Source organism: Alphaproteobacteria bacterium, from assembly GCA_019635875.1.
Lineage (GTDB): Bacteria > Pseudomonadota > Alphaproteobacteria > Reyranellales > Reyranellaceae > JAFAZJ01.
Genome location: JAHBYP010000006.1, coordinates 109,622 through 224,311, shown reverse-complemented (window position 1 = coordinate 224,311; position 114,690 = coordinate 109,622). Strand labels below are relative to the sequence as shown.

The following is a 114,690-nucleotide window of genomic DNA, read 5'->3' as shown; positions in this document are numbered from 1 at the left end:
CACATCTCCTCGTAGGCTGTCCGCGGCGAGACCACCTTGTGGTCGAGATTGGCCCGTTGCAGCACCGGCAGCACCGCCCTGGCGACCTTCTCGGCGTCGCGCGGCTGGGCGCTGACGTGCAGCTTGTAGCCCGCTTGCCAGGGATGCTCGACCCGCTTGCCGAGGTCGCGCAGCGCCGGCTTCCAGTAGGGCATGATCATGCTGTCGACGATGTCGTATCCCCGGGGTCCGGTGGGGAAGCCGTAAACTGTTGCGGCCATTGGACTTTTCCCGCGCGTTCTATGGATTTCTATGGGTCGCGGGCCAGTCTAATGAGTGATTGCTCACACCGCAAGTGCGATCTACAGCCCATAGCGCGACCACAGCGCGCGCTGCTCGGCGGCCTCCAGCGCCCCCTCCGCCCAGTCGCGGCCCAACTCCCGGCCGGTCACCGACACCGCGGTCAGCCCCAGCATGCGGCGCAGGAAGCCGGGCTGGCGCTCGCCGACCAGCGGCAGGCGCACCTTCCGGCCGTAGCGCTCCTGCAGCACCTCGCGCAGATGGCCCAGCCCGTCGACCAGCCCGAGTTCCAGCCCGCGCTGGCCGGTCCAGAACTCGCCCTCGAACAGGGTCTTGTCGTCGGCCGTCAGCCGCTCGCCGCGGCGCTCGCGTACCCAGCGCTTGAAGGTGGCGTGCATCTCGTCCTGCAGCCGGCGCAATTTCGCGACGTCCTCAGGATCCTCCGGCTGGAAGGGATCGAGCATGGCCTTGCTCTCGCCGGCGGTATGCACGCGCCGCTCGATGCCCAGCCGCTCCAGCGCCTTCTGGAAGCCGAAGCCGGCGGAGATCACACCGATCGACCCCACGATCGACGAGGGATCGGCGAAGATGTCGTCACCGGCGCAGGCCAGCCAATAGCCGCCCGAAGCCGCGACATCCTCGACGAAGATGTGCACCGGCAGCTTCTTCTCCTCAGCCAGCGAACGAATGCGTTTTGCGATCAGCGCCGACTGCACCGGCGAGCCGCCGGGCGAGTTGATGATCAGCGCCACCGCCTTGGCGCCGCGCAGCGCGAACGCCCGCTGCAGGCGCGGCGCGACGGAAGCCAGCGACAGCACCGGCCCGAAGCCGCCGCGCGCGGCGATCACGCCCGACAGGCGCACCACGGGCACGACAACCGGCGCGCGGACGCCCAGCAACGGAATGCGGGCCAACGCCGCGCGCAATCTCTCGAACATGCGCCGTCATATGTCGGGTGCGGCGGCGCGAGTGCAAGGGCCTTGGCCGTTGGGGCCGCGCCGCTCCAGCGGCGCTCATCACTCCCTCTCCCCGCCTGCGGGGAGAGGGTTGGGGTGAGGGGCTGCATCGAGTGGCGCACCACCATCGTGCGCAACCTCAATCGCCCCCTCACCCCGACCCTCTCCCCGCACGCGGGGAGAGGGAGAGAGCTACAGGACCAGTGGCGCTGCATCGCGCAGGATGGCTTCGGCCTCGGCGGTGTACTTGCCCTGCCCGCCGTGCAGCGTCAGCCCGGGCAGCAGCACCGCCGGGCCGCCGACGCCCTTGCGCGCCCGCACGATCACGCGCCGTGCCGGCTCGCCGGCGGCGGGCCACAGCGGCAGCACGGTGATCTCGCCCGCCTTGCCGTCGAGCGCCGCGAGGATCGCCGGCAGACGGTCGGCGCGCTGGATCAGGCTGAGCGTGCCGCGCGAGCGCAGCCGCGCCAGGCAGCGCGCGATCCAGCCCGCGAGGTCGAGGGCCGATTCGCGGTTGGCCCTGTCGGCCGACGCGTCCGGCGAGGGCGTGCCCGCGCTCGCGTCGAGAAAAGGCGGATTGCTGACGACCTGGTCGAAGGCGCGCTCCAGCAGCGCCGCCGGCGGATGCGCGAGGTCGCCCTCGACGATGGCGTAGCGCTCGCCCTGCCCATTGCGCTGCGCATTCTCGCGCGCCATCAGAGCGATGTCGGGCTGCGCCTCGAGGCCGACGATGTCGAAGGCCGTCGCGCCTTCGCGCGCCAGCAGGCAGAGCCCGACGGCGCCCGTGCCGCAGCCGGCATCGAGGATGCGCTCGCCGGCCCGGGGGCTCACCGCCGCCGCCAGCAACACCGCGTCGATCGACACGCGATAGCCGGCGCGCCGCTGCCACAGCGCCACCCGGCCGCCCAGGAGGGAGTCGTCGGTTCGATCGGTCATCGCCCCATCTTACCTTCCCCCGGAGGGGGAAGGTGCCCGACCTTGCTTCGCCCGCCGAAGCGGGCTTCGCGAAGGCGGGAGGGCGGAAGGGGGATGTCGAAGGCGGACACCGGTTTTGTTGAGGCATCCCCCATCCGGCGCTGCGCGCCACCTTCCCCCTCCGGGGGAAGGTAGAGGAAGCGTCGCCAATAACTCCCTCTCCCCGCCTGCGGGGAGAGGGTTGGGGTGAGGGGCTGATTCAGGTGGCGCACCGCCGTCGTGCCCAATCTGCTACGACCCCACCCCGACCCTCTCCCCGCGAGCGGGGAGAGGGAGAAAAAGGTAAATCGCCATCCGCGACAACGGTGCGGCTTGTCGCCGGTTCGCATTGCGCCAACATCTTGAGCGTGCGACACGTCGCCCAGGGAAATGGGGATGCGACATGGCCGTGGTGGTAACGCTGGACGACAAGCGCCGCAGGGGCCCGAGTCTGGAGCCGCTGCTGGCGCTGTGCGCCCAGGATCTCGAGCGCGTCAACCGCGTGATCGCCTCGGGCATGCAGTCCTCGGTGCAGCTGATCCCCAAGCTCGCCGACTACCTGGTGGGCGCCGGCGGCAAGCGCATGCGACCGCTGCTGACCATCGCCGCCGCCAAGCTCTGCGGCTACAACGGCGAGCACCACGTGCAGCTCGCCGCCTGCGTCGAGTTCATCCACTCCGCCACCCTGCTGCACGACGACGTGGTCGACGGCTCGGACCTGCGCCGCGGCAAGCCGGCGGCCAACGCGGTGTGGGGCAACAAGGCCTCCGTCCTGGTCGGCGACTTCCTCTTCACCCGCGCCTTCGAGCTGATGGTCGAGGTCGGCTCGATCGAGGTGCTGGGCATCCTCAGCAACGCCTCGAGCGTGATCGCCGAGGGCGAGGTGCTGCAGCTCACCGTCGCCAACAACATCTCGATCGGCGAAGGCGTCTACATGGACGTCATCAAGGCCAAGACTGCCAAGCTGTTCGCCGCCGCCGCCGAGGTCTCGCCGGTGATCGCCGGCCGCCCGCGCGCCGAGCGCGACGCGCTGGCCGCCTACGGCCTGAACCTCGGCATCGCCTTCCAGCTGGTCGACGACGCGCTCGACTACGGCGGCAGCGCCGCCAAGCTCGGCAAGGCGGTGGGCGACGATTTCCGCGAGGGCAAGGTCACCCTGCCGGTGATCCTCGCCTTCCTGCGCGGCGACGCCGAGGAGCGGGCGTTCTGGAAGCGGGTGATGGAGAAGCTCGAGCAGAACGACGCGGACCTGCAGCGCGCGCTGGAGCTGATGCAGAAGCATGGGGCGCTGGCCGATACGCTGGATCGCGCACGGCATTACGGTGCGATGGCGCGCGATGCGCTGGGGTTGTTTGGGGACAGCGCGGTGAAGCGGGCGATGGTCGAGGCGGTCGATTTCGCGATCGAGCGGGCGCATTGAGGCCACAGTTTGGGAAGCCGCAAAGGAGCGGAGCCGAACGTGCGGCATCACTACGTGCCCGTCTTCTATCTCAAGCAGTGGGCCGAGCAGCCAGACGGCAAAGTCCCCTTTTATCAGTGGATCAACGACCGCATCGTGCCCGGCCGGCGGACGCCGGAGAACACGGGCTACGAGGATGACCTCTACGCCAAGGACAAGGTCCCCGATACAGAGCGTCACATCATCGAAGAGAGCCTGTTTAGTCCGATCGACAACGCGGCCGCGCCGATCCACCGCAAGATGCTACAGCTCGAGGACTGTGATCTGACCCCGGACGAGCGTGCTGCTTGGGCGGTTTTCCTGATCGCCGCCAACGCCCGCGTACCCGGCATCGTCAACGAGGCGCGGGCCAAGTATGCAGCTAGCGCCCGCGAAGCATTTCTCAAGAACCCCGATGAGTACGAGCGCGCCAAGGGCAGCGCGTCGGAAGCGACATTCGTCGAGTGGATCGACAAGCACTACCCTGGCCTGATCGACAACTTCGGCCTCGATACGATGGCCCGCCACATCACAAATTCGGACCGTATCCGGGAGTATGTAGACCTCAAGTGGTCCGCCCACACTATCCCCGATTCCAATGCGCCCCTCATCACTACTGACCGACCGCTCTGGTTCTGGCAGAACCCGAGCCACCCTCAGTTCTCGATCGTGATGCCGCTATCGCCCCGGAGCATGTTCGTCGCTGCCCATACGGAGGCTTTCGCTGAGAACATCGCGCGGGCAGATCACTCTGACCTCGCAGCCAAGGTCAACGCATCCCTCATCCACCGAGCTCGCGAGCGAGTCTACGGCCGCATCGAGCTTAGTCTTCTCGAGCCGCTTTGGCGCAACGGACTGCAAGTGCAGGACAATCCCCGGCTGCTCAACGACTAACGCCCACATCGCGCTTCCGAGTACAAAAGCGCGCGCACGTAAGGTGATTGCCATACTTTCCGCGCGTCGATCTAATGATTGAAGGCGCGCCTGCGCCCGTACTGGGGGTGATCACGATGGCCATTCCGTTCGAACCGACACGCTCCTACGTCTACAAGGCAACCCGGTATGAGATACTCCCACGCATCGTCGAACTTGCGCGTCCGTACGGCGACGTCCCCTTTCTGTTGCGGGACCTATCCAAGAAGGTGCTGAACGACACCTACACGAGGGAACAGCTCGATATTCAGATTCGCAAAGCGCAGTCCGATGTGCTCCAGAGGATGAGTAGAATCTTTGGTTTCTACATACCGTTCCTTGCGAAGAATCTTCGTATTTTTGAGCGAGTCGGAGACGGCATGTTCAGGAATGTCTCCAACTTAGAAGAGGATGAAGAGATAGCCGAGGCGGATGCCGATCCCGATGCAATCGCTGATGAGGAGGCTGGACCTGTCGGTTTTGTGGACACCGCGGGCTTCATTTACATGTATTCATTTCCGACGATTGTTCGGGAAGGAGTGAGATTCCCAATCAAGATCGGCTTGACTCGAGCAGATGACGCGGATGCACGAGTTCAGCAGCAATGCAGGCAGACGTGCTGCTTCGAGAATCCCACAGTCCTGCGCACATGGAAGGTTCAGCAGGTGGCTGCCGTTGAGCAAGCGATCCACTCAATTTTGCGTGCACGCGGGCGCAAGCGCGATGCCCCTGGCACGGAGTGGTTTGATACCACGCTTGATGAGGTCGAAAGCATCGTGAAGTTCGTTCAAGAGACTGGCTGAAACACAAGCGCCTTTCCTCTCGCTGGCGTTGGACAGCTCCCCCTTCGTTACCGCGCAGCGCTTGTGCTTGGATCGAGTTCTCTGAGCATACGCCAACCAAGGTCAACGACAGTTTCGTAGTCGGCAAGCATCTGGCTATGGAAGAGGATCGGACGCGTCGTCTCGTCCCAAGCATGTGTCGCCACCGGGAGAAAGCTGCACAGCTGCAACTGTTCTGCTTCAAGGCGATCGTGCTCGTCCATATCGAGGCGATGTCGCGCCTCGCGCATCCTATTCTCCAGCTCGTTGTACGCAGCGGCGTTAGATTGCCCTACCGCATGTGGTGGGATGTACAGCGGTATGCGGTGTGCGAGCGCATGCCGGTAGTCTTCCAGATAAGCGAACCATCCCTTCATGAGGCTGGAATCGAGATAGTCTTGGAAGTCTCTAGAAAGCGACTCTCGAACGTCCTCACACTTCGCTCCTAAGCCCATAAGGAGTGGGGGTATTTCCTTGCCATTAGACCTCTTGATGCCACGCTCTTTGACCCAAATCTGGGCGAGATTGTCCATGCAGCCAAAGACATTCAAAACGAACGCCTGAAGGCAGATTGTGCACACACTCCGGGGTTCGTCGGACGGGATCACATTGGACGCAGGTGGAATAGTAGCGAATGCCGTCTGGACGCAGTGGACGAGGATGCGGAGCCGGCGACAGTAACCTTGCCGCGCCATGACTTCGGCCAAAGGATTACCGTATGCCCAGGCATGATAGGCCATCAGGAGCTTGGTATATTTCGGATGGACGGACTCTAGGCCCTCATGAAGCTGTTTGATCGCTTCGGTCGAGTATGTTGGCCTCATAGGAGTGATCGTACCTCTCCAGACAACAACGCAAGCCCGATACCATCAGTCTACAGCCTGAGGAAGAGCACGGGATTGCTTCCATGATACCCGACGAGAGCGCGACTCGCCCACCCAGCACCACCGGCCTGCGCCGCTTCCTGGATCTCCAGCAGCAGCGCGACTGGATGCAGGGCAAGACGGTCCCGCGCGACGCCGAGGAGCGCTCGGAGTCGCTGGAGCTGCGTCTCAGATACGTCACACGGTTCGAGAAGCTGCTGCGCCGGCCGCAGGCGCCGGAGGTGCTGGCGATGCTCCGGCGCTACGGCCGCGACTGCATCCCCATCCCGCGCCGGACCGAGCGGGATTACTGGTCGGTGTCCTGCCTGCCGTCGACGCCGGGCAAGGCGCTGGTTCGCGTCAATGCGAGCTGGATGGAGCTGTTCTCGCTCTACGCCGACGGCGCGGGCATCCGCGCGCTGTTCGTGGTGCATCTGTCCGATTTCACGTCAGACCGTTCAATCGATCAGGACCGGGTGGACGAGGCCTTGCTCGAGCGCAGCGTCAGGGAGCCGCAAGACGTCAGCTGGTTCTTCCCGCGTGGCCGGGACATCTTCGGCATCAGGGTCCGCGGCGCCGCCTCGATCGGCAAGTTCCTCGCCGGTCGCCGGACGTTGCGGGCGATCCGGGCGTTCAACCTCACGCACATGAACCGGGGCCGCAACGCCTACCAGGCGAGCCACTGCTACAGCCTGGCGGACCGCATGCTGGGCGACGCGGGAGGCTGAATAGCGGCCGTCGCGTCGCTTCACTTCTTCCGCCGGCGCCGCGTTGCGCCCGTCCCTTTTGCCGCTATGCTGCCGGCGCGAACAACGAAAGAACAGCGGGAGGGCGCGCAGGATGCGCCAGGGCAGGCTTGTCGCGACGGGCGTGATGCTGGCGTTCTGCCTGTTCGCCGCCTGGCAGTCCTGGCTGCTGCCGCTCACCGACCGGCTCGGGCCGGGGCCGGGCTTCTTTCCCTTCTGGATGGCGCTGATCGGCGTGGTGCTGGCGATCGGTCTGCTGGTCGCCACCGTCGGCGAGCCGGCCGCCGCGCCGGTAGACGGCGAGGCCGAGCGCATCCTGCCCAGCGGCCCGGGGGCCGGCCGCTGGTTCGCCATCGTGCTGATGCTCGCCGCCGCCGCCGCCGCCATGGAGGTGCTGGGCTTCCGCATCACCATGCTGGCGTTCAACGCCGCGCTCGCCGTCGCGCTCGGCGAGCGCCGCTGGTGGGTGATCGCGCTCTTCGCCGTGCTGGGCAGCGTCGGGGTGTTCTACGTGTTCACCACCTGGCTCGACGTGCTGCTGCCCGTCGGCCGGTTCGGGATCTAGGGCATGAGTCCGTCGAGCGACCTCCCCTGTCACGCCGGGGCTATCGCCTATGGCCGATTTGCCCGGGTCTTACCTTCCCCCGGAGGGGGAAGGTGCCCGAAGGGCGGAAGGGGGATGTCGAAGACGGACACCGATTTCGTTGCGGCATCCCCCTTCCGTCGCGCTGCGCGCGCCACCTTCCCCCTCCGGGGGAAGGGAAGTCAGAAATCCATAGGCGATCGCCCTATCCCTCGCTGCGCCCGGAATGACGGCGCCACTCCTGCCTTCCCGCACCGGCGGGCAAAGGAAACATGAGTTAGCCGATGGAAGCGCTTGGTCATCTGATGTCCGGCTTCGCCGCGGCACTCAGCTGGAACTACCTGCTCTACGCCTTCGCCGGCTGCACGCTGGGCACGCTGATCGGCGTGCTGCCGGGGCTGGGGCCGGCGGCCGGCACGGCGATCCTGATCCCGATCACCTTCAACCTCGATCCGACCGGCGCCATCATCATGCTGGCGGCGATCTACTACGGCGCGATGTATGGCGGCACCGTGACCTCGGTGCTGATCAACGTGCCGGGCGAGGCGGCCTCGGTGATCACCTGCATCGACGGCCACCAGATGGCACGCCAGGGCCGCGCCGGCTCGGCACTGGCGATCGCCGCCATCGGCTCCTTCGTCGGCGGCATCTTCGCGACCGTGGCACTTGTGCTGGTCGCCGCGCCGCTGGCGTCGCTGGCGCTGAAGTTCGGGCCGGCCGAGTTCTTCGCCCTGATGGTGGCCGGTCTGTGCCTGGTGGTCGGGCTGGCCGGCAACAACATGTGGGCGGCGCTGCTGATGACCATCGTCGGGCTGCTGCTCGCCATGGTCGGGCTCGATCCGGTGCGCGGCGCGCCGCGCTTCACCTATGGCGTCAACGAGCTGATCGACGGTGTCGGCTTCGTGCCCGTGGTGATGGGCCTGTTCGGCATCGGCGAGCTCTTGATCGCCGCCGAGAGGCGCCAGGCGCGCCTGATCCAGGCCGACCTGAAGAACTGGAACCTCAGCAAGGAGGAGTGGCGGCTCTCGCGCGGCGCGATCGCCCGCGGAACCGGCGTGGGCTTCGTGCTCGGCCTGATTCCCGGCGTCGGCGCCATCGTGCCGACCTTCATAGCCTATGTGCTGGAGAAGCGCGTGTCGAAGACGCCGAAGCGCTTCGGCAAGGGCGCCGTCGAGGGCGTGGCGGCGGCCGAGACGGCGAACAACTCCTACGCCAACGGCGCCATGGTGCCGCTGCTGTCGCTCGGCATCCCGAGCTCGCCGACCATCGCCGTGCTGATGGGCGCCTTCATCATTCACGGCCTGCAGCCCGGGCCCTTCCTGTTCCAGGAGCGGCCCGACCTGGTGTGGACGGTGATCGCCAGCTTCTTCGTCGGCAACCTGATCCTGCTGATCCTCAACCTGCCGCTGGTCGGGATGTGGGCCAGGCTGCTGAGGATCCCGTTCGGCTATCTCTGCGTCGGCGTGCTGATCTTCTGCATCATCGGCTCCTACAGCCTGAAGCAGAGCATGTTCGACGTCTGGGTCATGCTGGGCTTCGGAATCATCGGCTACCTGCTGCGCAAGCTCGACTTCCCGCTGGCGCCGGCGATCCTGGCGCTGATCCTGGGACCGATGATGGAGAAGTCGCTGCGCACCACGCTGGAGATCTCCGGTGGCAGCTTCGCCATCTTTCTCGACCGCCCGGTGGCGCTGGCGCTGCTGGCGATCCCGCTGATCGTGCTGGCCGCGATGTTGCTGCGCCCCCGCACCTTCTCCAAGCTGAGGGAAAGCGATGCCGAGTGAGGTCAATCTCCCTCTCCCCGCTCGCGGGGAGAGGGTCGGGGTGAGGGGCTGAATCAGGTGACGCACCACCGTCGTGCGCAACCAGCCGCTACCCCTCACCCTAACCCTCTCCCCGCTCGCGGGGAGAGGGAACACCAAAGGAGGAAACACCAGATGATCATCCGTCGTCGCACATTGCTCGCCGCCACGGCGGCCAGCGCGCTCGCCAGCCCGACGATCGCCCAGGCCGCCTTCCCGCGCCGCGGGCTGCAGCTCATCGTCGCCTTCGCCGCCGGCGGCAGCACCGACGTGGGCGCGCGCATCCTCGCCGCCGCGGCCGAGAAGGAGCTCGGCCAGACCGTCACCGTGGTCAACAAGGCGGGCGCCGGCGGCCAGCTCGGCTTCACCGAGATCGCCCGCGCGCGGCCCGACGGCTACACGCTGGGCTTCATCAACCTGCCGGCGGTCAACACCATCGTGCTCGATCCCGAGCGCAAGGCCGTCTTCAACATGGAGAGCTTCATCCCGGTCGCCAACCAGGTGCTCGACCCCGGCCTGATCTGGGTCAAGGGCGACAGCCCGTTCAAGAACATGAAGGACCTGGTCGACGCGGCGAAGAAGGCGCCCAACACGGTGCGTGCCTGCACCACCGGCATCCTGAGCGACGACCACCTCGCCATCCTGATGACCCACGAGGCGGCCGGCGTGGAGTTCCGCATCGTGCATTTTGACAGCGGCGTGCAGCAGCTCGCCGGCGTCATCGGCGGCCATGTCGACGTGGCCTTCGACAACGTCGGCAGCGTGGTCAAGCGCGTGCTGTCGGGCGAGGTGCGCGGCCTGGCGGTGACCGACCACGTGCGCTCGCCCTTCCTGCCCGACGTTCCGACCACCAAGGAGCTTGGCTACCCGACCATCATCTCCAGCTCGACGCGCGGCGTGGCGGCGCCCAAGGGCACGCCGGCCGCCGCGATCAAGGTGCTCGAGGCCGCCTTCCTCAAGGCGATCAACAGCGCCGACATGAAGACCAAGATGGATGCCGCCGGCCTGGCGCTGCGGCCGATGGTCGGCGCCGAATACGCCAAGTACTACGCCGACCTGCACAAGCAGGCGACCAAGTACACGGAATGGGCGCTGAAGATGCGGTAGCGTCCTCGCTGTCGTCCCGAGCGACAGCGAGGGATCCAGTCAACCTTCCTGGATCCCTCGCTGCGCTCGGGATGACATGACTCACGACTGGTTGCCCACAGCGCCCTCGCGCTACGCTGCCGCCCGGGTCCGCGACAACGGGCCTCCAGGGGGAGCAGGAATGCAGCAGCGGAGAGCAGGCGCCGCGTGGGCGCTGGCGCTCGTCGTGGCGCTGGGCGCGGTCGACGCGCCGGCGCAGACGACGCCGACCAAGGCCGCCAGGCCGGCCCGGCCCGCGCAGCCCGACAGCTGGAAGCGTTGCGCCGATCGCAATCCCGACATCGCCATTGCCGGCTGCACCGCGGTGATCGGATCGAAGCGCGAGAGCGCGGACAACAGGGCCAAGGCCCACTACATCAGGGGCAGCGCCCATGGCCGCAAGGGCGACCACGCCGGCGCGATGCGCGACTACGACGAGTCGCTGCGGCTGAAACCGCGCCAGGCGGACGTCCTGATCAACCGCGGGCACGCCTACAGCGACCAGGGCAAGGAGGACCGCGCGATCGAGGATTACAGCGAGGCGATCCGCCTGCGACCCGGCAGCGCAGACTTCCGGATCTCCCGTGCCATCGCCCACCTGAAGAAGAAGGATGTCGATCGCGCCATGCCCGATCTCGACCGGGCGCTGCGGCTGCGGCCGAAGAACGTGTTCGGTTTCGAGAATCGCGGCCTGGCACATCACATGGCCGGCCGCTACGACGCCGCCATCGCCGACTACAGCGCCGCGCTGCGCATCGATGCCAATCGCCCGTTCTCGCTCTACGGCCGCGGCCTGGCGCGCAAGGCCAAGGGCCACGCCGAGGCCGCCGCCGCTGACATCGGCGCCGCCATGCGCATCCGCGTCGACGTCGACAAGCTGCTCGCGCCGTACGGATTGTAGCGACACTGCGATTGCCATCCCCCGGAGGGGGAAGGTGCCCGAACGGCGGAAGGGGGATGTCGAAGACGGACACCGCGTGTGTTGAGGCATCCCCCATCCGGCGCTGCGCGCCACCTTCCCCCTTCCGGGGGAAGGGAAGCCCAGACGACGCATCTGTCGTCGCTCCGCCTCGGCGGCTATCATCCGCGCCGCGCCGTCATCCATCGCAAGGACCCATCCATCATGAAGGCCGCTTTCATCGAGAAGTTCGGCGGGCCGGAGGTGCTCACCTACGGCGACCTGCCCGATCCGGCCGCCGGACCGGGCCAGATCGTCGTCGATGCGCACGCCACCAGCATCAACGCCGCCGACTGGAAGGTCTGCGCCGGCGAGTATCCCGGCAGTCCGATATTCCCGCTGGTGCTGGGTCGCGACTTCTCCGGCGTCGTCGCCGCGCTTGGCGAGGGCGTGCGCGACCTGAAGGTCGGCGACGAGGTATTCGGCGTGCTGGAGGCCGGCCGCGACGGCACCTACGCCGAGAAGATCGCCATCGGCGGCGCCATCGTGGCGAAGAAGCCGGCGGGCATGAGCCATGTCGAGGCCGCGGCGCTGGCGCTCACCGGGCTGACCGCGCTGTGCACGGTCGAGGACACGCTGAAGCTGAAGGCCGGCGAGACCATCCTGATCCAGGGCGGCGCCGGCGGCGTGGCGGGCTTCGCCATCCAGCTCGCCAAGCATATCGGCGCGCGCGTCATCACCACGGCGAGCGCGAAGAACCGCGACTACCTGCGCGAACTTGGCGCCGACGAGGTCATCGACTACAACGCCGCGGACTTCACCCAGGTGGTGAAGGATTGCGACGCGGTGTTCGACACCGTCGGCGGCGACGTCGCCACCCGCTCTTTCGCCGTGCTCAGGCCCGGCGGCCGCGCCGCCTTCATCGCCTCGGGCGCCAAGGCGCCGACATCCGAGCGCACCGACGTCACGTCGCTGCGCCCGGCGGTCGGCCGCGACCGGCCGCACCTGGAGCGCATCGTCGCGCTGCGCCAGGCCGGCGCCATCCGCGCGCCCGAGGTGACGCTGTACGATCTGGCGCAGGCCTCGGCAGCCCTGACGGTCAGCGCCGCGCGCCACCTCAAGGGCAAGCTGGTGCTGAAAGTGCGCTGAGTCTCCCCCTCTCCCCGCATGCGGGGAGAGGGTTGGGGTGAGAGGCTGATTCAGGTTGCGCACGGCCATAGTGCGCCACTTGCCGCAACCCCTCACCCTGACCCTCTCCCCGCAAGCGGGGAGAGGGAACATGCTCAAAGACCGAGCCGGTAGAAGCGCGAGGCGGTGCCGTGGAACAGGTCGGCCTTCTCGTCCGCGCTGGCGCCCGCGGCCAGGCGCTTGCAGGCGTTCCAGAACACGCCGTAGCCGTACGATCCCTTGTCGACCGGGAAGTTGCTCTCGAACATCGCGCGCTTCGCGCCGAAGGCCTCGATGCAGGTCTCGACATAGGGCCGCCACGCCGCCGCCAGCCGCTCGGAGTCCGGCGGCAGCTCGCCCTCGTGGAAGTCGAAGCCGAACACCTGCATGCCCATGCCGCCCAGCTTGACGTGCACGTTGGCGCATGACGCCAGGTCGCGGATCCTCGCGCGCCAGTCGGCGAAGACCTCCTCGCGCTTTCCCTGGAAGCGGCCCAGCCCGATCGCGCCGCCGACATGGTTGAGGCAGATCGGCGTATCGGGAAAGGCGCGCGCCAGGTCGAGAAGGTCGCCGAGCTGCGGGTGATACATGAAGGCGTCGAAGCTCAGGCCCAACGGCGCCAGCTGCGCGAAGCCCTCGCGCACCGTCCTGTCGAGCAGCCAGCCCTGCGGGCGCGTGGCGATGGCGCCCCAGCCGCGCTGGTCCGCATCGCTGGCGGTGATGAAGCGGATGCCGCGGAAGCGGCCATTGCCCGCCGCGATCATCGCCTCGAGCACCGGCCTGACGCGCGCGCCCAGGGTCAGCTCGCCATGGCCGACGATGCCGGCGCAGACGCGCGGCACGCCGTAGCCGCCGCTGGCGCACATCGCGGCGATTCCGTTGGCGAACTCGATCTCGCCCACCGGGCGCAGCTCGACCGGGCCGTGGGCGCGGTACATCGAGAGCCATTCGAGGTAAACGGTGGCAACGACGTTGTGGCCGCTGTCGATGTCGCGCAGGATGTCCTTCAGCAGGTAGGTGCCGCTCTGCGGCCGGTCGATCAGGTGATGATGCGGATCGACGATCGGCAGATCAGGCTCGAGCGCCGGCTCGCGGCGCCGGGCGAGCCAGTCCGGCCGCACAGCCAGATGCGCACTGATCGCGCTCGACGATGTGGTGGACATCGCGTTCCCTCCCTCACTCCATTCCGTCAATGAAACCATCCTGTCATTCCGAGCGCAGCGAGGAATCCAGGCGACTTTCCTGGATTCCTCGCTGCGCCCGGAATGACAGGGGGTGCTCGATGAGTCACTGTCCGATTCCGTAGAACGCCGCGCAATTCTCGCCCAGGATCAGGTCCTTCTCCCGCGCGGTCAGGAACGGACAATAGCGCCTGATGTAGTCGAGCGACTGCCGGTAGGTGCAGAAGCGTTCGACATTGGGCATGTCGGAGCCCCAGACAAGCCGGTCGGCGCCGAGCTGGTCGCGCAGGCACTCGATCAGCACCTGCGCCTCGGGATAGGGATAGTCCCAGACGCCGCCATAGGTGATGGGAAACACCATCTCCAGCACCAGCGCCTCGTGCCGGTAGAGATGCAGCAGCTCCTCGGGAAACGCGTAGCGACCGTTCCTGGCGAAATACGCGACCGGCGGGCTCATCGCCAGATGCACGCGCAGGCCGGGATGCCGCGCCAGCACGCGGTTGAACGCCGCGACATGCGCCATGTAGCCGGCCATGTCGTAACCCGGCCCCGAGCTGAGCTCGAGGCAGAGCACGATGCCGCGGCGTGCCAGCTTGTCCCAGAGCGGCTCCATGTCGGGCGCGTCGAGCGGCCAGGGGAAGCCGTGACGGCTCATCGAATCGACGTTGAAGTACAGGCCGCGCAGCTTCAGCACGTCGAAGGCATGGTCGATCTCGGCGAGCTGGGCCGGCTTGCCGGCCATCGCGTCGTCGACATGCATCAGACCGGTCATGCGTTCGGGATACTGCCGCTCGGCGAAGGCGTTCATCGCGCTCATCGCGCCGTAGCCGCCGCCGGCCTGCAGCAGGCAGTGATCGACGCCGGCGTTCATCATCTGCGCCAGCATCAGCTCGGGCGGTGCCGTCAGCTCCTGCATGCCCGCCGGCATGTACTGCACGGCATAGTCCTCGCCCGCGTGCGTGAACTCGAGCTGGCCGAAGCGGCCGACGCGGAAATCGACATCGGCCAGCCCGTTCCAGCTTTCGTCGCCGGCCCTGAAGAGCGCCTTCGTATCCGCCCGCGCGCCGTCGCTCAGCCGGAAGGTCGGCGCCACCGTGCGCGTCACCACGCGCTGCAGGTAGCGCCTGTGCACCTCGCGCGATTCGTGACCGCAGGCGCCGATCCAGTGCGTGAAGATATGGGCATGGCAATCGACGATCATGGCGCTCTCCCCGCGCCGAGCCTGACCGACGGCGGGCTGGCGCACAACGTCGTAGCTGCTATCGTTTGGCCGGCTCGAAGGGAAGGACGCATCGCATGACATTGCCCGTGGCGACGCTGGATCACGTGGTCATCAACGCGCGCGACGACATGGACCGCGCCGCCGACATCTATCGCCGGATCGGCTTCACGCTGACCGAGCGCGGCTACCATTCGCTGGGCTCGATGAACCACCTGGCAATGTTCGGCACCGACTATCTCGAGCTGATCGCGATTCCGAAGGGCGCGAGCACCGGACGGATGGACCTGCTCGACTATCCGTACGGGCTCAACGGGCTGGTCTTCGGCTCGGAGGATTCGGCGGTGACCCACGCGGCGCTGAGCGCGGCCGGCGTGCCGGTCGATCCGCCCAACGAGTTCACGCGGCCGGTGAAGCACGCCGGCGGCCAGGGCGACGCGCGCTTTCGCACCATCCGCATGAAGCCGGGCGTCGTGCCCTATGGCCGCGTCTACTACTGCCATCACTTCACGCGCGATCTGGTGTGGCGCGACGAGTGGCGCCATCACGCCAACGGCACGGTGGCGGTGGCGCGCGCGCTGATCGTCGAGCCCGATCCGGCAAAAGGCACGAAGCTCTACGCCGACATGTTCGGCCCCGACAACATCCGAGACATCACCGGCGGCAAGAGCGTGGTAATCGGCAATTCGCGCTTCGACATCGTCACCGAGGCGGCGCTGCGCGGGCAGTTCGGCGACGCAGCACCCGCCGCCGAGGGTCGGCCGGCCTACATGGCGGGCCTCAGTTTCCGCACGCTCTCGCTCGGCAAGGCCGCGGGCGCGCTGAAGGCCGGCGGCATCGAGTCCGTCACGCAGGACGGTCGAATCGTCGTGCCGGCACGCGCGGCGCTGAACGCGGTGCTGGAGTTCGTCGAGTGATGGGCGCTCCCGCCATCAAGTGGGACAACCAGGGCGACGCGATCGCGCGCGACGTGCCGCCCGACAGCCTGGCGCTGATCGATGCCGGCGGCGACGGCAGCGAGCGGCGCTACAGCTACGCCGACATCATCCGCCAGAGCGGCGCGCTGGCGGCCGGGCTGCTGGCGCGCGGGTTGAAGCGCGGCGATCGCGTGGCGATCCTCTCGGCCAACCGCGCCGAGTACCTCATCACTTTCCTCGGCACCATGCAGGCCGGCCTCGTCTCGGTGCCGGTGAACTGGAAGCTGCCGGCCGAGACCGTCGCCTACATTGTCGGCGACTGCGACGCCCGCCTGGCGATCGGCGACGCGACGCGCCTTAAGCTGGCGCCGGACTCGATGCCCCAGATCGATTTCGACGGCTCGGATTTCGCCGCGCTGACGGCGCACGCGCCGATGAAGCCGCTGTCGATGCAGCCGGATGAGCCGGCGCTGTTCCTCTACACCTCGGGCTCGACCGGCAGGCCAAAGGGCGTGGTGCTCTCGCACTATTCGCACCTGTGGGCGATCGGCTGTCGCGTGCGCCGCCCCGGCCCGCCGGGCACGCGCGCGCTCATCGCCGCGCCGCTCTATCACATGAACGGGCTGGCGATGTGCCAGACAACCCTGAGCCACGGCGACACCATTGTGCTGCTGCCGCAGTTCACGACCAAGGGCTACATCGAGGCGGCCACCAGGCACCGCGTAGCCTTTCTCACCTCCGTGCCGACCATGATCGCCATGATGCTGCGCGAGAAGGATCTGTTGGCCCGTGCAGACCTCTCGGCGGTGGAAGCCGTGCGCATGGGCTCGGCGCCGATCACCCAGGGTCTGGTCGACCAGGTGCGCGCTCTCTTCCCCAAGGCGCAGATCAGCAACGGCTACGGCACCACCGAGGCCGGGCCCGTGGTCTTCGGCCCGCATCCCGACGGCCTGCCGCAACCCGACCTGTCGACCGGCTATCCGCATCCCGACGTGAAGCTGCGGCTGGTGCGCGACGGCCGGGTCGTCGACGACGAGGGCGTGCTGGAGATGGCCTGCGGCGCGCTGATGAGCCGCTACCACAACCTGCCCGAAGCCACTGCCAAGGCAATGACGCCCGACGGCTACTACCGCACCGGCGACGTCTTCCGCCGCGACGAGAACGGCTTCTTCTTCTTCGTGGGCCGCGCCGACGACATGTTCGTCTGCGGCGGCGAGAACATCTATCCCGGCGAGGTCGAGAAGATGCTCGAGCGCCACCCCGCCATCCACCAGGCGGCCGTGCTGCCGGTGCCCGACGAGCTGAAGGGCCACAAGCCGGTGGCCTTCGTGGTGCGCACGGCCGGGGCCGAGCTCGACGAGCAGGCGGTCAAGCAGTTCGCGCTGGCCAACGCGCCGGCCTACCAGCATCCGCGCCGGGTGTTCTTCCTCGACGAGCTGCCGCTGGCCGGCACCAACAAGATCGACAAGCGCGCGCTGGCGCACCGCATTCCCGAGCAGGAGGCCATTCCATGAAAGCAGCCGTCGTCCGCGAGCATGGCGGGCCCGAGCGCCTGGCCTTCGAAAAGGATTTCCCCGATCCCAGGCCCGGCGAGGGCGACGTGATCGTGGCGGTGAAGGCCTCGTCGCTGAACTACCACGACGTCTTCACCCGTCGCGGCATGCCCGGGATCAAGGTGCCGATGCCGGCGATCATGGGTCTCGACGTCGCCGGCGAGATCGCCGAGATCGGCCCCGGAGTCGAGGGCTGGAAGAAGGGCGATCGCGTGCTGGTCGACCCCATCAACCGTGTCGAGGGCGGGCTGATGGGCGAAACCGTGCATGGCGGGCTGGCCGAGCTGTGCTGCACGCGCGCGCACCAGCTGGTGCGCATCCCCGATGGCGTGAGCTTCGCCGACGCCGCCGCGCTGCCGGTGGCCTACGGCACGGCTTTGCGCATGATGCGCACCAACGGTCACGTCGCCTCGGGCGAGAAGGTGCTGATCCTCGGCGCATCGGGCGGTGTCGGCGTGTGCTGCCTGCAGCTCGCCAAGAGCGTCGGCGCCGAGGTGATCGCCTGCGCCGGCACCGACGCCAAGGCGCAGCGGCTGGCCGACCTGGGCGCCGACCGCACCATCAACTACGTCACCCACGACTTCCAGCAGGAGGTCTACAGGCACTACGGCAAGCCGACGCGGCGCGGCGCCGGTGCCACGCAGGGCATCGACGTCGTCGTCAACTATACCGGCGGCGACACCTGGGTGAAGTCGCTGAAAGTGCTGAAGGTCGGCGGCCGGCTGCTGACATGCGGCGCGACGGCGGGCTTCTCGCCCCAAGAGGACATCCGCTTCATCTGGACTTTCGAGCTCAAGATCCTGGGCTCCAATGGCTGGATGCGCCAGGACATCATCACGCTGCTCGACATGGTGCAGAAGGGCGAGCTGAAGGTGCTGATCGACAAGGTCTACCCGCTCGATCAGGCGCGCGAGGCGCTGCGCGTCATCGAGGACCGCGAAGTCTTCGGCAAGATCGTGGTGGCACCATGAGCGAGGCACAGGCGCCGCTCAGCGGCGGTGAGATCCAGGCGATGCTCGACAAGTCGCCGTTCATCTCCTTCATGGGCCTGCAGGTGACCGAAGCCGACGCGGCGCGCGAGCAGGTGACCATGACCTGCCCGATGCGACCGGAGTTCGAGCGCGGCGCCGGCACCGGCCAGTGGCATGGCGGGCCGATCGCGGCAATCATCGACACGGTGGGCGACTACGCCCTGGTGATGGCCCTGCGCCGCGGCCTGCCGACGATCAATTTCCGCGTCGATTATCTGCGGCCTGCGATCAAGACGTCGCTGACAACCGTCGCGCGTGTGCGCCGCGCCGGCAAGAGCGTCGGCGTGGTCGATGTCGACGTTTACGACGACCGCAAGTCCCTGGTCGCCGTCGGCCGCGCGACGTACTCGACCTTGGCTGGTTGAACAGTACCTTCCCTCCTGAGGCAGGGCGATCGCGCATGACCATCGCGTTGCTGGGGGCGCGCCACTTGGGTGACACGTCCCATCCGACCGCTGTTCACCCCGGATGGGCTGCGACCCTCGGCGCCGTTCGGGCCGCGCCGCAGCGACTCATCATGAGCCCCGCTGGAGCGACGCAGCCCCAACCCAGCGCGCGCGCCATAGGCGATCGCCCTGTCCTCCACCTTGCCCGGGCAGACGCTACGCTGCTCAATTCCGCTCGAGCGGCTGGAAGGCGTCGCGGGAGATGATCGGCCGGTTCCTGCGCACGCATCGCGCGATCTACGGCGATCGCGACCGCGTCTACCGCGCTGCGATCGGCGAGGATCGGGGGCTGTCCTCGCCGTGGGCGGTTCTCGGCGTCGGCGTGATCATGCTGGGCGCGCTCGACCTGTGGCTGTTCGGCGGCGCGCCGCTGTTCGACGATGCGATCACGCCGTACCTGCCGTGGAACATCCTGGCGCCGCAGGTCGTGATCTGGCTGGCGAGCGTCGTCGTCATCGCGCTGGTGATGGCGCTGCTGGGCGCGCCGACCCGACCAATCGTCATTGCGCGGCTATGGGCGTACGTGATGGGCCACGTCGGCACGGTGATGCCGCCTGTTCTGCTGGCGATTCTCGGCATCCGCTCGCTGCTCTTCGGCTCCGCGGCGATCGAGGCGCCGGCGGCGCTGCTCTTCAGCGCCGTCGCTCTGGCGGTCCTCATCTGGCTCGGCGCTGGACTGCGCGAGATCGCCGGACAGCGGACGTTTCCGGCCATCGTCGCGGTCGCACTGGCCTTCGCTGCCGCTGTCGCAATCATGGAGAGCAAGCGGCGCCTCGTGTCACGCTTCTACGACATCCATGGCGGCAGCATGCGGCCGGGTTTCGATCGGGGCGACCGCATCCTGGCCAGCAGCGTGGTGCTGACGCTGCGCGAGCCGAAACCCGGCGACATCGTCGTCTACGATCACCGTCGCCGGCGCAGCGCCACCATCGAGTCGCGCATCCACCGCGTCATCGCCGGACCGGGCGAACGGATCGCCTTCGCCGAGTGCGGTGCGATCGTCAATGATCGTCCTGCCAGCACTGGCGAGCGCGTGCGCAGCGAGCATCCCGGCATCCGCACGCCGACATGGGTGGCGCCCGAGACCCTGGGCGGCAAGAGCTATCAGATCACCTTCGACGACTTCCGCGATCCGCTATGCCAGCGCGCCGAGGTCACTGTGCCGCTTGGGCACTACTTCGTCGCCGGCGACGCGCGCGATCGCTCGGTCGACAGCCGCTTCCCATCGCCCGGCCTGGTGCCGCGCGCGGCGATCACCGGCATCGCCATCTACGTCTACGCCTCGGCGCGGCCATCGCGGCGCTTGTGATCGGACACACCCCCGTTGCGGCGGGGCGGCCCGCCCGTTAGGTTTCGCGCGCCATGGATCTGAAGAACCATATCCGCACCGTCCCCGACTTTCCCAAGCCGGGCATCCAGTTCTACGACATCACGACCCTGCTGCTGCATGCCGAGGCGTGGCGCGAGACCGTCGACCTGCTGGCCGAGGCGGTGAAGAAGTACCAACCCGACCTTCTGGCCGGCATCGAATCGCGCGGCTTCATCTTCGGCGCCCCGGTCGCCTACGCGCTGGGCCTGGGCTTCCTGATCCTGCGCAAGAAGGGCAAGCTGCCGGGGTCGAAGGCCAGCCATACCTACGACCTGGAGTATGGCAACGATACCATCGAGATGCACGACGACGCCGTGCGGCAAGGACAGCGCGTGGTGCTGATCGACGATCTGCTGGCCACCGGCGGCACGATGGACGCCGCGATCCGCCTGCTGCGTGGCGTCGGCGCCGTGGTGCCGGCGGCAGCCTGCGTCATCGAGCTGACGTTCCTCAAGGGGCGCGGCCGGCTCGACGTTCCGGTCGAGGCCTTGCTCACCTACGACGACTGACGCCGATTGCGTCGCCGCATCAGGCGCCGTAGGGTGCGGGCAACAAACGGGGGCGTAGCGGGAATGGCTCAGGCGAGGCGCGAGAAGCGCATCGCTTGTGCAATCATCAGCGGAAACGGGAGATCGCCGACGTGGCGGACACGGTCTGGAAAGTCACCATCTCAGGCATTGTGAGCCGGCGTGTCGATGGCGTGCGGTTCCCGGTGAACGAGGGCGACTGGACCATGCGGCGCACGCCGTCGGGCACCTACCGCCTGACCTGCCTTTTCGACGATCCCTTCGAGATCTCGCAGAACGAGGCCGAGACCTACATCCGCGCCAAGTCGATCCGGATCATCGAGGGCACGTGGCCCTGATGGCGGGCTATCAGTCAGCGCTGATCGTCGGCAGCGGCCCGGGGCTGAGCGCCTCGCTGGCCCGCCTCTTTGCGCGGGAGGGCATGCGCGTGGCGCTGGCCGCGCGCAATATCGACAAGCTCGCGGGACTGACCGCCGAGACCAATGCCCAGGCCTTTGCCTGCGACGCCACCGATGCGGCGCAGGTCAGCAGGCTCTTCCAGGATATCGAACGCACGCAGGGTGCGCCCGATGTCGTGGTCTACAACGCCTCCGCGCGCGCCCGAGGACCGGTGGCCGAGCTGGCGCCGGCCGACGTACAGCGCGCCATCCAGATCAGCGCCTTCGGCGGCTTCCTCGTCGCGCAGGAAGCGGCCAGGCGCATGTTGCCCAAGCAACACGGCGCGATCCTGCTCACCGGGGCCTCGGCCAGCGTCAAGGGCTACGCCCTGTCGGCGCCCTTCGCGATGGGCAAGTTCGCGCTGCGTGGCCTGGCGCAGAGCATGGCGCGCGAGCTGGCGCCCAAGGGCGTCCATGTCGCGCACTTCGTGATCGACGGCGGCATCCGCTCGGCCGCACGCACCGACCCGGCGAACAATCCCGATTCGCTGCTCGATCCCGACGCCATCGCCGCCAGCTATCTGCACGTGCTGCGGCAGCCGCGCAGCGCCTGGACCTGGGAGATCGAGCTGCGCCCCTGGGTCGAGACGTTCTGACAGCATCGCTGTCATCCTGAGCGGAGCGAAGGATCTAGATTCCTCGCTACGCTCGGAATGACAGAGGTCAAGAAGCCGCCGAGGTGATGTTGCGCGGCACCTCGCGGAACGGCTTCTCGGCGTCGACGCTGGGCTCCTTCGGCATCTTCAGCACGCGCTCCGAGATGATGTTGCGCTGGATCTCGTCGGTGCCGCCGGCGATCGAGCAGGCCGGTACCGAGACCAGGATCTCGGCGATCGTGCCGTTCAGCTCGCCGTCCTCGCCGCTCAACAGCGCATTGGCGCCGCTCATCAGGGTGTGCACGCGCGCCGCCGCGCGTGCGACGTGGCTGGAGATCAGCTTGCCCAGCGAGCCCTCGGGCCCCTGCGGCCGACCCTGCTCCTGCGCGGTGCGCGCGCGACGCGCCAGCCACTCAGCCGATTTCGACAGGATCAGCAGCCTGGCGATCTCCTGGCGCACCACGGGATCGTTGATCGTTCCAGTCTCCCTGGCGCGCGGAATCACCAGGTCGACGCGGCCGGCACGCTGCGGATACCACTTGTAGGGTTCCATCGTCGTGGCGACCTCGGCCCGCTCCTCGTCGTAGATGCGGCCCTGGCGGTTGCCGCCCGACGCGAGCCCGCGCATGCCGTCGGCGCCGCGACGCTCGTGCATCAGGGTCGTGGTCGCCACCGTCCAGCCATCGCCGGTGTTTTCCAGCATGTACTCCGGCTCGATGATGGCATCATTGAAGAACACCTGGTTGAACGAGGCGTGGCCGTTCATCTGCTTCAGCGGATAGACCTGCACACCCGGCTGCTTCATGTCGATGATGAAGTAGGTCAGGCCCTTGTGCTTGCGCGCATCCCAGTCGGAGCGCGCCAGCAGCAGGCCCCAGTGCGCCTTGTGCGCGCTGGTGTTCCAGACCTTTTGGCCGTTGATCACCCATTTGTTGCCCTTCAGGTCGGCGCGGGTCACCGCGCCGGCGAGGTCCGAGCCGCTGCCCGGCTCGCTGAACAGCTGGCACCAGGTGTCCTCGCCGGTGAGGATGCGGCGCAGGAACTTCTCCTTATGCAGCTTGCTGCCGTGCGCGAGGATGGTCGCGGCCGCCAGCGTCCTGATGCCCGCCTTGGCGACGCCCACGGCGCCGATGCGCGCGAACTCCTCGTCGACCACGGGCACCAGGCCGACCGGCAGGTCGCGGCCGTACCACTCCTTCGGCCAGTGCGGCGCGCCCCAGCCGGAATCGACCAGCTTGGTGCGCCATTCGACAAGGCCCAGGTTGGGATCCCAGTTCTTCTCCAGCCAGGCACGTACCTCGGCGCGGACGGCGGCTTCGTTGATCTCGCTCATGCTGCCGTCCTCCCCTACGCCGCCCAGCGCTGCATCATCAGCTCGCGGTGATAGTGGGCATCGCCCAGCATCACCTCGGAGCTCTTGGCCCGCTTGAACCAGAGGTGCGAATCGTTGTCCCAGGTGAAGCCGATGCCACCATGGATCTGGATGGTGTGGATCGCCGTCTGCAGCGCCGCCTCCGACGCTCCGGCCTTGGCCAGCGAGGCAAGCGCCGGCAGATCGTTGTCGTTCTCGTCGACGGCGGCGGCGGCGTAGTAGGCTGCCGCCTTCGCCAACTCGACGTCGACGAGCATGTCGGCCTGCTTGTGCTTCATCGACTGGAAGGAGGCGATCGGCCGGCCGAACTGCATGCGCATCTTCGAGTAGTCGAGCGCGCTCTCGCGCAGCTTCTCGGCCACGCCCACCATCTCGTTGGCCAGGCACACCGCAGCGCGGGTCAGGGTCCTGGTGAACGGCGCCGCCGCGGCACCGATCGCACCCAGCGGCGCGGCCTCGACCGACTTGAAAGTCAGCCGCGCCAGCTTGCGCGTCGCATCCATGGTCTTGAGCGCGCGCCTCTGCAGGCCCGGCGCGTCGCCGCGCACGGTGAACAGCGACAGGCCCTGCTCGCCCGCGGTCCCCGGCGTGCGCGCCAGCACGACGATGAGGTCGGCCGTGTGGCCATCGATCACGAAGCTCTTGGTCCCGTCGAGCCTGTAGCCGCCACCCGCCGGCGTCGCCGTCATGCGCACGCCCGCGGCGTCCCAGTTGCCGTGTTCTTCGCTGAAGGCCACCGTCGCCACGGTGTCGCCCGAGGCGATGCCCGGCAGCAGCGCCTTGCGCTGCGCCTCCTCGCCGGCATCGAGGATGGCGTAGGCGGCCATGGTGGAGGCAAAGAGCGGCGCGCAGAGCACGGTGCGGCCGGCTTCCTCCAGCACGATGCACAATTCGGTGCAGCCGAAGCCCTGGCCGCCATAGGCCTCGGGGATGGCAACGGCCGTCAGACCCAGTTCCTGGTTGATCTTCTTCCAGGCGTCGCGTTCCCAGCCTGTCCCGGTTTCCATCAGGCGACGCACTTCCTTGGTGGGCGATCTGCCCTCCAGGAACCGGCGCAGGATCGAGCGGAATTCCTCCTGCTCGCTGGTGAAACTGAAGCGCATGGCCTGATCCTCCCGGGCCGCACTGTAGTGGGAACCGCTGCCGGCGGGGAATCATTGGTGATAGGTTGGGAACGCAAGGCTTGGCCCGACAGGCGGAATGATGGCGAACGACACCGGCCTCCCCGTTTTGGACACGATGCGCTGGCCCTTCGACAACAGCTATGCGCGGTTGCCGGAGCGCTTCTACGCGCGCCTGCCGCCGACCCCGGTCGGCCGGCCGCGTCTGATCAAGCTCAACGAGGCCCTGGCGCGCGAGCTGGGCCTCGAGCCGCGGCATCTCGTCGGCCAGGACACCGTCGAGATGCTGGCCGGCAACCGCATCGCCGAGGGCTCCGAGCCGATCGCGATGGCCTATGCCGGCCACCAGTTCGGCAGTTTCGTGCCGCAGCTGGGCGATGGCCGCGCCATCCTGCTGGGGGAGATCGCCGACACCAAGGGCGCGCGCCGCGACATCCAGCTCAAAGGCTCCGGCCCCACGCCCTTCTCGCGCCGCGGCGATGGCCGCGCCGCGCTCGGGCCGGTGCTGCGCGAGTACATCGTCAGCGAGGCGATGCACGCGATGGGCATTCCCACAACGCGCTCGCTGGCCGCCGTGCTGACCGGCGAGGAGGTGCTGCGCGAGACCGCGCTGCCTGGCGCCGTGCTGACCCGTGTCGCCTCGAGCCACATCCGCGTCGGCACCTTCCAGTACTTCGCCGCGCGCCAGGACATCGAGGCGCTGCGCCTGCTGGCCGACCACGTCATCGCGCGTCACTACCCCGAGGTCCCGGCGGGCGACTACCGCGCATTGTTCGAGGCCGTGCTGGCGCGCCAGGCGTCCCTGGTCGCGCGCTGGATGCATGTCGGCTTCATCCACGGCGTGATGAACACCGACAACACGTCGATATCGGGCGAGACCATCGACTACGGTCCCTGCGCCTTCATGGACGCCTATCACCCCAACACGGTGTTCAGCTCGATCGACCAGGGGGGCCGCTACGCCTACGCCAACCAGGGTCGCATCGCCGTGTGGAACCTAGCGCGCTTCGCCGAGACCTTGCTGCCGCTGTTCTCAGACGACGACGATCAGGCATTGGCCCAGGCCAACGAATCGCTGCAAAAATTCTCGGGCCTGTTCGCCGCCGCCTGGTTCGCCGGCCTGCGCCGCAAGCTGGGCCTGACCGACGCCCAGCCCGAGGACGAGAAACTGGCGCAGGACCTGCTCAACGCCATGGCCGCCAACAGCGCCGACTTCACCCTGACATTCCGCAGGTTGTGCGACGCGGCGGCCGATCCCGGGGCCGATCGCGCGGTACGCGACCAATTCCTCGATCCTTCTGCCTACGATGCCTGGGCGGTGCGCTGGCGGCAGCGGCTGGGCGGCGATCCGGCGGCACGGCGTGCGGCGATGCAATCGGTCAACCCGGCCTATATCCCGCGCAACCATCGGGTCGAGGCGGCGCTGTCGGCAGCCACAAACGGCAATCTCGGGCCTTTCGAGGAGCTGCTGGTCGTGCTGTCGCGGCCGTTCGAGGAGCGTCGCGAGTTTGCCGCCTATGCCGAGCCGCCGCTTGAGGACGAGCGCGTGCTGCGCACCTTCTGCGGCACCTGAGGCGATGGACGACGGCCCGACGGAGCGCTAAGCGTGGTCATCGGGAGGAAGCCGCGCACATGGACAGCTTCGATTACGTCGTCGTCGGCGCCGGCTCGGCGGGCAGCGTGCTGGCCAGCCGGCTGAGCGAGGACGAGAAGGTCACGGTCTGCGTGCTCGAGGCCGGGCCGAGCGACTGGCATCCGATGATCCATATCCCGGCCGGCTTCATGTACACGCTGGTCAATCCCCGGGTGAACTGGCTCTACACGTCGGAGCCCAGCGAATGGACCGGCGGGCGCCGCATCGCCGCGCCGCGCGGCAAGACCATCGGCGGCTCGGGCTCGATCAACGGCCACATCTACAATCGCGGCCAGCGCATGGACTTCGACGGCTGGGCGCAGCGCGGTAATCGCGGCTGGGGCTACGCCGACGTGCTGCCCTACTTCCGGCGCACCGAGAAGCGCATCGGCGAGTGTGACGAGACGTTCCGCGGCCGCGACGGCGCCCTGGACATCATCGATCTCGACTGGCGCGACCCGCTCTGCGAGGCCTTCATCGAAGGCGCGGTGCAGATGGGCATCCCGCGCAACCCCGACTACAACGGTACCACCCAGGCCGGCGTCAGCTACGTCCAGCGCCTGGTGCGCAAGGGCCGGCGCTTCAGCTCGGCGCGCGCCTTCCTGCATCCGGCGATGAAGCGGCCCAACCTGACGGTGCGCACGCACGCGCACGCCACCGAGATCCTCTTCGAGGGCAAGCGCGCCGTCGGCGTGCGCTACAGCAAGGGCGGCCGCGGCGGCGCTCCGGTGGAAGTGCGCGCGCGCAAGGAGGTGATCCTGTGTGGCGGCACGGTGAACTCGCCGCAACTGCTGCAGGTCTCGGGCGTCGGCCCCTCGGCGCTGCTGCAATCGCTCGGCATCGCGGTGAAGCACGACCTGCCGGGCGTCGGCGAGAACCTGCGCGACCACTACGCGCCGCGCTTCGTCGCCCGCGTGAAGAACGCGCGCACCATCAACGAGCGCTCGCATGGGCTGAGCCTGGTGAGCGAGGTGATGAAGTATGTCTTCACCCGCAAGGGTATCCTCTCGCTCAACCCGACGCTGGTCTATGTCTTCTGGAAGTCGGATGAACGTCTCGACAACCACGACCTGCAGCTGACCTTCACGCCGGCGAGCTACAAGGAGGGCGTGCAGTCCAAGCTCGACGACCAGCCCGGGATGACCATTGCCTCCTGGCAGCAGCGGCCCGACAGCGTCGGCTACATCCGCTCGCGCACGAGCGACCCGTTCGACGCGCCGATCATCCAGCCCAACTACCTCGCCGCCGAGAGCGACCGTCACGTACTGCTGGCGGGCATGAAGCTGGCACGCCGCCTGCTGGCGTCGAAGGCGCTGGCGCCCTACTATGACCACGAGGTCTTCCCGGGCGCCCGGGTGCAGTCCGACGACGAGCTGATGGAGGCCGCCAAGCAGCGCGGCACCACCACCTTCCATCTGATGGGCACCTGCCGCATGGGGCCGCAGAGCGACCCCAGCGCGGTGGTCGACGATCAGCTCAAGGTTCGCGGCATCGAGGGGCTGCGCGTGGTCGACGCCTCGATCATGCCGACCATGCCCTCGGCCAACCTCAACGCCTCGGTGCTGATGATCGCCGAGAAGGCCGCGGACATGATCCGCGGCCGCCAGCCGCTCGAGGCGACAATCCTGAAGGACTGAGAGGCGTCACTCCTTCCACACGCCCCACGGGATCGGCCGGTCGGCGGCCCAGGTCTTGTAGCCGCGCACATTGGCGCGCGTCGCGTCGACGTTGGGGTCGTAGTAGAAGCCGATGATCGGCACCTGCTCGACCATCATCTTGTGCAGCTGCAGGAAGATCTCCTTGCGCCGGGCCTCGTCGCCGGTGCGCAGGCTCTCGGCAAGCAGCTCGATCGCCTTGGGATCGTCCCACTGCGCCCATTTCGATTTCGACTTGTCGGCGATCAGCGCGGCATACATCAGGCCGGGATCGAGGCGCGCGGAGTAGCCGAAGGACTGCACCTGGAAATTGCCCTTGAGGTAGTTGTCGAGCTGCGTCGCCCAGTCGAGCGTCTCGAGCTCGACCTTGAAGCCGGCCGCGCTCAGCATCGCCTGGATGATCACCGACCGCTCGTACATGCCGGTGTAGCGCTTGTTGGTCTGGATCTTGATCACCTCGCCCTTGTAGCCGGCCTCCTTCAGCAGCGCCTGGGCGCGCGCCGAATCGAACTTGGGCCACTCCAGGAAGCGCTTGTCGAAGTAGACGCTGGATTCGCTGACGACGGACGGATTGCCCTTCACCAGCCCGTTGGTGCGCGCCTCGGCGATCTGGTCGAGGTCGATGGCGTGCGCCATGGCGCGGCGGATCTTGACGTTGGACATCAGCGCGTCGTTGGACTGCAGCAGCAGCGGGCCCCAGCTCAGGCCGGGCGCGGTCTGGATGCTCACGCCGCGCTTCTTGAGGTCGTCGATGCGCGTGGTGTCGACGCCCGGCAGGATATCGACCGCACCGGTCAGCAGCGCCGCCTCGGCGGCATTGGCGTCGGGGATCACGCGATAGACGACGGTGTCGGCGTAGGCGACGCGCGCCCCCGAGTAGCCGTCCTGCTTCTCCGCCGAGGCCTTGTAGCCGGCGTGGCGCTCGAGCGTGACGGCGTCACCGCGCTTCCATTCCTTGAGCTTGTAGACCCCCGAGCCGATCGGCGTCGTCCACTTGCCGTCGGCGCCGGCGCTGGCGGGATGCGCCACCAGCACGTGGCACTGCACGTTGGCGAGCTGCTTGAGGAAGATCGCCTGCGGCGCCTGGAGCCTGTAGACCACGGTCGCGGGATCGGGCGCCTCAACGGCCAGCACCTTCAATCCGCTGGTGCCGTCGAAAGCCCGCCGGCAGTTCCAGCCGGCCTGCGCCATCAGCCGGTCCCAGGTCCACTTGACCTCGGCGGAGGTCACCGGCGCGTCGTTGTGGAAGCGCGCGCCCTCGCGCAGCTTGAAGGTGTAGGTCTTGCCGTCCTCGGAGACGCTCCAGGACTGCGCCAGAGCCGGCCCGACGCTGAGATCGGTGCGGTGCGCCACCAGGCCCTCGAACAGGATGTGGATCAACGTGTCGGTGTTGGCGTCGCGGTTGATGCCGGGCTCGACGCTGCGGATGTCGGCGTTCAGCGCGATGGTCAGCGTGCCGCCGCTCTTCTGCGCCACGGCGGGCGTGGCGAGCGCCGCGGCCGCGGCGACGGTGAGGATCAGTCTCTTCATGGCTTGGCTCCCAAGGCGCTGGAGAGGAAGTCGGTGACGGCGGGGATCAAGGGCTCGATGCGATGCGCGACGCCGGGCACCACGTCGTGGCGCACCATGACGCCGGCGGCCTCGAAGCTGGCCTTCAGCAGCCGCATACGGTTCTGACGGTCGCCGCCGGCGATCTCGGCACCGTCCATCCACCACGAACCGCCCGGCCGGATGGTGATCTCCCAGGTCTCGGTATCGTCGCCGCCGACGATCATGTGCACCGGCACGCGGCGGATCGCCTCGATGTCGAGCCGCTTGCCGAACACCGCCTCGAAATTGCGCACGCCCACCCAGAAATCGCGCTCGCGGTCGAGCAAGGTGACGACGCCGGGCGCGCCGATCGATGCCGCCGAGAGCCGCTCGGGATGCAGATAGAGGAAGCGATGCGTGAAATGCCCGCCGCCGGAGAAGCCGAACAGGGCGAAGCGGCCTGTATCGATGCCGTACTTGCCGGCGATCTCCTCGACCATCGACAGCAGGATGGCGTCGTAGCGCAGGCCACCGGCGCGCAGCAGCTTGTAGCTCGACAGGTCGTCGGCCGAGGTGATGCCGCCGGGAAAGAGCGGGGCGAGCACGATGAAGCGGTTGCTGTCAGCGAAGTCAGCGAAGGCGTCGCGGTAGACGGTCATCCCCCGGGCCGTCCCGTGCACCGCCACGAGGAGACGGTAGTGCCGCGCGTCCGCCAGCTCGAACGCCCTGGGGACATAGGCGCACCAGGAGAAGCGCGGATCCATCCGGCTCGCCCAGACCGTCGTGCGTCCGCGGTCGTAGTAGCCCAGCGTCGCGCCGCCGCCATGCGCCATAGCAGTCACACCCCAGCCGGCCGGCGCCCGTCCCGCCGACCCATGGACTCACGCATATTTTTGTGGCGATGAAAAGCACTGTTTCGCCTTGCCCGCGCCGATATGCGATACTCGGGCCGGTCACGGAGGAGCTGGCATTGGCAAAGGCCCCGGGCAAGACCGTCGGCGCGACGCCGCTGCAGAACGAGCTGGCGCGGCAGATTCTCGCCCATATCGAGAAGGAATCGCTGCCGCCGGGGGCGCCGGTGCGCGAGCTGGTGCTGGCGCGCGCCTTCGGCGTCTCGCGCACGCCGGTGCGTGCGGCGCTGGGCGTGCTCGAGGGCCTCGGCTACGTCCGGCTGAGCCCGGGCCGCGGCTTCGTGCTGACGCGCAGGCTCAACGGCTCGAAGCCCGCCTCGGCCCGTCTGCCGCGCTCGCCGTTCGACGATCTCGGCGCCGCCCTGCTCACCGATCGCGCGCGCGGGCGCATTCCGCCGGAGGTGTCGGAGACCGAGCTGATGCCGCGCTACGGCGTGTCGCGCGGCGCGCTGCGGCGGGTGCTGATGAAGCTGGCCGATGACGGGCTGGTGCGGCGCCAGCGCGGCCATGGCTGGCGCTTCGCCGAGGCGCTGGATTCGCGCGAGGCGGTGGGCGAAAGCTACCGCTTCCGCCTGATCGTCGAATGCGCCGGGCTGCGCGAGCCGACCTTCGCGGCGAACCTCGACGAGCTGCGCCGCCTGCGCGAGGCGCACCAGGTGCTGCTGCCCGGCGGCAGGACGATCGACGTGCGGATATGGATCGAGACCAATCGCGCCTTCCACGAAACGCTGGCGCAATGGTCGGGCAACCGCTACCTGCTCGAGGCGGTGCGCCGGCAGAACGCGCTGCGCCGCTTCGGCGAGGTCAGCACCTTCCCGCGCCTTGCGCCCGAGCGCGTCGCGCAATCCTCGCGTGAGCACCTGGCGATCCTCGATGCGATCGAGGCCGGCGACCGCGAATGGGCCGCGACCCTGCTGCATCGCCATCTCGATCTCACTGCGCGGGTCTATGGCGGGGCCGGCGGCGCGCCGACCCGCGAGGTCGATCAGGAGAAGAACGGATCGATCGGCGTGCGCAGGCCGGCGCGCGCCTCGATCGCCTCGGCGGCCTCCAGGCAGAGATCCTCGCGGTAACGGCCGGCGATCAGCTGCACGCCCACCGGAAGGCCGCTGGCCACGCCGGTGGGCACGGCGATCGACGGCAGGCCCAGCACCGGCACCGCGAGCTGGGTCGATTGCGCGCGCATCATGTGCTGCGTGGTCGGCACGTCGATCAGGTCGAGGCCGACCTTGAACGGCAACTCGGCGCAGCTGTGCGTCAGGACCAGCGGCCGTTCCTCGAGGAAGAGCTGCCACAGCCGCAGCAGGCGGTCGCGCTCCATCAGCGCCTCGATGACGTCCCTCGGCCCGAAGGCCGGCAGGGCCTTGCACCACAGATCCAGCGAGGTGCGGATGCCGTGGTCGCCGTACTTTTCGACCGTTGGCACCAGACCGGTGTTGATGTCGTCCATGGCGATGCGGGCCCACAGGTCGATCACCGTGCCGAATTCCGGCGGCGACACTTCCTCGACGACGTAGCCGGCGTCGCTCAGCCACGACGCGGCCTGCCGGATCGCGGCAGCGATCTCGGGCGCGACGCCGCCGCGGTCGGCCGGATCGATCACCATCGCCACGCGCATCGGCTTCTTCGCCGGCGGGCCCTCGAACGGCACGTCGACGCAGCGATTGTCGTAGGGGCTGGCGACGGCCATGGCCTTGAACGCCGCCCGCGCATCGCGCACCGTGCGCGTCAGCGGCCCCTGGACGGCCATGAGCGCCGCCGAGACCTGCCGGCGCGTGGTCGAGGTGAAGTTGAAGCTCGGAATGCGTCCATAGGTCGGCCGCAGCCCCACCAGGCCGCAGCAAAAGGCGGGGAAGCGCACCGAGCCGGCGATGTCGTTGCCGTGGCCGATCGCGCCGATGCCGGCCGCCGTCGCCGAGGCGGCACCGCCGCTGGAACCGCCGCAGAAGCGATCCTTGTTCCACGGGTTGAGTGTCAGCCCGTGCAGCTCGTTGTCGGTCGACCAGCGCATCGAGAAGGCGGGCGCATTGGTGCGGCCGACGATGATCATGCCCGCGGCGCGCATGTTGGCGATCACCGGGTTGTCGCGGCTCGCCATCAGGTTCTTGTACTCGACCACGCCGCCATCGGTCGGACAGCCCTTCTGGTCGAGATTGACCTTGGTCGTCGCCGGCACGCCGTGCAGCGGCCCTACCGAATCGCCACGCGCCATCGCCTTGTCGGCCTCGTCCGCGGCAGCCAGCGCCTCCTCGTGCAGGGCCAGGGTGACGGCATTGATCGTCGGATTGACGGCGTCCAGCCGCTTGAGCGTGTCGGCGACCACCTCCCGCGCCGAGACCTTCTTCGCGCGGATCAGTCCCGCGGTCTCAACGGCGTCGAGCTTCCACAGATCGGTCATGCGCCTACTCCCGCTCGCCCTTCAGCACGCCCTCGAAAAAATCGATCACCGGCGTCATCGCCTTCCAGCCTTCGTGGCCGATGCCCTGGACGATGTCTTGGCGCACGGCAATGCCGTGCTTCTCGTAGTTCGCCTTCAAGGTCGCCAGCCGGTCGATGCGCGTGACGCCGGAATCGTTGATGCCCTCCATCCACGCCGGGCTGCCGGGTTGAACCGTGATCTCCCAGGTCTCGGTGTCCTCCGAGCCGACGATCATCTGCACCGGCACCTTGCGCATCGCCGGCAGGTCGAGCTCGACGCCGAATTCCTGCTTGAGCGTGCGCGTGCCGACCCACCAGTCGCGCTTGTCGTCGATCAGGGTGACGTTGCCCGGTGCGCCGATGGTCACCGCCGCCAGGCGGTCGGGGTAGAGCAGATGGAAGCGCTGCACGAACTGGCCGCCGCCGGAGAAGCCGAACAGCAGGAAGCGGCTGGTATCGATGCCGTACTTCTTCCGCACCTCGTCGACCATCGACAGCAGCAGCAGGTCGAAGCGCATGTCGTGGAACTTCAGGCGCTTGAAGTTCGACAGCTCGCCCGGCTCGATCAGGCCGACGGGGAACAGCGGCGCCAGCACGATCGAGCGCGTGCGCTCGGCGAGCGGCGCGAAGCCGTCGCGATAGGCGGTCGCGGTGCGGCCGGTGCCGTGCATGGCGACGATCAGCCGGACATCGGAACGGTCCTGATCCTCCTCCAGCGATTCGGGCACGTAGAGGCAATAGCTGACGCGCTGGTCGGTCTGCGAGGCGAAGAACGGCGTCTTGCCGACATCGTAGAATCCCAGCTTCATGACTCAGGCCTCCAGCGGCGGCACGTCGAGCGCCGGCGAGGCCTCGAGCAATGCCTTTGTATACGGATGCTGCGGCCGGTCGAAGATGTCGTCACGCAGTCCCTGCTCGACGATCTTGCCGCCCTGCATGACGACGACGCGATCGGCGATCTCCTCGACCGCCGACAGGTCGTGGCTGATGAACAGGCAGGCGAAGCCGCGGTCGCGCTGCAGCGCACGGAACAGCGCCAGCACCTGCTTCTGGATCGTCATGTCAAGCGCCGAGACCGGCTCGTCGGCGACGACGAAATCCGGCCGCCGCACGATGGCGCGCGCGATGGCGACGCGCTGGCGCTGGCCGCCGGAGAGCTCATGCGGCAGGCGGCGCGCGAAGCCCGCGAGCCCGACCTCGGCCAGGGTCTCCTCGACGCGCCGCAAGCGCTCGGCACGGCTCATGTCGGGCAGCAGCTTCAGCGGCTCGTCGACGATCTCGCCCACGCGCATGCGCGGATCGAGCGAGGAGTACGGATCCTGGAACACCAGCTGGCAGCCCATGCGGAAGCTACGCAACCCCGCGCCACGCACGGCTCGCACGTCCTCGCCGCGATAGAGGATGCTGCCGCCGCTGGCCGGCAACAGGCGCAGAATTGCGCGCCCCAGCGTGGTCTTGCCCGAGCCGCTGCCGCCGACCACGGCCACGGTCTCGCCAGCACGGATCGACAGGTCGACGCCGGCCACGGCATGCACCGCCGGCTGGCGCTTGAACAGTCGCCGACGGCCGGGAAACGTCACCTCCAGCCGGCGCGTCTCGATCACCGGTGCGCCGGCCGCCGCGACATCGCCGGCCACGCCGCGCCGCGGCAGCGCCTCGACGAGCTGGCGCGTGTAGGGATGGCGCGGCGCGGAGAGGATCTGCGTCGAGCTGCCCTCCTCGACCAGCTTGCCGCGCTGCATCACCACGGCGCGCTGCGCGTAGCGCGCCACAAGGCCGAGGTTGTGGGTGATCAGCATCACGGCGGTGCCTTCGTCGCGCGCCAGGCCGACCATGATGTCGAGCACCTCGCGCTGCACCAACGTGTCGAGCGCGGTGGTCGGCTCGTCGGCGATCAGCAGCCTCGGCTTCAGCAGCATGACCGAAGCCAGCATGATGCGCTGGCGCATGCCGCCGGAGAATTCGTGCGGATAGGCCGCAAGGCAGTGCTCGGGATCGCGGATCTGCACGCGCTCGAGCATGGCGATCGACAGACGGCGGATCTCCGCCGGCGAGAGCCTGCGATGGAGCCTCAACCCCTCGGCCATCTGCGTGCCGATGCTGATTGCCGGATTGAGCGACACCATGGGTTCCTGGAAAACCATGCCCATGGCCGGGCCGCGCAACGCGCGCAGGCGCGCCGGCGGCGCCGACGTCAGCTCCTCGCCCTCCAGCACGATGCGGCCGCCGACGCGTTCGATGCCCATCGGCAGCAGGTCCATCACCGCGCGCGCCGCCATGGTCTTGCCGCTGCCCGATTCGCCGACCACCGCCAGGAATTCGCCGCGATCAATGGCGAAGGACACGTCATCGACCACCACGGCGCCGGTGCTCGGCGCCCGCAGCCTCAGGTTCTCGATGGACAGCAGCCGGTTCATGCTTGCGCCATCCGGGGATCGAGGCGGTCGCGCAGGCTGTCGCCCAGCAGGTTGATGCCCAGCAAGGTGGCGGCGATGCACAGGCCGGGCGCGATGCCCAGCCAGGTCGCGGTCTCCATGTAGGGCCGGCTGGCCGCCAGCATGTTGCCCCAGGTCGGCGCCGGCGGCGGCACGCCCAGGCCCAGGAACGACAACGCGCTTTCCGACAGCAGCACCCAGCCGAACATGCTGGTCGCCAGCACCGCGACTGGCGCCACGCAATTGGGCAGCACGTGCCGGAACATCGAGACAATCTCGGCATTGCCGATCATGCGCGAGGCCTCGACGTACTCTCGCTCGCGGATCGACAGCACCGTTCCGCGCACCACGCGCACGACGGAAGGCGCGTAGGCAAGGCCCAGCGCCAGCACGATGCCCCATTTGTTGGCGCCGACCACGACCATGATGCCCAGCGCCAGCAGGATGCCGGGAAAGGCCAGCAGCGCGTCGTTGACCGCCATCAGCAGGCGGTCGGTCCAGCCTCGCGTATAACCTGCGACGACGCCCAGAATCGCGCCCAGTGATACTGCGAACAGCACGGTGACCAGCGATATGATCACGCTGGCGCCGGCGCCGGCCATCAGGCGGCTCACGACGTCGCGCCCGAACTCGTCGGTGCCCAGCCAGTAGAGCTCGGAGGGCGGTCGCAGGCGCTGGCGCAGATTGACGCCCAGCGGGTTGAACGGGGTCCAGAACTGCGAGAGCACGGCGGTAATCACCACCGTGCCGATGATCACGCCGCCGATCAGGGCGTTGAGTCTGACGCGCACGGGACTCACTCCGCCGATACGCGCGGATCGAACAGCGGATAGCAGAGATCGACCACGAGATTGACCAGGACGTAGATCAGGGCGGTAAACAGAAGGCAGCCCTGCACCACCGGGTAGTCGCGCGCGAAGATGGAATCGACCAGCAGGCGGCCCAGGCCCGGCAGAGTGAACACCGTCTCCAGCACCGCGATGCCGCCCAGCAGATTGCCCATGATCAGGCCGATCAAGGTCCAGGTCGGCGCGAAGGCGTTGGGCAGCACGTGACGCGCCAGCACGCGGCTTTCGCCCAGGCCCTTGGCGCGCGCATGCGTGACGTATTCCAGCCGCAGCACCTCGATGGCGCTCGCGCGGGCCATGCGGATCAGCACGCCGATCTCGATCATCGTCAGCGTGGCGATCGGCAGCACGATGTAGAGCAGCGCCTTGCCGAAATCCTCGCGGAACGGCACGTAGCCGACCACCGGCAGCCAGCCGAGCTTCAGGCCGAACAGCAGCAGCAGCAGCAGGCCGAGCCAGAAGCTGGGGATCGACAGCAGCATGGTGGCGCCGGCGACGATGGCCAGATCGAGCGGCTTGTTCTGCCGCCACGCCGCTATCAGCCCGGCGGGCACCGCGACCAGCACCGCCAGCAGCACCGCGACCACGACGATGGTGGCGCTGACCTGGAAGCGCTCGAGCATCAGCGGCAGCACCGAGAGCCCGTTGCTGATCGACTTGCCGAGATCGCCGGTCAGCACCTTGCCGAGCCACAGCACGAACTGCACCGGCAACGGCTCCTCGAGCCCCAGCTCGCTGCGCATCTCGGTGACCTGCGCCTGGTCGGCCGCATCGCCCAGCATGAGCTGCACCGGATCGCCCGGGATCAGCCGCACCAGGGCGAAGACCGCCGCCGACACCAGCAGCAGGGTCGGGATCGTCATCGCGAGGCGACGGACGAGATAGCCCAGCATGATCGTTGCCCGTCGCCTTCAGCCTATTTCAGCGTCACGCCCCAGAAGCGCGCGAAGCCCGCCGGCCAGCCTGCGTATCCCTCGACATTGGCGCGTACGGCGCCGGTCTCGACCGGGTTGAACAGCGCGATCAACGGCACGTCCTCGAGAAGCTTCTTGTGCAGCTCGTCGAAGATCGCCTGCCGCCGCGCGGCGTCGCCGGTGCGCATCGACTCGCGCACGAGTTCCTCGACCCTGGGATCGTCCCATACCTTGCGCGGCTGGGTCGCCTTGGGGCCGCTGAACACCTCGTAGCTCAACGCCGGATCGAGGCGCGCGGAGTAGCCGAACGACATCGCCTGGTAGTCGCCCTTGGTGTAGCGGTCGAGCTGGCTGGCCCAGTCCTGCACTTCGACGTCGATCTTGATGCCGGCCTCGGCCGCCATCGCCTGCACCAGAACAGCCGCGTCGAACATGTAGGCGTAGCGCTTGTTGGCGATCAGCTTGATGGTCTCGCCCTTGTAGCCCGCCTCGGCGAGCAGCTTCCTGGCCTGCGCCACGTCGCGCTTGAAGCTGGTGGCGAGCGTCTTGCTGTACCACGGGCTGCTCGGCGCGACCGGCGAGTTGTTGGGCTTGGCCAGCCCGAAGGTCACGGCGTTGGCGATCTCCGCCGTGTCGATGGAGAGCGCGATCGCGCGGCGCACGCGCGCATCCTTGAGCACGGGATCCTTCACCTGGAAGAGAATCGCGGCGAAGGCCATGCTCGGGCCGACGCTGACCTTGACCTCCTTGCGGATCTTGATGTCGTCGTACTCGCTGGTCGAGAAGCCGGTGAAGTCGATCGAGCCGGAGATCAGGGCGGCGCGCCCGGCCGAGGCGTCGGGGATGATGTTGAAGCGCACGCGCTCGACCATCGCCACCTTGCCGCCGGTGAAGCCGTCGCGTGGCCCCTCGCGCCTGCTGTAGCCGTCGAAGCGCACCAGCTCGATGTACTGGTCGCGCTTCCACTCGCCGAAACGGAACGGGCCGGTGCCGACCGGCGCCTTCCACTTGCCGTCGGCGTCGAGCGAGTCCTTGTGCAGGATCGCCGAGCCGCCGCAGTCCGGACGGGCCATGGTCACCAGGAACAACGCCGAAGGGCGGTCGATGGTGAAGACGACCGTCCGCGGATCCTTGGCGGAGATGTCCTCGATCTTGGCGACTCCCCCGGACAGCTCCGGCTTGCAACGCCACCTGCTATCCGCGCCGAGATAGCGCTTCCACGACCAGACCACATCCTCGCTGGTGAGCGTCGCACCGTTGTGGAAGCGCACGCCCTGACGCAGGGTGAAGGTGTAGGTCTTGCCGTCCTGCGAGACGTCGACCTTCTCGGCCAGCAGCATGCCGACCGCGGCGTTCTCGCGAAACGCCACCAGCCCCTCGACCATATGCTGCACGACCGTGTCGGTATTCTCGTCGCGAAGATTGCTGCCGGGATCGGTCGAGCGGATATCGGAGTTCAGCCGCACGCGCAGGGTCTGCGCCTCAGCGGTGACGCCGGCGAACGACAGCGCAAGCGCGGCCGCGAGAATGGTTCTCATCGTCGCTCTCCTATGCCGCGCGCAGCCTGGGCGCGCTATCGAGGGTAAAGTGCTGGAAAGTGCGATTCAGCGCCGGCAGCATCGCGACGTCCATGGTGCCGCTCGCCGGCTCCATGACGATCATCGCCACCGTGGCGCTGAGATTGTTGGTCAGACCCGGGCGCGGCGGGCGGCACACCGACCACGGCGTGGCGAAGTCGTCGAACAGCGCCGCCTTCACGCCGTCGGTGGTGATGCCGCCGATCTGCGGCGACAGCAGGTCGCGCACGCGGATGTCGCGGTAGAGGCTGTCCGGCGTGTTGGCGATGCCGGTGTCCTTGAGCTTCGACAGCGCGACCGGGCTCTGCCAGTGGTTGGCGTGCACCAGCAGCCCGCGCTCGGGATGCACCTGGAAGCTTTCGTCCGGCGCGCATTCGAAGTCGATCGCCACGCCCTCCTTGTGGCTGACGATCATGTTGTTCGAGGCCGATTTCGGCGTGGCGTAGACCGCGCGCATCGCCAGCGCGACGTGCTCGCTGTCGAGGATCTTGCGGCGGATCAGCGCCAGCGGCACGCCGATCTGGCCGTAGTCGCGATCCGACTCGAGGTAGTTCGCGGTCACCGCGATGCCGACGGCGTTCATGCCGCAGCGCGCGAGCCCGCCGGCTTCGACGAAGGTCAGCACGTCGGGCCCGTCGTCGCGGCGGATGCGCAGCACCACGGCGGTCTCGGCGCACTCCGCCTTCCAGTCCCAGTTCTGCGCGTGGATCAGCTTGCCGTCGCGCGTCGCGCCGGGCAGCGCCACGACGCCGGTGCAGCCATCCGGCTCGTCCTTGGCCAGCGCGGCCCGGAGCCTGGCGCGAAGGTCGGGCCGCGAGCCCATCTTGAGGATCTCGGTGCGGGCATTGAGCAGCGCGATCTCCTCGAACGAGACATTGGCGCCCTCGGCGATGCCGCGCATCTCCACCACGAAGCTGGCATCGAAGCCCTCGATCACCGGCAGGTAGTCGTGGACCAGTCCCTTGATCTCGGCCGGCCCGATCGACATCGTCTTGAGCTGGCCCGAGTAGTGCGCGATTCCCTTGGCGATGCGCGCCTGCGCCTTGCGGCCATAGTCGCGGCCGCGCTCGTACGGTGCGCCCGTCAGTTCGATCAGTGGACAGGGCTCGACCATTCCCGTCACTCCTTCTTCACACGACTGAGCCGACATTGCCCTTTCCATGCCGGGTTGGAAAGTGCATTTTATCGCGATGTTACACACCGATGCCCCAGCCCTGTCGGGGACCGACGCGCATCCGCCGCTGTCGGCCTCGCTGTGGGGCGCCACTGCAAGGCCCGCGCCAGCGACGCCTTCGCTCAGCGAAACGGCCGAGGCCGACGTGGCGATCGTCGGCGGCGGCTTCAGCGGGTTGTCGACCGCGATCAGCCTCGCGGAGCGCGGGCGCAGCGTGCGCGTGCTGGAGGCGTTCGAGCCCGGCTGGGGCGCTTCGGGCCGCAACGGCGGCCAGGTGATCCCGGGCGCGCGGCACCTGCCCGACGAGCTGGTCGACGCCTATGGCCGCGAGCGCGGCGAGCGACTGCATCGCTGGGGCGCGAAAACCGCAGACGCCGCCTTTGCGCTGATCGAGCGGCTAGAGCTCGACTGCGAGCCGGTGCGCACCGGCTGGATCCAGGCCGCCGACACCGAGACGGCGATGGACGAATCGCGCAAGCGCGTCGCCGGTCTGCAGAAGGCGGGCGCGCCGGCGCGCATGCTCGATCGTGAGCAGTTCCGCGCGCTCGTGGGCAGCGACGCCTATATCGGCGGCTGGATCCACGAAGGTGGCGGCGCCGTCCAGCCGCTGTCGCTGGTGCGCGAGCTGGCGCGCGCGGCGCAGACGCTGGGCGTTCATGTCCACGGCGGCAGCCCGGCAACGGCGATCGCGCGCGATGGTGCAGGTTGGCGAGTCATGACGCCCAACGGCTCGGTTGCGGCGCCGCGCCTGCTGATGGCGACCAACGCGCTCACCGGCAATGTCTGGCCGCGCCTGCGCGAAGCGACCCTGCCCGTCTGGAGCCATCAGATCGCCACCACGCCGTTGGGCGCCAACGCCCGTACTCGCGTGATCCCGCAGGGCCAGCCGGTGTCGGATACGCGCCGCGTGCTGCGCTACTTCCGCATCGACGGTCACGGCCGGCTGATCATCGGCGGCAAGGGCAAGGCCTCGGCGCCGAAGGACGACCGGGATTTCAGCCTGCAGCGCGAGACCCTGGGCCGGCTCTATCCCGATCTCGCCGACCAGCCGATCGAGCATGGCTGGGGCGGCCAGGTCGCGATCACCGTCGACCACCTGCCGCGCATCTTCGCGCTGGGCGACGGCGCCTTCGCCCATATCGGCTGCAACGGCAGGGGCGTGGCCTGGTGCTGCGCCATCGGGCCGGTGCTCGCCGACCTGCTTGACGGCGCGGACCCCGAGGCATCGCCGATGCCGGTGACGTCGCTGCGGACGATCCCCTTCCACCAGATGCGCCGCCTCTACGTCGCCGTCGGCGGCGCCTGGCTGCGCCTGCGCGATCGCTTCGATCGCTGATCCGTTTCACCCGAGGAGTATCCGCATGACCGCGATGACCGCGCCCAACCGTAGCCGCATGGAGCCCTACTGGCTGCCCTTCACCGCCAACCGCGCGTTCAAGGCCAACCCCAGGCTCTTCGCCGGCGCCGACGGCATGTACTACACCACCACCGAGGGCAAGCAGGTGCTCGACGGCATGGCCGGGCTGTGGTGCGTCAACGCCGGCCACAACCAGCGGCCGATCGTGCAGGCGATCAAGGCGGCGGCCGAGCAGCTCGACTACGTCTCCTCGTTCCAGATGAGCCACCCGCTGGCCTTCGAGTTCGCCGCGCGCATCGCCGAGATCGCGCCGGCCGGCATGGATCACGTGTTCTTCGTAAACTCCGGCTCCGAGGCGGTCGATACGGCGCTGAAGCTGGCGCGCGCCTATTTCCGCGCCAAGGGCGAGGCCGGGCGCACGCGCTTCATCGGCCGCGCCAAGGGCTATCACGGCATGGGCTGGGGAGGCCTGTCGGTCGCCGGCATCGGCCGTCACCGCAAGGATTTCGGACCCTTCCTGCCCGAGACCGACCATCTCCACCACACGCTCGACCTCGAGCACAACGCCTTCTCGAAGGGCCAGCCCGCCTGGGGCGCGCATCTCGCCGACGAGCTGGAGAGCATCTGCGCCCTGCACGATCCCTCGAGCATCGCCGCCGTCATCGTCGAGCCGGTGACCGGCTCGGGTGGCGTGCTGCCGCCGCCCAAGGGCTATCTCGAGAAGCTGCGCGCCATTTGCGACAAGTACGGCATCCTGCTCATCTTCGACGAAGTGATCACCGGCTATGGCCGGCTCGGCGCCGCCTTCGCCTCGCAGGCCTTCGGCGTGACGCCCGACCTGATCACCTGCGCCAAGGGCATGACCAACGGCGCCGTGCCTATGGGCGGCGTGATCGCGCACGACAAGGTGTGGGATGTGTTCATGCGCGGGCCGGAGGGCATGATCGAGCTGTTCCACGGCTACACGTACTCGGGCCATCCGCTGGCCTGCGCCGCCGGCATCGCCACGCTCGACGTCTATCGCGACCAGAACATCTTCGAGCGCGCGGCGAAGATCGCGCCGCGCTGGGAGGCCGCGGCACATGCGCTGAAGGGCCTGCCGCGCATCGTCGACATCCGCAATGTCGGCATCCTCGCGGCGGTCGAGCTCGAGCCCAGGCCGGGCGCCGTGGCGAGCCGCGCCGTCGAAGCCGCCAATCTCTGCTACGACAAGGACGTGCTGGTGCGCTCGGCCGGCGACGCGCTGGTGCTGTCGCCGCCGCTGATCATCAACGAGAGCGAGATCGATCGCCTGTTCTCGACCATCGCCGAGGCGGTGAAGGCGATCGACTGACAGCTTTTCTGTGTCATTCCGAGCGCAGCGAGGCATCTTTCAAGATCCCTCGCGTTGCTCGGGATGACAGATCAATTCGCGATGAACGGCCTGGCCTGCGCGTCGTAGGCGTCGTAGCCAAGGGTTGAGCGCATTTCCGGCGGCGGCAGCGCACTCTTGGCTGCCGCCTCGCCGGCCTTGAGCGCTTCGAGGCCCGCCTTCATGCCGGCCATCGCCGGCGACAGCATGCCCGTCGGGTAGGTGCCGATCTTGAAGCCCAGCGCCGCGGCTTCGGTCTGCGACGGCGTCGAGCGCGGCGCGCCGGGCGACAGCACGGCGAAGGACGGCCTGCCCTTGGCTGCGGCGATGGCGCGCCTGATCTCGCCCTCGTCGGCCGGCGAGTCGAGCAGGAGAATGTCGGCGCCCTCCTCGACATACATCTCGATGCGCGCCACCGCCTCGTCGATGCCCTGGGTCGGACGGCAATCGGTGCGCGCCAGGATCAGGATGCCGGAATCCCTGGCCGCCTCGACCGCGGCGCGGATCTTCATGCGGGCCTCCTCGCGCGGCAGGCAGGGCTTGCCGGCCGAGGTCAGCGCGCGCGGCGTGATCTTGTCCTCGATCAGCACCGCGGCGGCGCCGGCGCGGCCATAGGCGCGCACCGTGCGCTGCACGTTCATGGCGTTGCCGTAGCCGTGATCGCCGTCGGCCAGCACCAGCAGCTCGGGCGCCGCGCCGTGCACCATGTTGAACGAGTCGAACATCTCGCCGAACGACACGAGATCGAGATCGGGCCCGCCCAGCCGGCTGGCGGCGACGCAGGAACCCGACAGGAACGCGCTCTCGAAACCGGCGCCGGCGCACAGCTTGGCGGTCAGCCCGTCCCACACCGCCGGCATGACGACAAAGTCCGGCTTCTTCAGCAGGGCACGCAGGCGATCGGGCGCGTTCATGACGAGATCCTCTGAGCGATTTCTCCCGGCGCGACGTTATGTGCCCCGCGCCGCCCCGACAAGGCGTGCGGTCAGATCCTCCTGTCCTGCGAATCGCCCGCTCTCCCGCCGTGACGGCGTGGGCGTTCCGCCGGCCTTGCTAGGGCCACATCCGGGCGCTATAACCCGCGCCGCTTCGCGCCCGTCAGGCGCCGGAGCCACCGCCGGAGTGTAGCTCAGCCTGGTAGAGCACTAGCTTCGGGAGCTAGGGGCCGGAGGTTCGAATCCTCTCACTCCGACCAATGTCGACAAAGGCTTAGCCGATCCTTCGGGGTCGGCTTTGCTTTTTGCCGCTATGCGCGCCGGGCGAGATACGCCTCGCACAGCTCCCTCAGGCGTTCCCGGCCGAAACTGGGATCGTGCCCGGCATGGACGACCTGGACAGGAAGCTCGCGCAGCCGCTTCATGGTCGAGACATAGAGCGGCACATCCGATCCCGGGAGCTCGTCCAGCAGGGGACCGTCATAGATCGCGTCGCCGGAGAACAAGGTGCCGCTTTGCGCCTCCCACAGGCCGATGCTTCCCGGCGAATGCCCCGGCAGGTGCAGGACCTCGAACCGCCGGTCGCCGATATCGAGGACATCGCCCTCTTCCACCAGGCGGGTCGCCGGCGCCGGCAGCACGGAATATGATTGCGGGTCGTATCTCTCGTCCGGCACGGCGGTGAACAGTTCGGCCGGGATGTCGTAGCCGGCGGCCCGGATGCTCTCCAGCAACGCGTCGTCCTTGGCGCCGCCATAGAGCGAAGCTGACTTTCCGTTGGCCACCCAACCGGCCTCGGCGCGATGAATCACGCGTTCCTCGAACTCGTGGAAGCCGCCGACATGGTCGTAGTGGGCGTGCGTCGCGACGGCGGTGAGCTTCTTCTCGAACAGATGCCGTGCGGCGGCCTTGAGGCTGGCCATGCCCAGCCCGGTGTCGACCAGCAGGTCGCGCTCGCGGCCGCGCACATGCCAGATGTTGCAGCGGATCAGCGGCACCACATGCGGCTCCCAGATCAGCGTGATGTCGTCGTCGATCCGGCGAAACTCGAACCACCGATCCGCGATCCGGAACCCATGTCGCCGTCCTCCCCTGCCTGCCGGCGATCCTAGCTTTTTCATGCGATACTCGGGCGTTCAAGGAGAGGAAACGACATGTCGATCGATTTCGAGATCCCGGCCGAGGCCAAGGCCATCCGCGAGCGCGTGCGCCAGTGGGTGCACGACGAGTGCATCCCGGCCGAGAAGGAGCTCGACCACAAGCCGCTGAAGGAGGTGCTCGACCCACTGCGCAAGAAGGCGCGCGCCCAGGGCCTGTGGTGCCCGTTCATCCCCAAGGAGTACGGCGGCATGGGCCTGGGCCCGCTGGCCAACGCGCTGGTGCAGATGGAGCTCGGCGAGAGCATCCTGGGCGCCCTGTCGATGAACACGCAGGGGCCCGACGACGCCTCGATGATGACACTGCTGGCGCACGGCAGCGAGTACCAGAAGGAGAAGTTCCTCAAGCCGATCCTCAACGGCGAGAAGCGCGTCTGCTTCTCGATGACCGAGAAGGCCGCCGGCGCCGACGCCACCGGCATGCGCACGACCGCGGTCAAGGACGGCAACGCCAACTACATCCTCAATGGCGAGAAGTGGTTCTCCTCGTCGGCCAGCGTCGCCGACATCGCCTTCGTGATCGCCCGCACCGATCCCGATGCGCCGCGCCACAAGCAGCATTCGGCGTTCCTCGTCGAGCTGCCGAACCCCGGCTACAGGATCAAGCGCAATGTGCCCAACATGGCGATCACCGGGCCGCACTACGACCAGCTCTCCGGCGGTCACTCCGAGATCGAGATCAAGGATCTCAAGGTGCCGGCAGAGAACCTGCTGGGCGGCGAAGGCAACGGCTTCAACATGGGCCAGCATCGCCTCGCCTATGGCCGGCTGCGGCACGGCATGCACAATATCGCCAAGGCGCAGCGCGCGCTCGACATGGCGACCAAGCGCGTCACCGAGCGCTCGACCTTCGGCGTGCTGCTGGCCGACCGCCAGGCGGTGCAGTTCATGCTCGCGGAATGCGCCAGCGAGCTCTACATGGCGCGCCTGATGCTGCTGCACATCGCCTACAAGGCCGAGAAGGGCCTCGACCTGACGCAGGAGAACTCGATCGCCAAGGTCTTCCTGGCGCACATGGTACACAAGGTGGTCGACACCGCGATCCAGCTGCACGGCGCGCTGGGCTACAGCCAGGACACCATCCTGGCCAAGTGGTACACGCAGATCCGCTCGCAGCGCCTGGTCGACGGGCCGGACGAGGTCCACAAGTGGAAGGTCGGCCGCAACGTCATCAAGGCGTTCCGCCGCGACGGCACGACGGCGGCGGCGGCGGGTGGCGACCTGGGCGTCTAGCCGCCGATCGGCTTGCCGACAGTCGTGAACTTGCTGGCGGCGGCGTCCGGCAGCACGGCGAAGATCGCGGTCGCCTGGCCCACCGGCTTGTCGTCGCCGTCGGCATAGAACACCACCTCGCCGAACACCGTCGAGCGCCCGAGCTTCAGCGGCCGGGCCTCGGCGATGACGTCGCAATCGACCGCGGCGCGCATGAAGTTGGTGGTCAGCGACACCGTGGCCATGCTGGGCTTGCGGCCCAGGGCCTCGCTGAAGGCCAGCACCAGCAAGGTGTCGGCGGCGGCCATCAGCGCCTGGCCCATCACCACGCCGCCGGGCCGCTGGATACGGGGCGAGCGCGGCAGGCGGGCGCGTACGCCCTGACCGTCGATGCGCTCGATACGCAGGCCGAGATCGGCGATCCACGGCGAGAAGTGCCCGTCCGCCGACACCATCGCCTGGGCTTCGTCGACCGATATCAAGGCCATGGTGTGCGCTCCCCTCCGCCCGCTACGATGGCGCACCATAGCATCGATGGATCGCCCTTCATGAGTTCCGTTGCCGACCGCTTTTCCGAGAGCTACGCCGAGGCGCGCGAGAAGTTCTGCGCCGCGGTGGCCGCGACCGGCGGCAGCCTGCGTTCGCTGCGCAACCCGACGCTGGGCCCGGACGGCGGGCGCCTGTTCATGGACGTCGCCCGCTATGGCGCCGACGACGCACCGAGGATGCTGGTGCTGATGGCCGCGACGCACGGCGTCGAGGGCTATTGCGGCAGCGGCGCGATGATCAACTGGCTGCGCGCCGGCCGCGTCGCCGCCCTGCCCGCCGACACCGGGGCGCTGCTGATCCACGGCGTCAACCCGCACGGCTTCGCCTGGATCCGCCGCGTCAACGAGGACAATGTCGACGTCAACCGCAACTTCGTCGACCACGGCAAGCCCTACCCGGCGAACGCCGGCTATCTCGAGATCGCCGACGCGCTGACGCCCGTCGCCTACGACGAGGCCAGCCTGGCCGAGAGCAAGCGGATGACCGACGCCTTCACCCAGCAGCACGGGGCCTTCGGCTTTCAGGCGGCGGTCAGCGGCGGCCAGTACACGCACCCGCAAGGCCTGTTCTTTGGCGGCAACAAGCCGACCTGGACCAACCGCACCGTCCGCCGCGTGATCCGCGAGGAGCTCGACCGGGCACGGATCATCGGCTGCATCGACTTCCATACCGGACTGGGCCCCTTCGGCCACGGCGAGATGATCAACGTCTCGCCGGTCGGCACCGCCGCGTTCGACCTGGCGAAGAAATGGTACGGCGAGGAGATGACCTCGCCCGAGCAGGGCAGCTCGACCTCGGCCGTGGTCACCGGCGCGGTGCTCGACGCCTTTCCGCAGGAAGCGCCCGACGCGGCCTTCTGCGGCATCGCGCTGGAGTACGGCACCTACCCGACCGACGAGGTGCTGGAGGCGGTGCGGCGCGACAACTGGCTGCACGTCCACGGCGATGTGAACTCGGCGCAGGGCCGTGCCTTCAAGGCCTATCTGCGCGAGCGCTTCTATCCGGCCGGCGCGCAATGGGCCGAGATGGTCTGGACGCGCGCCGACGAAGTGATCGGCATGGCCCTGCGCGGGCTGGCGACAAGCTAGAGCTGGAGTTTGTTCTGTCATCCCGAGCGTAGCCAGGGATCTAGGCCGCTACTGGATCCCTCGCTACGCTCGGGATGACAGCATTCGGGGAGAGAAACACCATGACCTATCCGCTGCAGCCGGCCGATCCGGCGACGCTCGATTTCCGCATGGATCAGATCGAGGCGCTGATCGCCTTCATCGACAAGCAGATCGGCGATGGCTACTACCCGGGCTGCCAGATCGCGCTGGCGCGACACGGCAAGCTGGCGCTGGTGCGCAGCTTCGGCAACGCGGTCACCGATCCGTCGCCGCGCGAGGCCAGCGATTCGACGCTGTGGCTGCTCTACTCCAACACCAAGGTGATCTGCGCCGCCGCCTTGTGGGCGCTGGCCGAGCGTGGCGCGCTGCGCTTCGCCGACAGGGTCAGCGACCATGTCCCCGACTTCCGCCGCAACGGCAAGCGCGACGTCACGCTGCTGCAGCTGATGACCCACCAGGGCGGCTTCCCCAACGCCGTCGTGCCCAAGGAAGCGTGGGACGACCACGAGAAGCTGAAGCAGGTCGTCTGCGACTTCACCCTGGAATGGACGCCGGGATCGAAGGTCCACTATCACGGCCTGTCGGCGCACTGGACGGCCGCGGTGGTGATCGAGGCCGTCACCGGCCAGGACTTCCGCGACTTCATCCGCGAGACGGTGATCGAGCCGCTCGGCCTGGGCAACGACCTGTTCATGGGCGTGAGCCGGCCGGCGGAGCTGGCGCGGCTTTCCGACATGCACGTGCCGCCGCCGCTGGGCGGCAACGCGCAGAAGGACGCCGAGGCGAACTCGCCGGAGTGGCGGCGCGCCGGCGTGCCGGGCGGCGGCGGCTACGGCACGGCGCGCGGCATGGCGGCGCTCTACCAGATGATGCTGGCCGGCGGCACCCTGGGCGGCGCGCGCATCGTCTCGCCGCGCACGCTGCAATACGCCATCCGCAACTGGACCGGCGATCGCGTCGACGAATACATGGGCATGCCGATGCATCGCGGCATCGGCCCGCATCTGCGCGGCGACAGCGAGACCATCCGCGGCCTGGGCACCTTCGCATCGCCTGGCACCTTCGGTCACGGCGGCGTCGGCACGTCGTACTGCTGGGCCGATCCGGAGTCCGGGGTGTCCTTCGCCTATATCTCCAACAACCGCATCCCCGATCCCTGGCACACGCGGCGACTGGACCTCGTCGCCAATTTCGTGCACGCCGCGATTCTCTGACGCGTCTTCTGTCATCCCGAGTGCAGCGAGGGATCCAGAGGCGTTCCCTGGATCCCTCGCTGCGCTCGGGATGACAGTGTGCGTCATCCCATCCGTTCGCGATTGCCGGCCTCGAAGATGAGGCAGGCGGCGGCGATCGCCAGGGCGCCGAGCGACATCGCCATCACCGCGCCATAGCCGCCGGTGAGGTCGTGCAGCAGCCCGCCGAGCCAGGCGCCCAGCCCGGCGCCGCCGCCCATGCCGACCATGATGCAGCCGAGGATGCGGCCCTGATGCGCGCCGGCGTAGCGCAGGGTGGCCAGCGTGGTGATCATCGGCCCGCGCGAGCCCGACGTGCTGCCGAAGAAGACGACGAAGGCGGCGAGCAGCGGCCAGTCGTCCGGTCCGCCGACCAGCCACAGCGCCACGACACCCAGCGCCGAGCAGGCATAGGCCGCGGCGGCGCCCAGCACGCGCCCGCCGCGATCGGCCAGCCAGTTGAAGCCGATCATGCCCAGCGGCATCAGGAGGCCGCTCAGCGCCCAGACATTGGCGGCGTGCGCCGGTGTCAGCCCACGGCTGGCGAGATAGGCCACGACCTGCGGCACGATGCTGAAGATGCCTACCGAGGTCAGCGAGAAGGACATCGTCAGCGCCCAGAACGGCGCCTGGCGCAGCGCCTCGCCCAGGGTGGGGCCCGTGGTGCCGGCTGGCCGACGCAGCGCCATGACCTGGGGATCGCCCGATATGATCCGCCGCCACGGCAGCAGCAGCACCGGCACCATCAGGGTCAGCACCCCGGCGCCGAGCACGAGATAGGCGAAGCGCCAGTCGCGCGCATCGATCAGCGCCTGCGCCAGCGGCACGAGGATCATCAGGCCGATGCCGGAGGCCGACCAGGCGACCGCCAGCGCGGTGCCCAACCGTGCCGAGAACCAGCGGCCGAGAATCGCGGCGTGGAAGGCGCCGCCGATCGAGGCGCCGGTCAATCCGATGGCGATTCCAAGGCCGAGATAGACCTGCCACAGCGCGTCGGCCCGCGACGCCAGTATCGCGCCGCCGCCGGCGCAGGCCAGCCCGAACAGCGCCAGGCGCAGCGGACCCAGCCGGTCGACGATCAGCCCGGTGAATGGCCCGCACAGGCCGACAACCAGCAGGGCGACGCTGTAGATGCCGGTGACCGAGGCGCGCGGCACCTCGAAGGCACGCTCGAGCTGCGGCACGAAGACGGCGAAGGTGTCGTTGAAGCCGCGCGTCGCCATGCCGAGCGTGAAGCACAGCGCGACAAGCCCCGGCGGCAACCATCGATTGGTGTTGGTCATCGGGTCCACTCTTCCTCCCTCGCCCCGCTTGCGGGGAGAGGGTTGGGGTGAGGGGCTGACTCGAGTGGCGTGCTAAGGCCAGGCCATACGCAACCTGATGCGGCCCCTCACCCCGACCCTCTCCCTGCTCGCGGGGAGAGGGAGTGAAGAATGACGCAGAGCGCAGGGTTGCGTCCGGGCGATGCACACGGCAGGTTCGCCGCGCGAAAGGGAGCCGGTGATGGGCGAAACGCTGACGATCGACCGCCGCTATTCGGGGCCGCGCCTGACCGGCAATGGCGGCTATGTCGGCGGCATGCTGGCCGCCAGGCTGGCGACCGACGAGCGCGAGCCGATCGAGATCACCTTTCGCGCGCCCGCGCCGCTGGAGACGCCGCTCGGCATCGAGCGTCAGGGCGACGATCGCCTGATCCTGAAACACGCCGACACGCTGATCTGCGAGGCACGGCGCGCTTCGCTGGCGATCGATCCGCCGCCCTTCGAGGTCGACTGGCCGCAGGCCGAGGCGATCTGGCGCGCGGGCGGCAGCCCCGAGGGCAGCAGCTTCCATGAATGCATCGTTTGTGGCCGCGGCCGCGCCGAGGGCGACGGCCTGCGCGTCTGGGGCGGGCCGGTCAATGGCGGCGGCCTGTCATGGTCGCTCTATCACGCGCATGCCGCGCACGCCGATGCCGAGGGCCGCATCGCGCGCGAATTCGTCTGGGGCACGCTCGACTGCCCGGGCGCCTGGGCGGCGCAGGATCCCGGCGACTGGCGCGCCGCGGTGACCGGCCGCCTGACCGCGAGCATCCTCGAGCGGCCGCGCGCGGGCGAGCGCTGCATCGTCATCGGCTGGCGCATCGGCGAGGACGGCCGCAAGCTCCACTCCGGCACCGCGCTCTACACCGAGTCGGGCAGGCTCTGCGCCAAGGCGCTGCAGACCTGGATCGTGCTCAAGGATGCCGCCGTTCCCAGTGCCACCGACCTGCCGCGCACGCCGAAGTGAGCGCGTCCGGCTGGTGACCTCGCGGGGCTTCTGGTACTGCGGCGCATGAACGACGCCGACCCGCCCGCCGGCCATCCCAGCGACGTCGCCTTCACGCCCTCGGTCAAGGCTGCCCAGACCCGGCTGGGTTCGCGGTCGCTGATGGCGCGCGCCGAGCGCGAGCGGCCGTGGCGCACGGTGGTGACGGAGGACCTCGCGCAGTTCCTCCAGCATATCGACAGCTTTTTCCTCGCCACCGCGACCGCCGATGGCCAACCCTACATCCAGCACCGCGGCGGGCCGCCCGGCTTCCTCAAGCCGCTCGACGAGCGGACGCTGGGCTTCGCCGATTTCGGCGGCAACCGGCAGTATGTCACGGTGGGCAATCTCGCCGAGAACGATCGCGCGCACATCTTCCTGCTGCACCACGCCACGAAGCAGCGCGTGAAGCTGTGGGGCCGCGCGCGCATCGTCGAGGGCAACGAAGCGCTCGCGACATTGCTGGCGATGCCCGGCTACGCGGCGCGGATCGAGCGCGTGATCCTGTTCGAGATCGTCGCCTGGGATGCCAATTGCCAGCAGCACATCACCGCGCGCTACAGCGAGGCCGAGATCGCGCCGGCGATCGACCAGCTCGCCGCGCGCATCAAGGAGCTCGAGGCCGAGGTCGCGAGGCTGAGCGCGGCACCGGCGCCATGATCCTTCGCCCCGCGAAGGCGGGAAGAAGGAAGACCATACGCCGGTGCCCGGAATCGCAAGAGTCTGATACAGCCCCCGCTGTCATCCCGAGCGCAGCGAGGGATCCAGTCTGCCCTGGATCCCTCGCTGCGCTCGGGATGACAGGTAGTGCATCACCCTTCAGTGACAGTCGATACTCGCGACAATCGCGACGCTTTCGTTCGCGGGCAGCGTCGCAGCGGCTGTACGGTCCGCTCAACGACAACACACCGGTGCGAGCCATGGGCATGATGTCCGACGCGGTCCGACGCGCGATCGATTCCGAGCGCATGGCCTATGTCGCCAGCGTCAACGACGACGGCACGCCCAACCTCTCGCCCAAGGCCACGCTGGCGACGGTCGACGACGATCACGTCGCCTTCTGCGATCTCGCCTCGCCGCGCACGCTGGCCAACATCGCCGCGCGGCCGGCGGTCGAGGCCAACACCGTCGACCTGATCCGGCGCAAGGGCTGGCGGCTGGCCGGCACGGCGCGCGTTGTCGACGGCGGCGCCGAGTTCGAGTCGCTGGCCACCCTGTTCCGAGGCCGCGGCACCAATCTCGCCGGTGTTGGCCGACAGCCACCGGTCCGCCGCTTCGTCGTCATCCGCGTCTCGAGGGTCTCGCCTCTGCTGTCGCCTGCCTATGCGATGGGCCAGTCGGAGCCGCAGGTGGTCGACTACTGGAGCAATGTCTGGCGTGGGCGCGCGCATGTCGCGCACGCCCGGGCGCAACCCCGCTCCGTGCAAGCGCCCGAGGGCGTCGTCGCGCGCGACTTCACCAGGCAAGCCACGCCGCCCGAGGGCATCGCCATCGCGCGCGAGGAAGGCCGGCTCGGCACGCAGGAATTCGCCGACGTGCTGCGCAAGTCGACGATCCGCCGGCCGCTCGAGGATCCCGGGCGTCTCGCCGAGATGCTGCGCCATGCCAATCTCGTGCTGACGGCGCGCGACCAGAATGGCGCGCTGGTCGGCGTCGCGCGCGCGCTCACCGACTTCTCGTATTGCTGCTACCTCTCCGATCTCGCCGTCGACAAGGCGTGGCAGGGTCGCGGCGTCGGCAAGGCGCTGCTCTACGAGACCAAGCGGATCATCGGACCGCAGGCTATGCTGCTGCTGCTGTCGGCGCCCGATCCGATGACCTACTACCCGCGCATCGGCATGGAAAGCGTCAACAACGGCTTCATCATCCGCCGCGATTTCTGACAATCGGGCAGACCGATTTCTGTCATCCCGAGCGCAGCGAGGGATCCAGACAGCCACCCTCGATCCCTCGCTGCGCTCGGGATGACAGACAGGCTCAGCCGCAGCGCGAGTAGCCGCAGTTGAAGCAGAGGTCGCAGCCGTCGCGATGCGTCAGCGCCGCGGCGCCGCAGCGCGGGCATTGGCCCAGCGCGGCCGACGGTGCGGACTCGGCCGGCAGATCCGGACCGCCGGCTATCGCCACGACGCGCTGGCCGTGCGGGTCGTAGACCAGCGGCGGATCGTCCGGCTTGAGGAAGCCGATATCGATCAGGTGGCGCTCGATTACCTGGCCGATCGCCGCCAGCAGCGAGGGCACGTAGCGGCCCTCCATCCACTGCCCGCCGCGCGGGTCGAACACCGCCTTGAGCTCCTCGACCACGAAGGACACGTCGCCGCCGCGGCGGAACACCGCCGAGATCATGCGCGTGAGCGCCACGGTCCAGGCGTAGTGCTCCATGTTCTTGGAGTTGATGAAGATCTCGAACGGCCGGCGGCGGCCGTCCTGCACGATGTCGTTGATGGTGATGTAGATCGCATGGTCGCTGCCCGGCCACTTGATCTTGTAGGTCAGCCCCGGCAGTTCCTGCGGGCGATCGAGCGGCTGGGCGATGTAGACCACGCCGCCCTTGGCCTCCGCCGCGGCCGGCGCCGGCGCCGGCGAAGCCACCGCCGGCGCCGTCGACAGCACCGAGCCGGTGACCCTGTTGGGCCGATAGGTCGTGCAGCCCTTGCAGCCCAGGCGATAGGCCTCGGTATAGACGTCCTTGAACGCCTCGAACGAGATCGTCTCGGGCAGGTTGATGGTCTTGGAGATCGAGCTGTCGACGAATTCCTGCGCCGCCGCCTGCATCGCCAGGTGTGCCTCGGGCGAGAGCGTCTGGGCGTCGACGAAGGCCTCGGTCGGCACCGCGTCCGGTCCCTTCAGATGCCGGTACAGCCTCCAGGCATGGTTCGACGCCTCCTCGACGCGCTTCGTGCCGTCGGCCATCAGCACCGTGCGCTCGTGCGCGAAGGCGAAGACCGGCTCGATGCCGGACGATACGTTGTCGGCGAGCAGCGAGATCGTGCCGGTGGGCGCGATCGAGTTCAGCAGCGCGTTGCGGATGCCGTAGCGCGCGATCGAGGCGCGCACGTCCTCGTCCAGGGAACGCACCGTCTCGCCCTGCAGGTAGCGCGCCGGGTTGAACAGCGGGAACGAGCCCTTCTCCGCCGCCAGATCGCTCGAGGCCATGTAGGAGAAGCGGCGCACCGCGCCCAGCCACTGCTTCGTCAGCGCCACCGCCTCGGGCGAGCCGTAGCGCACGCCGCACATGATCAGCGCGTCGGCCAGCCCGGTGACGCCCAGCCCCATGCGCCTTTTGTCCTTCGCCTCCGCCGCCTGCGCCGGCAACGGGAAGCGCGAGACGTCGATGGCGTTGTCGAGCATGCGCACCGCCAGCGGCACGAGCTCCTCGAGCGCAGCGATGTCGAGCGCCGCGTCGGCCTCGAACGGGTGCTTCACCAGCCGCGCCAGGTTGATCGAGCCCAGCAGGCAGGCGCCATACGGCGGCAACGGCTGCTCGCCGCAATTGTGGACATAGAGGCCATTGGCGTCGAAGGCGTTGACGCCGGGAACCTGCACGTCGAACACCTCGGCGACGCCGGCATCCTCGATCGCCTCGACCCGCGCGACGAAGCGCTCGCGATTGGGCTGCCGGCGATAGGCGCCGATCAGCGCCTTCAGCCGCGCGGCTTTCTCGCCATGCGCGAAGCCGACCATCTCGGCGAACCGCGCCACGTTGCCGTTGGCGATCACCAGCTCGTGCTGCGCCTTCGTGGGGTAGTCACGGCGGCCGCCGCTGCCGTCGGGCAGCGACGCCGTACCCGCGGTCCGCCGATCGCGATAGATCGTCGAGGCGATGCCCAGCCGCAGCAGCATGCGCTGCGCGGCCGACAGCCGCTCCAGGTCGCTCTGCGCCAGCCTGACACTGACGCCCTTGGCCTGCGTGCCCAGCACCGCGCCATCGGCGTCGAAGAAGCCGCGCAGGAAGCCGCGATGGAAATCGCTCGAGGTGCGTTCCATCGCCGGCGTGATCGACTTCGCGCCGGGCCGCATGCCGAGGTCGAGTGCCAGACGCTTCAGGGCGCCCAGCGACAGGCGACGCTCGTCGCGACCGGCGACACGCTGCCAGCCGGCGAAGTCGGCCCGGCGCGGCAGAACGCGCGCCGCGGCCAGCGCCGCCTTCATCACATCAGCGGTCCCGCCGTCACCTTCATCGGCGTTCGCCACACGGCGCGCCGGCCAGACGCTGAGTACCGCCTTGTCGTCCTTCAGCGTGCCGTCGCCGACCAGCAGGCCGAGCAGATAGCCTTCGTCGTGGCCGTAGGCACCAGCCCAGCTTGCGCCGCTGCGATGGTCGTGCAGCACGATGCGGTCGCCAGGCCGCAGCTCGCCCGCCGCGCGCCACGCGGTCTCCAGGCGCCAGCGCGACTCGCCGCTGACGACGCGCACGGGATGGTCGGCGGTCAGGCGCAGCGAATAGCCCTCCACGGTGCGCAGGCTCAGCGTCGCCTTGCGGCCGGTGGCGAAGAAGCCTTGGGGGCCGGTGGCGTGCGGTTGGCCGTCGACGAGCAGGGTCACGGGCTGGTCGACAAGCTCCAGAACCTGGCGTGGTCCGTCGGCGGTCTGCACCCACGTATCGCCGGTGACGCATGGATTGGTCGCGCTGATCGTCTCGCAGTAGGCGAGGTTGTTGGCGCGGTTGATGCGGTCGATGAAGATCACGCCGGGCTCGGCGACGTCGTAGGTCGCGCGCATGATGCGGTCCCACAGCGCGCGCGCCCTGACGGTGCGGAAGACCTTGCCGCCGAAGACCAGCTGCCAGTCGGCGTCGTCGGCGACGGCCTGCATGAAGGCGTCGGTCGCCAGCACCGACAGGTTGAAGTTGCGCAGCCGCGCGGAATCGCGCTTGGCCTCGACGAAATCCTCGATGTCGGGATGATCGCAGCGCAGGGTCGCCATCATCGCGCCGCGCCGCGATCCGGCGCTCATGATCGTGCGGCACATCGAATCCCACACGTCCATGAAGCTCAGCGGCCCCGAGGCGTCGGCGCCGACGCCGTGCACCGGCGCGCCCTTGGGCCGCAGGGTCGAGAAGTCGTAGCCGATGCCGCCGCCCTGCTGCATGGTCAGCGCCGCTTCGCGCAGATGCTCGAAGATGCCCGCCATGCTGTCGGGGATCGTGCCCATGACGAAGCAGTTGAACAGCGTGACGTCGCGGTTGGTGCCCGAGCCGGCGAGGATGCGGCCGGCCGGCAGGAAGCGGAAATCCGCCAGCGCGCCGTAGAAGCGCTCGGCCCAGCGCGCCGGCTCGCGCTCGTTGGCGGCCAGCGCGGTGGCGACGCGGCGCCAAGAGTCCTCGATCGTGACGTCGAGCGGCGTCCCGTCCTGGGCCTTGAGGCGATACTTCATGTCCCAGATCCGGGTCGCCAGATCCGAGGGTGGCAGCGGCCGATGGGCCATGGGTTTCTCCACCCCAATACGTAGGGCCAACGACCCCGCCGGTCAACCGATGTTCGCTCTATGTTCCAGCAACGACGCACTGGTTTATCTACAGAGCGCGTTAGGCTAACTCATTGGCCATTCAGGACGGATTCGCACTGTCCCCAGCGTTTTCCACTGCTTGCGGCAGGGACAATCGGGCCTCGGCGATCAGATCCATGGTGGCCGCCTCGATGCGTTCGCGCAGCAGGTCCATGAAGGCCGCCCGGGGCAGGCCGGGCTCGATCGGCGGCAGGATCCGCATGGTGATGGTGCCCGGCTTCTTGAGGAAGGTGCGCCTGCCCCAGAACAGGCCCGAGTTGAGCGCCACCGGCACGACCGGCACCTTGAGCTGGCTGTACAGCGCCGCCACGCCAGGCTGGTAGGGCCGCGTCGAGCCCGGCGGCGTGCGCGTGCCCTCGGGGAAGATGATCACCGGCCGGCCGCCGTCGAGCGCGCGGCGCGTGTCGCGCAGGATGGCGCGCAGCGCCTTGGCGCCGGCGGCGCGGTCGATGCCGACATTGCCGGCCCGCCACATCATCCAGCCGACCACCGGGATCCACATCAGTTCCCGCTTGAGCACGAAGGCGCAATCGGGGAATGCGAGGTTGGTCGCCAGGGTCTCCCAGGTCGATTGGTGCTTGACGGCGAGGATGTAGGGGCCGGCCGGCAGATGCTCGCGGCCGATCACGCGGTGGCGCAGGCCGCAGGTAAGCGCCAGCCAGCCCAGCACCGAGCGGCACCACAGGCGCGACCAGGCGATGACCGCGCCGCGCGGCAGGACCAGCACCGGCAGGCCGACGATCGCCAGCACCGTGCTGATCGCATACATGCCGACGTTGAACAGGAGGGAGCCCAGCCACATGCGCCAGCCTCTAGCCGGCCGCCAGCAGGGCGTCCACTGCCGCCGCCAGATCGGCGTGGACGGCCACCGGCAGGAGCGCGGCGGGGATGCCGGCGGCCTGGGTGGCGGCGCCCTTGCCGGTGCGCACCAGCACCCGCGGGCAGCCGGCGGCGTGCGCGGCCTCGAGGTCGCGCAGATCGTCGCCGATCATCGGCGCCTGGTCGGGCTGGGCGCCGAAGCGCCCCAGCGCCTCGATCAGCATGCCCGGCCGCGGCTTGCGCCGCGGCGAGGGGGCGCCCGGCGGATCGGTGCAGACGAACAGCCCGTCGAGGCGGCCACCCTCACGCGCCAGCAGCCCGGCCAGCCGCTCGTGGATGGCCTCGAGCTGGCCGACCGGGATTATCCCGCGGCCGACCACCGACTGGTTGGTGACCACGGCGACCCTGATTCTTGCGACATTGAGCCGGGCGATGGCCGCCGCCGATCCCGGGATCAGCACCAGCTCGTCCGGGCGCTTCACCGAGTCGGGGCGGTCCAGGTTGATCACGCCGTCGCGGTCGAGCAGCACCAGTCGCGCCAAAGTTTTTGCCTCGTGTTGCTTGTGTGACAACAGATGGTGAACTAGGATTTTCGCCACAACTAAATCCGGTATCCCCTCACGATGCAAATCGTCTGTCCGAACTGCTCGGCGCGCTATGTGGTCGATCCGGCGGCCATCGGGCGGCAGGGTCGCACCGTGCAGTGCTTCCGCTGCGGCCACCAATGGATGGCGCACGCCGAGGCGGACCGGGGGGAGGCGGTGCTGACCGACACGCGGCCGGTGCCGGACTTCATCATCCGCCCGCAGAACCACGAAGAGACGGTCTCGCTGCCGACCATCCCGCCGGAGCGCGGCATGCCGACCTGGCTCAAGCTGACCATCGGCCTGCTGATCCTGATCGGCCTGATCGCCGGCGGCGGCTATGCGTTCCGCGACCAGCTGTCGGGAACGCTTCCCGGCGGCCCAGCGCCGCCACCGCCAGGCCCGACCGCCAAGCCGCCGCCGCCCATGCAGCCCCCGCCGCCGGCCAAGCCGCCCGCCATTCCGGCGCTGATGCTGGACAAGGTGCGCATCGAGGCCGTGCCCGATGGCGGCGGCGCGATCGAAGCCAGCGGCGACATCGTCAACACCAGCACCTTCGAGGTGGTGCCGCGGCGCATCCGCTTCACCTTCAAGGACCAGGACCGCAAGCCGGTCGGCGAGAAGGTCTACGACCTGAAGTCCGACGCCATCGCGCCGCTGGGCCGCCAGCCCTTCCGCCAGCGGGTCGACGATCCGCCGACGGGCGCCGTCGACGTCGACGTCGCGGTCGAGCCGCTGAGCTGACCATGCCCGGCCGTGAGGAGATCCCGGTGCGCATCTCCTCGGCCGAGATCGCCGCGCGCATCGAGGACATGGCGCGCGACATCCGCGCCTCGATGGGCGATCAGACCATGATCGTGCCGGTGCTCACCGGCAGCTTCGTCTTCGCCGCCGACCTGATCCGCGCCCTGGCGCGCACCGGAGCCGACTGGCCGCTCGATTTCATCACGCTGTCGAGCTACGGCAAGGGCAGCGAATCGTCGGGCGAGGTGCGCATCGTGCGCGACCTGGTGATGCCGGTCGAGGGCCGCGACATCCTGCTGGTCGACGACATCCTCGATACCGGCCGCACGCTGACGGCGGCGCGCGAGATGCTGCTGGCGCGCGGCGCGCGCACGGTGCGGCTGTGCACCCTGCTCGACAAGCCGTCGCGGCGCGCCGTCGATCTGGAAGCCGATTTCGTCGGCTTCTCGGTGCCCAACGAGTTCCTGGTCGGGTACGGCCTGGATCACGCCGGCCGCCACCGCGGCCTGTCGTATATCGGTGTGGTCGAAACCTAGGACGCGATTCGCACAGGCTGAATCGAGGCGCAGTCATCCCGAGCGCAGCGAAGGGATCCAGGCAGCTTCCCTGGATCCCTCGCTGCGGGCCGTCGCTTCCGGATCCTGGCGGTGGTCGACGAATTCAGCCGGGAGTGCCCGTGCCTCATCGCCGATACCTCGCTCTCCGGCATACTCGTTGCACACCGCGTCGTGCGTAAAAGACTGTATCGGGGCCGCTCCCGTATCAAGCGACGTTGCCGCGCGTTCGGCGGCCGTGAGCGGCACCGCCGCCATCGCCAGATGCCTGTGACAATTGTCGGTCAGGCGCGGATGAAGGCCAGCAGGTCAGGGTTCACCACCTCGGGATGCGTGGCAAACAAGCCGTGTGAAAGCCCCGGATAGGTCTTCAGCGTGCCGTCTCTTACAAGCTTGATCGCCTTGTGAGCCGAGTTCCCGATAGGCACAACCTGGTCATCCTCGCCATGCACAATCAGAACAGGCACAGCGATCGCCTTCAGATCCTCGGTGAAATCGGTCTCGGAGAAAACGGCGATACAGTCGTAGTGTGCCTTTGCGCCGCCGGCCATGCCTTGACGCCACCAGTTGTTGATCAGGCCCTGGCTTACCTTCGCGCCCTCTCGGTTGAAACCATAAAACGGCCCGCTCGGCACATCGAGAAAGAACTGCGCGCGGTTCGCAGACACTGCGGAACGAAACCCGTCGAAGACTTCAGGCGGAACACCGTCCGGATTCGCGTTGGACCGAACCATCACTGGCGGAATCGCGCCTATCAGGACGGCCTTGGCCACGCGACCGCGTTCGGCTCGCGCCACATAGCGCGTGACCTCGCCACCACCGGTCGAATGGCCGATGTGGATGACGTTTCGCAGGTCCAGCGCCTGGGTGATTGCCGCGACATCCGCGGCATAGGTGTCCATGTCGTTGCCGGTGTCGGTCTGGTCGGACCTGCCATGACCGCGTCGATCGTGTGCGATCACGCGATAGCCATGGGACAGGAAAAACAGCATCTGGTTGTCCCAGTCGTCGGCGCTCAGTGGCCAGCCGTGATGGAACATGATGGGCTGGGCGTCTTTCGGACCCCAGTCCTTGCAGAAGAGACGTGTGCCGTCGGATGCGATGATCGTAGCCATGGTGAACCTTCCTTGCATTGAGTTCGAGCAGCTTCCGAGTTCTGCGACGTAGACGCCGCGCGGGTCTGCGCGACGAGGAGAGGGACGGCAGGCGATTGGCCTGCTGGCGAGCATCGGCCCAGGCGATTGCGCCCCCGTCGGCGGTCAGGATGGCGCCTGCAATCACGCTCGCGGCGGGAATTGCCAGAAGGACCGCAGCGTTCGCGACTTCGCGCAGCTCGGCATAGCGTCTCAAAGACGTCAGGCTTCGCTGGGAATCGGCAGCCTCCCCATCCGCCGGATTTGCATACGTGTTGGTCGCCCCGGGCTGCACAAGATTCACGGTGATGCCGAACGTACGTCGCGCGAACATTGGCCAGCGCCGCGGGCATGCGGTTGGTCATAGTGGCCTCAGCAAGTGCCGCACGATGGGCGGCTGGTCGCCGACATGGAATGCGTGGAGCAACTGTTGATCCAAATGATCGGCATGCGTTACCCGCGCGTGCTGGCGCTGATGCTCGACCCAACTCTCGACGACGAAAGTTTCGATAACCCGGCCGGGGTCGGCGACATCCTCCCAGGCATCCCAGCGAATGGCACCATCACGCTGTCTTGAGGACTTGAATCTGCGCAGGGCGGAGACGAATTCGGCGAGGCGCGCAGGTTCGACCCGATACTCGATCTCGATGAGAACCGGACCGCGGTCTTCTGCCGGCTGGATAGAGACTACCGGTTCCGCCCAATGGTTCGAGGGCGCCAGATCGCTGGCCGAATCCAGCGGCAGGCGCCAGCGGAATGCCAGGATCAGGGTCACTGCTTGCCCAACGCCTGCGACCACCAGAGCCGCAGGAACGCTGGTGCTGGCGGCAAGCGAACCCCACAGGATGCTCCCGCCGGTCATCGCTCCCTGAAACGCGAGCAGATAGACAGCGAGCGCGCGTCCTTTCACCCATCCCGGCGAGGCCATCTGCGCCGCTACATTCAGCGACGTCAGCATCCCGATCCAGGCGAGGCCGGCTGCGAACATGACCGATCCGGCGATCCAGGCATTGGTGGCCAGGGCAAGCGCCATCGTCGACAGAGCGAAGAGCAGTGTCACCCCGACAGATACCGTGTTGGCAGGAATCGTCTTGCGCCATCGCTTAAGCAGGATCGCGCCCACAACCGCTCCCGCGCCCATGCAGCCGAGAAGAGCTCCATAGCCGGCTGCGTCGAGCCCAAGTCCGCGCCGCGCGATGAGCGGCAGCATCGCCCAGAGCGCACTCCCGAACAGAAAGAAGCCCACCGCCCGGACCAGCACGAGACGCATCGCCGGAGAATGGCGCGTGTAGCGATAGCCCGCCTTCAGTGCGCCGAGAAAGTGCTCGGGCGGCAGGTTGTGAAGCGTTTGAGGGCGCTTCCAGGTGAACAGTACCGCCAGCACGGCCACCACCGAGAGCGCATTCAGCGCGAACACGGCCGGGATCCCGGCAAGAGCGACGATGACACCGCCGAGCGCCGGTCCGATTGCGCGCGAGATGTTGACGCCGAGACTGTTCAGCGCAATGGCGTCTGGCAACGCCTGCTTGTCCACCAGTTCAGGCACGATCGCCTGGAACACCGGGGCACTGAGTGCCGCCGAGACGCCGAGCACGAAAGTCCCGGCCAGCAACACCTCGGGACCAACAAGGTCCAGCAACGTCAGGATCGCCAGCAGGGATGCCGCAAGCAAGCCGAGCAGCTGGGCCGCCATCAGCATCTTGCGCCGGTCGACGATGTCGGCGAGCGCACCGGCTGGAAGTGCGAGAAGAAACATCGGCAGCGTCGTCGCCGTCTGTACCAGTGCGACGAGCAGCGGGCTCGGCGACAGCGAGGTCATGAGCCAGCCGGCGCCGACATCGTGCATCCATGTGCCGACATTGGAAACGATCGTTGCGATCCAGAGCGCCCGAAAGACGGGAAAGCCAAGCGGCCCGGATGTGTCGGCTGCTCTCTCCGGCCGCTTCTCGCTCATAGCCGTTCCTTTCGCCCACCCTTGGTGGAAAAGCTCATCGGGAAACCCCTGTCGCGCCGCACGGCAGATTGCGCGTGTCGAGTTCACGCGTACTCAAGCGGTGGCCGAGGTCAAACCGCCCAGCAACCGCATCCGAGAGCGCCCCAGAATGTGCGGGCGTCCGAAGCCGGCATTTGCGCGCCAAGGGCTGCGGCATGGTCGTGCCCATGCACTGGGCAGTCGTAGGCGCAGCCGCAATTCATCGTCAGCTTGGTGCGAGCTTCTTTCGACTTGTAATAGCCACTCATCGTGGCGACCGGCGACCAGTCAGGCATCGGCGCGGGAAGATCAGGTGAAAGGGGCGAGTAATCGCCGTCTCCATGCACGACCTTGCCGCCGAGAATGGTGAGGACTGACCGGAGATGGACGATCTCGCTCTCTGGTACCGAGAAGTAGTCATCGGACAGCACGGCAAGATCGGCCAGTTGTCCCGCTTTGATTTGCCCCTTCTTCCCCTGCTCGTTTGCAAACCAGGTGTTCGCTTCGGTCCACAGGCGCAATGCGGTTTCGCGGTCCAGGCGATTGTGCTGCGGATAGAGTGCGAGGCCTCCAACGGTTCTAGAGGTTACCAACCAAGAGAGTGAAACCCACGGATTGTAGCTGGCCACGCGGGTTGCGTCGGTGCCCGCGCCCACCGGCACGCCGGTTTCTAGAATCCGGCGGATTGGCGGCGTGCGCTCGGCGGCCTTTGCCCCGTAGCGTTCGACGAAAAACTCGCCTTGAAACGCCATCCGGTGCTGGACGGCTATGCCGCCGCCAAGCGCGGCGACCCGGTCGATATTGCGGTCGCTGATCGTCTCGGCGTGGTCGAAGAACCAGTTGATCCCCTGCAACGGCACGTCGCGGTTGACCTTCTCGAACACGTCAAGCGCGCGATCGATCGTCTCGTTGTATGTTGCATGCAGTCGCCATGGCCAGCGGTTCTCCGCCAGCAGACGGACAACCGGTTCAAGGTCGGCTTCCATACTCGGCGACATCTCGGGCCGCTCGACGCGGAAATCTTCGAAATCGGCCGCGGAATAGACCAGCATCTCGCCAGCGCCGTTGTGGCGATAGGTGTCGTCGCCCTGTCCAGGCGAGACCTGCTTTATCCAGGAGGAGAAGTCCGCAAGCTCCTCCTTGGGCTTCTGGGTGAAGAGGTTATAGCTGATGCGGACCGTCATCGCTCCGTCGGCATGAAGCTTCTCGATGATTTCGTAGTCATCGGGATAGTTTTGGAGGCCTCCGCCGGCGTCGACCACGCTGGTCACGCCCAGCGCATTGATCTCGCGCATGAAGTGGCGAGTCGAGTTCAGCTGGTATTCGGGCGGCAGCATCGGCCCCTTGGCCAATGTCGAGTAGAGAATCGTGGCGTTGGGCTGTGCCAGGAGCAGCCCGGTCGGATTGCCAGCGCTATCCCTGACGATCTCGCCGCCGGGAGGATTGGGAGTATCCTTGGTATAGCCGACGACACGCAGCGCAGCCGCGTTGAGCAATGCACGATCGTAGAGGTGCAAAATGAAGACGGGCGTGTCCGGCGCGATCGCGTTGATCTCTTCGAGGGTCGGCAGGCGCTTTTCTGCGAACTGGTGTTCGGTGAAGCCGCCTACAACGCGCACCCATTGCGGCGCCGGCGTACGGCCGACCTGGGCCTTGAGCATTGCCATCGCTTCGAAAAGGCTCGGCACGCCATCCCATCGCAACTCCATATTGTAGTTGAGTCCGCCGCGGATGATGTGGGTGTGGCTGTCGATGAGCCCTGGAATGACGCGACGTCTCTTTGCATCGATTACTTGTGCGTTCGGCGCAGCGGCACGGACCTCCGCCTCGTTGCCGACGAGCAGGAATCGGCCGTCGCGGATGGCGACCGCGTCTGCGGCCGCGTTCTGACGGTCGAGGGTCGTCACCTTGGCGTTGACGATGATCAGATCATTGGCAGGCATGGCGTTCTCCTTCGTGCAGGATCAGGTCTGTGAACAGAGAGCCGCAGCAACGCCTGCAAAACAGCCGAGATGGGCGATGAAGCACACAGCACCTGAATAGGGGGCTGCACTGTTCGACCTTGAGCACCATCGATCCGACCAGGCGAGTTCGCTCATTCATCGCGCAGAACCAGCGGCTGGTCCGCCGATACTGTCGGACCAGCCACCCTGATCGAGTCGGTCAGGCCGCCGGTTTGGGCGCGACAGCCGGGCCGTGGGCTACACGCTCGGGAACCTTGTGCACCATGGTGTATGCGTAATCGACACCCATGCCATATGCACCGGAATGCTCCTTCACGATCGCCATGACATCGTCGTAGGTGTCGCGTCGTGCCCAGTCGCGTTGCCATTCCAGGAGAACCTGTTGCCAGGTCACCGGGACGATCCCGACCTGAACCATGCGGTCCATGGCGTACTTGTGCGCGTCGACCGATGTTCCGCCTGAAGCGTCGGCCACCATGTAGATTTCGTAGTCGGTGTCGGCGAGGCAGGACAGCGCGAAGGCAAGGTTGCAGACTTCAGTCCAAAGACCTGACACGACGATCTTCTTGCGTCCCTTGGCGGCATTGGCGGCCAAAGCCTCACGCACCTTCAGATCATCCCAGGAGTTCATCGAGGTACGCTCAAGCAGTGGAGCCTCAGGAAACACCGCGAGCAGTTCGGGGAACGTCGGGCCGGAAAAGCTCTCAGTCTCCACTGTGGTGATCGTGGTCGGGATGCTGAAGGCTTTTGCCGCCTTGGCGAGACCTACAACATTGTTCTTCAGGACTTGCCGATCGATCGACTGGACACCGAAGGCCATCTGCGGCTGTTGATCGATGAAGAGGAGCTGGCTGTTTTGAGGTGTCAAAACCTCGAGTTTGCTGGACATCGGGCCATCCTTTCTCTCGGTGACAGGAAAACGGAGCAATGCGCCTTAGGCCGCATCGCTTTTCTTCACTGCTTCGCCGGGGGAGTGAACGGCGAAGGACTTTTCATGCAGACACGCCTGGACAATGTTTGTGTGGCCCTTCAGCCACTGAACACCGGCTTCGCCTGCGAGCATACTCAGAAGTCCGAGCGGCACCGGACGACGGTTGATCCGAGTTGCGTCCGGGCAACCACTCCATCAGCGTCTGTCAGTCCGGAAGCGGGATGTGCTCATCCCGGTCGTCGATTGGCAAGTCGAAGCGCCCCTCGCCCCAATTCTCGGCGCGCCATTCGGCCTTGGCTTCTTCGATGCGCTCCTGGGACGAGGCGACAAAGTTCCACCAGATGTAGCGCGGCCCGCCGAGCGTGGCGCCGCCGAGGATCATCAACCGCGCGCCATGGTCGCCGGCCGCGACCGTGATCCTGTCGCCGGGACGGAAGACCATCATCTGAGACTCCTCGAAAGTCTGGCCGGCGATCGAGACAGAACCCTCAACAATATAGATGCCTCTGTCCTCGTGCTCGTCCGGCATGGGCAGCCGGCTTCCCGGTTCGAGTCCTACATCGGCGTAGAACGTCTCCGAGAACATGGTCGCGGGCGCGACCTTGCCGTAGGCGTTTCCAAGAATAAGCCGAACCGAGACGCCGCGGTCCTCGAGCACCGGCAGCACTTCCTTGCCGTGATGCTCGAAGGTGGGCGCCACATCCTCATGGGTGTCGGGCAGGGCCAGCCATGTCTGAATCCCGAACAGACTGTTCGGTCCTCTCCGGGCTGCCGCGGAGGTGCGCTCCGAGTGGGTAACGCCACGGCCTGCGACCATCCAGTTCAGTGCGCCTGGACGTATTATCTGATCGGCGCCGGTGCTGTCCCGGTGATGAAAGTCGCCGCGATAGAGGTAAGTGACGGTGCCAAGACCGATGTGCGGGTGCGGACGCACGTCGATGCCCTGGCCGGTCAGCAGTTCGGCCGGCCCGGCCTGGTCGAAGAAGATGAACGGCCCGACCATCTGCCGCTTCGGCGCCGGCAGGGCGCGCCGAACTGCGAAACCGCCAAGATCCCGAGAACGCGGAACTATGAGCGCTTCTATCGCGTCGGTGCCCACCTCATCGGGGCAGCCGGGTTCGATTGCCGGGTTCCAACTCATGCGCGCCATCCTTTCCTGGACATGCGAGCGGCTTCACCCTTGCCGATGCGAATTCCTGATTTCGCCTAGCTCGGACGGCGCGCACGGTTCGAGCGCTGCTGCTCTGACGAGTGCATGAAATAGCGAGCGGTCTTCTGCGCAGCTAGCCCTGCGATACGTTGAGCTGTGTCGCAGCAAGCGGAACGTGCAGACAATCTCGTCGAACTCAGCGGCTCGCAGCAGCGCCACCTTCGAGCTCTGCCCATTGACTGGGCTTCGCGCTGTTCGCGCATCAGGGACCGCGACCCCAGAGGTGCGAGTTTCGTTCAAAATACTCGATCAGCATTTCGGTGAGTACCCGCAATTTCCGCGACGGATGCCGACCCGGCGGGCGGACGACATACGCGCCCGCTGGAGGTGGTGGGTAGCGAGTCATGATCGAAACGAGCGCGCCGGAGGCCACATATTCATAGGTGATGCAATCGGGGAGCCAAGCGATGCCGAGTCCTGATGCTGCCGCGGCGGCGAGCGCCGTGGCGTTGTCGGCCTTGAACCTGCCCTGTGGCTGAACCGTAACGATCCTGTCGCCATCCATGAACTGCCAAGCTTCGGTTCCCTGCATGAGGGACTGATGGGTGACGATCTCCTCCGGTGCCTCAGGAGAGCCGTGCGCCTTGATATAGTCAGGACTCGCGACCAGCTTTCCGTAGATTGACCCAACGCGCCTTGCGATCAGGCTGGAGTCCCGCAGGTAGCCGACCCTGATCGCACAATCGAAACCCTCCGCGATGAGATCAACGATGCGATCGCTGTAGGTGGAATGGATGTGAAGCTTGGGATTGTGTCGCGCCATCTCCGCGAGCACGGGAGCGAAGTGAGTCGGGCCAAAAGAATGCGGCACGGCAATCCGCAAGTGGCCGCGAAGGTCACCGGTGGGCAGAATCGTTTCCCTGGCCGCGTCGATCTCGGCACCGACTCTCGCTGCATGGTCTCGAAACGTAAGCCCAGCTTCCGTAAGAGCGGCGCCGCGGGTGGTCCGCGCAACAAGCTGGACGCCAAGGTCCGCTTCAAGCCGGAAAAGCCGCCGGCTGACGATCGACTTCGACACGCCGAGTCGGCGCGCAGCAGCCGAAACTCCCCCGGCGTCTGCGACTTCCACGAAAGTCTGCAGGTCTTCGATCTCCATTTCGGCGTTCCCCATGACGCGACACAGCTTGGCGGGAATGCGCGCTACCGTATCACAAGTGGGAATGACAAAGTCCGCACTCTCAGGCAGCGCCGCAATCATGCATGTCTGGCGACAAGCCAAGCCCGCCCTCGACGGCATAGGAGTTTTTCATGTCCTTTCGTAACGGCCTTGCTTCGCTACTTCGTCCCGAAGACTCGGTACTCGTTCTGATAGACCACCAGCCTTACCAGCTCGCGAACCTGAACAGCCACGACCCGCATATCGTGGTCAACAATTCGGCAGCGCTGGCGAAGGCCGCAAAGGTCTTCGGCGTCCCCACCATCCTGACGAGCGTGGTCGCAGATCGCGGTGGTCACATCTTTCCGCAGATCACAGACGTGTTCCCCGGCCAGGAGGTGATCGACCGGACGCTCATCAACACCTGGGAGGACCCGAAGGTGGTCGATGTGGTGAAGGCGACAGGTCGCAGGCAACTGGTCCTCGCCGGTCTGTGGACCGAAGTCTGCGTCGCGATGCCGGCGATCCAGGCGGCGGGCGAAGGCTGGGATGTGACGGTCGTCACCGATGCATCCGGAGCCGTTTCCACCGAGGCGCATGAAGTCGCCATTCAACGCATGATCGCGGCCGGCGTGAACATGATGACCTGGATGGCGCTGGCCGCAGAATGGCAGCGCGACTGGGCGCGAGCCGAAACCGCCGTCGCGCTGAACAACGTCGTCATTCAGCATGCTGCCGGGAGCGGCATAGCCTATCTGTGGGAGCAGCAACTGCTTAACACGCCGGTGCCAAGCCCAGCACGCTGATCAGAGAGCGGGGATGACGAATACTTGAGCTATGTGCTGCAAAAAGACCCAGCTTCGATCGCGTCTCGTCATCCCCACTTGACTCGATTTCCGTCCACGCCGGCATGCAGGCGGCCGGCACGATCGATCACCGGCTTTCGGGCCGCTGTTCATCTCGTCGCGATCGTCCTTGCTCTCAAACGGACGTCGACCGGCCCTAGTTGATCGCCACCAGGCGCGGGGCGTCGAGGGTGCGGGTGCGCGACTGGGCGGCGCTGAGCAGGCGCGACAGGCCCAGGGCCCACACCGCGCGTGCGCGCTCGACGGAGAGGTCGCGATCCTGGCGCAGCTTGCCCCAGGCATCCCAGTCGAGCAGCGCGGTCAGCGCATCGAGAAGCGTGCCGGCCTCCTCGTCGTCGAGGTTGTCGAGCTCCGCCGCGAACGCCGCCCGCAGGCGATCGCGCAGCTGCTCGCGCGCCGACTGGCAGCCATGCCAGAGTTCGGCGTGCTCGTAGCGCAGGGTCGCGGCGGCGCGCAGGAACGGCAGCCAGTGCTCGCAGGCCTGCGCATGATGGGTGACGAGGCCGTCGATCCGCTCGGCCAGGTCGCCGCCGATGCGCGGCCATTCGTTCGACAGCATGTCGTCGAGGACCCGCCGGATCGCCGCCTGGTAGAGCAGCGGCACGTCGGCGAAATGGGCGAACAGGCTGCGCGCCGAGACGCCGGCCTCGCGCGCCAGCGCGTTGGCCGTGGGCGTCGTGGCGCCGGCGCGGAACAGCCGGATGGTGGCCTCGACCAGGGCTGCGTTGGTGCGCAGGGTGCGGCGGCGGCGGCCATCGGTCTCGACCGCCAGGGCGTCGAGGCTGATGGCGTCCATGGCTTCAGGCGCCGGCATGATCGATCTCCGATGTCAAAATGAAGGTGTGCTGGTCGTCGCCGCCGGCGTGAACAAAGCCGGCCGCCGACGCCCCTTTCGACCAGCCGGCGCCGCTGACGGTCAGGACCGTCGCCAGCGCCAAGCCACCGGCCAGCACTGTCCAGGCGATCATCCCGGGGACATAGGGGCGGCCATGACCCGGCCGCGACGGACTAGACACCATGAATGCACTTTCACCAGGCAATGACGTCCCGGCCAAGGTACGGAAGCCCTCCCACAGGAGACAGCCGAATAAGGTCCATTCCGGATGCAAATAGGAAACGGCCCGCCATGGTGGGCGGGCCGTTAGCGATCGAGCTGTATGGATACTCCGGGGCGACGGGCAATCGCACAAGGCTCCAAGGGGTCCTCCTTCTCCCTGCGAAGGCGGGGAGAAGGTGCCCGAAGGGCGGATGAGGGGCTTCACGACGTCTCGACGGCAACAGGCTTTGCCGTTGCTCGAGGAAGCCCCTCATCCGCCTCGCTGGCGCTCGGCACCTTCTCCCCGCCTTCGCGGGGAGAAGGGAAGAACTTCATGTGCGATAGACCTGCCCCAGGGCGAGATGACCGCGTGACCTGCCAACCTCCCGTCTAGAACTGGCGCAGCAGGCGGTCGATGTAGTCGAGCTCTTCCTTCGGCCGCTGCGTCTCGCCGGCGCGACGGCGCAGCTCCTCGAGGATGTCGCGGGCGCGCTGGCGGTCGAGGCGGTCGGGGATCTTGTCGTGGTCGGTGTCGACCGCACCACCGTAATTGCCCTCCGAACGGCCCAGCGGATCGCGATCGCGCGCCTCGTTGCGGTCCTCGATGCGGCCGCGATCCTGCTGGTTGCCCGGGCCGGCCTGCATCTGCTCGGCGAGATCGCCCATGCCCTGCTGCAGCTGCTCGAGCGCACGGCGCTGGGCGCGCGCCGCGTCGCCGAGATCGCCGCGGCGCAGCGCCTCCTCGGCGTCGCGCATCGAGCGCTCGCTCTGGCCCAGCGACTGCGGCATGTCACCGCCACGATCGGCGAAGCGCTGCATGAAGTCGCCGAGCTGGCGCCTGAGGTCGCCCTGCTGGCGGCCCATCTCGCCCGGGCTAGGCTGGCCCTGCTGGCCGGGCTGGCCCTGCCCCGGATCACGCTGGCCGGGCTGGCGCTGCTGGCCGCGCTGTCCCTGCTGGCCCTGCTGCTGGCCACGGTTCTGGCGCTCGGTCTCGCCCAGCTGGCGGTTCTGCTCGCGCGCCATGCGGTCGAGCTGGTTGAGGTCGTTGCGGCCCTGCTGGCCCTGGCCCTGCTGCTGCTGGCCCTGCTGGCGACGCTGCTGACCCTTGTCCGACAGCATCGGCCGCATGTTCTCCATCTGCCGCAGCATCTCCTCGAGCATGCGCTTGGCCTCTTCGCGCTGGCCGTTGCGCGCCATCTCGCGCGCCCGGTCCATGAGGTCCTGCATGTCCTGGGAGTCGACCATCTGGTCCTGGTCCATCTCCTGGGCTTCGCGCTCGGCCTTCTCGCGCTCGGCCGGATCCTTCATGCGCTCCTCGAACTCGCGCATCATCCGGTCCATGGCTTCCTGCAGCTGGCGGATCAGCCGCTCGATCTCCGGATCGGGCGCCTGGCGCTCCAGCGCGTCCCTCAGCTCGCGCTGGGCGGCGCGGAACTCGCGCTCGGCGTCGGTCGAGGTGTTCTCCTCGATGCGCACCGCGAGGTCCCACATCAGGCGCTGGGCCTCGGCGACGTCGCCGCCGGTCTTGTCGTTGCGCAGGCGGTTGGCGGCCACGCGCAGGCCGAGGATGACGACGGTGTCCTCCTTGAACGCCTTGGGCGCGTTGCCGAGGAGCAGCAGGCCGCGCGAGGCGAGCGTGCGGCTGCGCGCGGAGTTGTCGCGCGAGAGGTTCTTGCGCAGGTCGATGATGGCGCGCGCCACCGGATGCGTGAAGCGCCGCTCCGGCAGGTGCACGATCGCCGGCTTGGAGACGCCCGCCTGCTCGGCGCCGTCCTTGGCCTCGAGCTGGATCACGACCTTCAGGCCGGCCCAGGGATGCGGCGTCAGGTCCTGGCGGATCGAATCGTCGACGCGCGCCGGATTGCTCGCCACCATCGGCAGGTCGAGCGTCACCCAGTCCGGTTCCTCGTCGGCGAGCAGTCCGATGCGCTCGCTGCCGTGCAGGCGCATGCGCGCCTTCAGCGAGGTCACGCCGTAGTCGTCGCCGGCGACGTAGTCGATGCGGAACTCACGGCGCTCGGTGGTCTGCGGATCGCGGGTGAACTCGACCGTCGGCGGCGTGTCGGGCACCAGGCGAATCTTCCACGTCGCGCGCTCGCGGCCGCTGACCAGCACGGTCAGCGTGTCGCCGCCTTCGACATCAGCGTCGACCTGGTGGCGTCCCGGCCCGACCGATTCGAAGGGCGTCTCCTTGCTGCCGATGCGCAGCACGGCCTCGCGGCCTTCGGCGACGTTGTCGATGAAGCCCGCCACCTTGCTGCCGGCGGGCACGCGCAGCACGCGCTGCGCGTCCTGCGTGTCGAGATAGATCGGCGCCTTGCGCGTATAGGCGGGCGGCGAGATCCACAGCTCGACGATCAGCGGCGGCGGCGGCGGGAAGGCCGGGCTGAAGGCCGACTCCATCCGGTCGCTGCGCCAGCCGCCGGCGGCGACCATGGCGACGATCAGGCCGAGCAGCGGCACGAGACGCAGGGCGCGCGGATCGCGGCGCGGCACGTCGGAGCGCGGTGGCGTGTTGCGCAAGGCTGCCAGGCGCGCCGCCTCGCGGCGGCGATGGGCCTCCCACATCGCCTTGGCGAAGGGGTCGGCCTCGCCGATGGCGATGGAGTCCTCGATCGCCTGGATCGGCCGGTGCGGCACGCCGCTGTCGATCTCCAGACGGCGCTCGGCCGCCGCGCGGTCGGGCCAGCGGAGGCCGCGGAAGGCGAACCAGGTGAGCGCGATCAGGCCGGCGGCGCAGGCCGCCAGCAGGGCGGTGTGGGTCCAGGCCTCGAGGCCACGGAAGACGTCGAGATGCGCGGCGGCCAGGAACAGCGCGACGAAGCACAGCGGGGCGATGAGGCGCGGCCACAGGGCCTCCCACGCCAGGGCGGCGCGGGCGATGGCGATGCGGCGGTCGAGGCTGGCTGGAGCGATCGACGGCGGCGGGAGAACGGGCATCTACTCCTCGTCCGGTTACGCACTACTCCAACCACGTGGGAACGCGGTCAGCCCCTAGCAGTTGCTCATACGTTTGGCGCGGCCGGACGACAGCATAACGATCACCGTCTACCAGTGTCTCCGGAACGAGGGGTCGCGAGTTGTAGGTCGACGACATCGCCGCCCCGTAGGCGCCCGCGGATTTTACCACCACCAGGTCCCCGGCGGCCAGTGGCGTCATTGTGCGCTTCTGCGCCAAGAAATCGCCTGATTCGCAGATGGGACCGACGATATCCGTCACAATTTGGTCAGCATTCGCCGCCGGCTGACGCGCCGGCACGATGTCGTGCCAGGCTTCGTACAGGGTGGGGCGGATCAGGTCGTTCATGGCTGCGTCGACGATCACGAAGGTGCGCACGACGCCCGGCTTGACCAGGATCACCTCGCCCAGCAGCACGCCGGCGTCGCCGACCAGCCGCCGGCCGGGCTCGAAGGAGAGCGCGCAACCCATGTTGCCGGTCTCCTGCCGGACCATGCCGACAAAGGCGTCGATCGGCACCGGCACCTCGTCGCGATAGGCGATGCCCAGGCCGCCGCCGACGTCGAAGCGCTTGATGTCGAGGCCGTCGGCGCGCAGCTGGCCGACGAACTCCCTGACACGGCGGATCGCCTGCCGGTAGGGCTCCATGTCGGTGATCTGCGAGCCGATATGGATGGCGACGCCCAGCACATTGAGGTTCGGCTTGTCCGCGGCGTAGGCGTAGGCCTCGCGCGCGAGATCGATGTCGATGCCGAACTTGTTGCCCTTCTTGCCGGTCGTGATCTTTTCGTGGGTGCCGGGATCGACATCGGGATTGATGCGGATGGCGATGTCGGTGCGCTTGCCCATCGAGCCGGCGATGCCGTCGAGCATGTCGAGCTCGTGGCGACTCTCGACGTTGATCTGCCGGATGCCCGCCTCGAGCGCGGCGCGCAGCTCCGACGGCTTCTTGCCGACGCCGGAGAAGACGATGTCCCTGGCCGCCACGCCGGCGGCGAGCGCGCGGCGCATCTCGCCCTCCGAGACGATATCGGCACCGGCACCGAGCTTCGCGAAGGTGCGGATCACCGCCTGGTTGCTGTTGGCCTTCACCGCGTAGTGCACCTCGGCGTCGAGGCCCTTCATGGCGTCGGCGAAGGCGCGGTAGTTGGCGCGCAGGATCGCGCTCGAATAGACATAGACCGGCGTGCCGACCTCGCGCGCGATGCGCGACAGCGCCACGCCCTCCGCATGCATCTCGCCGTCGCGATAGGCGAAGCCCGTCATAGGATCGTCCCCGTTTGATTTTCCTTCTCCCCGCGCAGGCGGGGAGAAGGTGCCGAGCGCCAGCGAGGCGGATGAGGGGCTTCCTCGCGCAACGATGCCAGGCGCCGCTGTTCAGACGCCGCGAAGCCCCTCATCCGCCCTTCGGGCACCTTCTCCCCGCCTTCGCGGGGAGAAGGAAAGAGGCTGCCGGTGCGTTCCGGCGGCGGATAGGTGCGGCGTGGCGTGGCGGGGCCGCTGGGCGGCAGCGGGTCGCTCTTGCGGCCGCAGCCGGCGAGCAGGCCCACGAGCCCCAGCATGGCGGCGCGCCGCATCATCGCAGGAAGCGCCGGCGTGCGTCCTGCACGGCACGCGCGACATTGGCCGGCGCGGTGCCGCCCAGGCTCCTGCGCGCCGCCACCGACGCCTCGACGGTCAGCACCTTGAAGACGTCGCGCGTGATCTTCGGCTCGACCGAGCGCATCTGCTGCAGGGTCAGCCCGTCGAGCGGCAGGTCCCGCTCCGCCGCCATACCGACCAGCGCGCCGGTGACATGATGCGCCTGCCGGAACGGCAGGCCGACCTTGCGCACCAGCCAGTCGGCGAGATCGGTCGCCACCGAATAGTCGGCCGCCGCCACCGCGCGCATGCGCTGCGGATTGGCCTTCAGGTCGCGCACCATGCCGGCCATTGCCGCGACGCACAGCTCCAGCGAATCGGCGGCGTCGAACAGCGGCTCCTTGTCCTCCTGCATGTCCTTGCCGTAGGTCAGCGGCAGGCCCTTCATCATGGTGCACAGCGCCACGAAGGCGCCGACGATGCGGCCGACCTTGCCGCGCGCCAGCTCGGCGGCGTCGGGGTTGCGCTTCTGCGGCATGATCGAGCTGCCGGTCGTGAAGGCGTCCGACAGGCTGATGAAGCGGAACGGCGCGCTGCACCAGATCACGATCTCTTCCGACAATCGCGAGAGGTGCACGGCGGCGAGCGAGGCCGCGGCGATGAACTCCACGACGTAGTCGCGATCCGACACGGCGTCGAGCGAGTTGGCCATCGGCGCGTCGAAGCCCAGCGCCCTGGCCGTCTTGCGCGGATCGATCGGGTGCGGCGAGCCGGCAAGCGCCGCGGCGCCCAGCGGCGAGACGTTGAGCCGCGCGCGGCAATCGGCGAGACGGCCGCGATCGCGGCCGAACATCTCGACATAGGCCAACAGATGGTGACCGAACGTGATCGGTTGTGCGGTTTGCAGATGCGTGAATCCAGGCATGATGGTCGCGGCGTATTCCTCGGCACGATCGATCAGGGCCACCTGGAGATCGGCCAGCATCGGCTCGAGCCGGTCGATCGTGTCGCGCACCCACAGGCGCACGTCGAGCGCGATCTGGTCGTTGCGCGAGCGCGCGGTGTGCAGGCGTCCGCCGGCCGGGCCGATGATCTCGGTCAGCCTGGCCTCGACGTTGAAGTGGATGTCCTCGAGCTTGGTCGAGAACTTGAACTTGCCGCCTTCGATCTCGGTCCTGACCTGCCGCAGGCCGCGCCGGATGGCGCGACCGTCCGCCGCCGTGATGATCTTCTGCGCCACCAGCATGTCGCAGTGGGCCATCGAGCCTTCAATGTCCTGGGCGTAGAGGCGCTTGTCGAAGCCGATGGAGGCGTTGATCTTCTCCATGATCTCCGCCGGGCCCATCTTGTAGCGGCCGCCCCACATGCGGTTGGCCGCCTTGCCCGTGCTCTTGCCCCTGCCCTGCTTCCGCACAGCCATGATTTTCCCATCGAATCAACGTAGGATGGCGCTTATGGCACAGTTCTTTTCGGTTTGCCTCCCCGTCCTGCGCCGGCTCCCGCTGGCACTTGTCGCGCTTGTCGCGATGGCCGGCATCGCCCATGCCGAGATCGCCAAGCCGCCCTTGGCCGGCTCGGTCGCCAAGGTCGAGCTCAAGGAGCCGCGCGCGGCGATCCCGGCCTTTCCGTTCAAGAACCTCGACGGCGGCGACGCGAGCTTCGACGCCTTCAGGGGCAAGGTCGTGCTGATCAACTTCTGGGCGACCTGGTGCATCCCCTGCGTCAAGGAGATGCCCAGCCTCAACCGGCTCGCCACGACCATCGGCAAGGAGAAGTTCGCGGTGCTGGCGCTGTCGCTCGACGGGCCGACGCGCGCCAAGGTGGCGCCGTTCATCCGCGACAAGGAGCTCACCGCGCTCGACGTCTTTCTCGACGACAAGCGCGCGGCCTACGGCAAGCTCGACATCCTGGTGCTGCCGACCTCGATCCTCGTGGACAAGCAGGGCCGCGAGGTCGGCCGCCTGGCGGGCGACGCGGAATGGGACACCCCCGAGGCCGTCGCCCTGATCCGCCACCTGATCGACGAGAACTGACCCGAGCCGATGGCGCGCATCCTCTTCGCCTGGGAGCTGGGTGGCGGCATCGGCTACGTCGATCGCCTCTCGCAGGTCGCCACGGCGCTGGCCGCCGAGGGCCACGAGCCGGTCTTCGTGGTGCGCGACCTGATCGGCACGGCGGAGCTCTTCGCCGGCAAGCCATGGATCGTGATGCAGGCGCCGATGGCAGTGGGCCTGCTGCATCCCACGCAGCCGAGCTTCGTGCCCGGCAGCTACGCCGACCTGCTGGCGGTCAACAACTTCGCCAACGCCGAGCACCTGTTCCGGCTGGCGCATGCCTGGCACATGCTGTTCCTGGCGCTGCAGCCGGCACTGGTCGTCGCCGAGTACGCGCCGGTGGCGACGCTGGCCGCCCATGGCCGCATTCCCACCATCGCCATGGGCCACGGCTACATCCTGCCCCCGCCCGATCAGGGTGAGTTCCCGATCTTCGACCCCGCGACGCAGCGCTTCGCGCCGCCCGAGAGGATCCTGGAGGCGGTGCGCTCGGCGCAGCAGCGGCTGGGCGGCATCGTCGCCGACACGGTGCCGGCGGTGATCGGCGGCACGCGTCACTTCGTGACCTCGTTCGCCGAGACCGATCCCTATGCCGGCTTCCGCAGCCAGCCCGACGCCGGACCGCTGGAGTCGATCCCGCCGCCCGTGGCGCCGGCCGGGCGGCCCTCTTTCTATGCCTATCTCTCGGCGACCCATCCCCAATTGCGCATGATCCTGCAGTCGCTGGTCGAATGCGGCCTGCCCGGCGCGGCCTACGTCAAGCGCGTCACACCGGAGATCCGCCAGTATCTCGGCGAGCGAAAGGTGCATGTCTTCGACCGGCCACCGCCGCTCGCCGACGTGACGCGCGGCGCGCATGTCGTCGTTCATCACGGCGCCGCCGCGACCCTGGCGGCGGCGATGGGCGCCGGACGCCCGCAGATGCTGTGGCCTGAGGTCGCCGATCAGCAGGTCAGTGCCAACACCGTCGACCGGCTGGGTGTCTCGGTGCATGCGCGGCGCCGGCTGACCTCGGCGGCGCAGGCGGCGCGCGCCATGCGCGAGCTGACCCAGGGCGAGGCGCCGGCCCGCGCGCTGCAGGTCGCGCAGGCGATCAACCAGCGCGGCGAATCGGGCAGCCTCGTGCGCATCGTGAGCGCGGCACAGGAGTTGATTGGTTAGCGTCTTTGGGAGCGCCGGCGTCCCGCCGGCAGGCGGCGCATTGCGCCGCCATCATGAGCCGGCGGGACGCCGGCGCTCCTAAAGATCAACGCGTCGGGAGCCGGCGTGGCGCAGGATTTGATCGGTTGGCTCCGTCGTCCTGAGCGAAGCGAAGGACCTTGCGGTGGTTCGATCAAACGCAGGCGGCGCCGGAGATCATCCGGCGCCGCAGGTGATCGGCATATCGACCGCGAGGTCCTTCGCTGCGCTCAGGACGACAGCGGATGTCAACGCGTCGGGACGGGGCGTTCGCCGGAGTAGTCGTAGAAGCCGCGCTTGACCTTGCGGCCGATCCAGCCGGCCTCGACGTACTTCACCAGCAGCGGGCACGGGCGGTACTTCGAGTCGGCGAGGCCCTCGTAAAGCACCTGCATCACCGAGAGGCAGGTATCCAGGCCGATGAAGTCGGCGAGCTCGAGCGGGCCCATCGGGTGGTTGGCGCCCAGCTTCATCGCCGTGTCGATCGACTCGACGGTGCCGACGCCCTCGTAGAGCGCGTAGACCGCCTCGTTGATCATCGGCAGCAGGATGCGGTTGACGATGAAGGCCGGGAAGTCCTCGGCGTTGGCCGGCGTCTTGTCGAGGCGGATCGTCAGGTCGCGGATGGCGCGGAACGTCTCCTCCTCGGTGGCGATGCCGCGGATCAGCTCGACCAGGCGCATCATCGGCACCGGGTTCATGAAATGCATGCCCATGAACTTGCCGGGCCGGTCGGTGGTCGACGCCAGGCGCGTCACCGAGATCGACGAGGTGTTGGTTGCCAAGAGCGTGGTCGGCGGCACCACCGGGCAGACCTTCTTGAAGATCTCGCGCTTGACCGCCTCGTTCTCGGTCGCCGCCTCGATCACCAGGTCGCAATCGGCCAGCATGCCGTAGTCCGTGCCGGTCTGGATGCGGCGCAGGGCGGCATCCTTCTCGTCCGGCTTGATCAGGCCGCGGCCGATCTGGCGGTCCATGTTGCCGCTCAACGAGTCGAGCGCCTTGTCGAGCGCCGGCTGGTCGAGGTCGAGCAGCTTCACCTGCAGGCCCTTGAGCGCGCAGACATGCGCGATGCCGCCACCCATCTGGCCAGCGCCGATGACGCCGATCCGCTGGATCATCCTACCGTACCCCCGAAACACAGGCGCCGGGCGATCCTACAGGATCGCCCGCCCGCCGGACTCACTTCTTCTCGATGGCCGCCGTCAGCTCGGGCACGATCTGGAACAGATCGCCGACGATCCCGTAGTCGGCGACCTGGAAGATCGGCGCCTCCTCGTCCTTGTTGATGGCGACGATCGTCTTGCTGTCCTTCATGCCGGCGAGATGCTGGATGGCGCCGGAAATGCCGATGGCGATGTACAGGTCGGGCGCCACCACCTTGCCGGTCTGGCCGACCTGGTAGTCGTTGGGCACGTAGCCCGCGTCGACTGCGGCGCGGCTGGCGCCGAGACCGGCGCCGAGCCTGTCGGCCAGGGTCTCGAGCATCTTGAAGTTCTCGCCCGAGGCCAGGCCGCGGCCGCCGGAGACGACGATCTTGGCGCTGGTCAGCTCCGGCCGCTCCGACTTGGAGATCTCGGCGCCGACATAGGAAGACAGGCCGGCGCTGCCGGCGCCGCCGATCTGCTCGATCGCCGCCGAGCCGCCGCCGGCGGCCGCCTTGAAGTTGGTGGGACGCACGGTGATCACCTTGACCTTGTCGGTCGACTGCACCGTGGCCATGGCGTTGCCGGCGTAGATCGGGCGCACGAAGGTGTCGGGCGAGACGATCTGGATCGCCTCCGAGACCTGGGCGACATCGAGCAGGGCGGCGACGCGCGGCATGACGTTCTTGCCCACCGTGTCGGCGGCCATGATGACGTGGCCGTAGCTCGGCGCCAGCTTGACGATCAGCGGCGCGATGTCCTCGGCCACCCAGTTGGCGTAGGCCGCGTCTTCGGCCTGCAGCACCTTGGCAACGCCCGAGATCGCGGCAGCCGCCTTGGCGGCCTCGCCGGCATTGCTGCCCGCGACCAGGACGTGGACGTCGCCGCCGATCTGCGTCGCGGCGGCGACGGCGTTGGCGACATTGGCGCGGATGGTCTTGCCGTCATGCGCGGCGACAACGAGGACGCTCATCAGATCACTCCCGCCTCGTTCTTGAGCTTCTCGATGAGCTCGGCCACGGTCTTGACCTTGATGCCGGCCTTGCGCGTCGGCGGCTCCTCGACCTTCAAGGTCTTCAGGCGCGGCGCGACGTCGACGCCCAGCGCCTCGGCGGTCAGCTGCTCGATCGGCTTCTTCTTCGCCTTCATGATGTTGGGCAGCGAGGCGTAGCGCGGCTCGTTCAGTCGCAGGTCGGTGGTGATCACCGCCGGCAGCTTGAGCGTGATGTTCTCCAGGCCGCCATCGACCTCGCGCTTGACCGCGATGCCGTCGCCGATCTCCAGCTTGTTGGCGAAGGTGCCCTGCGGCCAGCCGAGCAGCGCGGCCAGCATCTGGCCGGTCTGGTTGCTGTCGTCGTCGATCGCCTGCTTGCCGACGATCACCAGGCCGGGCTGTTCCTTGTCGACCACGGCCTTCATCAGCTTGGCGACGGCCAGCGGCTGCAGCTCGGCGTCGCTCAGCACGTGCACGCCGCGGTCGGCGCCCATGGCCAAGGCGGTGCGGATGGTCTCCTGGCACTGGGCCGGGCCGGCGCTGAAGGCGATCACCTCGGTCGCCTTGCCCTTCTCCTTCATGCGGATCGCCTCTTCCACGGCGATCTCGTCGAAGGGATTCATCGACATCTTGACGTTCGCCGTCTCGACGCCCGTCTTGTCGGCCTTGACGCGGATCTTGACGTTGTAGTCGATCACGCGCTTGACCGCGACCAGCACCTTCATTTGTCGTTGGCCCTCGGGATTTTTCTTGCGAAGGCGTGGGTGTAGGTCGCCTTGCGTCAGCCTGTCAAGCCGATGCGGCACTGCACACAAGCCATTCCGATCAGTGAAAGCGGTGCCGAATCAACCGCTTGAGCGCCGGGTGCGGCCGATCAGCGATTCGCGCCGGGCACCCATAACACGTCCTTCGCGCCGCGATCGTTGACGTGACGCGACAGCACGAAGAGCAGATCCGACAGGCGGTTGATGTAGCGGATGGCCTCGGGATTGACCGCCTCGCGCTCGGCCAGGGCCGTCATCTCGCGCTCGGCGCGCCGCGCCACGGTGCGCGCCAGATGCAGATGGGCGGCCGCCGCGCTGCCGCCGGGCAGCACGAAGGAGTTGAGCGGCTTGAGCTCGGCGTTGAGCGCGTCGATCTCCCTTTCCAGCCGCTCGACCTGGCCGACGACGATGCGCAGCGGCTGCCATTCCACCTTGGTGCCGTCGTCCGGCGTGCACAGGTCGGCGCCGAGATCGAACAGATCGTTCTGGATGCGGCTCAGCATGGCGTCGACCTCGGGCGACGGCGAATGCAGGCGCACCAGGCCGATCGCGGCGTTGGCCTCGTCGACCGCGCCGAAGGCGCAGACGCGCTGATCGTGCTTGGCCACGCGCTTGCCGGTGCCGAGCGAGGTCTTTCCCTTGTCGCCGCCGCGCGTGTAGATGCGGGTGAGTGTGACCATGGTCGCGATCCGTCAGCCGGCGCGGCTGGTGAAGTACCAGAGAATGATGAACACGATCGCCGCCAGCTGCAGGCGCACGCGCCACCACATGAAGCGGTTGCTGCGCTGCGCCCGCTCCAGCCCGCCGGCGCTCATCCCGGCCATGCCGATGAAGATCGAGCCCAGCGCGCCCAGCATCGACAGGCCGGCGAGGATCAGGAACAGGTAGGACAGAACCTTCATCATGGCCCCTACATGGGCGATCCGGCCGGCCGGCGCCAGTGCCTATCCCGGCAGGCCCACGGCATCGCGCAGGCGGTGGTACTGGATGGCCAGCGCGATGAAGGGCTGGCGGATGCCGAACAGCGGCACCCGGGGCAGGTCGCTCAGCGGCAGCTCGAGATCCGCGTCCGGCGTGCCCGACAGCGCCTTGGCCAGCACCGTGCCCATCGCCGTGGTCATCGCCACGCCGCGGCCGTTGTAACCCAGGCCGGCTATCACGCCGGGTGCCAGACGGCAGACATGCGGCATGTGGTCGAGCGTCAGGCCGACCGTGCCCGACCACGCGTGCTCGAACTGCGGCGCATCGAGGAACGGCCAGAAGCGGCGCATGGCGCGCACCAGGGTATCGAGCGTGGCGTCGCCGACATGCTCGCCCATCGGCCCGCGGCCGCCCATCAGCAGGCGGCCATCGGCGTCGAGGCGATAATAGAAGGCGAGCTTGCGCGTCTCCGACACCACCGCGCCGTTGGGCAGGATGCGCTTGCGCACGTTGTGGCCCAGGGGCGTGGTGGCGATCTGCACGCTCTTCACCGGCACCTGCGCCGTGCGCAGGCCGGGCCACAGCCCGTCGCTGTAGGCGTCGGTGCACAGCGCGACCTGGCCGGCGCGCACCGAGCCGGTCGCGGTCCTCAGGCGCCAGCCGTCGCCCTCCTTGCCGATGCTCGTGGCGCGCGAGCGCACGAACAGCCGCGCGCCGGCCTTTACCGCCGCACCGGCAAGGCCGCGCGCATAGGCCAGCGGATTGACCTGGCCGGCGCGACGATCGATCCAGCCACCCTCGTAGAAGTCGTGCCCGGTTTCCTCGGCGATCGCCTTGCGGTCGAGAATGTCGGCCGGCGCGCCCTCGCGCTGCCATTCGTCGGCGCGCGACAGCACCGATTTGAGCGCGACCCGCGAGTGCGCGCCCTGGATCCAGCCGCCCTGGGTCGCGGGACAATCCATCGCGTGACGCCTGATCAGGTCGAACACCAGGTCGGCGGCGCCGCCCGAGAGCTTCACGATGCGGCCGCCCATGTCCTGGCCGTAGTCGCGGCGCAGCGCGCTGGGATCCATCTTCAGGCCCGGGATCACCTGCCCGCCATTGCGACCCGAGGCGCCGCTGCCGATCTGGTCGGCCTCGAGCAACACCACCGACAGGCCGCGCTCGGCGGCATGCAGTGCCGTCGACAGGCCGGTGAAGCCGCCGCCGACGACGACGGCGTCGGCGATCAGCTCGCCATCGAGGGTGGGAAGATCGGGCGCGGCGGCGGCGGTCGCGGCCCACAGGCCGCCTTCCATGCCGGGACGGTGAATCGGACGGTCGGACATCGGCCGACCGTAGCGCGCCTCAGCGCGATGTGCGACGGCGCAATCGATCGAGGCGGGCGCGGATCGCGGCGCGCGCCGTGGCGCCGCTGAGATCCTCGGGCAAGGTCGCGTCGGCGAAGCGCTTGGCGCCGACATAGCCGGCGAGACCGCCGATGCAGGCGCCGACCGCGGCGGTCGCCAGCACGCCCGGCCCGGTCTTCAGCCCGACCAGCATGCCCAGCTTGCCGCCGGTCTTGAAGCCCGCGGCGCCGGCAGCAAAGCTGCCGGCCTGCGCCACGCCCTCGACCGCCAGCGGCCGGATGGACCTCTGCCTGAAGCTGATGGTGCCGGCGCGGCCCACTTCGGCCGTGGTCCACGCCAGGCCGATGCCCTGGAACACCTGCCAGACCCGATCGGGAGACATTGCCCCTCCAGGCCGCGCAAACGCGGCTCCGTCAAGATGGTGACGCCGTGCGCCGAATCAACGGGGCGGCGGCCCCTTGCCAGGCGCGCCCGGCGGAGGGTCGCGCCGCAGCAGCGCCGGATCGACCGCGCCCCTGAAGCAGCCCAGCGTGTAGGGGAACTCGTCGTTGGCCCGGTAGTGGTAGGTCGTCGTCCAGCTGCCATCCATCCTGCGCACCCGACCGATTGTGCCGTGGCACTCGTCGAGATCCCTGTTGGAGTACTTGCGACCGCCCTCGCCATAGGGCCCGTAGATCGCAAAGCCGTCGAGCGCCCAGCCGACCAGCGGCGAATCCTGGCCGGGCGCGGCCTGCGGCAGGCATGGGCCGTGGTGATGGTAGTGATACAGGCCGCCGGGCGGCGGATGGCCCTCGCAGCCGTCGAAAATCTCGTTGGCCACGGCGTCGCGGCCCTCGGCGTCAAGCGCATGGAAAAGCACCGCGCCGGTGACGGTGATGCCGATCGGGCCCATCGGCAGGCACGAGACCTGCGGCGCCAGCGTCGGATTCGCCGGCAACACCCAGTCGATATCGCGCCCTCTGATCGAATTGGGATTGGGATCGTAGCGGCCGGCCGCGCTGTCGCGCGGGATCGGGAAGCTGCCGGTGGGATGGCTGGGCAGCGCGCTGCCGGTGATGCGCAGCCGATCTCCCTGCCGGCGCGCCGAGAAGCGCGCCTCGGACCACGCCACCGAGCCGGCGACGATCGGCTTGCGGGCGAAATAGATCGTGCCGTCCGCCGCCAGCCACGGCCGCTTCAGCGACAGCCCCATGACCGTGAAGCCGCAGGCCCACAGCGTGTCGCGCGCCGGCCGGTCGACGCGACGCTTGTCGGCCGCGCCCTGCGCGATGGCACCCTGCCCCTTGAGAGTCGGCAATTGCGCCAGCGCCGGAAACGAGAACGCCATCAAGCCCGCGACGATCGCCACAGCGCGCGCACCCATGATCCGCCTCCCCCGATGCGGCTCGCACCATAGCCCAGGCACGGCACCCATCCGCCGGGAATTGCATCGAGGCATGACGACAAGCGACACAAGCTGCGACGCCAACGCCGTTGACGGCGGCGGTACAGAACCCCTATCCAGACCCCGGGCCACGCTCCCCCACCGGAGCGCTTCTCTTCTGGAAGGGAGAGTTGTCTATGAAGCCGAACGCGCGTCCCCAGCGTCCCGATTTTTCCTCCGGTCCCTGCGCCAAGCGCCCCGGATGGACGCCACAAGCCCTCCTCGACGCCGCCACCGGCCGCTCCCATCGCTCCAAGCTCGGCAAGAAGAAGCTCGCCGAGGTCATCGACCGCACGCGCAAGGTGCTGGGCATTCCCGCCGACCACCGCATCGGCATCGTGCCGGCCTCCGACACCGGCGCCGTCGAGATGACCCTGTGGTCGATGCTGGGCGCGCGCCCGGTCGACGTGCTGGTCTGGGAGAGCTTCGGCGAAGGCTGGGCCACCGACATCGTCAAGCAACTCAAGCTCAAGGACGCGCGCATCCTGAAGGCGCCCTACGGCGCGCTGCCCGATCTCAGGCAGGTCGACTGGACGCACGACGTCGTCTTCACCTGGAACGGCACGACCTCCGGCGTGCGCGTGCCCGACGGCGACTGGATCGCCGACGACCGCACGGGTCTCGCGATCTGCGACGCCACCTCGGCGGTGTTCGCGCAGGACCTGCCGTGGGCCAAGCTCGATGTCGTGACCTGGAGCTGGCAGAAGGTGATGGGCGGCGAAGGCGCGCACGGCATGCTGGTGCTCTCGCCGCGCGCCGTCGAGCGGCTGACCAGCTACACGCCGCCCTGGCCGCTGCCCAAGCTGTTCCGCATGACCTCCGGCGGCAAGCTCAGCGAGGGCATCTTCAAGGGCGAGACCATCAACACGCCCTCGATGCTGGCGGTCGAGGATGCGATCGACGGGCTGGCCTGGGGCGAGAAGGTCGGCGGGCTGCAGGGCCTGATGGCGCGCTCCAACGCCAACCTCGCGGTGCTCGAGAAGTTCGTCGCCCAGCGCCCATGGGCCGACTTCCTCGCCCGGGTGCCGGCGACGCGCTCGAACACCTCTGTCTGCATCAACATCGTGGCGCCGTGGTTCACCGCGCTCGACGAGACGAAGCAGGCGGCGGCGGCCAAGAAGCTGGCCGACATGCTCGAGGCCGAGAACGCCGGCTACGATCTCGGCCACTACCGCGACGCGCCGCCGGGTCTGCGCATCTGGTGCGGCGCCACGGTCGAGACCGCCGACCTCGAAGCCCTCGTGCCGTGGCTCGACTGGGCCTATGCCGAGATCGAGAAGGAATTCGGCGCCAAGGCCGCCTGAGTCACCGCGTTCGCTTTTCCCTTCCTTTCCTCCTCGTACGGGAGCGTTGAACCATGCCCAAGGTTCTCATCTCCGATGACCTCTCGCCGCGCGCCGCCGAGATCTTCCGCGAGCGCGGCATCGACGTCGACGTGAAGATCGGGCTGAAGCCGGCCGAATTGCGCGACATCGTCGGCGGCTACGACGGCCTCGCCATCCGCAGCGCCACCAAGGTCACCGCCGAGGTTCTGGCTGTGGCCAAGAAGCTGAAGGTCGTCGGACGCGCCGGCATCGGCGTCGACAATGTCGACATCAAGTCGGCCACGGCCAACGGCGTCGTCGTCATGAACACGCCCTTCGGCAACGCCATCACCACCGCCGAGCACGCCATCGCGCTGATGTTCGCCGTCGCCCGCCAGGTGCCGGAAGCCAACACCAGCACCCAGGCCGGCAAGTGGGAGAAGAACCGTTTCCTGGGCGTCGAGCTCAGCTTCAAGACCCTGGGGCTGATCGGCTGCGGCAATATCGGCTCGATCGTGGCGGAGCGCGCCATCGGGCTGAAGATGCGGGTGATCGCCTTCGATCCCTTCCTGTCGGAGGACCGCGCCGTCGAGCTCGGCGTCGAGAAGGTGACGCTCGACGAGCTGATCGCGCGCGCCGACTTCATCTCCGTCCACACGCCGCTCACCGAGCAGACCAGGAACATCCTCAGCCGCGAGCGGCTGATGAAGACCAAGAAGGGCGTGCGCATCATCAACTGCGCGCGCGGCGGCCTGGTCGACGAACTCGCCGTGCGCGACCTGCTGATCTCCGGCCATATCGCCGGCGCCGGCTTCGACGTGTTCGTCGACGAGCCGGCCAAGGACAACGTGCTGTTCGGCGCCCCCAATCTCGTGTGCACGCCGCATCTGGGCGCCAGCACGCTCGAGGCGCAGGAGAACGTCGCCCTGCAGGTCGCCGAGCAGATGAGCGACTACCTGAACACCGGCGCGGTCGTGAACTCGCTCAACATGCCCAATGTCTCGGCCGAGGACGCGCCGCGCCTGGCGCCCTACCTCAAGCTGGCGGAGAACCTCGGCTCCTTCGCCGGCCAGCTCACCGAGACCGGCATCAAGGCGCTCAGCGTCGAGTACGAGGGCGCGGTCGCGGCGCTCAACGTCAAGCCGCTGACCCAGGCGGTGCTGACCGGCCTGCTGCGCCCGCAGCTCGAGACCGTCAACATGGTAAACGCGCCGATCATGGCACGCGAGCGCGGCGTCGACGTCGCCGAGGTCAAGCACGAGCGCGACAGCGACTACCAGACCAAGATCACGGTGACGGTGACCACCGAGCGGCGCACGCGCTCGGTGTCGGGCACGCTGTTCGGCGGCTCGAAGCCGCGCCTGGTGAACATCAAGGGCATCGACATCGAGGCCGAGTTCGGCCCGCACATGCTCTACATCACCAACGAGGACAAGCCCGGCTTCATCGGTCGCCTGGGCGCGCTGCTGGGCGACTCCAGGGTCAACATCGCCACCTTCCATCTCGGTCGCGACAAGCCGGGCGGCGAGGCGATCGCCCTGGTCGCCGTCGATTCGGCGATCTCGCCCGACCTGCTGACCAAGATTGCCGCTCTCGAAGGCGTGACCCAGGCCAAGCCGCTGTCGTTCTGAACACGTGTCATCCCGAGCGCGGCGAGCATTCAGGTCCATCGTATGTGGCGTTCTCCCCTTCTCCCCGCGCAGGCGGGGAGAAGGTGCCGAGCGCCAGCGAGGCGGATGAGGGGCTTCGCAGCGGCGCGAAAGGCACCGAGTTCGACCGCTGCATCGTGAAGCCCCTCATCCGGCGCTTCGCGCCACCTTCTCCCCGCCTTCGAGGGGAGAAGGGAAATGCGATCGCCCAGCGAATGCGGCGAGGATGACTGACGGTTTCGTTGACGCGCTCTCCGCTCTACACTGGCGGCATGCTGTTTGACGACGCGTTGCGCGAAACGATCCGGTCCCGTCTTTCCACCTTCGAGCGACGTGTCCCGGAGGGCACGGACAAGCTCAAGCGCGCCGCCGTCGCCATCTGTGTCGCCGCGCGCGAGGATCCGGCCGACAGCTGGGGCAATCCCGACGACGCCGCTTTCCTGCTCACCCGCCGCGCGCCCAAGCTGCGCGCGCACGGCGGCCAGCTCGCGCTGCCGGGCGGCCGCGTCGATCCCGGCGAGACGATCGAGCAGACGGCCCTGCGCGAGCTCGATGAAGAGCTTGGCGTCAGCCTGGGCAGCGACGCCGTGCTGGGCCATCTAGATCCTTACCCGACGCGGTCGGGCTACCTGATCGCCCCCATCGTCGTGTGGACACCGCGCGGCACGGTGGTCACGCCCAACCCGGCCGAGGTCGACTGGCTGTTCCGCATCCCGCTCAGCGAGCTGCGCCGCCCGGACTCACCGGAGATCTTCAACATCCCCGAAAGCGACCGACCGGTGATCCGCCTGCCGATCCCGCTGATGAACACCGAGATCAACGCGCCCACGGCGGCGATGCTCTACCAGTTCCGCGAAGTGGCGCTCGAGGACCGCGCCACCCGTGTCAATCACTTCGACCAGCCGGTCTTTGCCTGGCGCTAAAACGCCGCTTGCCGGATCTCCCGTCCCGTGGAAGATTGTCGACAATCGACGATGACCACAGACGAACTCCTCAGGCCCATCCCCAAGAGCACGCTGCGTGCCCACGTGGCCGAGCGGCTGCGGATGGCCATACTTGCCGGCGACATCCCGCCCGGTGCGCCGCTGGTTGAGACGGCACTGTCCCAGCGCTTCGACGTGAGCCGCGGACCGCTGCGCGAGGCGCTGCGGCAGCTGATCGAGGAAGGGCTGGTCGTGACGGTGCCCTATACCGGCACGCACGTGGCGCCGCTGTCCGTCGAGGACGTCCAGGAGATCTATTCTCTGCGCACCGCGCTCGAGACCTTCGCCTTCGAGCAGGTGTGGGAGCGGCGGGACGCGCGCTTTCGCGCCGAGCTGCGGCGGCGCAACGATGCGCTGCTGGCCACCATCGACGCCGGCGACGACCGCGCCAGCATCTCGGCCGAGCTGGATCTGCATGGCCTGGTCTACGAGGCGAGCGGGCATCGGCTGCTGCGGAACGCCTGGCATGGCCTGCGCGGTCGCCTGCAGCTCTACTGGGCGGCACATCATCGCGCGCACCGCATGCGCGGCCCAAAGCGCGACGCCCACGATAGCTACATCGCCGCCGCGTTCGGCGACGATCTCGCCGTCATGCGGCTGGAGATCGTCGAGCACATGCGGCGCGGCGCGCAGACGACCGAGAATTTCCTGCGCGCGCAGCCATCCGTCCTGGGGAAGAAAAAGGGAGACTTCACATGACCATCCATCGCCGTTCCCTGCTCGCCGCGGTGATCGCCGGCACCGGCGCGCTCACCCTGCCGCTCGTGGCACATGCCGCCGGCACGCTCGACGATGTGAAGAAGCGCGGCACGCTGCGGGTCGGCGTGACGCAGGCGCCGCCCTGGTACTCGAAGGATCCGAAGACCGGCGAGTGGACGTCCGGGCTGGGCGTGTTCATGGGCAAGGCCATGGCGCAATCGCTCGGCGCGAAGTTCGAGGCGGTCGAGGTCTCGTGGGGCAACGCGATCGCGGCCCTGCAGGGCAACAAGATCGACCTGATGTTCGTGCTCGACGCCACGGCCCAGCGCAAGGAAGCCGTCGACTTTCCCGAGGCGCCGCTGCTCTGGTACTCGCTCGCCGTGCTGGCGCGCGATGATCTTGCGGTCAGCGCCTGGACGGACCTCGACAAGCCGGGCCTGAAGCTGTCCTGCGCGCAGGCCACGACCATCGACACGTTCCTCACCGCCAATACGCCGAAGGCCGATATCCAGCGCTTCCCGGGCAACGTCGAGGCGATCGCCGCCTTCCAGTCCGGACGCGTCGATGCGGTGGCCATGTTCCATCCGCCGCTGCTGGCCGCGCGCCAGCGTCTCGGCAAGGGCAAGCTCGTGGTGCCGACGCCGTCGAAATCCGTCCCGTCGAGCGTGGCGGTGCGCAAGGGCGACAAGGAATTCGTCGCCTGGGTCGACAAGGTCGTCGGCGAGCACTACCGCAGCGGCCAGGTCCAGAAATGGTACGAGCAGTCGATCGCGGATTTCGGCCTCGATCCCAAGAAGGTGCCGCCGATCATGAAGGAAATGATCAAGTAGCCGCCGGCCCGCCACGCGGTAGAGCATGATGCGGACAGATTGTGCTCCCTGTCATCCCGAGCGCAGCGAGGGATCTTGTGAACTGGAAAGATCCCTCGCTGCGCTCGGGATGACGGCAGCGATTCGACTCACCCGCATCAAGCGCTAGGCCGAGATGTACGAGTGGAACTTCGCGCCCGTCTTCGCCAGCGCCGGCCTGCTGGCGGAAGGCCTCGCCAACACGCTCAAGGTCACGGCGATCGCGCTTGTCTTCGGTCTCATGATCGGGCTCGCGCTCGCCCTGCTGCGGCTCTCGCCGCGGCGCTTTCTGTCGTGGCCGGCCGGTCTGGTCATCGAGGTCTTTCGCACCACGCCGCCCCTGGTCCAGCTTTTCTGGTTCTTCTTCGCCCTGCCGCTGATCGCCGGCATCGAGATGACGCCGTTCGCGGCGGCGATCGTCACCTTCTCGATCCAGTCGGCGGCGTTCTTCGCCGAGGTGTTCCGCGCCGGCATCCAGTCGATCGATCGCGGCCAGTGGGAGGGGGCGCTGGCCATCGGCATGGTGCGCGCCCAGGCGCTGCGTCGCATCGTGCTGCCGCAGGCCATCACGCGCATGATCCCGGCCTTCCTCGAACGCTCGATCGAGCTGATGAAGACCACGACGCTGGTCGCGACGATCGCCTACGCCGACCTGCTGTTCCAGGCCAACGCGATCGCGCAAACGACCTACCGCCCGCTGGAGACCTTCACCGTGGCGGCGCTGCTCTACTTCGTCGTCATCTTCGGCTTCAGCCTGCTGGCGCGGCGCATCGAGCGCCGGCTTGCCGTCGGCGGCGACTCGACGGTGCATTGAGCGCGCCATGGGCCAGGCCTGGGACTTCGCCTCCGTCTTCGCCAACAGCGACGCCCTGATCGCCGGCGCCGTCGGCACGCTGCGCCTGTTCGCGATCTGCCTGGTGCTGGGTCTCGGCCTCGGCCTGGTGGTCGGGCTGGGCCGCTACGCGCACAGCAGGTGGATCAACCTACCGGCGGCCATCTTCGTCGAGTTCTTCCGCAACACGCCGGTGCTGGTGCAGATCCTCTGGTTCTACTTCGCGCTGCCGATCCTGATGCCGTTCGAGATCAGCCCGCTCTGGGCGGCGGCGCTCGGCATCTCGCTCAACACCGCCGCCTTCTCGGCCGACATCTACCGCGGCGGCATCCAGTCGATCGAACGCGGCCAATGGGACGCGGCGCGCGCCATCGGCATGCGCTGGGGCCAGGCGATGCGTCGCATCATCCTGCCGCAGGCGCTGAAGCGCATGACGCCGGCGCTGACCAATCGCGCCATCGAGGCCTTCAAGATGACGACGCTCGCCTCGGCGGTGGCCTATGTCGAGCTGCTGCAGCAGGGCAAGCTGATCGCCTCGCTCAACTTCAACCCGATCGAGGCCTACACGACGATCGCCGTGGTCTTCTTCGTCATCCTCTGGCCACTGGTGCAGCTGACCTATGTCCTCGAGCGCCGGCTCAAGAGGAGCGAATGACCATCCTCAGGGTCCGCGCGCTCGCCAAGCGCTTCGGTGCGACCGAGGTGCTGCGCGGCATCGATCTCGACGTGGCGCGCGGCGAGCGTATCGCCATCCTGGGCGTCTCCGGCTCGGGCAAGAGCACCCTGCTGCGCTGCCTGAACTTCATGGAGCTGCCGAGCTCGGGCCGCGTCGAGCTCGACGGGCGGCCGATCGGCAGCGCTCGCGGCAAGGGCATCGTCTATCGCGAGAGCGAGCTCACCGCCGTGCGCCAGAAGGTCGGCATGGTCTTCCAGCAGTTCAACCTCTTCCCGCACATGACGGCGATCGGCAACGTGATGGAAGGGCTGCGCACGGTGCGCCGCCAATCGAAGGCCGAGGCGCGCGAACGCGCGGAGCGCGAGCTGGCGCGGGTCGGTCTGGCCGAGAAGGCCGAGACCTATCCCGCGCATCTTTCCGGCGGGCAGAAGCAGCGCGTGGCGATCGCCCGCGCGCTCGCAATGGATCCCGAGGTGCTGCTGTTCGACGAGCCGACCTCCGCGCTCGATCCGGAACTCGTCGGCGAGGTGCTGACGGCGATCCGCTCGCTCGCCGAGGAGGGCCGCACCATGCTGCTGGTGACGCACGAGCTGGGCTTCGCCTATCACGTCGCCACCCGCGTGATCTTCCTCGCCGACGGCACGATCCACGAGCAGGGCACGCCGGACGAGATCCTGAAGAATCCGAAGGCCGAGCGGACTCGCGCCTTCCTCGCCAGCCACCGCCAGTTCAGCTTCTAGGAGTAGAGGACCGTGAAGGACGCAACGGGCGCGCAGAGCGCGCAGGGCTACCAGGCCGACGCACGCAACGAGAAGGTCGTGGTCTACCTCAACGGCGCCTTCGTGCCGCGCAACGAGGCGCGGGTCTCGATCTTCGACGCGGGCTTCGTGCTGGGCGACGGCGTCTGGGAAGGGCTGCGGCTGGTCAAGGGCAGGCTGATCAGCCTCGAGGCCCATCTCGACCGGCTGTTCGAGGGCGCGCGGGCGATCGATCTCGACATCGGGCTCGACCGCGCCGGCGTGGTGAAGGCCATCCAGGACACGCTCGACGCCAACGGCATGACCGACGGCGCGCATCTGCGGCTGATGATCACGCGCGGCATCAAGAGCACGCCCAACCAGGACCCGCGCTTCATCGTCTCCGGCCCGACCATCGTCATCGTGGCCGAATACAAGTCGCCGCTGCCGGAAGCCAAGGCGAAGGGCTACGCGCTCTTCACCTCGACCTTCCGCACCAGCAATCCCGACATGTTCGACCTGCGCCTGAACTCGCACAGCCGGCTGAACCTGATCCAGGCGCTGATCCAGGCGATCCACGCCGGCGCCGACGAGGCGCTGATGCTCGACCCGCGCGGCTTCGTCGCCTCGTGCAATTCGACCAACTTCTTCATCGTGCGCGGCCGCGAGCTGTGGACCTCGACCAGTGCCTACAGCTTCAAGGGCATCACCCAGGGCAACGTGATCGCCGCCTGGCGCGCGGCCGGCGGCGTCGCGCGCGAATGTGACTTCACGCTGACCCAGGTCTATTCGGCGAACGAAGCCTTCGTCACCGGCACCTTGGGCGGCGTGACGCCGGTGACCAGGGTCGATGGCCGCGCGATCGGCGACGGCAAGCCCGGACCCGTCACGAAGGAGGCCAGCGACCTCTATCTGAAATCGGTCGGCGCGCTTTGAGCCCCTTCCCCCGGAGGGGGAAGGTGGCAGCGCGAAGCGCTGACGGAAGGGGGATGTTGAAGACGAACGCAGAATTCGTCTTCAACATCCCCCTTCCGCCCTTCGGGCACCTTCCCCCTCCGGGGGAAGGGTCTTCTACGCAGCCGTTACGGCCTGCCGGCCGAAGATGAAGCCCTCGTAGCCCTTCGCCACGACCTCGTCGCAGCGCCTCTTGTAGCGGTCGAAGCCGCCGACATAGGGCATGAACACGCGCGGCTTGCCGGGGATGTTGGCGCCGACATACCAGGAATTGGCCAGCGGATAGAGCGTGCTGTCGGCCACCGCGTTGACGTGATGCACCCACTCCATCTCGGCTTCGGCGGTCGGCTCGATCCGATCGAGGCCCTTCTCGCGCATGTGCTTGAGGCACTCGGCGATCCAGTCGGTGTGCTGCTCGATCGAGGCGATCATCTGCGTCTTCACGCCCGGACTGCCGGGGCCGGTGATGACGAACATGTTGGGGAAGCCCGAGACCATCAGGCCGAGATAGGTCAGCGGCCCGCCTTCCCAGTGATCGGCCAGCACGGCGCCGTCGGTCGTGCGGATGTCGATCTCGCGCAGCGCGCCCGTCATCGCGTCGAAGCCGGTGGCGAAGACGATGGCATCGAGCTCGAATTCCGCGCCGCTCTTCAGACGCGCGCCCGTGGGCGTGATCTCGGCGATCGGATCGCTGCGCACGTCGATCAGCGCGACGTTGTCGCGGTTGTAGGTCTCGTAGTAGTTCGTATCGAGGCACAGCCGCTTGGTGCCGATCGGATGGTCCTTGGGCGCCAGCAGCTCCGCCGTGCGCTTGTCCCTGACGATGCCGCGGATCTTCTCGCGCACGAATTCCGAGGCGGTGTCGTTGGACTGCTTGTTCACCAGCAGGTCGGTATAGGCGTAGAGATAGCTGATGCTGCCGCCTTCCTGCCATTTCGCCTCGTAGGAGGCGCGGCGCTCGGCGTCGCTCGCCTGCAGCGCCGACTGGGTCGGCTTGGCATGGCCGGCGATCGCGAACGGCGTGTCGTGGGCGGCACGGCGGCGCGCCGGATACTCCGCCTTGTGGCGGCGCTCCTTGGCCTGGTCCATCGGCATGTTGCGCGCCGGCAGGCTGAAATTCGCCGTGCGCTGGAACACCGTGAGGTGCTTCGCCTGCTGGGCGATGATCGGGATCATCTGCACGCCCGACGAGCCCGTGCCGATCACGCCCACACGCTTGCCGCTGAAGTCGACGCCCTCGTGCGGCCACAGGCCGGAGTGGTACCACTTGCCCTTGAAGCCGCTGATGCCCTTGAAGTCCGGCACGCGCGGCGTCGAGAGGTTGCCTGCGGCCATCACGCAATGGCGCGCGCGGATGATCTCACCCGAAGCCGTCGTCAGCGTCCATTCCCCGGCGCGCGAATCGAACACCGCCGAACTGATGCGCGTGTTGAGCTGCACGTCTCGGCGCAGGTCGAAGCGGTCGGCGACATGGTTGATGTAGCGCAGGATCTCCGGCTGGGTGCCGTAGCGCTCCGGCCACTTCCACTCCTGCTGAAGCTCGTCAGAGAAGGAGTACGAGTACTCCAGGCTCTCGACGTCGCAGCGCGCGCCGGGGTAGCGGTTCCAGAACCACGTGCCGCCGATGCCCGAGCCCTGCTCGTAGGCGCGTACCGAGAAGCCGAGGCCGCGCAGTCGGTGGATCGCGTACAGCCCCGCCAGCCCGCCGCCGACGATCGCGACGTCGAGGCGGGTCGAGGAACCACCGCCGGGAAGGGTCGAAGCATCAGGCATCGCGGGCTCTCCGGGTCATATGAACGACCGTTTACCTCGCGTCGCCGGCTGCGGCAACGCCTCGCGACGCATCGTAGCCTTGCACTTTGCCGAAGCCAGGCCCGGACGCGTCGAGCGTCCTGTCATCCCGAGCGGAGCGAGGGATCCAGGCGACAACCGGGATCCCTCGCTCCGCTCGGGATGGCAGTTTGATCCCTCTACGCGGCCGGCAGATGCGCGCGCAGGAAGGTGCGCACCTGGCGCACAACGACGCGGATCATCTCGGGCGGCTCCTTCCACGGGAACAGGCTGACCTCCGACCGCGGCGCCAGCCGCACCGTCTCCATCGCCACCGCGTAGGGGTGCGGCGGGATGTCGTCGGGCAGCACCAGCACCGGCGTCTGGCAGCCGCGCACGAAATCGCGGCTCACCGTGAACACGAAATCGCCGGGCGAGCGATACATCCTGTTGAGGAACGCGCTCACCATCTCGGTCGTGATCTCCGGGCGGCGCTGCATCAGCGGCGGCCCCCAGCCGTTCATGTTGTTGTTGTAGAACTGGTCGGGCATTTCCGGCCGGTGGCCGCTGGGCTGCGTCAGCACCGCGGCGACCACGCGATCGGGCGCACGGCGCATCAGGTTCCACGAGAACGGCCCGCCGATGCAGTAGCCGATCACCGCGAATCTGTTGATGCCGAGATGGTCCATCAGCCCGAGATGATCGTCGGTATAGGCATCCCACGGCCGCTCGATCTCCAGCGGCCCCGACGACTGGCCGTCCTTGGCGTTGCGCAAATCGGCGACGATGCAGCGATAGCGGTCCTTGAGCTCCTCGACCGCGTTGAATGGCGCGTTGGTCCTGAGGTTGTTGATCACCGAGTTCAATCCGCCGCCGGGAATGATCAGCAGCGGAAAGCCCGACCCCGCCTCCTCGTAACGGATGCGGACATTGCCTCTTTCGTAAAACGGCATGGCGGTTTCCTCCCGGGCGCGGAGCGTGCCACGATAAGCAGGAACAAACGAGTCACCTCAAGGGCGGATGCGTCATGCAGGACAGCAGCACCTACTGGAAGAAATCGCGCGTCGAATTGCGCGCCGCCGGCTTCGAGCCGGACAAGGCGGCGAACACCAGTGCCGTGGTCACCATCGCCGCCGCCCACACCAACGCCCATCGCTGCAACAACCGGGTGCGCGGCATCGCCGACCTGCTGGTCGAATTGCTGGCCGAGCGCGGCGGCCAGGGCCTGATCGTCGGCGCGCCGGCGGTGTCGGATGCGCTGACCCAAGGCACGCCGACCGCCGGCTACAGCCTGGTGTCGCGCGATGTCGTGGCCGACTGCTTCGAGATCGGCCACTACGCCCATCACGGTGACGCGATGATCGTGATCTCCGGCTGCGACAAGACCGGCGCCGCGGCCCTGATGCCGCTGGCGCGCACCAACGCCTTCGGCCTGGTGCTCTACCCCGGCACGTCGTCGCCCGGCCGCGTCTCGTTCGAGCCCTTCGCCAGCAAGGGCACCAACATCACCATCATGGACTACGCCGAGGGCCGCGCGGCGCAGGAGACCGGCCGCATCTCGGAAGGCCAGCTGCTCGAGCTCGAGCGCAACGTCATGCCCGGCAGCGGCACCTGCGGCGCGATGTTCACCGCCAACACCATGAGCACGGTGGCCGAGTCGATCGGCATGATGCTGCCGCGCGGCGCCTCGCATCCGGCCGACTACGACGCCAAAAGCGACATCCACGCCGACGTGCGGGCGCAGGCCAGGGCCTCGGTCGAGGCGCTCTATCGCCTGATCGAGAGGAACATCCGCCCGCGCGACATCATGAGCGAGCGCGCCTTCGAGAACGCGATCACGACGGTCTACGCCATGGGCGGCTCGACCAACATGTACCTGCACATCCTCGCCATCGCGCGCCAGGCCGGCGTGCCGATCACCATCGATCGCATCCAGCAGATCGGCGAGCGCGTGCCGCTGATCGCCAATCTGCAGCCGCATGGCCCCTACGCGATGACCAGCCTGCACGCGATCGGCGGCGTGCCTGTGGTGATGAAGGAGCTCCTAAGCAATGGATTCCTGCACGGCGACGTGATGACCGTCACCGGCAGGACACTGGCGGAGAATCTCGCAGACGTGCCGACGCTGGAGCAGATCGGCAAGCAGGACATCGTCTTCCCGGTCGGCAAGCCGATCGCGGCGCCGAACAACCACATCAGCGTGCTGCGCGGCAACATCGCGCCGGAGAGCTGCGTGCTGAAGCTGTCGGGCAAGACCCTGGACAAGGGCGAGTTCCGCGGCACGGCGCGCGTCTTCGACTCCGAGGCCGACACGATGAAGGCGATCCGCGCCGGCGAGATCAAGCCCGGCACCGTGATCGTCGTGCGCAATGTCGGGCCGGTCGGCGGGCCGGGCATGCCCGAGATGGTGATGCTCACCATCCAGCTGCAGGGCCGCGGCCTGGGCGAGGATGTGGCGCTGATCACCGACGGCCGCTTTTCGGGCGTCTCGCACGGCATCCTGATCGGCCACATCTCGCCTGAGGCCGCGCGCGGCGGGCCGATCGCCGCGGTACGCGACGGCGACACCATCGTCATCGACCCGAGGAAGCGCACGCTGAACGTCGCACTGCCCGACGACGAGATCGCCCGGCGCATGCAGGCGTGGCGCGCGCCTGATCTGTCGGCGCGCATCCGCCCCGGCTCGGTGCACGACAAGTACGTGAAGCTGGTGTCCTCGGCCCACCACGGCTGCGTGGTGTAGGGCGCTCTCGCTGTCATCCCGAGCGCAACGAGGGATCCAGGATAACCACTGGATCCCTCGCTGCGCTCGGGATGACAGATCTCAATACGGACGATCGCCCCGCACCAGCATCCGGTACAGGCGGCGGTGCTGGCTGTGATCGTAGTCGAATCCGGCCTTATGCAACGAGGCGCGGTCGTCGATGATCAGCAGGTCGCCCTTCTGGTACTCGTGCGCGTAGCAGAATTGCGGCTGCGTGATCCTGTCGGTGAGATCCTGCAGGAAATCCTGGGTCTCTTCGGGCGACATGCCGGTGACCGTCTCGGTCTTGGCCTTGTGGAACCACACCGCCCTGGTGCCGGTCTCCGGGTGGGTGCGGACCAGGGGATGCACCGTCGGCGGCTTCGCCGACTCGCGCTGGGCCTTCACGATGTCCGGGTTGGCTGTCGCCATGCGCGCGCTGCTGATCAGCGTATTCTCGGTCTTCGCGCCGTCGATCCTGCGCTTCAAATCGTCCGGCAGCGCCTCGTAGGCCGCCCGCGCATTGCAGACCGAGGTCGCGCCGCCCTTGTCCGGCACGGCGACGGCATACAGCATGGTGAACTTGGGCGGCAGCTCCTGGTTGGTGTGGTCGGTGTGCCATGTGGAATTGGCACCGACCTTCGCCGGCTGGCCCTTGCTGTCGAGGTGACGGTTGTCGAGCACGCTGATCAGCGGAAATCCGTCGACCAGATAGCGCCGGTTCTGGTCCTCCATCAGCTCGCCGAACATCTCCGCGGCGGCCTGCAACTGGCCCGGGGTGAGGTGCTGCTGGCCGCGAATCACGAGCACCACGTTGTCGACCACGGCGTCGTACAGCTTCTTCCGCGTCGCGCCGTCGACGGGCTGCGCAAGATCGATGCCGGTGACGATGGCGCCGATATGCTCCTTGATCTTCTCGATCTTCAGGGCCCGGGTCGGGACACTCGAAACGGCGACGTTCATGATCCTCCTCCCTTCCTTATGCGTGCATCCCTTGGCCGCGCACGAGGCGGCCGGGCAGCGCGCCGGTGGCCTCGCCGCCGCGATAGACGACCTCGCCCGACACGATCGTCGCGTCGAAGCCCTCGGTGCGCTGCACCAGGCGCTTCCCGCCGGCCGGCAGATCATAGACGATTTCCGGGCTGCGCAGGCGCAGCGCGTCGTAGTCGAGGATATTGAGGTCGGCCTTCATGCCCGTGCGCAGCAGGCCGCGATCGTCGAGCCCGATGGCGGCGGCATTGTCGGCGGTCAGGCGCTTGATGATCCACGACAGCGGGAACAGCGCGCCGCGGCCGCGATCGCGCGTCCAGTGGGTGATGGTGTAGCTGGTCGCGGTGGCGTCGCACATGATGCCGACATGCGCGCCGCCGTCGCCCAGGCCGATCAAGGTGTTGGGATCGGCGATCATGTCGCGCACGACGTCGAGGTTGCCGCCGGCGTAGTTGGTGACCGGCAGATAGAGGATGCCCCTGCCCTCGCGCTCCATCAGCAGATCGTAGGCGACCTCCTCCGGGGTGCGGCCTTCGCGCGCCGCATGCGCGGCGATGCTGTTCTCGGCCCTGGGCTCGTAGTCCGGCGGATCGCCCAGCGGATACATGCGATCCCAGCGCTCGACGCGGCGGCCGCGCGCGCTGCCCTCGAACGCCTCGCCCAGCACACGGGCCCGGAACACTGGGTCACGCAGATGCGCCAGCCGCTCCCCGAACGGCAGATGGGCGATCTTCCTGTAGCTCGGCCGGCCCATGAACGGGTTCTGCGAAAGTTCGAAGCCCAGCAGCACGCTGGTCGGCCGCGAGCGGATCTGGCCGGTGATGCGCAATCCCTCGGCATTGGCCTCGGCGATGCGGTCGAGCAGCGCGCGCCAGTTGTCGGGCCTGGCGTCGGATTGCAGCAGGCTGATCGTGACCGGCCGGCGTGACTCATTGGCAAGACGCCGGAACAGCTCGATCTCGCCCTCCTGCTCGAAATCCGAGACGATCTGCATCCAGCCGGCGCCGACATCGCGCATGGCGTGCGCGATCGCCGTCAGCTCCGCTTCCTCGGCGCGCAAGGTCGGAATGTGCCGGCCGTCGGCCGAGCGGTGATTGAGCGTGCGCGAGGTCGAGAAGCCCAGCGCGCCGGCGCGCAGGCCCTCGGCGGTGAGCGCCGCCATGCGCTGCCGGTCCTGCCCGGTCGCCGGCTCGCGCTCGACGCCGCGCTGGCCCATGACGTAGACGCGCAGCGCCGCATGCGGCACCTGGAAGGCGACGTCGGCGTCGTAGCGGCGCTTCGCGATGGCATCGAGGTAGTCCGGGAAGCTGTGCCAGTTCCACGGCAGGCCTTCGCTCAGCACGACCTCGGGGATGTCCTCGACACCCTCCATCAGGTTGATCAGCATGTCGTGCTGATCCGCGTGGCAGGGCGCGAAGCCGACGCCGCAATTGCCGCACAGCACCGTGGTCACGCCGTTCCAGGTCGAAGGCGACAACCGCTCGCTCCACGTCACCTGCGCGTCGTAATGCGTGTGCAGGTCGACGAAGCCCGGCGTCACCAGCTTGCCGCGTGCGTCGATCTCTTCCTCGCCCAGCGGAATGCCGCCGCCGATCGCCGAGATTTTCCCGTCGACGATGGCAAGATCGGCTTCATACGCATCGCCGCCGGAACCATCGACGATGGTACCGTTGCGGATCACCAGGCTGGGCGACGCGGCCATGCTTGCCTCCCGGGCGTGATGCCAGACCGTAGGGGCAGGGTGCCCGATACGGCAACGAGGAACGCGATGAGCGAAACGGGATTCAGGGCGGCGGGATTCTCATGGCGCCTGCATTGCGGCCGCCAGGCCATCGAAATGGGTATCAAGGAAGCGGTCGACCGCGCCGGCGCCCGGCGCGCCTTCGTCGTCTGCTCGCCCTCGATCAACCGCAGGACCAGCACCGTGCGCCGCATCGAAGCGGCGCTGGGGCCGCTCTATGCCGGCGTGTTCGACGGCATCGAGAAGGATTCGACCTACGCCTCGGTGCGCGCCGCGAAGGACGCCGCCGTCGCGGCCGGCGCCGACCTGCTGATCGCGGTGGGCGGCGGCAGCGTGATCGTGGCGAGCCGCGCGGTGGCGATCTTCCTGGCCGAGGCCGGAGACCCCTTCAAGCTCATGACGCAATACCCCGAGGGCAAGCCGGCCTACAGCCCGCGGCTGATGGCGCCCAAGCCGCCGATCATCAACATCCCGACGACGCCGACCAGCGCCATGAACCGCGCCGGCACCGGGCTGAAGAATCCCGATCTCGATCACCGCATGGAGTATTTCGATCCCAAGACGCGGCCGCAGGCGCTGTTCATCGACGAGGAGGTGCTGCTCGGCACGCCGCACGACGTGATGCGCTCGACCGGCACGACGGTGTTCGCGGGCCTGATCGGCGCCATGGCGCAGCTCGACGTCAATCCGCTCGCGCAAGCCAATGAGCGCCAGGCCTTCCGGCTCGCCTTCGATGCCTATCCGAAGCTCGCCGAGCAGCCCGCGACCGCGCAGCCGCGCATCGATCTGTGCATCGCCGCCTTCCTGCAGAACCGCGCCGAGGATGACGGGCTGCGCCGTTTCCGCGGCGGCACCTTCTCCGGCAATTACGCGGTCTCGACCGCGCTGCACGTGCGCTATCCGCATGTCGGCCAGGGCGAGTCGACCTGCGTCGTGCAGGCCGCGCGCATCCGCCTGTCCGATTCGATCCCGCTGCCCCAGGCGCGCCAGGTCGCGCAGGCGGTCGGCGTGTGGCGCGAGGGCATGGACGGCAGGCAGGCCGCGCTCGCCGTCGCCGACTGGCTCGAGGCGCTCTACGCGCGCATGGGCATGCCGACCAGCCTGCGCCAGCTCGAGATCCCGCGCGACGATTTGAAGAACATCGCCGCCGAGACAGTGAAGAACTTCAACGCCAATGCCGGCATGCGCTCGGCCGACGAGCAGGTCGCCGACGCGCTCAGGCTGCTGGAGGCGGCGTATTGAAGCCTCCTTCCCCCGGAGGGGGAAGGTGCCCGAAGGGCGGAAGGGGGATGCCGAAGACGGACACCGACTTCGTTGAAGCATCCCCCTTCCATCGCGCTGCGCGCGCCACCTTCCCCCTCCGGGGGAAGGGAGCTCACACCTCGCGCACGCCGGCGCGGCGGCGCATGATCTGGTCGAAGGCCTCGCCGATCACGCTCACCGGCGGCTCCAGCCCGGTAAACAGCTGGAAGGCGTCGCAGGCCTGGAAGACGCAGAGCTCGCGGCCGGTCATCACGCGGCAGCCGCGCTCGCGCGCCGCCAGCAACAGCGGCGTCCACAGCGGCGTGTAGACCACGTCGGCGACCCACATCGCGGGCTTGAGCGCCGCCACGGGCACCGGGCAGCCGGTGTCAGGCAGCATGCCGATCGGCGTGGCGTTGATCACGCCGGCGGCGCCGTCGAGCGCCTTGTCGACCGACGCCGCGAGCACCGCGCCGCCGCCGAGCGCCGCGACCAGCGCCTCGGCCTTGGCCCTGTCGCGATCGAAGACGCGCAGCTGCGGCACGGTCATGCCCGCCAGCGCGAAGCCGATGGCGCGGCCGACGCCGCCGGCGCCGACCAGCGCCACCGGCCCGCCGAGGTCGGCGCCGATCACCTCGCGCAGGGCGCGCGCGAAGCCGGTCGAATCGGTGTTGTGCCCGGTGAGCCGCTGGTCGCGGCCGACCACCACAGTATTGACCGCGCCTAAAGCCGCGATGCCCGGCGCCAGCGCGTCGAGCAGCGTCACCACCGCCTCCTTGTAGGGAAAGGTGACATTGACGCCGGCGAAGCCCAGCAGCCGCACGCCCTCGAGCATGGCGCGCAGATCGCCGCGATGCGCGCCCACGCGCTCGATCAGCTGGTAATGCGTGCGCAGCCCCAGCGCCGCGCCGGCGCTCTGGTGCATGTGCGGCGCCGCCGAGCTGGCGATCGGCGCGCCGATCAGCCCCAGCAGCAGGGATCTCGGCGTCGGATTGGGCGGTCGGGACGGCTCGTCCATGGCCGGCGCATCCTAGGCGCGAAAGCCCGCCGCTGTCCCGGCCGCTCCCGCCCCTCCGTCGTCCTGAGCACAGCGAAGGACCTCGCGGTGGTGCGGACAGGCACGGCAGCACGCTTTGGACGAGATACCGCGGGGTCCTTCGCTGCGCTCAGGACGACAGGGTGAAGATAGAGACAATCCGATTGTGTGCGCACATGTTCGGGGCATTGTCACCATTTGTCCCATCGAATAAAACCCCGGCCATTGGGTCACAGCGCCCTGAAAGGGAGCATTGTCATCATGACAATCCGCAAGCAGCGCCCGAGCTGGAAGCCGGTGGTCGAAGGCGCCACCACCCCGCTCTATTTGACCATCGCCAACCAGCTGGCCGCCGACATCGCCTCCGGCAAGCTCGAGCCGCACACCCGCCTGCCGACCCATCGCGACCTCGCCTGGGACCTGGGCTGCACCGTTGGCACGATCACGCGGGCCTATGCCGAGGCCGAGCGGCGCGGGCTGATCCATGGCGAGGTCGGCCGCGGCAGCTTCGTGCGCCCGCCGGCCCTGCCCTATCCCGAGCCGGTGGCGCCGCGCTCGATCTCCAACCCGACGGGCGACCCGCGCGCGCGCACCGACGCGCCGACCAGCAACGTCATCGATCTCGCCATGAACTGGCCCTCGCCGGCCGGCGAGGACGAGAAGATGCGCGAGACCCTGCGCGCCATCGCCGGCGGCAACGACATCGCCTCGCTTCTGGAATTCACCGGCAGGCTGGGCGTGCCGCGCCACCGCGACGCCGGCGCGAGCCTGCTGACGCGCCGCTACCAGATGCTGCCCAAGCCGGAGCGGCCGGTGCTCGATCCGTCGCGCGTGCTGATCGCCGCCGGCACGCAGCACGCGCTGATGATCGCCCTCGCGGCGCTGGCGGCGCCGGGCGACGCGGTGCTGGTCGAGGACCTCACCTATCCCGGCATCGTTTCCCTGGCGCGGCTGATGCGGCTGCGGCTGAAGCCGGTAGCCTGCGATGCCGACGGCCCGCGGCCCGAGGCGCTCGAGGCCGCCTGCCGCACCGGCGACGCGCGCGCCTTCTACGTCGTGCCGACGCAGCACAACCCCACGGGGCGCACGATCAGCGAGGCGCGGCGGAGGCGCATCGCCGAGATCATCCGCCAGTACGATCTGCCGACGGTCGAGGACGACGTCTACGGCTACTTCCCGCTCGACGCGCCGCCGCCCTTGGCCGCCTTCGCGCCCGAGCAGACCATCCATCTCGCGGGCTTGAGCAAGATGGGCGCGCCCGGCCTGCGCATCGGCTTCATGCACGCCCCGCCGCGCCTGCTTGGACGGCTGAGCGCGGCGATGGCGGCGGCGAGCTGGACCGCGGCGCCGATGATGGCGGAGATCGCCGCGCGCTGGATCGCCGACGGCACGCTCGACGAGCTGCTGCGCCGCAAGCGCGAGGAAGCCCGCAAGCGCCAGGAGATCGCGCTGCAGGTCTTCGGCGACGCCGGCGTCGATGTCGGCACGGTCTCACCTCCCTCTCCCCGCAAGCGGGGAGAGGGTCGGGGTGAGGGGCTGCGGCTGGTCGAAATCGGTACCCCGATCGCCCGCCTCTCCAGCGGCGCGGTCTCAACTCCAACGGCATCAGTATCACGCCCGCCGGCCGACGACCCACGCCGCGCCAAGCTGTTCCTGCCGGCCGCCTGCTTCCACGCCTGGCTGACTCTGCCCGAGCCCTGGCGCGCCCGCGACTTCGCCGCCGAGGCCGAAGCACTGGGCGTGCGCGTCACCCCGGCCGACGCCTTCGTCAGCGGCCGCGCCGAGGCGCCGCACGCCGTTCGCCTGTGCCTGGGCAACATCGCGGATCGGAAGGACATGAAGCGCGGGGTCGAGGTGCTGGCGCAGCTGCTGGCGGTACAGGTCGTGGGGCAGCGGGTGGTGGTGTAGGCAGCAGTGCAGCGATACAACAAGAGCGTGTATCTGTTGACATGGACGATGCACGATCTAGTCTTGCCTAGGTCACGTGGCCAATGAATAGTCTTTGGGGGCGGCGGTTCTCGACTTACCTTCAGAACTACAGCCGCTCGCCAAACGGCTGGATGATCCGCGTCCCAACGTCTTGCTCGTTGTAGGCACGGGTATATCGCTTGGCGCGACCAACTCGGTTATTGCGGGCTGGAAAGGTCTGCTTCTTAGTGGAATCCAGCGCTGCCGCGAACTCGGCGCGAGTTCGCAAAGGAACCTCGATGCCCAAGCTGAGCTGATCGAGGGCGCATTCGATCCAAGCACGCCGTTTGACCTTGACGAAGTGTTAAGACGTGGGGATGCCCTAACGGAAATCCTGGGCGGTACCGAAGGGGCCGAGTACGCAACCTGGCTTCGGGACACCGTTGGGTCGCTTAGGATCAATCAAACATCCCGTCGAACGATTGATGCCGTCGCTGACCTCGTGCGTGCCGGCGCCCTGATCATGACAACGAACTACGACGATTTGCTCCACGAAGCGATTGGGCTCGAACCCATCACATGGGAAGAGCCACTCAAGATTCTTGAAGTCGTTGCGCGAAGACGGACCGGGATTATCCATATCCACGGCCATTGGTCGCGACCCTCATCGGTCATTTTAGGAAGGAGATCGTACGAACGAATCAAGGCAGCGAACCTCGCACAGAATGAACTCCGCGGCCTCTGGATGTTTTGGCATTGGGTTTATGTCGGTTGTGGTGGTGGTGGTCTGAGCGATCCCAATCTGGGCGCCCTATTGCAATGGACACAAGAGGCCGGCCTTGGCGAAACTACAGTCGAGGATTACTTTCTCGGCACAAAGGCCGCCGTTGAGGCGTTGCCCGAGTACGAGTCGGCGAAGCCTTCCCTCGTCAAGCACATCTATGAAGGTCACGATCGGCTTCCGGGCATCGTCGCTGCCCTTGCCCCGGCTGCCCGATCGAGCCCTTTCGTCCGGATCGGTCCCTCGGCACCGCGTATTCGGCGGATTGGCGAATCGCCTCTAAGCAATCCTTTCCCGTCCTGGGATGAGTTCAAGGCCGGTAAGGTACCCGATCTCGCAGCTGACACCGAGGTAAGGAGTCGCCTCGACGAGCATGGATGGGCGTTCGTTCTCGACGTGGCATCGGTCGGCAAGACCACTCTGGCGTACCGAGTGGCGGCCGAATTCGATCATCGTGGGTGGTCCTGCTATCACATCCTCCTCAGCCGGACCACGTTCGACGATGCTGAGCAGTTGTTCAGTCCGCAGGCCGCGTTGGCCCGGATCGCGCGCCCGGATACCCTTATCGTAATTGACGATGCGCATCTCAATCCAGAGTTGGCGGCTGCGTTGTGGCGCCTGTGGCGCGACCGCCCGCTTAGCAGCAAACTGCTGCTGCTAGCTACCCGGATTGATCGAGCAATTTCAACGCCTGCCGACAGCGCCCTGTTGGATCTGGAGAGGGACGCCCACAATCCCGCGATCTCGCTACGACCAACGTCAGACGATCTCGGCAGGATTGCCGAAGGCGTACTGGACCGACTGTTGCCAACCCAGCACCTGATAGAGCGGCCGCCAGCCGCGATGCTCTCACAGTGGCACAGTACCTACGGCACTGAGATTGGCGCCTTTGTGGTCGCAGTCACTCAGAATCGGGTGGATTTGATACATGGTCAATTCCAACTGCCGGAGGATGCAGGTGCCGTTTGGATGTGGCAGCGCCACCTCAGTCACCTTTCCAAGTATGCTCTAGACAACATCCAGTGCTTGGCCGTCTTCGGTGACGAACTGCTGGAGTTGGAAGTCAACGTCACTTGCTTACCTCACCCGAGCCCCGTGCACGTGTCGGAGTTGCTGGCCACGACACTCGTCGAACGGACTGTCGTCGGCGCCCTGCAGCATGTTCGCTTCCGACTGCGCGAGCCATCGTGGGGACGTCTTATCCTCGCTGCGATGCATCCCTCCGCGGATCGGCTCGCCATCATGGAAGAGGCGGTCATCGGGAACACGGCATTGCTGGTTGCCGCTCTCTCTGCCCTCCGTCGGAGCGATTGCGAGAACGACCTTGCTGAACTTTGCATCCGATTGGAGCATCGCAGGTCCGCGATTGTCACCCGATCGCTCGAGGCGCCAATTTCCAATGTTATGGAATTGTGCGCCATCGCTTCGAGTCGCGGCTGGAAGACCCTCATTGGGGACATATACGATGCCCTTGTCGCGGACCCGAAACGTTTAGCCGCACGTGCTTTCGAAATGCCGCTTGACCACCTCGGGTCATTTTTGGCTAGCGCCGCGAAGCACGGTCAAAAGGTCCTCGTTAAGGATCTGTGTAGAGAACTCGCTGCGGATTCGAGGCGACTCGCCGCGCGTGCCTTCGAGGCTCCTCTGGACCATCTCGGGTCATTTCTGGCTACCGCAGCGGAGCAAGGTCAAAGAGCCCTCGTCGACGATCTCTGCAGAGAGCTCGTCGCAGATCCGAAACGCCTTGCCAATCGAGCCTTCAACACTCAGTTGGGCCACGTCGGGTCCTTTCTGCATGATGTTGCGAGACAGGGCCAAGGGGCCCTCGTCGACAATCTGTGGAGGGAACTGGCCGCAGACAGGAGACGTCTTGCGTGCCGCGCTTTTGAAACGCCATTTCACTTTCTCGGGTCATTTCTGGCCACAGCAATGCGGCAGGGCCAAGGAACTCTCGTTGACGACCTATGGAAGGAACTCGCTGCGGACCCGAAACGCCTTGCCGACCGTGCTCTTGAAACGCCGCTTCACCTTCTCGGGTCATTTCTGACTACAGCAATGCGACAAGGCCAAAGAACTCTCGTCGACGACCTATGGAAGGAACTTGCTGCCGATCCGAAACGCCTTGCCGCGCGAGCAGTTGAGACGCGGCTCAACCATCTTGGATCATTTCTGGCTACGGCTGCGGAGCAGGGACAGAAAGCGATCGTGGACAATTTGTATGGGGAACTCGCGGTGGATACCAAGCGGCTCGCTAAGAGCGCCTCGGAACTGGACCCCAACAGCCTCGCCCGGTTTTTGTCCGGCGCTCCGGAAACTCTGGCAAAGGCGGTGGTCTCCGACTTCTCGCCGATTGACTGGGGATACGAGAGAAACGCCACTAGAAGAGGAATGCCGGGAGCCTCGAACCTAGCAGGAACATTTTGGAGGCTCGACCGAGTTGATCTTTGCGACTCGCTTGTCGACTGCATTCTTCGCCGCAAGCAGTACGTCGACTTCGCAATTCCAAACTATGAGATTCTTGAGGTCGCGCGGCTATTGTCAATGACCAAGCCAGAACAATTCGACATGGTCGGCGACCTTCTGGACGCGGTCGATCTTCGCTTGTCCGTCCTGTATCGCGCTGCCACAGCTGTGATCGCGCGCGCCCTGTACGACATCGCACTGAATCAGCCTCCGTCCATCATTCGACGGTTTTGGCATCCCGCTGTTACCTACCGTCTCCGCACATTTTTCTCGACAGCATCTCGAGATTTGTGTGTCGACGCACCCGACAAGGCCAATACCCAACTTGAGGTCGCCATTGAACTGCTGGGCACCTCTAGCCTCGCAGGTTGGACGTGGAACAGGCAATTGCTTCTAGGCATTCCGCAGGATTGTCTTGCGCAGTTGACGTCGCTGCTTCCGCACCGGCCAGGAGCGGTATTGGTCGACCAGCGTCAGCGGCAATATTGGCTAGGCCTACGGGTGGCTGCATGGGCGCTGGGCGGGCAGCTTCCAGTCGATGTCGCCTACCTCCGTCAGAGTCACGAGTTGTGGCATGCCAACATAACCGGCATTGATACGTGGGCTGGTTCCGACAAGGAGCCTGAGAGCGTCATGCACCGCCTCAACGTAAGCATGTTCGAATGGCTCGGACAGTGCATGCGACACGGAAACGGACGATTGCTGGCCAGCAACATACCATTGTGGACGATAGTCGGCTTCCCGCGTGACCCAAGAAATTTTTGATCTGCCAGGCACTAGGGCCTGTCCCCAGTTAGGGGATTCACAAGAGCGATAGTGCGTGATTCATAGCGAGTCGGCCACAGGGAGGCTGACGGATGCGGCGCTACGGATTACGGGACGACCAGTGGGAGCGGATCGAGCACTTGCTGCCCGGCCGCAAAGGCCACGTCGGCGTCACGGCGAAGGACAATCGGCGTTTTGTCGAGGCGGTGCTGTTTCGCTATCGCGCCGGCATTCTGTGGCGCGACCTGCCGGAACGCTTCGGCCCGTGGAAGGCCACACATACCCGCTTCAGCCGCTGGGCCGTGAACGGCGTGTGGGCGCGCGTGTTCGCGCAGTTGAGCAGCGACGCGGACAACGAGTACGCGATGATCGACAGCACGATCGTGCGTGCCCATCAGCACAGCGCTGGCGCCCCCAAAAAGACGGCGAAGACCAGGCGATCGGCCGCAGCAAAGGCGGGCTGAGCACCAAGATCCACGCCCTGGTCGATGCGCTAACTAGGCAACCCGCTGATGTTCCTACTCAGCCCGGGACAGGCACACGACCTGCTGGGCGCCGACGCTTTCCTGCCGACGCTTGCCGCCGACACACTGATCGCCGACAAGGCGTTTGACGCCGATACTCGCGTGCTCGACCGCTTCGCTGCCGCCAATGAAGGCGCGGTGATCCCCTGCAAGAGGCACAGAACGCAGCCGCGGCCGCTCGACCGCGAGCTCTACAAGGCGCGCCATCTGATCGAGAACTTCTTCTGCAGGCTCAAGCAGTTCCGCGCCATCGCCACCCGCTACGACAAACTCGCCCGCAACTTCCTCGCCGGCATCCACCTCGCCGCTTGCTGCATCTGGCTCAATTGAGGACAGGCCCTCGGTTGTATTGCATCCAAACTGAACCAATCTCCCCACGTCGCCAACGTTGACTCCCCCGGCCGGCAACTTCATTGAACAACACTTCGCGGTCCGTGAATCCGGAACCCGCGCAGGCGCCGTGCGTATTTCCGCGTTGTCCGCCCGCGTCCCCCAGAGCCAGGAGTCGATGTCCGCCCCCCGTGGACGATCCGTTGTTCGAGGCCCTCTCCGAGGGCGTCTGCGTGCTCGACGCGCAGCGGCGGATTGTGCGCCACAACAGGCGCTTCCTCGAGGTCTGCGGCCTGCCGGCCGAGGTCGTGAAGCCGGGCGAGCGGCTCGGCGCGGCGCTCGACTGGCTGACCAGCCACGGCGAGTTCGCCACCCCCGCGCAGCGCGAGGAGATCGCCACCAGTTCCGCGCCGCCGGCACCGCGCCCTTCTCCTACCGCCGCGAGCGGCCCGACGGCATCTTCATCGATATGCGCAGCCGGCCGCTGGCGGATGGCGGGTTCGTCGTCGTCGCCGAGGACCTGACCGCCCGCCGCCGCGCCGAGAGCGCGCTGCGCGCGTCGGACGCGCGCATGCGCCAAGCCTTCGCCCAGGCCGCGGTGGCGATCAACATCTGCGACGCCGACGGCCGCTACCTCAAGGCCAACGACGCCTTCTGCCGCATGGCCAGTCAAAAGGCGTTATCCTGCCCGCGCTCTGGTCAAGCTGGTGATCCCCTCCAACATCGCCTTCGTCCCCTCAACGCCAAACCCCGCCTCCCGCAACACCCCCTCGACGAACCCCGGCGTCAGGCACTCCGCATCCGGATTGTCGAAGATCGACGCCAGCAGGTACCACGCCGCGAAGTCCGGCCCGTCATGCGTGTCGTCGACCATGAAGTCGTGGATCAGCACCAGCCCGCCCGGCTTCAGCGCGGCCCGCGCGCGGCGGGCCAGCTCGCGGATGTCGCCGGCGCCGACCGCGCTCCAGACATAGGACATCAGCATGACGTCCTGCTCCTGCGGCCACTGCGTGCTCAGCGCATTGCCGGCGAGGTGCGTGATGCGATCGGCCAGGCCGGCCTGCTGCGCCATGCGCCGCGCGGTCTCGACGGTCTCGGGGAAGTCGAGGATGGTCGCGCGCAGCGCCGGATTGCGGCGCAGGAAGGCCAGCGTATAGGCGCCGCTGCCGCCGCCGACATCGAGCAGGCGCGCCGCGCCGGCGAGATCGACGCGCCGCGCCATCAGCGCGGCGGGCCCCAGCGAGCCGGCGTGCTGGGCGCTGCTGAAGGCCTCGCCGCCGACGCCGCCCTCGGAATAGACGATGCCCGTGTAGAAGCCCTTGTCGGGGAAGACGCGCTCGCCGCGCATCGCCTTGTCGAGATGGCGCATGCTCTCGTAGAGGAAGCCGCCGTTGACGACGCGGATGTAGTCGCGGAAATCGCCCGGCGCGCCTTCCACCAGGAAGTTTGTGGTCGCCGGCGCGTTGGCGAGCCGGCCATCGGCCTCCGTCACCAGCCCGACCGTCCTGAGCGCCGTGACCAGGGTGCGCATGCGGTTGGCCGCCGTGCCGGTGGCGCGGGCCAGTTCGTCGATCGTCGCCGCGCCGCGCGCGATGTGGGTGAACAGGTCGAGGTCGAGCGCCGCGAACAGCGCCTTCGACGCGATGAAGCCGTAGGTCAGCGCCGAGATCTGGCGGACATCGGTCAAGGGCTGTGTCATCGCGGCTCCCCCGTCGGTCGCCATCGGATCATAATCCATTTGACTTGAACCGGGCTGTCATCCCGAGCGCAGCGAGGGATCCAGGACTGCCCTGGATCCCTCGCTGCGCTCGGGATGACACGTGGGCCTGGTCGGTCAGACAAAGCTTCAGGGTCGTGACCGGCCAAAGCGGGACAAGGAACCGCCGACGACACGGATAAGGAACGCGGATTTGCCGATTCCATCGGCATCGGAACGCCCTGTTCGACACCGCTAGGGGTTTAAATCGCACCTCCCACCACCCAGGCGTACACACGCTCCAGCACCAACCGCTGGAGTCTCCGATGCCCCGTGCCCGTCTGATCCCGCCCGAATTCTGGACCACGGAGGCGGTCGTCGACTGCGCGCCCATGGCCCGCCTGCTGCTGCTCGGGCTCAGCAACTTCGCCGACGATTTCGGCGTGCTGCCGCTGCGGCCGCGCACCTTGCGCCTCCAGGTCTTCCCCGGCGACGCGCTCGACGACGAGGCCGTGCGCCTCCTGATCGAGGAGCTGGCGGCGCGCGGCCTGGTGCGCCGCTACACGGTCGAGGACGTCGAGTACCTGTCGATCGTCGACTGGGCGGTCCATCAGCGCGTCGGCAAGCGCGCGCGGCGCCGCTACCCGGCCCCGCACCATGGCGAACCCCATAGCAATCCATCGCAAGGCCCCGAGCCGGTCGCCGCCGAACCACCGCCGCCTGCGCCCGAAGCCGCCGCCTGCGATGCCGCGGCCGCGACGCCCGACCATAGCAATCCATTGCAAAGCCCCGAGCTGGCCGCCGAGGATCCGCCGCCCGCGCGCGAAGCCGCCGCCTGCGCTGCGACGGCCACGATGGCAGACCATAGCAATCCATCGCAGAGCCCCGAGCCGGTCGCGGCCGCGAACGACGACGCGGCCGAGGCCGCCTGGCACCAGGCCGTCGCCTCGGCGGTGCGGCGCAGCTGGGGTGCCGACCTGCCCGCCGACCTGCCGCTGCATGCCGCGCGCTGGCGCGCCGAGGGCCGCGACCTCGCGCGCGATGTGCTGCCGGCGATCCGCAGGGTCGTGCGCGCCGCCGTCGAGCTCAACCGCCCGCTGCGCCTCGCCCTGGCCGACGCCGCCATGGCAAACCACAGCAATCGGGCCGCGGCGTGATCACCCTCATGCCTTCCCCCGGAGGGGGAAGGTGCCCGAAGGGCGGAAGGGGGATGTCGAAGACGGACACCGCGTGTGTTGAGACATCCCCTTCCGGCGCTGCGCGCCACCTTCCCCCTCCGGGGGAAGATATTGGCCCTTGCATCCAAACTGAACCAGTCTCCCCGCAGTCCCGCGTTGACACCCCCGCTCTGCGGCTTCAATGAACAATGTTGCCCCTGCGTTCCGATATCCGGAATTCACGCAGGCATCATGCATATTTACGCGTTGTCTGTCCGTAGCGCCGCAAAGCTCAGGAATTGATGTCCGCCACCGTGGACGACCCGCTGTTCGAAGCCCTCTCCGAGGGCGTCTGCGTGCTCGACGCGGAACGGCGGGTCGTGCGTCACAACCAGCGCTTCCTCGCCATCACCGGCCTGCCCGCCGACGTCATGAAGCCAGGCGCGCGCCTGGGCGACGCACTGGCCTGGCTGACCGAGCACGGCGAGTTCGCCTCGCCGGCGCAGCGCGAGGAGGTGATCGCCCGGTTCAGGGCCGCCGGCACCGAACCCTTCGCCTACCGCCGCGAGCGGCGCGACGGCACCTTCTTCGAGATGCGCGGCCGGCCGCTGGCGGGCGGGGGCTTCCTGCTGGTCGCCGAGGACCTGACCGAGCAGCGCCGCGCCGAGACCACGTTGCGCGCCTCCGACGCGCGCATGCGCCGCGCCTTCGCCGAGGCCTCGGTGGCGATCAACATCTGCGACGCCGACGGCCGCTACCTCGAGGCCAACGAGGCCTTCTGCCGCATGGTCGGCTACAGCCTGGCCGAGCTGCGCGAGCTGTCCTTCGAGACCATCACCCATCCCGACGACATCTCGCTGGACAGGAGCTTCCACGTCGAATCCTTCGCCGGCGACGACAACTGCCACGTCTTCGAGAAGCGCTACATCCGCAAGGATGGCGCCACCATCTGGACCAAGCTCAGCGTCAGCATGATGCGCGACGATGAAGGCTGGCCGACCAACACCATCGCCATCATCGAGGACATCACGGCGCAGAAGCGCGCGCTCGAGGCCAAGCGCGAGAGCGAGGCGGTGCTGAGCCGCGCGCTGGAGAGCATCAACGAGGGCTTCGCGCTGTTCGATCCGAGCGGCAAGCTGGCGGTGATGAACCGGCACTACAGCGGCTATTTCCCCGACGGCGAGGAGTACATCCGCCTCGGCATGACCTTCGAGGAGATCACGCGCGCCGGGCTGGCGCGCGGCGCCTATCGCCTGCCGGCCGGCGCCAGCGCCGAGGGCTTTTTGCGCGATCGCCAGGCGGCGCGCGCGCGCGGCGAGGCCACCGTGTTCCAGACCAGCGGCGGCCGCTGGCTGCGCGCGCACGACTACCGCACGCCCGACGGCAGCGTCGTCGCCCTGCGCAGCGACGTCACCGAGCTGATGCGGCGCAGCCAGGCGCTGGCCGACAGCGAGGAGCGCTTCCGCTCGCTGGCCAACAACCTGCCCGGCGTCGTCTTCACCGTCGAGCTCGATCCCAGGAGCGGCCAGCGCCGGCTGACCTATCTCGGCGACACGCTGCCCGCCGCCCTGCGCATCGATCGCGACGCTGCACGGCGCGGCGAGATCGGCCTGGTCCATTCCATGCCGCCGGAGGACGCCCAGGCCTATCTCGCGGCCATGGAGCGCTCGGCGCGCGAGATGCGGCCCTTCAGCATCGACGTGCGCTTCATCGGCGACGGCGCCGCCAGCCCGCAATGGACGCGCATCGCCGCCACGCCCAGGCGCCTGGCCAACGGCGTGGTGCGCTGGGACGGCATCGGCCTCGACGTCACCGAGCTCACCGAGCGCACCCGCGCGCTGCGCGAGAGCGAGAGCCTGTTCCGCACGCTGGCCAACAACCTGCCCGGCGTCGTCTTCACCTTCGAGCACAATCGCACCACGGGCGAGCGGCGCGTCACCTACATGAGCGACGCGGTCTTTCCGGTGCTCGGCGTCGAGCGCGACAGGATCCTGAGCAGCGAAGTGCGCCTGATCGACTTCATGGTGCCCGAGGACAAGAAGCGCTGGCTCGCCGCCATGGCCGAGTCGACCGCCAACCTCACGCCGATCGCGACGGATGTGCGCTTCGACGTGCCCGGCCGCACGCTGCGCTGGTGCCGGCTCAACGTCACACCGCGCCCGCTGGGCGACGGCTGGATACGCTGGGACGGCATCGCGCTCGACATCACCGAGCAGCGCGCCGCCGAGGAGCAGCTGCGCCAGGGCTTCAAGATGGAGGCGCTGGGCCAGCTCACGGGCGGCATCGCGCACGACTTCAACAACGTGCTGACGGTGATGGTGGGCAGCGCCGAGCTGTTGCAGGACGCCGTCGAGGACGCGCCGGACGACACGCGCCAGCTGGTCCGCAACATCATGATGGCCGGCGCCCAGGGCGCCGACCTGACGCGCCGCCTGCTCGCCTTCGCGCGCCGCCAGCCGCTCAAGCCCGAGACGCTCGACGTCAACTGCCTGATGGCCGACATCGCGCCGCTGCTGGAGCGCGCGCTGGGCGGCGGCATCGCGGTCGCGCTCGAGCCCAGCGTGTCGCGCTGCGCCGCCCATGTCGATCGCAGCCAGCTCGAGAACGCGGTGCTCAACCTGGTGACCAATGCGCGCGACGCCATGCCCGAGGGCGGACGCGTGGCGATCACCGTCGCGCTCTGCGGCCTCGACGCGGCCGAAGCGGCGCATCTCGGCGGCATCGCCGCCGGCGACTACGTGCGCATCAGCGTGGCCGACCAGGGCGGCGGCATGCCGCGCGAGGTGATCGCGCGCGCCACCGAGCCGTTCTTCACCACCAAGCCAGAGGGCAAGGGCACCGGTCTGGGGCTCAGCATGGTCTACGGCTTCGTGTGCCAGTCGGGCGGCGCCATGGCCATCGACAGCGCCCCGGGCCGCGGCACCACGGTCCATCTCTACCTGCCGCGCATCGTCGAGGAGACCGCCGGCGCCGGCCGCCGCGGCCGCGTGTCGGGTGCGCCGGGCGGCGACGAGACCATCCTCGTGGTCGAGGACGAGGCGCCGGTGCGCGACACGCTCTCGCGCATGCTGGGCAATCTCGGCTACCGCGTCACCGGCGCGGCCAGCGGCCCGGAGGCGCTGGCGACGCTTTCGGCGCGCGACGACATCGACCTGCTGTTCACCGGACTGTCGATGCCCGGCGGGCTCGACGGCCGCGCGCTGGCCGCCGCGGCGGTCAGGCGGCGGCCGGCCCTGCGCGTGCTCTACACCTCGGGCAACAGCCAGCAGGCGCCGGGCAGCCCCAACCCGCTCGATCCCGACACGCCGCTCTTGGAGAAGCCCTTCACCCTCGACGAGCTTGCCCGCTCGGTCCGCCGCGCGCTGGGCACCGTGGCGTCGTAGCCAGAACCGAATCACCCCTGTCATCCCGCGTGTTCGTTTGGCGGCCGGCGCGACCTCCGTTAGGCTGCGGTCCTTCCCGCGATCAGTTCTCTCGATTCAT

At 68.0% G+C, this 114,690-nt stretch carries 99 protein-coding genes, 1 tRNA gene and 2 pseudogenes (2 of these 102 only partly in view); 52 read left to right on the top strand and 50 right to left on the bottom strand.

From position 1 onward, the window contains the following. From KF889_21985 to KF889_21975, 3 genes are all read right to left on the bottom strand, one after another. Positions 1 to 260, bottom strand: the 5' portion of a protein-coding gene (locus KF889_21985) for a hypothetical protein (protein ID MBX3502120.1). 229 nt of this gene lie to the left of the window's left edge; 260 of the gene's 489 nt are visible here — the first part of the coding sequence; the start codon lies at positions 258 to 260; its stop codon lies beyond the left edge, outside the window. Between the two features lie 81 nt (positions 261 to 341). Next, on the bottom strand, positions 342 to 1,217 hold the full coding sequence (locus KF889_21980) for a S49 family peptidase (protein MBX3502119.1): 876 nt from the start codon (positions 1,215 to 1,217) through the stop codon (positions 342 to 344). 210 nt (positions 1,218 to 1,427) lie between these two features. Then, complete coding sequence (locus KF889_21975) at positions 1,428 to 2,171, bottom strand: methyltransferase (GenBank protein MBX3502118.1); 744 nt, start codon at positions 2,169 to 2,171, stop codon at positions 1,428 to 1,430. Positions 2,172 to 2,592: 421 nt separating this feature from the next. On the opposite strand from KF889_21975, the gene KF889_21970 reads away from it, so the two are divergent. The 3 genes from KF889_21970 (at position 2,593) to KF889_21960 (ending at position 5,342) form a co-directional block, all read left to right on the top strand. Further along, the gene (locus KF889_21970; protein ID MBX3502117.1) at positions 2,593 to 3,609 is read left to right on the top strand and encodes a polyprenyl synthetase family protein; all 1,017 of its coding nucleotides are present in this window, start codon (positions 2,593 to 2,595) and stop codon (positions 3,607 to 3,609) included. 39 nt (positions 3,610 to 3,648) lie between these two features. After that, positions 3,649 to 4,521 carry a DUF4238 domain-containing protein gene (locus tag KF889_21965; GenBank protein MBX3502116.1) on the top strand — a complete coding sequence of 291 codons (873 nt, stop codon included), beginning with the start codon at positions 3,649 to 3,651 and terminating at the stop codon, positions 4,519 to 4,521. 116 nt (positions 4,522 to 4,637) lie between these two features. After that, positions 4,638 to 5,342, top strand: a complete 705-nt coding sequence (locus tag KF889_21960) for a GIY-YIG nuclease family protein (GenBank protein MBX3502115.1) — start codon at positions 4,638 to 4,640, stop codon at positions 5,340 to 5,342. A 47-nt stretch (positions 5,343 to 5,389) separates the two neighbouring features. Here the strand turns inward: KF889_21960 and KF889_21955 are convergent, their stop codons facing one another. Next, a complete protein-coding gene (locus KF889_21955; protein MBX3502114.1) occupies positions 5,390 to 6,184 on the bottom strand; it encodes a hypothetical protein in 795 nt (264 codons plus the stop codon). 83 nt (positions 6,185 to 6,267) lie between these two features. Between KF889_21955 and KF889_21950 the strand changes: the two genes are divergently transcribed. The 6 genes from KF889_21950 to KF889_21925 all read left to right on the top strand — a co-directional run bounded on the left by KF889_21950 (position 6,268) and on the right by KF889_21925 (position 12,526). Further along, complete coding sequence (locus tag KF889_21950; protein MBX3502113.1) at positions 6,268 to 6,951, top strand: hypothetical protein; 684 nt, start codon at positions 6,268 to 6,270, stop codon at positions 6,949 to 6,951. A 112-nt stretch (positions 6,952 to 7,063) separates the two neighbouring features. Next, on the top strand, positions 7,064 to 7,534 hold the full coding sequence (locus tag KF889_21945) for a tripartite tricarboxylate transporter TctB family protein (GenBank protein ID MBX3502112.1): 471 nt from the start codon (positions 7,064 to 7,066) through the stop codon (positions 7,532 to 7,534). Between the two features lie 302 nt (positions 7,535 to 7,836). Next, complete coding sequence (locus KF889_21940; GenBank protein MBX3502111.1) at positions 7,837 to 9,336, top strand: tripartite tricarboxylate transporter permease; 1,500 nt, start codon at positions 7,837 to 7,839, stop codon at positions 9,334 to 9,336. 153 nt (positions 9,337 to 9,489) lie between these two features. Next, positions 9,490 to 10,461, top strand: coding sequence for a tripartite tricarboxylate transporter substrate binding protein (locus KF889_21935; protein MBX3502110.1), 972 nt, complete (start codon positions 9,490 to 9,492; stop codon positions 10,459 to 10,461). A gap of 160 nt (positions 10,462 to 10,621) precedes the next feature. After that, positions 10,622 to 11,380: a tetratricopeptide repeat protein gene (locus tag KF889_21930; GenBank protein ID MBX3502109.1), complete on the top strand. Its 759-nt coding sequence runs from the start codon at positions 10,622 to 10,624 to the stop codon at positions 11,378 to 11,380. 222 nt (positions 11,381 to 11,602) lie between these two features. Then, positions 11,603 to 12,526 carry an NADP-dependent oxidoreductase gene (locus tag KF889_21925; GenBank protein MBX3502108.1) on the top strand — a complete coding sequence of 308 codons (924 nt, stop codon included), beginning with the start codon at positions 11,603 to 11,605 and terminating at the stop codon, positions 12,524 to 12,526. 134 nt (positions 12,527 to 12,660) lie between these two features. On the opposite strand, the gene KF889_21920 is transcribed toward KF889_21925, so the two are convergent. Beyond that, positions 12,661 to 13,707: an amidohydrolase family protein gene (locus tag KF889_21920; protein ID MBX3502107.1), complete on the bottom strand. Its 1,047-nt coding sequence runs from the start codon at positions 13,705 to 13,707 to the stop codon at positions 12,661 to 12,663. 124 nt (positions 13,708 to 13,831) lie between these two features. Then, entirely contained in the window at positions 13,832 to 14,926 is a 1,095-nt protein-coding gene (locus KF889_21915; protein ID MBX3502106.1) for an amidohydrolase, read from the bottom strand. Positions 14,927 to 15,021: 95 nt separating this feature from the next. Between KF889_21915 and KF889_21910 the strand changes: the two genes are divergently transcribed. The 8 genes from KF889_21910 (at position 15,022) to KF889_21875 (ending at position 21,820) form a co-directional block, all read left to right on the top strand. Further along, positions 15,022 to 15,861, top strand: coding sequence for a VOC family protein (locus KF889_21910; GenBank protein ID MBX3502105.1), 840 nt, complete (start codon positions 15,022 to 15,024; stop codon positions 15,859 to 15,861). Beyond that, complete coding sequence (locus tag KF889_21905) at positions 15,861 to 17,375, top strand: acyl--CoA ligase (protein ID MBX3502104.1); 1,515 nt, start codon at positions 15,861 to 15,863, stop codon at positions 17,373 to 17,375. Before KF889_21910 ends, KF889_21905 begins: the two co-directional genes overlap by 1 nt. After that, positions 17,372 to 18,385, top strand: coding sequence for a zinc-binding dehydrogenase (locus tag KF889_21900; protein ID MBX3502103.1), 1,014 nt, complete (start codon positions 17,372 to 17,374; stop codon positions 18,383 to 18,385). The genes KF889_21905 and KF889_21900 overlap by 4 nt, the downstream gene beginning before the upstream one ends. Beyond that, on the top strand, positions 18,382 to 18,810 hold the full coding sequence (locus tag KF889_21895) for a PaaI family thioesterase (GenBank protein ID MBX3502102.1): 429 nt from the start codon (positions 18,382 to 18,384) through the stop codon (positions 18,808 to 18,810). The genes KF889_21900 and KF889_21895 overlap by 4 nt, the downstream gene beginning before the upstream one ends. Positions 18,811 to 19,093: 283 nt before the next feature. Then, positions 19,094 to 20,200, top strand: coding sequence for a signal peptidase I (gene lepB / locus KF889_21890; protein ID MBX3502101.1), 1,107 nt, complete (start codon positions 19,094 to 19,096; stop codon positions 20,198 to 20,200). Positions 20,201 to 20,253: 53 nt separating this feature from the next. Then, the gene (locus KF889_21885) at positions 20,254 to 20,769 is read left to right on the top strand and encodes an adenine phosphoribosyltransferase (GenBank protein ID MBX3502100.1); all 516 of its coding nucleotides are present in this window, start codon (positions 20,254 to 20,256) and stop codon (positions 20,767 to 20,769) included. Between the two features lie 131 nt (positions 20,770 to 20,900). After that, on the top strand, positions 20,901 to 21,125 hold the full coding sequence (locus tag KF889_21880; protein MBX3502099.1) for a hypothetical protein: 225 nt from the start codon (positions 20,901 to 20,903) through the stop codon (positions 21,123 to 21,125). Then, on the top strand, positions 21,125 to 21,820 hold the full coding sequence (locus KF889_21875) for an SDR family NAD(P)-dependent oxidoreductase (GenBank protein ID MBX3502098.1): 696 nt from the start codon (positions 21,125 to 21,127) through the stop codon (positions 21,818 to 21,820). Before KF889_21880 ends, KF889_21875 begins: the two co-directional genes overlap by 1 nt. 67 nt (positions 21,821 to 21,887) lie before the next feature. Here KF889_21875 and KF889_21870 read toward each other — a convergent pair whose 3' ends face one another. Next, complete coding sequence (locus tag KF889_21870; protein ID MBX3502097.1) at positions 21,888 to 23,153, bottom strand: acyl-CoA dehydrogenase family protein; 1,266 nt, start codon at positions 23,151 to 23,153, stop codon at positions 21,888 to 21,890. A 14-nt stretch (positions 23,154 to 23,167) separates the two neighbouring features. After that, positions 23,168 to 24,295: an acyl-CoA/acyl-ACP dehydrogenase gene (locus tag KF889_21865; GenBank protein ID MBX3502096.1), complete on the bottom strand. Its 1,128-nt coding sequence runs from the start codon at positions 24,293 to 24,295 to the stop codon at positions 23,168 to 23,170. A gap of 100 nt (positions 24,296 to 24,395) precedes the next feature. On the opposite strand from KF889_21865, the gene KF889_21860 reads away from it, so the two are divergent. Together KF889_21860 and KF889_21855 are read left to right on the top strand one after the other, a co-directional pair. Continuing rightward, positions 24,396 to 25,886 carry a YdiU family protein gene (locus KF889_21860; protein ID MBX3502095.1) on the top strand — a complete coding sequence of 497 codons (1,491 nt, stop codon included), beginning with the start codon at positions 24,396 to 24,398 and terminating at the stop codon, positions 25,884 to 25,886. Between the two features lie 59 nt (positions 25,887 to 25,945). Continuing rightward, entirely contained in the window at positions 25,946 to 27,583 is a 1,638-nt protein-coding gene (locus KF889_21855) for a GMC family oxidoreductase N-terminal domain-containing protein (protein ID MBX3502094.1), read from the top strand. A gap of 6 nt (positions 27,584 to 27,589) precedes the next feature. Here KF889_21855 and KF889_21850 read toward each other — a convergent pair whose 3' ends face one another. Together KF889_21850 and KF889_21845 are read right to left on the bottom strand one after the other, a co-directional pair. Continuing rightward, entirely contained in the window at positions 27,590 to 29,131 is a 1,542-nt protein-coding gene (locus KF889_21850; protein MBX3502093.1) for an ABC transporter substrate-binding protein, read from the bottom strand. Then, on the bottom strand, positions 29,128 to 29,964 hold the full coding sequence (locus KF889_21845; GenBank protein ID MBX3502092.1) for an alpha/beta hydrolase: 837 nt from the start codon (positions 29,962 to 29,964) through the stop codon (positions 29,128 to 29,130). The genes KF889_21850 and KF889_21845 overlap by 4 nt, the downstream gene beginning before the upstream one ends. A gap of 137 nt (positions 29,965 to 30,101) precedes the next feature. Between KF889_21845 and KF889_21840 the strand changes: the two genes are divergently transcribed. Beyond that, entirely contained in the window at positions 30,102 to 31,115 is a 1,014-nt protein-coding gene (locus tag KF889_21840; protein ID MBX3502091.1) for a GntR family transcriptional regulator, read from the top strand. Here KF889_21840 and KF889_21835 read toward each other — a convergent pair. From KF889_21835 to KF889_21805, 7 genes are read right to left on the bottom strand one after another with little or no spacing between them, the layout of a single operon-like run. Beyond that, a complete protein-coding gene (locus KF889_21835) occupies positions 31,028 to 32,440 on the bottom strand; it encodes an amidase (protein MBX3502090.1) in 1,413 nt (470 codons plus the stop codon). The two genes, KF889_21840 and KF889_21835, sit on opposite strands and share 88 nt — an antisense overlap. A 4-nt stretch (positions 32,441 to 32,444) precedes the next feature. Then, entirely contained in the window at positions 32,445 to 33,269 is an 825-nt protein-coding gene (locus tag KF889_21830; GenBank protein MBX3502089.1) for an alpha/beta hydrolase, read from the bottom strand. Between the two features lie 3 nt (positions 33,270 to 33,272). Continuing rightward, complete coding sequence (locus KF889_21825; protein MBX3502088.1) at positions 33,273 to 34,877, bottom strand: ABC transporter ATP-binding protein; 1,605 nt, start codon at positions 34,875 to 34,877, stop codon at positions 33,273 to 33,275. Continuing rightward, a complete protein-coding gene (locus KF889_21820; protein MBX3502087.1) occupies positions 34,874 to 35,686 on the bottom strand; it encodes an ABC transporter permease in 813 nt (270 codons plus the stop codon). Before KF889_21820 ends, KF889_21825 begins: the two co-directional genes overlap by 4 nt. Positions 35,687 to 35,691: 5 nt before the next feature. Further along, complete coding sequence (locus KF889_21815; protein MBX3502086.1) at positions 35,692 to 36,636, bottom strand: ABC transporter permease; 945 nt, start codon at positions 36,634 to 36,636, stop codon at positions 35,692 to 35,694. Between the two features lie 23 nt (positions 36,637 to 36,659). Next, positions 36,660 to 38,195: an ABC transporter substrate-binding protein gene (locus KF889_21810; GenBank protein MBX3502085.1), complete on the bottom strand. Its 1,536-nt coding sequence runs from the start codon at positions 38,193 to 38,195 to the stop codon at positions 36,660 to 36,662. 10 nt (positions 38,196 to 38,205) lie between these two features. Then, entirely contained in the window at positions 38,206 to 39,348 is a 1,143-nt protein-coding gene (locus tag KF889_21805) for an acyl-CoA--6-aminopenicillanic acid acyltransferase (GenBank protein ID MBX3502084.1), read from the bottom strand. 76 nt (positions 39,349 to 39,424) lie between these two features. Here KF889_21805 and KF889_21800 point away from each other — a divergent pair, with 76 nt between their 5' ends. Further along, positions 39,425 to 40,744, top strand: coding sequence for an FAD-binding oxidoreductase (locus KF889_21800; protein ID MBX3502083.1), 1,320 nt, complete (start codon positions 39,425 to 39,427; stop codon positions 40,742 to 40,744). Positions 40,745 to 40,769: 25 nt separating this feature from the next. Further along, positions 40,770 to 42,098: an aspartate aminotransferase family protein gene (locus tag KF889_21795; GenBank protein ID MBX3502082.1), complete on the top strand. Its 1,329-nt coding sequence runs from the start codon at positions 40,770 to 40,772 to the stop codon at positions 42,096 to 42,098. A 71-nt stretch (positions 42,099 to 42,169) separates the two neighbouring features. Here KF889_21795 and KF889_21790 read toward each other — a convergent pair whose 3' ends face one another. Then, positions 42,170 to 43,030, bottom strand: a complete 861-nt coding sequence (locus tag KF889_21790) for an isocitrate lyase/PEP mutase family protein (protein ID MBX3502081.1) — start codon at positions 43,028 to 43,030, stop codon at positions 42,170 to 42,172. A 204-nt stretch (positions 43,031 to 43,234) separates the two neighbouring features. Between KF889_21790 and KF889_21785 the strand changes: the two genes are divergently transcribed. After that, positions 43,235 to 43,311, top strand: a tRNA-Pro gene (locus KF889_21785). A gap of 51 nt (positions 43,312 to 43,362) precedes the next feature. Here KF889_21785 and KF889_21780 read toward each other — a convergent pair. Next, complete coding sequence (locus KF889_21780) at positions 43,363 to 44,172, bottom strand: MBL fold metallo-hydrolase (protein ID MBX3502080.1); 810 nt, start codon at positions 44,170 to 44,172, stop codon at positions 43,363 to 43,365. A gap of 33 nt (positions 44,173 to 44,205) precedes the next feature. Between KF889_21780 and KF889_21775 the strand changes: the two genes are divergently transcribed. Then, complete coding sequence (locus KF889_21775) at positions 44,206 to 45,441, top strand: acyl-CoA dehydrogenase family protein (GenBank protein MBX3502079.1); 1,236 nt, start codon at positions 44,206 to 44,208, stop codon at positions 45,439 to 45,441. Here the strand turns inward: KF889_21775 and KF889_21770 are convergent. After that, positions 45,438 to 45,908 carry a PaaI family thioesterase gene (locus KF889_21770; protein ID MBX3502078.1) on the bottom strand — a complete coding sequence of 157 codons (471 nt, stop codon included), beginning with the start codon at positions 45,906 to 45,908 and terminating at the stop codon, positions 45,438 to 45,440. The genes KF889_21775 and KF889_21770 overlap by 4 nt on opposite strands. Positions 45,909 to 45,968: 60 nt before the next feature. On the opposite strand from KF889_21770, the gene KF889_21765 reads away from it, so the two are divergent. Both KF889_21765 and KF889_21760 read left to right on the top strand, forming a co-directional pair. After that, entirely contained in the window at positions 45,969 to 47,057 is a 1,089-nt protein-coding gene (locus tag KF889_21765; GenBank protein ID MBX3502077.1) for a M14 family metallopeptidase, read from the top strand. Between the two features lie 101 nt (positions 47,058 to 47,158). Then, positions 47,159 to 48,292 (top strand): beta-lactamase family protein, encoded by a 1,134-nt coding sequence (locus tag KF889_21760; protein ID MBX3502076.1) that lies wholly within the window; start codon positions 47,159 to 47,161, stop codon positions 48,290 to 48,292. Between the two features lie 83 nt (positions 48,293 to 48,375). Here KF889_21760 and KF889_21755 read toward each other — a convergent pair whose 3' ends face one another. Beyond that, positions 48,376 to 49,593 (bottom strand): MFS transporter, encoded by a 1,218-nt coding sequence (locus KF889_21755; GenBank protein ID MBX3502075.1) that lies wholly within the window; start codon positions 49,591 to 49,593, stop codon positions 48,376 to 48,378. Between the two features lie 220 nt (positions 49,594 to 49,813). On the opposite strand from KF889_21755, the gene KF889_21750 reads away from it, so the two are divergent. From KF889_21750 to KF889_21740, 3 genes are all read left to right on the top strand, one after another. Further along, positions 49,814 to 50,578, top strand: coding sequence for a hypothetical protein (locus KF889_21750; GenBank protein MBX3502074.1), 765 nt, complete (start codon positions 49,814 to 49,816; stop codon positions 50,576 to 50,578). A gap of 45 nt (positions 50,579 to 50,623) precedes the next feature. Then, positions 50,624 to 51,256 carry a pyridoxamine 5'-phosphate oxidase family protein gene (locus tag KF889_21745; GenBank protein ID MBX3502073.1) on the top strand — a complete coding sequence of 211 codons (633 nt, stop codon included), beginning with the start codon at positions 50,624 to 50,626 and terminating at the stop codon, positions 51,254 to 51,256. A 266-nt stretch (positions 51,257 to 51,522) separates the two neighbouring features. Continuing rightward, positions 51,523 to 52,479 carry a GNAT family N-acetyltransferase gene (locus KF889_21740; GenBank protein ID MBX3502072.1) on the top strand — a complete coding sequence of 319 codons (957 nt, stop codon included), beginning with the start codon at positions 51,523 to 51,525 and terminating at the stop codon, positions 52,477 to 52,479. A 94-nt stretch (positions 52,480 to 52,573) separates the two neighbouring features. On the opposite strand, the gene KF889_21735 is transcribed toward KF889_21740, so the two are convergent. The 3 genes from KF889_21735 to KF889_21725 all read right to left on the bottom strand — a co-directional run bounded on the left by KF889_21735 (position 52,574) and on the right by KF889_21725 (position 57,642). Beyond that, on the bottom strand, positions 52,574 to 56,020 hold the full coding sequence (locus KF889_21735; GenBank protein ID MBX3502071.1) for a ribonucleoside reductase: 3,447 nt from the start codon (positions 56,018 to 56,020) through the stop codon (positions 52,574 to 52,576). 121 nt (positions 56,021 to 56,141) lie between these two features. Then, on the bottom strand, positions 56,142 to 56,903 hold the full coding sequence (locus tag KF889_21730; GenBank protein ID MBX3502070.1) for a 1-acyl-sn-glycerol-3-phosphate acyltransferase: 762 nt from the start codon (positions 56,901 to 56,903) through the stop codon (positions 56,142 to 56,144). A 10-nt stretch (positions 56,904 to 56,913) separates the two neighbouring features. Continuing rightward, positions 56,914 to 57,642: an HAD-IIIA family hydrolase gene (locus KF889_21725; GenBank protein ID MBX3502069.1), complete on the bottom strand. Its 729-nt coding sequence runs from the start codon at positions 57,640 to 57,642 to the stop codon at positions 56,914 to 56,916. Here KF889_21725 and KF889_21720 point away from each other — a divergent pair. Continuing rightward, positions 57,544 to 58,248, top strand: coding sequence for a zinc-ribbon domain-containing protein (locus KF889_21720; protein MBX3502068.1), 705 nt, complete (start codon positions 57,544 to 57,546; stop codon positions 58,246 to 58,248). The genes KF889_21725 and KF889_21720 overlap by 99 nt on opposite strands. Before the next feature lie 2 nt (positions 58,249 to 58,250). Further along, a complete protein-coding gene (gene hpt, locus KF889_21715; GenBank protein MBX3502067.1) occupies positions 58,251 to 58,784 on the top strand; it encodes a hypoxanthine phosphoribosyltransferase in 534 nt (177 codons plus the stop codon). Between the two features lie 302 nt (positions 58,785 to 59,086). Here hpt and KF889_21710 read toward each other — a convergent pair whose 3' ends face one another. The 7 genes and pseudogenes from KF889_21710 to KF889_21680 all read right to left on the bottom strand — a co-directional run bounded on the left by KF889_21710 (position 59,087) and on the right by KF889_21680 (position 67,108). Further along, positions 59,087 to 59,917: an alpha/beta hydrolase gene (locus KF889_21710; GenBank protein ID MBX3502066.1), complete on the bottom strand. Its 831-nt coding sequence runs from the start codon at positions 59,915 to 59,917 to the stop codon at positions 59,087 to 59,089. A 121-nt stretch (positions 59,918 to 60,038) separates the two neighbouring features. Next, a pseudogene (locus KF889_21705) lies at positions 60,039 to 60,248 on the bottom strand (SDR family oxidoreductase). A 48-nt stretch (positions 60,249 to 60,296) separates the two neighbouring features. After that, positions 60,297 to 61,889, bottom strand: coding sequence for an MFS transporter (locus KF889_21700; GenBank protein ID MBX3502065.1), 1,593 nt, complete (start codon positions 61,887 to 61,889; stop codon positions 60,297 to 60,299). A 110-nt stretch (positions 61,890 to 61,999) separates the two neighbouring features. Beyond that, on the bottom strand, positions 62,000 to 63,850 hold the full coding sequence (locus tag KF889_21695; protein MBX3502064.1) for an amidohydrolase: 1,851 nt from the start codon (positions 63,848 to 63,850) through the stop codon (positions 62,000 to 62,002). Positions 63,851 to 64,070: 220 nt separating this feature from the next. Next, positions 64,071 to 64,760: a hydrolase gene (locus KF889_21690; protein ID MBX3502063.1), complete on the bottom strand. Its 690-nt coding sequence runs from the start codon at positions 64,758 to 64,760 to the stop codon at positions 64,071 to 64,073. 247 nt (positions 64,761 to 65,007) lie between these two features. Beyond that, positions 65,008 to 65,943 carry a pirin family protein gene (locus tag KF889_21685; protein MBX3502062.1) on the bottom strand — a complete coding sequence of 312 codons (936 nt, stop codon included), beginning with the start codon at positions 65,941 to 65,943 and terminating at the stop codon, positions 65,008 to 65,010. Between the two features lie 271 nt (positions 65,944 to 66,214). After that, positions 66,215 to 67,108 (bottom strand): LysR family transcriptional regulator, encoded by an 894-nt coding sequence (locus KF889_21680; protein ID MBX3502061.1) that lies wholly within the window; start codon positions 67,106 to 67,108, stop codon positions 66,215 to 66,217. Positions 67,109 to 67,260: 152 nt separating this feature from the next. Between KF889_21680 and KF889_21675 the strand changes: the two genes are divergently transcribed. After that, positions 67,261 to 67,914 (top strand): hydrolase, encoded by a 654-nt coding sequence (locus KF889_21675; protein MBX3502060.1) that lies wholly within the window; start codon positions 67,261 to 67,263, stop codon positions 67,912 to 67,914. 196 nt (positions 67,915 to 68,110) lie between these two features. On the opposite strand, the gene KF889_21670 is transcribed toward KF889_21675, so the two are convergent. From KF889_21670 to argH, 5 genes are all read right to left on the bottom strand, one after another. Then, the gene (locus KF889_21670) at positions 68,111 to 68,788 is read right to left on the bottom strand and encodes a TetR/AcrR family transcriptional regulator (GenBank protein MBX3502059.1); all 678 of its coding nucleotides are present in this window, start codon (positions 68,786 to 68,788) and stop codon (positions 68,111 to 68,113) included. Further along, positions 68,775 to 68,942, bottom strand: coding sequence for a hypothetical protein (locus KF889_21665; protein ID MBX3502058.1), 168 nt, complete (start codon positions 68,940 to 68,942; stop codon positions 68,775 to 68,777). The genes KF889_21670 and KF889_21665 overlap by 14 nt, the downstream gene beginning before the upstream one ends. Before the next feature lie 458 nt (positions 68,943 to 69,400). After that, positions 69,401 to 71,950, bottom strand: coding sequence for a TIGR02302 family protein (locus KF889_21660; protein ID MBX3502057.1), 2,550 nt, complete (start codon positions 71,948 to 71,950; stop codon positions 69,401 to 69,403). Positions 71,951 to 71,972: 22 nt separating this feature from the next. Further along, a complete protein-coding gene (gene lysA / locus KF889_21655; GenBank protein ID MBX3502056.1) occupies positions 71,973 to 73,235 on the bottom strand; it encodes a diaminopimelate decarboxylase in 1,263 nt (420 codons plus the stop codon). A 310-nt stretch (positions 73,236 to 73,545) separates the two neighbouring features. Continuing rightward, complete coding sequence (argH, locus tag KF889_21650; protein ID MBX3502055.1) at positions 73,546 to 74,916, bottom strand: argininosuccinate lyase; 1,371 nt, start codon at positions 74,914 to 74,916, stop codon at positions 73,546 to 73,548. An 88-nt stretch (positions 74,917 to 75,004) separates the two neighbouring features. Here argH and KF889_21645 point away from each other — a divergent pair, with 88 nt between their 5' ends. Together KF889_21645 and KF889_21640 are read left to right on the top strand one after the other, a co-directional pair. After that, positions 75,005 to 75,583, top strand: coding sequence for a TlpA family protein disulfide reductase (locus tag KF889_21645; GenBank protein MBX3502054.1), 579 nt, complete (start codon positions 75,005 to 75,007; stop codon positions 75,581 to 75,583). A gap of 9 nt (positions 75,584 to 75,592) precedes the next feature. Then, positions 75,593 to 76,765, top strand: coding sequence for a hypothetical protein (locus tag KF889_21640; GenBank protein ID MBX3502053.1), 1,173 nt, complete (start codon positions 75,593 to 75,595; stop codon positions 76,763 to 76,765). A gap of 266 nt (positions 76,766 to 77,031) precedes the next feature. On the opposite strand, the gene KF889_21635 is transcribed toward KF889_21640, so the two are convergent. The 8 genes from KF889_21635 to KF889_21600 form a co-directional block, all read right to left on the bottom strand. Then, positions 77,032 to 77,904, bottom strand: a complete 873-nt coding sequence (locus KF889_21635) for a 3-hydroxybutyryl-CoA dehydrogenase (protein MBX3502052.1) — start codon at positions 77,902 to 77,904, stop codon at positions 77,032 to 77,034. 61 nt (positions 77,905 to 77,965) lie between these two features. After that, positions 77,966 to 78,901 (bottom strand): FAD-binding protein, encoded by a 936-nt coding sequence (locus KF889_21630; GenBank protein MBX3502051.1) that lies wholly within the window; start codon positions 78,899 to 78,901, stop codon positions 77,966 to 77,968. Further along, positions 78,901 to 79,647 carry an electron transfer flavoprotein subunit beta/FixA family protein gene (locus KF889_21625; protein ID MBX3502050.1) on the bottom strand — a complete coding sequence of 249 codons (747 nt, stop codon included), beginning with the start codon at positions 79,645 to 79,647 and terminating at the stop codon, positions 78,901 to 78,903. The genes KF889_21630 and KF889_21625 overlap by 1 nt, the downstream gene beginning before the upstream one ends. A gap of 149 nt (positions 79,648 to 79,796) precedes the next feature. Next, positions 79,797 to 80,366 carry a cob(I)yrinic acid a,c-diamide adenosyltransferase gene (locus KF889_21620; GenBank protein ID MBX3502049.1) on the bottom strand — a complete coding sequence of 190 codons (570 nt, stop codon included), beginning with the start codon at positions 80,364 to 80,366 and terminating at the stop codon, positions 79,797 to 79,799. A 12-nt stretch (positions 80,367 to 80,378) separates the two neighbouring features. After that, positions 80,379 to 80,588, bottom strand: coding sequence for a twin transmembrane helix small protein (locus KF889_21615; protein ID MBX3502048.1), 210 nt, complete (start codon positions 80,586 to 80,588; stop codon positions 80,379 to 80,381). A 42-nt stretch (positions 80,589 to 80,630) separates the two neighbouring features. Beyond that, positions 80,631 to 81,935, bottom strand: coding sequence for an FAD-binding oxidoreductase (locus tag KF889_21610; GenBank protein ID MBX3502047.1), 1,305 nt, complete (start codon positions 81,933 to 81,935; stop codon positions 80,631 to 80,633). Positions 81,936 to 81,954: 19 nt separating this feature from the next. Further along, positions 81,955 to 82,338 carry a hypothetical protein gene (locus tag KF889_21605; protein ID MBX3502046.1) on the bottom strand — a complete coding sequence of 128 codons (384 nt, stop codon included), beginning with the start codon at positions 82,336 to 82,338 and terminating at the stop codon, positions 81,955 to 81,957. A gap of 57 nt (positions 82,339 to 82,395) precedes the next feature. Then, positions 82,396 to 83,319: a YHYH protein gene (locus tag KF889_21600; GenBank protein MBX3502045.1), complete on the bottom strand. Its 924-nt coding sequence runs from the start codon at positions 83,317 to 83,319 to the stop codon at positions 82,396 to 82,398. Between the two features lie 197 nt (positions 83,320 to 83,516). Between KF889_21600 and KF889_21595 the strand changes: the two genes are divergently transcribed. The 9 genes from KF889_21595 to KF889_21555 all read left to right on the top strand — a co-directional run bounded on the left by KF889_21595 (position 83,517) and on the right by KF889_21555 (position 92,043). Then, positions 83,517 to 84,683 carry a phosphoserine transaminase gene (locus tag KF889_21595; GenBank protein MBX3502044.1) on the top strand — a complete coding sequence of 389 codons (1,167 nt, stop codon included), beginning with the start codon at positions 83,517 to 83,519 and terminating at the stop codon, positions 84,681 to 84,683. Between the two features lie 53 nt (positions 84,684 to 84,736). Next, entirely contained in the window at positions 84,737 to 86,314 is a 1,578-nt protein-coding gene (gene serA, locus KF889_21590; protein MBX3502043.1) for a phosphoglycerate dehydrogenase, read from the top strand. A 290-nt stretch (positions 86,315 to 86,604) separates the two neighbouring features. Beyond that, entirely contained in the window at positions 86,605 to 87,255 is a 651-nt protein-coding gene (locus KF889_21585; protein MBX3502042.1) for a CoA pyrophosphatase, read from the top strand. Positions 87,256 to 87,306: 51 nt separating this feature from the next. After that, the gene (locus KF889_21580; GenBank protein ID MBX3502041.1) at positions 87,307 to 88,014 is read left to right on the top strand and encodes a GntR family transcriptional regulator; all 708 of its coding nucleotides are present in this window, start codon (positions 87,307 to 87,309) and stop codon (positions 88,012 to 88,014) included. After that, positions 88,011 to 88,844 carry a transporter substrate-binding domain-containing protein gene (locus KF889_21575; GenBank protein ID MBX3502040.1) on the top strand — a complete coding sequence of 278 codons (834 nt, stop codon included), beginning with the start codon at positions 88,011 to 88,013 and terminating at the stop codon, positions 88,842 to 88,844. Before KF889_21580 ends, KF889_21575 begins: the two co-directional genes overlap by 4 nt. A 154-nt stretch (positions 88,845 to 88,998) precedes the next feature. Further along, a complete protein-coding gene (locus KF889_21570; protein MBX3502039.1) occupies positions 88,999 to 89,676 on the top strand; it encodes an amino acid ABC transporter permease in 678 nt (225 codons plus the stop codon). A gap of 7 nt (positions 89,677 to 89,683) precedes the next feature. After that, positions 89,684 to 90,349: an amino acid ABC transporter permease gene (locus KF889_21565; protein ID MBX3502038.1), complete on the top strand. Its 666-nt coding sequence runs from the start codon at positions 89,684 to 89,686 to the stop codon at positions 90,347 to 90,349. Then, positions 90,346 to 91,110: an amino acid ABC transporter ATP-binding protein gene (locus KF889_21560; GenBank protein ID MBX3502037.1), complete on the top strand. Its 765-nt coding sequence runs from the start codon at positions 90,346 to 90,348 to the stop codon at positions 91,108 to 91,110. The genes KF889_21565 and KF889_21560 overlap by 4 nt, the downstream gene beginning before the upstream one ends. A 12-nt stretch (positions 91,111 to 91,122) precedes the next feature. Next, positions 91,123 to 92,043 (top strand): aminotransferase class IV, encoded by a 921-nt coding sequence (locus KF889_21555; GenBank protein MBX3502036.1) that lies wholly within the window; start codon positions 91,123 to 91,125, stop codon positions 92,041 to 92,043. A gap of 135 nt (positions 92,044 to 92,178) precedes the next feature. Here KF889_21555 and KF889_21550 read toward each other — a convergent pair whose 3' ends face one another. Next, positions 92,179 to 93,834, bottom strand: coding sequence for an NAD(P)/FAD-dependent oxidoreductase (locus KF889_21550; GenBank protein ID MBX3502035.1), 1,656 nt, complete (start codon positions 93,832 to 93,834; stop codon positions 92,179 to 92,181). Between the two features lie 197 nt (positions 93,835 to 94,031). Then, complete coding sequence (locus KF889_21545) at positions 94,032 to 94,784, bottom strand: alpha/beta fold hydrolase (protein MBX3502034.1); 753 nt, start codon at positions 94,782 to 94,784, stop codon at positions 94,032 to 94,034. A 74-nt stretch (positions 94,785 to 94,858) separates the two neighbouring features. Between KF889_21545 and KF889_21540 the strand changes: the two genes are divergently transcribed. Next, the gene (locus KF889_21540) at positions 94,859 to 96,574 is read left to right on the top strand and encodes a dihydroxy-acid dehydratase (protein ID MBX3502033.1); all 1,716 of its coding nucleotides are present in this window, start codon (positions 94,859 to 94,861) and stop codon (positions 96,572 to 96,574) included. An 81-nt stretch (positions 96,575 to 96,655) separates the two neighbouring features. On the opposite strand, the gene KF889_21535 is transcribed toward KF889_21540, so the two are convergent. Both KF889_21535 and KF889_21530 read right to left on the bottom strand, forming a co-directional pair. Then, the gene (locus tag KF889_21535) at positions 96,656 to 97,537 is read right to left on the bottom strand and encodes a TauD/TfdA family dioxygenase (GenBank protein MBX3502032.1); all 882 of its coding nucleotides are present in this window, start codon (positions 97,535 to 97,537) and stop codon (positions 96,656 to 96,658) included. A gap of 16 nt (positions 97,538 to 97,553) precedes the next feature. Continuing rightward, positions 97,554 to 99,266: an amidohydrolase family protein gene (locus KF889_21530; GenBank protein ID MBX3502031.1), complete on the bottom strand. Its 1,713-nt coding sequence runs from the start codon at positions 99,264 to 99,266 to the stop codon at positions 97,554 to 97,556. A 66-nt stretch (positions 99,267 to 99,332) separates the two neighbouring features. Between KF889_21530 and KF889_21525 the strand changes: the two genes are divergently transcribed. Continuing rightward, on the top strand, positions 99,333 to 100,547 hold the full coding sequence (locus KF889_21525) for an iron-containing alcohol dehydrogenase (GenBank protein MBX3502030.1): 1,215 nt from the start codon (positions 99,333 to 99,335) through the stop codon (positions 100,545 to 100,547). 133 nt (positions 100,548 to 100,680) lie between these two features. On the opposite strand, the gene KF889_21520 is transcribed toward KF889_21525, so the two are convergent. Next, positions 100,681 to 101,565, bottom strand: a complete 885-nt coding sequence (locus KF889_21520; GenBank protein ID MBX3502029.1) for a shikimate dehydrogenase — start codon at positions 101,563 to 101,565, stop codon at positions 100,681 to 100,683. A 279-nt stretch (positions 101,566 to 101,844) separates the two neighbouring features. Here KF889_21520 and KF889_21515 point away from each other — a divergent pair, with 279 nt between their 5' ends. From KF889_21515 to KF889_21500, 4 genes and pseudogenes are all read left to right on the top strand, one after another. Continuing rightward, positions 101,845 to 103,491: a PLP-dependent aminotransferase family protein gene (locus KF889_21515; GenBank protein MBX3502028.1), complete on the top strand. Its 1,647-nt coding sequence runs from the start codon at positions 101,845 to 101,847 to the stop codon at positions 103,489 to 103,491. Positions 103,492 to 103,585: 94 nt separating this feature from the next. Beyond that, complete coding sequence (locus KF889_21510; protein ID MBX3502027.1) at positions 103,586 to 107,500, top strand: SIR2 family protein; 3,915 nt, start codon at positions 103,586 to 103,588, stop codon at positions 107,498 to 107,500. Positions 107,501 to 107,592: 92 nt separating this feature from the next. Next, a pseudogene (locus KF889_21505) lies at positions 107,593 to 108,354 on the top strand (IS5 family transposase). A 191-nt stretch (positions 108,355 to 108,545) separates the two neighbouring features. Then, a complete protein-coding gene (locus KF889_21500; protein ID MBX3502026.1) occupies positions 108,546 to 108,878 on the top strand; it encodes a PAS-domain containing protein in 333 nt (110 codons plus the stop codon). A gap of 155 nt (positions 108,879 to 109,033) precedes the next feature. Here KF889_21500 and KF889_21495 read toward each other — a convergent pair whose 3' ends face one another. Beyond that, positions 109,034 to 110,053, bottom strand: coding sequence for a methyltransferase (locus tag KF889_21495; protein ID MBX3502025.1), 1,020 nt, complete (start codon positions 110,051 to 110,053; stop codon positions 109,034 to 109,036). A 323-nt stretch (positions 110,054 to 110,376) separates the two neighbouring features. Here KF889_21495 and KF889_21490 point away from each other — a divergent pair, with 323 nt between their 5' ends. The 3 genes from KF889_21490 to KF889_21480 all read left to right on the top strand — a co-directional run. Next, positions 110,377 to 111,207, top strand: a complete 831-nt coding sequence (locus KF889_21490; GenBank protein ID MBX3502024.1) for a hypothetical protein — start codon at positions 110,377 to 110,379, stop codon at positions 111,205 to 111,207. 302 nt (positions 111,208 to 111,509) lie between these two features. Continuing rightward, positions 111,510 to 114,590 carry a PAS-domain containing protein gene (locus KF889_21485; protein ID MBX3502023.1) on the top strand — a complete coding sequence of 1,027 codons (3,081 nt, stop codon included), beginning with the start codon at positions 111,510 to 111,512 and terminating at the stop codon, positions 114,588 to 114,590. Between the two features lie 98 nt (positions 114,591 to 114,688). Continuing rightward, on the top strand, positions 114,689 to 114,690 hold a 2-nt sliver of the coding sequence (locus KF889_21480; protein ID MBX3502022.1) for a hypothetical protein. It continues 1,804 nt past the right edge of the window; just 2 of its 1,806 coding nucleotides fall inside the window; its start codon straddles the right edge of the window (only 2 of its three bases are visible, at positions 114,689 to 114,690); the stop codon falls past the right edge of the window.

Bases quoted from the DNA above. Each gene is read 5' to 3' on its own strand.
- KF889_21885 (MBX3502100.1), top strand. From the start codon at position 20,254: ATGGATCTGAAGAACCATATCCGCACCGTCCCCGACTTTCCCAAGCCG.
- KF889_21755 (MBX3502075.1), bottom strand. From the start codon at position 49,593: ATGACCAACACCAATCGATGGTTGCCGCCGGGGCTTGTCGCGCTGTGC.
- KF889_21970 (MBX3502117.1), top strand. From the start codon at position 2,593: ATGGCCGTGGTGGTAACGCTGGACGACAAGCGCCGCAGGGGCCCGAGT.
- argH (MBX3502055.1), bottom strand. From the start codon at position 74,916: ATGTGGGGCGGCCGCTACAAGATGGGCCCGGCGGAGATCATGGAGAAG.
- KF889_21700 (MBX3502065.1), bottom strand. From the start codon at position 61,889: ATGAGCGAGAAGCGGCCGGAGAGAGCAGCCGACACATCCGGGCCGCTT.
- KF889_21665 (MBX3502058.1), bottom strand. From the start codon at position 68,942: ATGATCGCCTGGACAGTGCTGGCCGGTGGCTTGGCGCTGGCGACGGTC.
- KF889_21485 (MBX3502023.1), top strand. From the start codon at position 111,510: ATGTCCGCCACCGTGGACGACCCGCTGTTCGAAGCCCTCTCCGAGGGC.
- KF889_21640 (MBX3502053.1), top strand. From the start codon at position 75,593: ATGGCGCGCATCCTCTTCGCCTGGGAGCTGGGTGGCGGCATCGGCTAC.
- KF889_21530 (MBX3502031.1), bottom strand. From the start codon at position 99,266: ATGGCCGCGTCGCCCAGCCTGGTGATCCGCAACGGTACCATCGTCGAT.
- KF889_21960 (MBX3502115.1), top strand. From the start codon at position 4,638: ATGGCCATTCCGTTCGAACCGACACGCTCCTACGTCTACAAGGCAACC.
- KF889_21685 (MBX3502062.1), bottom strand. From the start codon at position 65,943: ATGAGTTGGAACCCGGCAATCGAACCCGGCTGCCCCGATGAGGTGGGC.
- KF889_21495 (MBX3502025.1), bottom strand. From the start codon at position 110,053: ATGACACAGCCCTTGACCGATGTCCGCCAGATCTCGGCGCTGACCTAC.
- KF889_21850 (MBX3502093.1), bottom strand. From the start codon at position 29,131: ATGAAGAGACTGATCCTCACCGTCGCCGCGGCCGCGGCGCTCGCCACG.
- KF889_21520 (MBX3502029.1), bottom strand. From the start codon at position 101,565: ATGGACGAGCCGTCCCGACCGCCCAATCCGACGCCGAGATCCCTGCTG.
- KF889_21570 (MBX3502039.1), top strand. From the start codon at position 88,999: ATGTACGAGTGGAACTTCGCGCCCGTCTTCGCCAGCGCCGGCCTGCTG.
- KF889_21740 (MBX3502072.1), top strand. From the start codon at position 51,523: ATGATGTCCGACGCGGTCCGACGCGCGATCGATTCCGAGCGCATGGCC.
- KF889_21680 (MBX3502061.1), bottom strand. From the start codon at position 67,108: ATGGAGATCGAAGACCTGCAGACTTTCGTGGAAGTCGCAGACGCCGGG.
- KF889_21710 (MBX3502066.1), bottom strand. From the start codon at position 59,917: ATGGCTACGATCATCGCATCCGACGGCACACGTCTCTTCTGCAAGGAC.
- lysA (MBX3502056.1), bottom strand. From the start codon at position 73,235: ATGACGGGCTTCGCCTATCGCGACGGCGAGATGCATGCGGAGGGCGTG.
- KF889_21515 (MBX3502028.1), top strand. From the start codon at position 101,845: ATGACAATCCGCAAGCAGCGCCCGAGCTGGAAGCCGGTGGTCGAAGGC.
- KF889_21675 (MBX3502060.1), top strand. From the start codon at position 67,261: ATGTCCTTTCGTAACGGCCTTGCTTCGCTACTTCGTCCCGAAGACTCG.
- KF889_21550 (MBX3502035.1), bottom strand. From the start codon at position 93,834: ATGCCTGATGCTTCGACCCTTCCCGGCGGTGGTTCCTCGACCCGCCTC.
- KF889_21600 (MBX3502045.1), bottom strand. From the start codon at position 83,319: ATGGGTGCGCGCGCTGTGGCGATCGTCGCGGGCTTGATGGCGTTCTCG.
- KF889_21940 (MBX3502111.1), top strand. From the start codon at position 7,837: ATGGAAGCGCTTGGTCATCTGATGTCCGGCTTCGCCGCGGCACTCAGC.
- KF889_21950 (MBX3502113.1), top strand. From the start codon at position 6,268: ATGATACCCGACGAGAGCGCGACTCGCCCACCCAGCACCACCGGCCTG.
- hpt (MBX3502067.1), top strand. From the start codon at position 58,251: ATGCCCGGCCGTGAGGAGATCCCGGTGCGCATCTCCTCGGCCGAGATC.
- KF889_21810 (MBX3502085.1), bottom strand. From the start codon at position 38,195: ATGAGAACCATTCTCGCGGCCGCGCTTGCGCTGTCGTTCGCCGGCGTC.
- KF889_21490 (MBX3502024.1), top strand. From the start codon at position 110,377: ATGCCCCGTGCCCGTCTGATCCCGCCCGAATTCTGGACCACGGAGGCG.
- KF889_21580 (MBX3502041.1), top strand. From the start codon at position 87,307: ATGACCACAGACGAACTCCTCAGGCCCATCCCCAAGAGCACGCTGCGT.
- KF889_21605 (MBX3502046.1), bottom strand. From the start codon at position 82,338: ATGTCTCCCGATCGGGTCTGGCAGGTGTTCCAGGGCATCGGCCTGGCG.
- KF889_21775 (MBX3502079.1), top strand. From the start codon at position 44,206: ATGTCGATCGATTTCGAGATCCCGGCCGAGGCCAAGGCCATCCGCGAG.
- KF889_21915 (MBX3502106.1), bottom strand. From the start codon at position 14,926: ATGATCGTCGATTGCCATGCCCATATCTTCACGCACTGGATCGGCGCC.
- KF889_21910 (MBX3502105.1), top strand. From the start codon at position 15,022: ATGACATTGCCCGTGGCGACGCTGGATCACGTGGTCATCAACGCGCGC.
- serA (MBX3502043.1), top strand. From the start codon at position 84,737: ATGCCCAAGGTTCTCATCTCCGATGACCTCTCGCCGCGCGCCGCCGAG.
- KF889_21875 (MBX3502098.1), top strand. From the start codon at position 21,125: ATGGCGGGCTATCAGTCAGCGCTGATCGTCGGCAGCGGCCCGGGGCTG.
- KF889_21690 (MBX3502063.1), bottom strand. From the start codon at position 64,760: ATGTCCAGCAAACTCGAGGTTTTGACACCTCAAAACAGCCAGCTCCTC.
- KF889_21980 (MBX3502119.1), bottom strand. From the start codon at position 1,217: ATGTTCGAGAGATTGCGCGCGGCGTTGGCCCGCATTCCGTTGCTGGGC.
- KF889_21770 (MBX3502078.1), bottom strand. From the start codon at position 45,908: ATGGCCTTGATATCGGTCGACGAAGCCCAGGCGATGGTGTCGGCGGAC.
- KF889_21975 (MBX3502118.1), bottom strand. From the start codon at position 2,171: ATGACCGATCGAACCGACGACTCCCTCCTGGGCGGCCGGGTGGCGCTG.
- KF889_21935 (MBX3502110.1), top strand. From the start codon at position 9,490: ATGATCATCCGTCGTCGCACATTGCTCGCCGCCACGGCGGCCAGCGCG.
- KF889_21805 (MBX3502084.1), bottom strand. From the start codon at position 39,348: ATGGTCGAGCCCTGTCCACTGATCGAACTGACGGGCGCACCGTACGAG.
- KF889_21870 (MBX3502097.1), bottom strand. From the start codon at position 23,153: ATGAGCGAGATCAACGAAGCCGCCGTCCGCGCCGAGGTACGTGCCTGG.
- KF889_21730 (MBX3502070.1), bottom strand. From the start codon at position 56,903: ATGTGGCTGGGCTCCCTCCTGTTCAACGTCGGCATGTATGCGATCAGC.
- KF889_21660 (MBX3502057.1), bottom strand. From the start codon at position 71,950: ATGCCCGTTCTCCCGCCGCCGTCGATCGCTCCAGCCAGCCTCGACCGC.
- KF889_21540 (MBX3502033.1), top strand. From the start codon at position 94,859: ATGCAGGACAGCAGCACCTACTGGAAGAAATCGCGCGTCGAATTGCGC.
- KF889_21945 (MBX3502112.1), top strand. From the start codon at position 7,064: ATGCGCCAGGGCAGGCTTGTCGCGACGGGCGTGATGCTGGCGTTCTGC.
- KF889_21845 (MBX3502092.1), bottom strand. From the start codon at position 29,964: ATGGCGCATGGCGGCGGCGCGACGCTGGGCTACTACGACCGCGGACGC.
- KF889_21955 (MBX3502114.1), bottom strand. From the start codon at position 6,184: ATGAGGCCAACATACTCGACCGAAGCGATCAAACAGCTTCATGAGGGC.
- KF889_21560 (MBX3502037.1), top strand. From the start codon at position 90,346: ATGACCATCCTCAGGGTCCGCGCGCTCGCCAAGCGCTTCGGTGCGACC.
- KF889_21575 (MBX3502040.1), top strand. From the start codon at position 88,011: ATGACCATCCATCGCCGTTCCCTGCTCGCCGCGGTGATCGCCGGCACC.
- KF889_21625 (MBX3502050.1), bottom strand. From the start codon at position 79,647: ATGAAGGTGCTGGTCGCGGTCAAGCGCGTGATCGACTACAACGTCAAG.
- KF889_21830 (MBX3502089.1), bottom strand. From the start codon at position 33,269: ATGAAGCTGGGATTCTACGATGTCGGCAAGACGCCGTTCTTCGCCTCG.
- KF889_21695 (MBX3502064.1), bottom strand. From the start codon at position 63,850: ATGCCTGCCAATGATCTGATCATCGTCAACGCCAAGGTGACGACCCTC.
- KF889_21635 (MBX3502052.1), bottom strand. From the start codon at position 77,904: ATGATCCAGCGGATCGGCGTCATCGGCGCTGGCCAGATGGGTGGCGGC.
- KF889_21780 (MBX3502080.1), bottom strand. From the start codon at position 44,172: ATGAAAAAGCTAGGATCGCCGGCAGGCAGGGGAGGACGGCGACATGGG.
- KF889_21905 (MBX3502104.1), top strand. From the start codon at position 15,861: ATGGGCGCTCCCGCCATCAAGTGGGACAACCAGGGCGACGCGATCGCG.
- KF889_21855 (MBX3502094.1), top strand. From the start codon at position 25,946: ATGGACAGCTTCGATTACGTCGTCGTCGGCGCCGGCTCGGCGGGCAGC.
- KF889_21535 (MBX3502032.1), bottom strand. From the start codon at position 97,537: ATGAACGTCGCCGTTTCGAGTGTCCCGACCCGGGCCCTGAAGATCGAG.
- KF889_21765 (MBX3502077.1), top strand. From the start codon at position 45,969: ATGAGTTCCGTTGCCGACCGCTTTTCCGAGAGCTACGCCGAGGCGCGC.
- KF889_21670 (MBX3502059.1), bottom strand. From the start codon at position 68,788: ATGCCGGCGCCTGAAGCCATGGACGCCATCAGCCTCGACGCCCTGGCG.
- KF889_21930 (MBX3502109.1), top strand. From the start codon at position 10,622: ATGCAGCAGCGGAGAGCAGGCGCCGCGTGGGCGCTGGCGCTCGTCGTG.
- KF889_21735 (MBX3502071.1), bottom strand. From the start codon at position 56,020: ATGGCCCATCGGCCGCTGCCACCCTCGGATCTGGCGACCCGGATCTGG.
- KF889_21865 (MBX3502096.1), bottom strand. From the start codon at position 24,295: ATGCGCTTCAGTTTCACCAGCGAGCAGGAGGAATTCCGCTCGATCCTG.
- KF889_21630 (MBX3502051.1), bottom strand. From the start codon at position 78,901: ATGAGCGTCCTCGTTGTCGCCGCGCATGACGGCAAGACCATCCGCGCC.
- KF889_21750 (MBX3502074.1), top strand. From the start codon at position 49,814: ATGGGCGAAACGCTGACGATCGACCGCCGCTATTCGGGGCCGCGCCTG.
- KF889_21720 (MBX3502068.1), top strand. From the start codon at position 57,544: ATGCAAATCGTCTGTCCGAACTGCTCGGCGCGCTATGTGGTCGATCCG.
- KF889_21610 (MBX3502047.1), bottom strand. From the start codon at position 81,935: ATGTCCGACCGTCCGATTCACCGTCCCGGCATGGAAGGCGGCCTGTGG.
- KF889_21565 (MBX3502038.1), top strand. From the start codon at position 89,684: ATGGGCCAGGCCTGGGACTTCGCCTCCGTCTTCGCCAACAGCGACGCC.
- KF889_21585 (MBX3502042.1), top strand. From the start codon at position 86,605: ATGCTGTTTGACGACGCGTTGCGCGAAACGATCCGGTCCCGTCTTTCC.
- KF889_21825 (MBX3502088.1), bottom strand. From the start codon at position 34,877: ATGAACCGGCTGCTGTCCATCGAGAACCTGAGGCTGCGGGCGCCGAGC.
- KF889_21545 (MBX3502034.1), bottom strand. From the start codon at position 94,784: ATGCCGTTTTACGAAAGAGGCAATGTCCGCATCCGTTACGAGGAGGCG.
- KF889_21790 (MBX3502081.1), bottom strand. From the start codon at position 43,030: ATGAACGCGCCCGATCGCCTGCGTGCCCTGCTGAAGAAGCCGGACTTT.
- KF889_21895 (MBX3502102.1), top strand. From the start codon at position 18,382: ATGAGCGAGGCACAGGCGCCGCTCAGCGGCGGTGAGATCCAGGCGATG.
- KF889_21860 (MBX3502095.1), top strand. From the start codon at position 24,396: ATGGCGAACGACACCGGCCTCCCCGTTTTGGACACGATGCGCTGGCCC.
- lepB (MBX3502101.1), top strand. From the start codon at position 19,094: ATGATCGGCCGGTTCCTGCGCACGCATCGCGCGATCTACGGCGATCGC.
- KF889_21900 (MBX3502103.1), top strand. From the start codon at position 17,372: ATGAAAGCAGCCGTCGTCCGCGAGCATGGCGGGCCCGAGCGCCTGGCC.
- KF889_21615 (MBX3502048.1), bottom strand. From the start codon at position 80,588: ATGAAGGTTCTGTCCTACCTGTTCCTGATCCTCGCCGGCCTGTCGATG.
- KF889_21745 (MBX3502073.1), top strand. From the start codon at position 50,624: ATGAACGACGCCGACCCGCCCGCCGGCCATCCCAGCGACGTCGCCTTC.
- KF889_21645 (MBX3502054.1), top strand. From the start codon at position 75,005: ATGGCACAGTTCTTTTCGGTTTGCCTCCCCGTCCTGCGCCGGCTCCCG.
- KF889_21620 (MBX3502049.1), bottom strand. From the start codon at position 80,366: ATGGTCACACTCACCCGCATCTACACGCGCGGCGGCGACAAGGGAAAG.
- KF889_21815 (MBX3502086.1), bottom strand. From the start codon at position 36,636: ATGCTGGGCTATCTCGTCCGTCGCCTCGCGATGACGATCCCGACCCTG.
- KF889_21595 (MBX3502044.1), top strand. From the start codon at position 83,517: ATGAAGCCGAACGCGCGTCCCCAGCGTCCCGATTTTTCCTCCGGTCCC.
- KF889_21525 (MBX3502030.1), top strand. From the start codon at position 99,333: ATGAGCGAAACGGGATTCAGGGCGGCGGGATTCTCATGGCGCCTGCAT.
- KF889_21800 (MBX3502083.1), top strand. From the start codon at position 39,425: ATGTTACACACCGATGCCCCAGCCCTGTCGGGGACCGACGCGCATCCG.
- KF889_21760 (MBX3502076.1), top strand. From the start codon at position 47,159: ATGACCTATCCGCTGCAGCCGGCCGATCCGGCGACGCTCGATTTCCGC.
- KF889_21925 (MBX3502108.1), top strand. From the start codon at position 11,603: ATGAAGGCCGCTTTCATCGAGAAGTTCGGCGGGCCGGAGGTGCTCACC.
- KF889_21795 (MBX3502082.1), top strand. From the start codon at position 40,770: ATGACCGCGATGACCGCGCCCAACCGTAGCCGCATGGAGCCCTACTGG.
- KF889_21835 (MBX3502090.1), bottom strand. From the start codon at position 32,440: ATGACCGATCTGTGGAAGCTCGACGCCGTTGAGACCGCGGGACTGATC.
- KF889_21920 (MBX3502107.1), bottom strand. From the start codon at position 13,707: ATGTCCACCACATCGTCGAGCGCGATCAGTGCGCATCTGGCTGTGCGG.